Annotated in this window: 107 protein-coding genes, 1 tRNA gene and 1 pseudogene (2 of these 109 only partly in view); 63 read left to right on the top strand and 46 right to left on the bottom strand. The window is 69.2% G+C overall.

Annotation, left to right across the window (positions count from 1 at the left end; genetic code table 11):
* From yicI to ACIHCQ_RS25840, 5 genes are all read right to left on the bottom strand, one after another.
* A protein-coding gene (yicI, locus tag ACIHCQ_RS25860) for an alpha-xylosidase (protein WP_399666773.1) crosses the window boundary here: on the bottom strand, positions 1-2,055 show its 5' portion. 159 nt of this gene lie to the left of the window's left edge; only the first 2,055 of its 2,214 coding nucleotides appear in the window; it begins with the start codon at positions 2,053-2,055; the stop codon falls past the left edge of the window.
* 29 nt (positions 2,056-2,084) lie between these two features.
* Positions 2,085-2,906 (bottom strand): carbohydrate ABC transporter permease, encoded by an 822-nt coding sequence (locus tag ACIHCQ_RS25855; protein WP_399666907.1) that lies wholly within the window; start codon positions 2,904-2,906, stop codon positions 2,085-2,087.
* 110 nt (positions 2,907-3,016) lie between these two features.
* Positions 3,017-3,925, bottom strand: a complete 909-nt coding sequence (locus ACIHCQ_RS25850) for a carbohydrate ABC transporter permease (protein ID WP_399666771.1) — start codon at positions 3,923-3,925, stop codon at positions 3,017-3,019.
* Positions 3,922-5,217 (bottom strand): extracellular solute-binding protein, encoded by a 1,296-nt coding sequence (locus ACIHCQ_RS25845; protein ID WP_399666768.1) that lies wholly within the window; start codon positions 5,215-5,217, stop codon positions 3,922-3,924. The genes ACIHCQ_RS25850 and ACIHCQ_RS25845 overlap by 4 nt, the downstream gene beginning before the upstream one ends.
* Before the next feature lie 210 nt (positions 5,218-5,427).
* Positions 5,428-6,786, bottom strand: coding sequence for an MFS transporter (locus tag ACIHCQ_RS25840; protein WP_399666765.1), 1,359 nt, complete (start codon positions 6,784-6,786; stop codon positions 5,428-5,430).
* 83 nt (positions 6,787-6,869) lie between these two features.
* Between ACIHCQ_RS25840 and ACIHCQ_RS25835 the strand changes: the two genes are divergently transcribed.
* The 9 genes from ACIHCQ_RS25835 to ACIHCQ_RS25795 all read left to right on the top strand — a co-directional run bounded on the left by ACIHCQ_RS25835 (position 6,870) and on the right by ACIHCQ_RS25795 (position 18,344).
* On the top strand, positions 6,870-7,904 hold the full coding sequence (locus ACIHCQ_RS25835) for a LysR family transcriptional regulator (protein ID WP_399666762.1): 1,035 nt from the start codon (positions 6,870-6,872) through the stop codon (positions 7,902-7,904).
* Positions 7,905-8,169: 265 nt separating this feature from the next.
* Positions 8,170-9,513 (top strand): nitrate/nitrite transporter, encoded by a 1,344-nt coding sequence (locus ACIHCQ_RS25830; protein ID WP_399666759.1) that lies wholly within the window; start codon positions 8,170-8,172, stop codon positions 9,511-9,513.
* 84 nt (positions 9,514-9,597) lie between these two features.
* Positions 9,598-10,737: a uroporphyrinogen-III synthase gene (locus ACIHCQ_RS25825; RefSeq protein ID WP_399666756.1), complete on the top strand. Its 1,140-nt coding sequence runs from the start codon at positions 9,598-9,600 to the stop codon at positions 10,735-10,737.
* Positions 10,738-10,814: 77 nt separating this feature from the next.
* Positions 10,815-11,426, top strand: a complete 612-nt coding sequence (locus tag ACIHCQ_RS25820; RefSeq protein WP_399666753.1) for a CGNR zinc finger domain-containing protein — start codon at positions 10,815-10,817, stop codon at positions 11,424-11,426.
* 567 nt (positions 11,427-11,993) lie between these two features.
* Complete coding sequence (locus ACIHCQ_RS25815; protein ID WP_399666751.1) at positions 11,994-12,581, top strand: sigma-70 family RNA polymerase sigma factor; 588 nt, start codon at positions 11,994-11,996, stop codon at positions 12,579-12,581.
* Positions 12,578-13,453: an anti-sigma factor family protein gene (locus ACIHCQ_RS25810; RefSeq protein WP_399666748.1), complete on the top strand. Its 876-nt coding sequence runs from the start codon at positions 12,578-12,580 to the stop codon at positions 13,451-13,453. The genes ACIHCQ_RS25815 and ACIHCQ_RS25810 overlap by 4 nt, the downstream gene beginning before the upstream one ends.
* A 62-nt stretch (positions 13,454-13,515) precedes the next feature.
* On the top strand, positions 13,516-15,945 hold the full coding sequence (locus ACIHCQ_RS25805) for a HelD family protein (protein ID WP_399666745.1): 2,430 nt from the start codon (positions 13,516-13,518) through the stop codon (positions 15,943-15,945).
* Between the two features lie 387 nt (positions 15,946-16,332).
* Complete coding sequence (locus ACIHCQ_RS25800) at positions 16,333-17,787, top strand: NAD-dependent malic enzyme (protein ID WP_399666742.1); 1,455 nt, start codon at positions 16,333-16,335, stop codon at positions 17,785-17,787.
* Between the two features lie 275 nt (positions 17,788-18,062).
* Positions 18,063-18,344 (top strand): HU family DNA-binding protein, encoded by a 282-nt coding sequence (locus tag ACIHCQ_RS25795; protein ID WP_003954777.1) that lies wholly within the window; start codon positions 18,063-18,065, stop codon positions 18,342-18,344.
* Positions 18,345-18,687: 343 nt separating this feature from the next.
* Here the strand turns inward: ACIHCQ_RS25795 and murA are convergent, their stop codons facing one another.
* Positions 18,688-20,028, bottom strand: coding sequence for a UDP-N-acetylglucosamine 1-carboxyvinyltransferase (gene murA, locus ACIHCQ_RS25790; RefSeq protein ID WP_399666739.1), 1,341 nt, complete (start codon positions 20,026-20,028; stop codon positions 18,688-18,690).
* A gap of 255 nt (positions 20,029-20,283) precedes the next feature.
* Here murA and ACIHCQ_RS25785 point away from each other — a divergent pair, with 255 nt between their 5' ends.
* Complete coding sequence (locus tag ACIHCQ_RS25785) at positions 20,284-20,844, top strand: YqgE/AlgH family protein (RefSeq protein WP_399666736.1); 561 nt, start codon at positions 20,284-20,286, stop codon at positions 20,842-20,844.
* Here ACIHCQ_RS25785 and ACIHCQ_RS25780 read toward each other — a convergent pair.
* Complete coding sequence (locus tag ACIHCQ_RS25780) at positions 20,837-21,529, bottom strand: response regulator (protein ID WP_399666734.1); 693 nt, start codon at positions 21,527-21,529, stop codon at positions 20,837-20,839. The two genes, ACIHCQ_RS25785 and ACIHCQ_RS25780, sit on opposite strands and share 8 nt — an antisense overlap.
* On the bottom strand, positions 21,526-22,659 hold the full coding sequence (locus tag ACIHCQ_RS25775; protein ID WP_399666731.1) for a sensor histidine kinase: 1,134 nt from the start codon (positions 22,657-22,659) through the stop codon (positions 21,526-21,528). The genes ACIHCQ_RS25780 and ACIHCQ_RS25775 overlap by 4 nt, the downstream gene beginning before the upstream one ends.
* Before the next feature lie 113 nt (positions 22,660-22,772).
* On the opposite strand from ACIHCQ_RS25775, the gene ACIHCQ_RS25770 reads away from it, so the two are divergent.
* The 10 genes and pseudogenes from ACIHCQ_RS25770 to mycP all read left to right on the top strand — a co-directional run bounded on the left by ACIHCQ_RS25770 (position 22,773) and on the right by mycP (position 35,359).
* Complete coding sequence (locus ACIHCQ_RS25770; protein WP_399666728.1) at positions 22,773-23,498, top strand: ABC transporter ATP-binding protein; 726 nt, start codon at positions 22,773-22,775, stop codon at positions 23,496-23,498.
* Complete coding sequence (locus ACIHCQ_RS25765; protein WP_399666725.1) at positions 23,495-24,265, top strand: ABC transporter permease; 771 nt, start codon at positions 23,495-23,497, stop codon at positions 24,263-24,265. The genes ACIHCQ_RS25770 and ACIHCQ_RS25765 overlap by 4 nt, the downstream gene beginning before the upstream one ends.
* Before the next feature lie 18 nt (positions 24,266-24,283).
* Positions 24,284-24,583, top strand: coding sequence for a DUF3039 domain-containing protein (locus ACIHCQ_RS25760; RefSeq protein WP_399666722.1), 300 nt, complete (start codon positions 24,284-24,286; stop codon positions 24,581-24,583).
* A gap of 778 nt (positions 24,584-25,361) precedes the next feature.
* Positions 25,362-27,008: pseudogene (locus ACIHCQ_RS25755) on the top strand (beta-N-acetylhexosaminidase).
* 310 nt (positions 27,009-27,318) lie between these two features.
* A complete protein-coding gene (locus tag ACIHCQ_RS25750; protein WP_399666719.1) occupies positions 27,319-28,215 on the top strand; it encodes an FAD binding domain-containing protein in 897 nt (298 codons plus the stop codon).
* Positions 28,212-29,498 (top strand): (2Fe-2S)-binding protein, encoded by a 1,287-nt coding sequence (locus tag ACIHCQ_RS25745; protein WP_399666718.1) that lies wholly within the window; start codon positions 28,212-28,214, stop codon positions 29,496-29,498. Before ACIHCQ_RS25750 ends, ACIHCQ_RS25745 begins: the two co-directional genes overlap by 4 nt.
* On the top strand, positions 29,495-31,810 hold the full coding sequence (locus ACIHCQ_RS25740) for a xanthine dehydrogenase family protein molybdopterin-binding subunit (RefSeq protein WP_399666715.1): 2,316 nt from the start codon (positions 29,495-29,497) through the stop codon (positions 31,808-31,810). The genes ACIHCQ_RS25745 and ACIHCQ_RS25740 overlap by 4 nt, the downstream gene beginning before the upstream one ends.
* A 98-nt stretch (positions 31,811-31,908) precedes the next feature.
* On the top strand, positions 31,909-32,421 hold the full coding sequence (locus ACIHCQ_RS25735) for a hypothetical protein (protein WP_399666712.1): 513 nt from the start codon (positions 31,909-31,911) through the stop codon (positions 32,419-32,421).
* A 42-nt stretch (positions 32,422-32,463) separates the two neighbouring features.
* Positions 32,464-33,996, top strand: coding sequence for a WXG100 family type VII secretion target (locus ACIHCQ_RS25730; protein ID WP_399666709.1), 1,533 nt, complete (start codon positions 32,464-32,466; stop codon positions 33,994-33,996).
* A gap of 31 nt (positions 33,997-34,027) precedes the next feature.
* Positions 34,028-35,359 carry a type VII secretion-associated serine protease mycosin gene (gene mycP / locus ACIHCQ_RS25725; RefSeq protein WP_399666707.1) on the top strand — a complete coding sequence of 444 codons (1,332 nt, stop codon included), beginning with the start codon at positions 34,028-34,030 and terminating at the stop codon, positions 35,357-35,359.
* Between the two features lie 63 nt (positions 35,360-35,422).
* On the opposite strand, the gene ACIHCQ_RS25720 is transcribed toward mycP, so the two are convergent.
* The 3 genes from ACIHCQ_RS25720 to ACIHCQ_RS25710 are packed head-to-tail and all read right to left on the bottom strand — an operon-like array spanning position 35,423 to position 40,707.
* The gene (locus tag ACIHCQ_RS25720) at positions 35,423-37,528 is read right to left on the bottom strand and encodes a protein kinase (RefSeq protein WP_399666704.1); all 2,106 of its coding nucleotides are present in this window, start codon (positions 37,526-37,528) and stop codon (positions 35,423-35,425) included.
* 32 nt (positions 37,529-37,560) lie between these two features.
* Entirely contained in the window at positions 37,561-39,783 is a 2,223-nt protein-coding gene (locus tag ACIHCQ_RS25715; protein WP_399666701.1) for a protein kinase, read from the bottom strand.
* Positions 39,784-39,786: 3 nt separating this feature from the next.
* Complete coding sequence (locus ACIHCQ_RS25710) at positions 39,787-40,707, bottom strand: serine/threonine protein kinase (protein ID WP_399666698.1); 921 nt, start codon at positions 40,705-40,707, stop codon at positions 39,787-39,789.
* Between the two features lie 285 nt (positions 40,708-40,992).
* Between ACIHCQ_RS25710 and ACIHCQ_RS25705 the strand changes: the two genes are divergently transcribed.
* The 10 genes from ACIHCQ_RS25705 to ACIHCQ_RS25660 all read left to right on the top strand — a co-directional run bounded on the left by ACIHCQ_RS25705 (position 40,993) and on the right by ACIHCQ_RS25660 (position 51,959).
* Positions 40,993-41,568, top strand: coding sequence for an AAA family ATPase (locus ACIHCQ_RS25705; RefSeq protein ID WP_399666695.1), 576 nt, complete (start codon positions 40,993-40,995; stop codon positions 41,566-41,568).
* Positions 41,569-42,249: 681 nt separating this feature from the next.
* Positions 42,250-42,495 (top strand): hypothetical protein, encoded by a 246-nt coding sequence (locus ACIHCQ_RS25700; protein WP_399666693.1) that lies wholly within the window; start codon positions 42,250-42,252, stop codon positions 42,493-42,495.
* A 5-nt stretch (positions 42,496-42,500) separates the two neighbouring features.
* Entirely contained in the window at positions 42,501-44,354 is a 1,854-nt protein-coding gene (locus ACIHCQ_RS25695) for an alpha/beta hydrolase (RefSeq protein ID WP_399666904.1), read from the top strand.
* Between the two features lie 636 nt (positions 44,355-44,990).
* The gene (locus ACIHCQ_RS25690; protein ID WP_399666690.1) at positions 44,991-45,620 is read left to right on the top strand and encodes a hypothetical protein; all 630 of its coding nucleotides are present in this window, start codon (positions 44,991-44,993) and stop codon (positions 45,618-45,620) included.
* Between the two features lie 195 nt (positions 45,621-45,815).
* A complete protein-coding gene (locus ACIHCQ_RS25685; protein ID WP_399666687.1) occupies positions 45,816-47,279 on the top strand; it encodes an MFS transporter in 1,464 nt (487 codons plus the stop codon).
* A gap of 32 nt (positions 47,280-47,311) precedes the next feature.
* Positions 47,312-47,509 carry an Arc family DNA-binding protein gene (locus tag ACIHCQ_RS25680; RefSeq protein WP_399666685.1) on the top strand — a complete coding sequence of 66 codons (198 nt, stop codon included), beginning with the start codon at positions 47,312-47,314 and terminating at the stop codon, positions 47,507-47,509.
* Entirely contained in the window at positions 47,509-47,877 is a 369-nt protein-coding gene (locus ACIHCQ_RS25675; protein ID WP_399666682.1) for a type II toxin-antitoxin system death-on-curing family toxin, read from the top strand. The genes ACIHCQ_RS25680 and ACIHCQ_RS25675 overlap by 1 nt, the downstream gene beginning before the upstream one ends.
* Before the next feature lie 171 nt (positions 47,878-48,048).
* A complete protein-coding gene (locus ACIHCQ_RS25670; RefSeq protein WP_399666679.1) occupies positions 48,049-49,833 on the top strand; it encodes a DEAD/DEAH box helicase in 1,785 nt (594 codons plus the stop codon).
* A 353-nt stretch (positions 49,834-50,186) separates the two neighbouring features.
* Positions 50,187-50,837 (top strand): IclR family transcriptional regulator, encoded by a 651-nt coding sequence (locus ACIHCQ_RS25665; protein WP_399666676.1) that lies wholly within the window; start codon positions 50,187-50,189, stop codon positions 50,835-50,837.
* A gap of 333 nt (positions 50,838-51,170) precedes the next feature.
* A complete protein-coding gene (locus tag ACIHCQ_RS25660) occupies positions 51,171-51,959 on the top strand; it encodes a S16 family serine protease (protein ID WP_399666673.1) in 789 nt (262 codons plus the stop codon).
* Positions 51,960-52,010: 51 nt separating this feature from the next.
* Here ACIHCQ_RS25660 and ACIHCQ_RS25655 read toward each other — a convergent pair whose 3' ends face one another.
* From ACIHCQ_RS25655 to ACIHCQ_RS25645, 3 genes are all read right to left on the bottom strand, one after another.
* Positions 52,011-52,205, bottom strand: coding sequence for a hypothetical protein (locus tag ACIHCQ_RS25655; protein ID WP_399666670.1), 195 nt, complete (start codon positions 52,203-52,205; stop codon positions 52,011-52,013).
* 37 nt (positions 52,206-52,242) lie between these two features.
* Positions 52,243-52,857 carry an ArsR/SmtB family transcription factor gene (locus ACIHCQ_RS25650; protein WP_399666667.1) on the bottom strand — a complete coding sequence of 205 codons (615 nt, stop codon included), beginning with the start codon at positions 52,855-52,857 and terminating at the stop codon, positions 52,243-52,245.
* 70 nt (positions 52,858-52,927) lie between these two features.
* Positions 52,928-53,404 carry an Lrp/AsnC family transcriptional regulator gene (locus ACIHCQ_RS25645; RefSeq protein ID WP_399666664.1) on the bottom strand — a complete coding sequence of 159 codons (477 nt, stop codon included), beginning with the start codon at positions 53,402-53,404 and terminating at the stop codon, positions 52,928-52,930.
* 122 nt (positions 53,405-53,526) lie between these two features.
* Between ACIHCQ_RS25645 and hppD the strand changes: the two genes are divergently transcribed.
* The 5 genes from hppD (at position 53,527) to ACIHCQ_RS25620 (ending at position 58,791) form a co-directional block, all read left to right on the top strand.
* Positions 53,527-54,672, top strand: a complete 1,146-nt coding sequence (gene hppD, locus ACIHCQ_RS25640; protein WP_399666662.1) for a 4-hydroxyphenylpyruvate dioxygenase — start codon at positions 53,527-53,529, stop codon at positions 54,670-54,672.
* Positions 54,673-54,759: 87 nt separating this feature from the next.
* A complete protein-coding gene (locus ACIHCQ_RS25635) occupies positions 54,760-55,464 on the top strand; it encodes a response regulator transcription factor (protein WP_399666901.1) in 705 nt (234 codons plus the stop codon).
* A gap of 103 nt (positions 55,465-55,567) precedes the next feature.
* Positions 55,568-57,604: a sensor histidine kinase gene (locus ACIHCQ_RS25630; RefSeq protein ID WP_399666897.1), complete on the top strand. Its 2,037-nt coding sequence runs from the start codon at positions 55,568-55,570 to the stop codon at positions 57,602-57,604.
* 71 nt (positions 57,605-57,675) lie between these two features.
* On the top strand, positions 57,676-58,056 hold the full coding sequence (locus ACIHCQ_RS25625; RefSeq protein ID WP_399666659.1) for an LPXTG cell wall anchor domain-containing protein: 381 nt from the start codon (positions 57,676-57,678) through the stop codon (positions 58,054-58,056).
* Between the two features lie 84 nt (positions 58,057-58,140).
* Positions 58,141-58,791 (top strand): class F sortase, encoded by a 651-nt coding sequence (locus tag ACIHCQ_RS25620; RefSeq protein WP_399666656.1) that lies wholly within the window; start codon positions 58,141-58,143, stop codon positions 58,789-58,791.
* 44 nt (positions 58,792-58,835) lie between these two features.
* Here ACIHCQ_RS25620 and ACIHCQ_RS25615 read toward each other — a convergent pair whose 3' ends face one another.
* Complete coding sequence (locus tag ACIHCQ_RS25615; RefSeq protein ID WP_399666653.1) at positions 58,836-60,380, bottom strand: tetratricopeptide repeat protein; 1,545 nt, start codon at positions 60,378-60,380, stop codon at positions 58,836-58,838.
* A 109-nt stretch (positions 60,381-60,489) separates the two neighbouring features.
* Here ACIHCQ_RS25615 and ACIHCQ_RS25610 point away from each other — a divergent pair, with 109 nt between their 5' ends.
* The gene (locus ACIHCQ_RS25610) at positions 60,490-61,911 is read left to right on the top strand and encodes an FAD-binding oxidoreductase (RefSeq protein WP_399666650.1); all 1,422 of its coding nucleotides are present in this window, start codon (positions 60,490-60,492) and stop codon (positions 61,909-61,911) included.
* Between the two features lie 101 nt (positions 61,912-62,012).
* Here the strand turns inward: ACIHCQ_RS25610 and ACIHCQ_RS25605 are convergent, their stop codons facing one another.
* Positions 62,013-62,447 carry an SsgA family sporulation/cell division regulator gene (locus ACIHCQ_RS25605; protein ID WP_399666647.1) on the bottom strand — a complete coding sequence of 145 codons (435 nt, stop codon included), beginning with the start codon at positions 62,445-62,447 and terminating at the stop codon, positions 62,013-62,015.
* A gap of 261 nt (positions 62,448-62,708) precedes the next feature.
* Here ACIHCQ_RS25605 and ACIHCQ_RS25600 point away from each other — a divergent pair, with 261 nt between their 5' ends.
* Entirely contained in the window at positions 62,709-64,064 is a 1,356-nt protein-coding gene (locus ACIHCQ_RS25600) for an RDD family protein (RefSeq protein WP_399666645.1), read from the top strand.
* Positions 64,065-64,188: 124 nt separating this feature from the next.
* Positions 64,189-64,830: an RDD family protein gene (locus ACIHCQ_RS25595; protein WP_399666642.1), complete on the top strand. Its 642-nt coding sequence runs from the start codon at positions 64,189-64,191 to the stop codon at positions 64,828-64,830.
* Here the strand turns inward: ACIHCQ_RS25595 and ACIHCQ_RS25590 are convergent.
* Entirely contained in the window at positions 64,816-65,112 is a 297-nt protein-coding gene (locus ACIHCQ_RS25590) for a hypothetical protein (protein ID WP_399666639.1), read from the bottom strand. The two genes, ACIHCQ_RS25595 and ACIHCQ_RS25590, sit on opposite strands and share 15 nt — an antisense overlap.
* Positions 65,113-65,582: 470 nt before the next feature.
* Here ACIHCQ_RS25590 and ACIHCQ_RS25585 point away from each other — a divergent pair, with 470 nt between their 5' ends.
* The gene (locus tag ACIHCQ_RS25585) at positions 65,583-67,973 is read left to right on the top strand and encodes an immune inhibitor A domain-containing protein (protein WP_399666636.1); all 2,391 of its coding nucleotides are present in this window, start codon (positions 65,583-65,585) and stop codon (positions 67,971-67,973) included.
* A gap of 122 nt (positions 67,974-68,095) precedes the next feature.
* Positions 68,096-68,389 carry a hypothetical protein gene (locus ACIHCQ_RS25580; RefSeq protein ID WP_399666633.1) on the top strand — a complete coding sequence of 98 codons (294 nt, stop codon included), beginning with the start codon at positions 68,096-68,098 and terminating at the stop codon, positions 68,387-68,389.
* A gap of 37 nt (positions 68,390-68,426) precedes the next feature.
* Here ACIHCQ_RS25580 and ACIHCQ_RS25575 read toward each other — a convergent pair whose 3' ends face one another.
* Positions 68,427-69,011: an isochorismatase family protein gene (locus ACIHCQ_RS25575; RefSeq protein WP_399666630.1), complete on the bottom strand. Its 585-nt coding sequence runs from the start codon at positions 69,009-69,011 to the stop codon at positions 68,427-68,429.
* Positions 69,012-69,134: 123 nt separating this feature from the next.
* Positions 69,135-70,463, bottom strand: coding sequence for a nicotinate phosphoribosyltransferase (locus ACIHCQ_RS25570; protein WP_399666628.1), 1,329 nt, complete (start codon positions 70,461-70,463; stop codon positions 69,135-69,137).
* 83 nt (positions 70,464-70,546) lie between these two features.
* On the opposite strand from ACIHCQ_RS25570, the gene clpS reads away from it, so the two are divergent.
* From clpS to ACIHCQ_RS25535, 7 genes are all read left to right on the top strand, one after another.
* Positions 70,547-70,861: an ATP-dependent Clp protease adapter ClpS gene (gene clpS, locus ACIHCQ_RS25565; protein ID WP_399666626.1), complete on the top strand. Its 315-nt coding sequence runs from the start codon at positions 70,547-70,549 to the stop codon at positions 70,859-70,861.
* Positions 70,861-71,463 carry a DUF2017 domain-containing protein gene (locus tag ACIHCQ_RS25560; RefSeq protein ID WP_399666623.1) on the top strand — a complete coding sequence of 201 codons (603 nt, stop codon included), beginning with the start codon at positions 70,861-70,863 and terminating at the stop codon, positions 71,461-71,463. Before clpS ends, ACIHCQ_RS25560 begins: the two co-directional genes overlap by 1 nt.
* Before the next feature lie 92 nt (positions 71,464-71,555).
* A complete protein-coding gene (locus ACIHCQ_RS25555) occupies positions 71,556-71,978 on the top strand; it encodes a Mov34/MPN/PAD-1 family protein (protein ID WP_399666620.1) in 423 nt (140 codons plus the stop codon).
* Between the two features lie 100 nt (positions 71,979-72,078).
* Positions 72,079-72,195: a putative leader peptide gene (locus ACIHCQ_RS25550; RefSeq protein WP_399666617.1), complete on the top strand. Its 117-nt coding sequence runs from the start codon at positions 72,079-72,081 to the stop codon at positions 72,193-72,195.
* A gap of 117 nt (positions 72,196-72,312) precedes the next feature.
* On the top strand, positions 72,313-72,591 hold the full coding sequence (locus ACIHCQ_RS25545; protein WP_399666614.1) for a MoaD/ThiS family protein: 279 nt from the start codon (positions 72,313-72,315) through the stop codon (positions 72,589-72,591).
* The gene (locus ACIHCQ_RS25540; RefSeq protein ID WP_399666611.1) at positions 72,591-73,541 is read left to right on the top strand and encodes a PLP-dependent cysteine synthase family protein; all 951 of its coding nucleotides are present in this window, start codon (positions 72,591-72,593) and stop codon (positions 73,539-73,541) included. The genes ACIHCQ_RS25545 and ACIHCQ_RS25540 overlap by 1 nt, the downstream gene beginning before the upstream one ends.
* Positions 73,542-73,675: 134 nt before the next feature.
* Positions 73,676-73,759: transfer RNA gene (locus ACIHCQ_RS25535), tRNA-Leu, on the top strand.
* Between the two features lie 50 nt (positions 73,760-73,809).
* Here the strand turns inward: ACIHCQ_RS25535 and rdgB are convergent.
* The 4 genes from rdgB to ACIHCQ_RS25515 all read right to left on the bottom strand — a co-directional run bounded on the left by rdgB (position 73,810) and on the right by ACIHCQ_RS25515 (position 76,008).
* Entirely contained in the window at positions 73,810-74,412 is a 603-nt protein-coding gene (rdgB, locus tag ACIHCQ_RS25530; protein ID WP_399666607.1) for an RdgB/HAM1 family non-canonical purine NTP pyrophosphatase, read from the bottom strand.
* A gap of 19 nt (positions 74,413-74,431) precedes the next feature.
* Positions 74,432-74,818, bottom strand: coding sequence for a hypothetical protein (locus ACIHCQ_RS25525; RefSeq protein ID WP_399666604.1), 387 nt, complete (start codon positions 74,816-74,818; stop codon positions 74,432-74,434).
* Between the two features lie 92 nt (positions 74,819-74,910).
* Complete coding sequence (gene rph / locus ACIHCQ_RS25520; protein WP_399666601.1) at positions 74,911-75,648, bottom strand: ribonuclease PH; 738 nt, start codon at positions 75,646-75,648, stop codon at positions 74,911-74,913.
* Between the two features lie 66 nt (positions 75,649-75,714).
* Positions 75,715-76,008 (bottom strand): glucose PTS transporter subunit EIIB, encoded by a 294-nt coding sequence (locus ACIHCQ_RS25515; RefSeq protein WP_399666598.1) that lies wholly within the window; start codon positions 76,006-76,008, stop codon positions 75,715-75,717.
* 115 nt (positions 76,009-76,123) lie between these two features.
* Here ACIHCQ_RS25515 and ACIHCQ_RS25510 point away from each other — a divergent pair, with 115 nt between their 5' ends.
* Complete coding sequence (locus ACIHCQ_RS25510) at positions 76,124-77,422, top strand: PTS transporter subunit EIIC (RefSeq protein WP_399666595.1); 1,299 nt, start codon at positions 76,124-76,126, stop codon at positions 77,420-77,422.
* A gap of 193 nt (positions 77,423-77,615) precedes the next feature.
* Entirely contained in the window at positions 77,616-78,881 is a 1,266-nt protein-coding gene (locus ACIHCQ_RS25505; protein WP_399666592.1) for a PTS transporter subunit EIIC, read from the top strand.
* A gap of 64 nt (positions 78,882-78,945) precedes the next feature.
* Here the strand turns inward: ACIHCQ_RS25505 and ACIHCQ_RS25500 are convergent, their stop codons facing one another.
* On the bottom strand, positions 78,946-79,698 hold the full coding sequence (locus ACIHCQ_RS25500; RefSeq protein ID WP_399666589.1) for an MBL fold metallo-hydrolase: 753 nt from the start codon (positions 79,696-79,698) through the stop codon (positions 78,946-78,948).
* A gap of 180 nt (positions 79,699-79,878) precedes the next feature.
* Between ACIHCQ_RS25500 and ACIHCQ_RS25495 the strand changes: the two genes are divergently transcribed.
* Positions 79,879-80,349, top strand: coding sequence for a type II toxin-antitoxin system PemK/MazF family toxin (locus ACIHCQ_RS25495; protein ID WP_399666586.1), 471 nt, complete (start codon positions 79,879-79,881; stop codon positions 80,347-80,349).
* Between the two features lie 471 nt (positions 80,350-80,820).
* Here ACIHCQ_RS25495 and ACIHCQ_RS25490 read toward each other — a convergent pair whose 3' ends face one another.
* A complete protein-coding gene (locus ACIHCQ_RS25490; protein ID WP_399666583.1) occupies positions 80,821-82,320 on the bottom strand; it encodes an MFS transporter in 1,500 nt (499 codons plus the stop codon).
* 131 nt (positions 82,321-82,451) lie between these two features.
* Positions 82,452-82,922, bottom strand: a complete 471-nt coding sequence (bcp, locus tag ACIHCQ_RS25485) for a thioredoxin-dependent thiol peroxidase (protein ID WP_399666580.1) — start codon at positions 82,920-82,922, stop codon at positions 82,452-82,454.
* Positions 82,923-83,075: 153 nt separating this feature from the next.
* On the opposite strand from bcp, the gene ACIHCQ_RS25480 reads away from it, so the two are divergent.
* Both ACIHCQ_RS25480 and ACIHCQ_RS25475 read left to right on the top strand, forming a co-directional pair.
* Complete coding sequence (locus ACIHCQ_RS25480; protein ID WP_399666577.1) at positions 83,076-83,396, top strand: DUF3618 domain-containing protein; 321 nt, start codon at positions 83,076-83,078, stop codon at positions 83,394-83,396.
* Between the two features lie 135 nt (positions 83,397-83,531).
* Positions 83,532-83,834, top strand: a complete 303-nt coding sequence (locus ACIHCQ_RS25475) for a GroES family chaperonin (protein ID WP_399666894.1) — start codon at positions 83,532-83,534, stop codon at positions 83,832-83,834.
* A 30-nt stretch (positions 83,835-83,864) separates the two neighbouring features.
* Here the strand turns inward: ACIHCQ_RS25475 and ACIHCQ_RS25470 are convergent, their stop codons facing one another.
* Positions 83,865-86,171: a transglycosylase domain-containing protein gene (locus ACIHCQ_RS25470; RefSeq protein WP_399666574.1), complete on the bottom strand. Its 2,307-nt coding sequence runs from the start codon at positions 86,169-86,171 to the stop codon at positions 83,865-83,867.
* An 87-nt stretch (positions 86,172-86,258) separates the two neighbouring features.
* Between ACIHCQ_RS25470 and ACIHCQ_RS25465 the strand changes: the two genes are divergently transcribed.
* The 5 genes from ACIHCQ_RS25465 to ACIHCQ_RS25445 all read left to right on the top strand — a co-directional run bounded on the left by ACIHCQ_RS25465 (position 86,259) and on the right by ACIHCQ_RS25445 (position 91,105).
* Positions 86,259-87,059, top strand: a complete 801-nt coding sequence (locus ACIHCQ_RS25465) for an ABC transporter permease (protein ID WP_399666572.1) — start codon at positions 86,259-86,261, stop codon at positions 87,057-87,059.
* A 7-nt stretch (positions 87,060-87,066) separates the two neighbouring features.
* Complete coding sequence (locus ACIHCQ_RS25460) at positions 87,067-87,921, top strand: ABC transporter permease (RefSeq protein ID WP_399666569.1); 855 nt, start codon at positions 87,067-87,069, stop codon at positions 87,919-87,921.
* 15 nt (positions 87,922-87,936) lie between these two features.
* Positions 87,937-88,959, top strand: coding sequence for an ATP-binding cassette domain-containing protein (locus ACIHCQ_RS25455; protein ID WP_399666566.1), 1,023 nt, complete (start codon positions 87,937-87,939; stop codon positions 88,957-88,959).
* Between the two features lie 22 nt (positions 88,960-88,981).
* Positions 88,982-89,659: a DUF1707 domain-containing protein gene (locus tag ACIHCQ_RS25450; RefSeq protein WP_399666563.1), complete on the top strand. Its 678-nt coding sequence runs from the start codon at positions 88,982-88,984 to the stop codon at positions 89,657-89,659.
* A gap of 81 nt (positions 89,660-89,740) precedes the next feature.
* Positions 89,741-91,105, top strand: coding sequence for a DUF445 domain-containing protein (locus ACIHCQ_RS25445; protein ID WP_399666561.1), 1,365 nt, complete (start codon positions 89,741-89,743; stop codon positions 91,103-91,105).
* A gap of 88 nt (positions 91,106-91,193) precedes the next feature.
* Here the strand turns inward: ACIHCQ_RS25445 and ACIHCQ_RS25440 are convergent, their stop codons facing one another.
* The 3 genes from ACIHCQ_RS25440 to ACIHCQ_RS25430 all read right to left on the bottom strand — a co-directional run bounded on the left by ACIHCQ_RS25440 (position 91,194) and on the right by ACIHCQ_RS25430 (position 93,475).
* The gene (locus ACIHCQ_RS25440; RefSeq protein ID WP_399666559.1) at positions 91,194-92,045 is read right to left on the bottom strand and encodes an excalibur calcium-binding domain-containing protein; all 852 of its coding nucleotides are present in this window, start codon (positions 92,043-92,045) and stop codon (positions 91,194-91,196) included.
* A gap of 192 nt (positions 92,046-92,237) precedes the next feature.
* On the bottom strand, positions 92,238-92,948 hold the full coding sequence (locus tag ACIHCQ_RS25435; RefSeq protein WP_399666556.1) for a hypothetical protein: 711 nt from the start codon (positions 92,946-92,948) through the stop codon (positions 92,238-92,240).
* Between the two features lie 5 nt (positions 92,949-92,953).
* Positions 92,954-93,475, bottom strand: a complete 522-nt coding sequence (locus tag ACIHCQ_RS25430; RefSeq protein WP_399666553.1) for a SigE family RNA polymerase sigma factor — start codon at positions 93,473-93,475, stop codon at positions 92,954-92,956.
* Between the two features lie 157 nt (positions 93,476-93,632).
* Here ACIHCQ_RS25430 and ACIHCQ_RS25425 point away from each other — a divergent pair, with 157 nt between their 5' ends.
* Together ACIHCQ_RS25425 and ACIHCQ_RS25420 are read left to right on the top strand one after the other, a co-directional pair.
* Complete coding sequence (locus ACIHCQ_RS25425; protein WP_399666550.1) at positions 93,633-94,007, top strand: SAM-dependent methyltransferase; 375 nt, start codon at positions 93,633-93,635, stop codon at positions 94,005-94,007.
* Positions 94,004-94,378 (top strand): SAM-dependent methyltransferase, encoded by a 375-nt coding sequence (locus tag ACIHCQ_RS25420; protein WP_399666548.1) that lies wholly within the window; start codon positions 94,004-94,006, stop codon positions 94,376-94,378. The genes ACIHCQ_RS25425 and ACIHCQ_RS25420 overlap by 4 nt, the downstream gene beginning before the upstream one ends.
* A 79-nt stretch (positions 94,379-94,457) precedes the next feature.
* Here ACIHCQ_RS25420 and ACIHCQ_RS25415 read toward each other — a convergent pair whose 3' ends face one another.
* The gene (locus tag ACIHCQ_RS25415; protein WP_399666545.1) at positions 94,458-95,036 is read right to left on the bottom strand and encodes an alpha/beta fold hydrolase; all 579 of its coding nucleotides are present in this window, start codon (positions 95,034-95,036) and stop codon (positions 94,458-94,460) included.
* Positions 95,037-95,066: 30 nt separating this feature from the next.
* On the opposite strand from ACIHCQ_RS25415, the gene ACIHCQ_RS25410 reads away from it, so the two are divergent.
* Complete coding sequence (locus ACIHCQ_RS25410; protein ID WP_399666542.1) at positions 95,067-95,747, top strand: nucleoside monophosphate kinase; 681 nt, start codon at positions 95,067-95,069, stop codon at positions 95,745-95,747.
* On the opposite strand, the gene ACIHCQ_RS25405 is transcribed toward ACIHCQ_RS25410, so the two are convergent.
* Genes ACIHCQ_RS25405 through ACIHCQ_RS25390 form a run of 4 tightly spaced genes read right to left on the bottom strand, consistent with a single transcriptional unit; the run spans position 95,712 to position 98,814 of the window.
* A complete protein-coding gene (locus ACIHCQ_RS25405; RefSeq protein ID WP_399666540.1) occupies positions 95,712-96,587 on the bottom strand; it encodes a hypothetical protein in 876 nt (291 codons plus the stop codon). The two genes, ACIHCQ_RS25410 and ACIHCQ_RS25405, sit on opposite strands and share 36 nt — an antisense overlap.
* Positions 96,588-96,622: 35 nt before the next feature.
* Complete coding sequence (locus tag ACIHCQ_RS25400; RefSeq protein WP_399666537.1) at positions 96,623-97,207, bottom strand: hypothetical protein; 585 nt, start codon at positions 97,205-97,207, stop codon at positions 96,623-96,625.
* 34 nt (positions 97,208-97,241) lie between these two features.
* Positions 97,242-98,375, bottom strand: coding sequence for a hypothetical protein (locus ACIHCQ_RS25395; RefSeq protein WP_399666535.1), 1,134 nt, complete (start codon positions 98,373-98,375; stop codon positions 97,242-97,244).
* 1 nt (position 98,376) lies between these two features.
* Complete coding sequence (locus tag ACIHCQ_RS25390) at positions 98,377-98,814, bottom strand: hypothetical protein (protein WP_399666532.1); 438 nt, start codon at positions 98,812-98,814, stop codon at positions 98,377-98,379.
* 279 nt (positions 98,815-99,093) lie between these two features.
* On the opposite strand from ACIHCQ_RS25390, the gene ACIHCQ_RS25385 reads away from it, so the two are divergent.
* From ACIHCQ_RS25385 to ACIHCQ_RS25375, 3 genes are all read left to right on the top strand, one after another.
* Positions 99,094-99,618, top strand: coding sequence for an AAA family ATPase (locus ACIHCQ_RS25385; RefSeq protein ID WP_399666530.1), 525 nt, complete (start codon positions 99,094-99,096; stop codon positions 99,616-99,618).
* Positions 99,619-99,735: 117 nt separating this feature from the next.
* Positions 99,736-99,867, top strand: a complete 132-nt coding sequence (locus tag ACIHCQ_RS25380; protein WP_399666527.1) for a hypothetical protein — start codon at positions 99,736-99,738, stop codon at positions 99,865-99,867.
* A gap of 90 nt (positions 99,868-99,957) precedes the next feature.
* On the top strand, positions 99,958-100,941 hold the full coding sequence (locus ACIHCQ_RS25375; RefSeq protein WP_399666891.1) for a BtrH N-terminal domain-containing protein: 984 nt from the start codon (positions 99,958-99,960) through the stop codon (positions 100,939-100,941).
* Between the two features lie 338 nt (positions 100,942-101,279).
* Here the strand turns inward: ACIHCQ_RS25375 and ACIHCQ_RS25370 are convergent, their stop codons facing one another.
* From ACIHCQ_RS25370 to ACIHCQ_RS25320, 11 genes are all read right to left on the bottom strand, one after another.
* Positions 101,280-101,726 (bottom strand): hypothetical protein, encoded by a 447-nt coding sequence (locus tag ACIHCQ_RS25370; RefSeq protein WP_399666525.1) that lies wholly within the window; start codon positions 101,724-101,726, stop codon positions 101,280-101,282.
* A gap of 406 nt (positions 101,727-102,132) precedes the next feature.
* Complete coding sequence (locus tag ACIHCQ_RS25365; protein ID WP_399666523.1) at positions 102,133-102,849, bottom strand: hypothetical protein; 717 nt, start codon at positions 102,847-102,849, stop codon at positions 102,133-102,135.
* 45 nt (positions 102,850-102,894) lie between these two features.
* Positions 102,895-103,902, bottom strand: coding sequence for a hypothetical protein (locus ACIHCQ_RS25360; protein ID WP_399666520.1), 1,008 nt, complete (start codon positions 103,900-103,902; stop codon positions 102,895-102,897).
* Positions 103,896-104,825, bottom strand: coding sequence for a glycosyltransferase (locus ACIHCQ_RS25355; protein ID WP_399666518.1), 930 nt, complete (start codon positions 104,823-104,825; stop codon positions 103,896-103,898). The genes ACIHCQ_RS25360 and ACIHCQ_RS25355 overlap by 7 nt, the downstream gene beginning before the upstream one ends.
* Positions 104,825-106,117 (bottom strand): serine--tRNA ligase, encoded by a 1,293-nt coding sequence (serS, locus tag ACIHCQ_RS25350; protein WP_399666515.1) that lies wholly within the window; start codon positions 106,115-106,117, stop codon positions 104,825-104,827. The genes ACIHCQ_RS25355 and serS overlap by 1 nt, the downstream gene beginning before the upstream one ends.
* Positions 106,110-106,451 (bottom strand): hypothetical protein, encoded by a 342-nt coding sequence (locus ACIHCQ_RS25345; RefSeq protein ID WP_399666513.1) that lies wholly within the window; start codon positions 106,449-106,451, stop codon positions 106,110-106,112. The genes serS and ACIHCQ_RS25345 overlap by 8 nt, the downstream gene beginning before the upstream one ends.
* A 234-nt stretch (positions 106,452-106,685) precedes the next feature.
* On the bottom strand, positions 106,686-107,912 hold the full coding sequence (locus tag ACIHCQ_RS25340; protein WP_399666510.1) for a damage-control phosphatase ARMT1 family protein: 1,227 nt from the start codon (positions 107,910-107,912) through the stop codon (positions 106,686-106,688).
* 277 nt (positions 107,913-108,189) lie between these two features.
* Positions 108,190-109,593 carry a tyrosine--tRNA ligase gene (tyrS, locus tag ACIHCQ_RS25335; protein WP_399666507.1) on the bottom strand — a complete coding sequence of 468 codons (1,404 nt, stop codon included), beginning with the start codon at positions 109,591-109,593 and terminating at the stop codon, positions 108,190-108,192.
* Between the two features lie 97 nt (positions 109,594-109,690).
* Positions 109,691-110,602, bottom strand: a complete 912-nt coding sequence (locus ACIHCQ_RS25330; RefSeq protein WP_399666504.1) for a glycosyltransferase family 2 protein — start codon at positions 110,600-110,602, stop codon at positions 109,691-109,693.
* The gene (locus ACIHCQ_RS25325) at positions 110,599-111,690 is read right to left on the bottom strand and encodes a hypothetical protein (RefSeq protein WP_399666501.1); all 1,092 of its coding nucleotides are present in this window, start codon (positions 111,688-111,690) and stop codon (positions 110,599-110,601) included. Before ACIHCQ_RS25325 ends, ACIHCQ_RS25330 begins: the two co-directional genes overlap by 4 nt.
* Positions 111,687-112,005, bottom strand: the 3' end of a protein-coding gene (locus tag ACIHCQ_RS25320) for a methyltransferase domain-containing protein (protein WP_399666498.1). It continues 392 nt past the right edge of the window; the window shows 319 of its 711 coding nt (coding positions 393-711); its start codon lies beyond the right edge, outside the window — the gene reads right to left on this strand; the stop codon is at positions 111,687-111,689. The genes ACIHCQ_RS25325 and ACIHCQ_RS25320 overlap by 4 nt, the downstream gene beginning before the upstream one ends.

Raw genomic sequence — 112,005 nt, 5'->3', positions numbered from 1 at the left:
CGTCACCCCGTCCTCGTACGCGTAGTCGGGCCGGTCGTCGGCCGCGCCGACCGGGATCACGGCCCCGGGACGCACCAGCACCGGCGCGCTCAGGAAACCGTGCCGCTCGTGCACCCAGCGGGGCCCGGTGACCTTCTCCCCGGTCAGGAAGTGGGTCCAGGTGCCCTTGGGCACGTAGTACGAGACGTCCCCGTCGTCGGAGAAGACCGGCGCGACGAGCAGATCGGGACCCAGCATGTACTGGCGTTCCAGATGCGCGCAGGCCGGGTCGTCGGGGAATTCGAGGACCATGGCACGCATCATCGGGGTGCCGTCGGTGTGCGCGGTGCGCGCCGCCTCGTACAGATACGGCATCAGGCGCAGCTTGAGGCGGGTGAACAGCCGCAGCACGTCCACCGCCTCCTCGTCGAACAGCCACGGCACCCGGTACGAGGAGGAACCGTGCAGCCTGCTGTGCGAGGAGAGCAGTCCGAAGGCGGTCCAGCGCTTGAACAGCGCCGGTTCGGGCGTGCCCTCGAAGCCGCCGATGTCATGGCTCCAGTAGCCGAAGCCGGACAGGCCCAGCGAGAGCCCGCCGCGCAGCGACTCGGCCATGGACTCGTACGTGGCCTCGCAGTCGCCGCCCCAGTGGACCGGGAACTGCTGGCCGCCCGCGGTCGCCGAGCGGGCGAAGACGACCGCATCGCCCTCGCCGCGGTGCTTCTTCAGCACGTCGAAGACGGTCTTGTTGTAGAGGTAGGTGTAGTAGTTGTGCATCCGCTCGGGGTCCGAGCCGTCGAAGTACGTGACGTCGGTGGGGATGCGCTCGCCGAAGTCGGTCTTGAAGCAGTCGACCCCCATGGCGAGCAGGGCCTCCAGCTTGCCCGCGTACCAGGCGCAGGCGTCCGGGTTGGTGAAGTCCACCAGCGCCATGCCCGGCTGCCACAGGTCCCACTGCCAGACGCCGCCGTCCGGCTTCTTCAGCAGATAACCGTGTTCGCGGCCCTCCGCGAAGAGCGGGGAGCGCTGGGCGATGTACGGGTTGATCCAGACGGAGATCCGCAGATCCCGGTCACCGAGGCGGCTCAGCATGCCCTCGGGGTCGGGGAAGACCCGCGGGTCCCACTCGAAGTCGCACCAGTTGAACTCGCGCATCCAGAAGCAGTCGAAGTGGAAGACGGAGAGCGGGAGCTCGCGCTCGGCCATGCCCTCGATGAAGCTGGTCACCGTCTCCTCGTCGTACGACGTCGTGAAGGACGTCGACAGCCACAGGCCGAAGGACCAGGCGGGCGGCAGCGCCGGGCGGCCGGTGAGGGCGGTGTACTTGCGCAGGATCTCCTTCGGCGTCGGGCCGTGGATGACGTAGTACGTGAGGGACTGCCGCTCGACGCTGAACTGCACGCGCGAGACCGTCTCCGAGCCGACCTCGAAGGAGACCCGGCCGGGGTCGTCGACGAAGACGCCGTAGCCCGCGTCGGTGAGGTAGAACGGCACGTTCTTGTAGGCCTGTTCGGTGGCGGTGCCGCCGTCCGCGTTCCAGGAGTCCACGACCTGGCCGTTCTTGACGAGCGGGCCGAAGCGTTCGCCGAGCCCGTACACGCTCGTGCCGACGCGCAGATCCAGCTGGTCGCGCAGGAAGTGGCGGCCCTCGCCGTCCTGCATGATGCCCATGCCCTTGGCGCCGCTGGTGGTGAGGGTGCGGCCGCCGGCCTGGAAGTCGAGCCGCCAGGGGCCGGTGCGGGCGACGCGGAGGCTGAGGCCGCCGGAGGTGAGGGTGGCCTGCTCGTCGTCGCAGAACACCTCGGCCTCGAAATCCTGCTGTGCGAGGCCGAATCGGGGGCCGCGCTCCACATCGCCCTCGAAGTGGGTGAGGGTCACGCCGATGACATCGGGCATCGGGGAGTGGCAGGAGACGGTGACGACCGGGCCCTTGAGGAGGTCGCCGCGGTGGCGGATGGGTTTGGTGGGGGCATGGATCTGAAGGGCGCCGTCCGCGGTGGTGACATCGAGGACTTCGACCGGATGGGCGGCGCTGACTCCCTCGCGCAGGAGCCAGTATCCGTCGGTGAACTTCATCGGCACACCCTTACGTGAGCTGTGGGGGGCTACTTGACCGAGCCCACGGCGATGCCGCGGGTCAGCGTCCGCTGAAAGACAAGGAAGAAGACGAGAGCGGGCAGGACACCGAGCAGGGCAGCCGCGTTCGTCATGGTGGCGTCCATCAGCCGCTGGCCCTGCAGGACGCCGAGGGCGACCGACACCGTCTGGTTGTCGTTGGAGATCAGCATCACCAGCGGCAGCAGGAACTCGTTCCAGGTCCAGATGAAGAAGAAGACCATCAGCACACCGATGGTGGGGCGGCTGACCGGGACGACGATCCGCCAGAGCACCTGCCAGGAGTTCGCTCCGTCGATCCGCGCCGCCTCGATGATCTCGCGGGGGAAGGAGCTGAGGACGGAGGAGAGCAGATAGGTGCCGAACGCGGACTGCACGACGGTGAAGACGATGATCACGCTGAGCCGGGTGTCGTACAGGCCCGCCTCTTTGGAGAGGTAGTAGACGGGGTAGACCAGGGCCTCCTGCGGCAGCATGTTCGCCAGCACGAAGAAGGCGAGGATCCAGGGCCGCCCCTTGATCCGGCCGATGCCGATGGCGTACGCCGTCAGTACGGACAGGATGACCGCGAGGACGGCCACCGACCCCGAGATCAGTACCGAGTTGAAGAGCTTCTGGCCGAAGTCGACGCGCACCCAGAAGTCCTGGATGCCGTCGAGATAGAGACCCTCGGGCAGGGCGAGCGGGCCGTTGGCCGAATACTCGGCGGGGGACTTGACCGCGTTGATGGCGACGATCAGGAACGGCGCGATCATGAACAGCGCGCCGATGATCAGTGCGACCAGTACCGGGTACTTCTGCGCGGCGCGCATTTTCGGGGCGTCCCTCTTCCCGGAGGGCATTCTCCCGGCGCCCCTTTTCCCGGCGGTGGTCTGCGCGGTCGTCTGCGCGGTGGTCTTCGCGGAGGTTACTTTCGCGGCGGTCACTGGGCCTCGTCCTCTGCGCGGGTCTGCAGGCGCAGGGCAACGATCGCGAGCGCCATGATGATCAGGGTGAGGACGGTCGCGACCGCGGAGCCGTATCCCACCTGCGTCTTCTCGAAGAAGTTCTGGAAGGAGAAGTACGAGGGGACGTTCGTGGCTCCGCCCGGGCCGCCCTTGGTCAGTACGTACACCGCGCCGAAGACCTTGAGCGCGGCGATGGTGCACCAGAGCATGACGACATAGATCTCCGGGCGGATCTGGGGCAGGGTGACGTGCCAGAACCGTCGCCACCACGACGCCCCGTCGAGCTCGGCCGCCTCGTAGAGGGCCGGATCGACGCGCCCCAGACCCGCCATGAAGATGACGAGCGGGAACCCGAGCTGCACCCACACCATCACGGCCATCACGCTGTACATCGCGATGTCCGGGTCGCCCAGCCAGTCCTGCTGGAGCGACTCCAGGCCGACCGCGGCCAGCAGCTCGTTGACCGTGCCGCCCTCGGGGGCGAGGACCCAGGACCAGACGATGCCCGCGACCGCGATCGGCAGCACCTGCGGAAGGTAGAAGCAGGCGCGCAGCACGGCCGCCCAGCGGGAGCCGAAGTGCTTGCCGACGAAGTCGAAGAGCGCGGCGGCCAGGACCAGGCCGACGGTGGTGGGGATCACCGCCATCGCCACGACCATCGCCAGGCTGTGCCGGAAGGACTCCCAGAAGGCCGAATCCTCGGCGAGTCTGCGGTAGTTGTCCAGGCCGATCCAGTTGGCGTCGCCGACCCCTTGCCAGTCGGTGAAGCTGACGCCCGTGTTCATCAGGAACGGGACGACGATGACGGCGAGGAAGGCCAGCCCGCCCGGGAGCAGGTAGAGCGCGTATGAGGGCTGAGGTGCCGGTCGGGTTCGTGTCTTCACTGCTTCGGCACGCCCGCGTCGTACGCCTTCTGGAGCGCGTCGAGGTACTCGTCGGGCTTGGCGCTGCCGGTGATCAGTTTCTGGGTCTCGGAGACCAGTACGTCGTAGAAGCCGGGCACGGGCCAGTCCGGGTAGAAGGCCAGTCCGTCGTTCTGCGAGAGGGTGTTGAAGTTGGTGATCAGGCCCTTGGACTTGGGGTCGGTGATCGCGGCGGCGTCGGCGGCGACCGGGACGCCGCCCTTGTTGCCGAGCAGGTTCTGGTTCGCCTTCTTCATCGTGATGTCGATGAAGTCGTAGGCGAGCTGCTTGTTCTTGGCGCCCTTGGGGACCACCCAGAGGTTGCCGCCGGAGCCGAGGGTCAGCTTCGACTCGGGCCACAGGAAGGTGTCCCAGTTGAACTTGGCATCCGCCTGGAAGCGGCCGAACCACCAGCTGCCGGAGAAGAGGATCGGGTTCTTGCCCGAGATGAAGGCGGTACCGGCGTCCTCGGCCTTGGCGGAGCTCGATGTCTTGGCTATGTAGCCCTTCTTCACCCAGTCCGCGAAGGTCTCGGCGCCGTAGGTCCAGGCGGCGTCGTGGAAGTCGGTCTTGCCCTTGTACAGCTCATAGCGGTCGACCCAGTCGCGGTCGGCCTTGGAGAGCGCGAGCTGGTAGACGAGCTGGTGCGCCACGTACTCGGCGCCGGCGTTGGCGAGCGGGGTGATGCCCTTGGACTTGAAGGTCTCCAGCGCCGTGGTCAGCTCGGCGACGGTGGTGGGGACCTTGACGCCGTGCTGCTTGAAGAGATCCTTGTTGTAGAACGCCATCGTGTACTCGGCGTAGTTGGGCACTCCGTACCACTTGCCGGAGCCCATCACGCCCTGGGCGTCGTACTGGCTGGTCGTACGGACACTGGGGCTCAGCGCCTTGTCCCAGCCGCGCTTGGTGACCTCGGGGGAGAGGTCGGTCAGCAGGCCCTGCTTGGAGAGCAGGCCGGCCGTCGCGTTGCCCTTGTTGTACTCCAGCAGGTCCGGGGCCTCGCTGGAATTGAGGACCATCGGAGCGGTCTTCTGGATCTGCTCGAAGCCCTTCTCCTCGAACTTCACCTCGACGCCCGGGTGACTGGCCTTGAACTCCTTGATCGCCTCGTTCCAGGCGATGGCCATGGCGCTGTCGGGGCCCTCGTAGTGCCAGAGGCGGAGTGTCTTGCCGTCGCCCGTGGCGCTGTCGTCCGAGCCACCGCACCCGGTGAGAAGCAGTGATGCCGCCAGGGCGGCGGCCGGCAGGCCCGCCCATCTCCGTGCCTTCAACATGCGCTGTCTCCCGGGGGTTGGATCGGTGCGCGGTTGCGCGATTGTCGAAGCGATTCGATTCATCCGTCGAAGCGATTCGACGCAGAAGCTAGGCCGGGGTCAGCGATATGTCAATGGTGTTAACAAATTCGCTGTGAGGTGATATGTCTGGGGGTGCGAGTGCGTGCCGCTACGCCAGGCGGTACGTGAGGCCGTCTGTGAGGCGGTACGTCAGGCGGTACGTGAGGCGGCTCCGGCGGCGGAGATCGCCAGGGCGAGCGCCGCGGCGGACACCGGCACGGCGTATCCGGCTGTCGCCCCGGCGTGCTCGACCACCCAGCCGCCGCTCGCCGAACCGGCCGCGATGCCGCCGAGCAGGGCGGTCACGGTGAGCGTCATGCCCTCGTTCAGGCGGGCCTCGGGGGTGCGGCGCTGGATGAGCGTCATCCCGGTGACCATCGTCGGGGCGGTCGCCATCCCGGCCAGGAGCAGGGCCCCGGACAGGAGGAGCAGCGAGCCGGTGGTGGCGGCGAGCAGCGGCAGGGACATCAGCACGGTCATCGCGGCGACGCAGATCAGCAGGCGCCGGGGCAGGCCCGTGGCCGGGCGGAACCTGCCGTACGCGAGTCCCGCCGCGCCCGATCCGGCGGCCTGGAGCCCGAGCACCGCGCCCGCGGCGCTCGTGTGCCCTTGGTCGTCCGCGAAGGCGATCGTGACGACCTCCATCGAGCCGAAGACCGCGCCCAAGGCGAGGAAGGCGACGAGGAGGGCGGGTATGCCCGGTGTGCGTATGGGCGATGGGCTCTGTGCGCGGGGGGCGACCGGCGGCTCGGTGGCGCGCTGGGCGGCGAAGATCAGCACGCCGGTCAGCAGCAGGACCGCGCCGGTGAGGGTGCCCGCCTCCGGGAAGAGCGCGGCGCACAGGAACGCGGCGAGCACCGGGCCGAGCATGAAGCACAGCTCGTCGGCGGCCTGCTCGAAGGAGTTCGCGGTGTGCAGCATGGCCGCGTCGCCCCGGTGGAGATGGGCCCAGCGGGCGCGGGACATGCCGCCGGTGTTGGGGGTGGTGGCGGTCGCGGCGTACGCGGCGAAGAGCGTCCAGTCGGGCGCGCCGAGGCGTACGCAGAGCAGCAGCGTGAGGGACCCGAGCACGGCGAGGGCGGCGGCGGGCACGGCGACCCGGGCCTGCCCGTACCGGTCCACGAGCCGCGCGATCCAGGGCGCGACGAGCGCGGTGACGGCGAGACCGGTGGCGGTGACGGCGCCGGCGAGGGCGTAGGAGCCGCGGGTCCCGGCGATCATGATGACGGCGCTGACGCTGAACATGCCCATGGGGAGGCGGGCGAGGAGGTTCCCGGCGGTGAAGGCGGGGGCGCCGGGGGGCGCGAAGAGGCGGCGGTAGCCGGCGGGTGGCGGGGCCTTGTCGGGGCGCTGCGTCGGGCCCGAGCTGGGGCTCAGCCCCAGACCCCGCGCCTCAATCGCCGGCGGGGCTGGATTCTCCAGCCTGTCCGGCGATTGAGGACACAGCCCGAAGGGCGGTACGGGGTCTGGGGCGGAGCCCCAGATGGAGGCATCAGGTGATTGCGGCATCCCGCAACACTCGCCGCACCCGCACCCCCGGGTCCAACACCCTCCCCGCCCCCATTCACGCACTCCCGTTGTAAATTCCCGCCATGCCCCCGCACCTCGACCCCCGGCTCCTCCGCGCCTTCGCCGCCCTCGCCGACGAGCTCCACTTCACCCGTGCCGCCGCCCGCCTCTACACCGCCCAGCAGGCCCTCAGCCGTGACATCCGCCGCCTGGAGCGCGAGCTGCGCGTCGAGTTGTTCGTACGGACCACCCGGCAGGTGAGCCTCACCGCCGACGGCGAGCGGCTCCTCCCGTACGCCCGGCGCGTGCTGCAGGCGCAGGACGAGCTGCTGGCCGCCGCCCGCGGTGACGCGCGGCCACTGCTCGTCGATGTGAGCGCGCCCGTCAGCACCGCCCACCGCGTCCTCCAGGAAGCCCGGCGGGCCGTGCCCGAGCTGGAGCTCGTCGCCCGGTTCCACAGTGGGCTGACCGGCGCCGCCGCCGAGATCCTCGCGGGCAGGCTCGACGTCGCCTTCGGCCGGGTCGCGGGTCTCGACCCGGCCGTACGGGCCCGGCTCGACCACCACCCCGTCCGGTACGAGCCGATGGCCGTGCTGCTGCCCGATGCGCACCGCCTCGCCGGGCTCGGCGAGGTCCCGGTGGCCGCGCTGGCGGGGGAGACCCTCTACGCGGGAGCGGGCAACCCGGCCACCGCCGAGTGGACCTCGCTGGCCGCGGAGCTCTTCGCCGAACACGGGATCAGGATGGCCGCCCCGTTCCCCGAGATCGCCGGGGCGGAGGAGTTCGTCCGGGTGGTCCGCAAGCGCGGCTGGTCGGTGCTGGCGAGCACGGAGTTCATCGCCGTCCCCGGTATGGTCGTACGGCCGCTCGCCGACCCCGTACCGCTGTCGCCCATATCGCTGGTGTGGTCAAAGGGACTGCGTCACGCGGGGCTCGACGCCCTGCTCGCCGCCGCCCGCGAGCTCGCCGCCGCGCAGGGCTGGCTCCGTCGTCCGGTTGGGTCGTGGCTGCCGGAGCAGGACAGGGCGCTGATGAACCCGTTGTGGCGCAAAGGCGTACGTCTTCCCGGAGCTGACCCGCTTCGAACGGCGCCCGCCGAACCTTCCACGCGACAATAAGCGGCTCAGCAGGGCGGGCTCCGACGGGCCGGTGTTCGTCGATGAGACCGGGAGGCCGCGGCACACAGATCCGCCGCCTCGGCTGTGGCCGAACGGCCCCATTGTCCGCGTTATCCGGGTTGTCCGCGTCGTCCGGGGATAAGGCTCACACACGCCATGTCGGCCGGGTGAGAGCAAGGTTTCGCTCCGGTCACCTCACGCCACCCGGCTGAAACGCGCCTTTCGTAGCGTCGCTTCCAGTACCCGATACCCGTGGAGGCACGTGATGGCTGGTCGGTGGATCGAAAAGTGGGACCCAGAGGACCAGGCTTTCTGGGAGTCCGGGGGCGAGCGGATCGCCCGGCGTAATTTGATCTTCTCGATCCTGTCCGAGCACATTGGGTTCTCCGTCTGGACCCTGTGGTCGGTCATGGTCCTGTTCATGGGACCGCAGTACGGGATCGACCCGGCCGGGAAGTTCTTCCTGGTGGGCATGGCCACGCTGGTCGGGGCCTTCGTCCGGATCCCCTACACCTTCGCTGTGGCCCGCTTCGGCGGCCGTAACTGGACGATCATCGCCGCTTCGATGCTGCTCCTGCCCACCATCGCCGCCTTCGTGGTGATGGAGCCCGGGACTTCGTACACCACTTTCATGCTGGTCGCGATGCTCACGGGCGTGGGCGGCGGAAACTTCGCCTCCTCCATGACCAACATCAACTCCTTCTTCCCGCTGCGGAAGAAGGGCTGGGCGCTGGGGCTGAACGCGGGCGGCGGCAACATCGGGGTGCCCGTCATCCAGCTGATCGCGCTCGCGGTCATCGGCGCGGCAGGGGGGCCGCGGGTGCTCCTCGGGATCTACATCCCGCTCATCGCGGTCTCCGCGATCTGTGCCGCGCTCTTCATGGACAACCTCGCCCCGGTCAAGAACGACACCGGCGCGGCCAAGGAAGCCGTACGCGATCCGCACACCTGGATCATGTCCTTCCTCTACATCGGCACCTTCGGGTCCTTCATCGGCTACAGCTTCGCCTTCGGTCTGGTCCTCCAGACGCAGTTCGGGCGCACACCGCTGCAGGCCGCGTCGATCACGTTCATCGGACCGCTGCTCGGCTCGCTGATCCGGCCGGTCGGCGGCTGGCTCGCAGACCGCCTCGGCGGCGCCCGCATCACCCTGTGGAACTTCCTCGGGATGGGAGCGGCCACGTCGGTCGTCATCCTGGCCTCCGTCCAGGAGTCGCTGGCGCTGTTCACCACCGCGTTCATCGCCCTCTTCGTACTCAGCGGCCTCGGCAACGGCTCCACGTACAAGATGATCCCGGGCATCTTCCAGGCGAAGGCCGTCGCGATGGGCATGACCGGCGAGGCCGCGGCGACATACGGGCGGCGGCTGTCCGGCGCCTCCATGGGCCTCATCGGCGCGGTGGGCGCGCTCGGCGGGCTCGGCATCAACCTCGCCTTCCGCCAGTCCTTCCTGACCGCGGGCACCGGAACCTCCGCCTTCGTCGCCTTCCTCGGCTTCTACGCCGTCTGTTTCGCCCTCACATGGGCGGTATACCTTCGCCGCCCCGCCACCACCGCGGAACCGGTCGCGGAGGCCAAGAACCCGCAGCTCAGCTACGCAGAGGTGTAACACCGGGGAAATCTGGACGAACCGAGTCCGTCACGCCCCGTTGGCAGGCTCGGTTCGCACCATCCGCACGACTTGGGACGACGCATGCAGGACCACCAGCACGGACCACTCGCCGGATTTACGGTCGGCGTCACCGCCGCCCGGCGCGCCGACGAGCTCGGCGCGCTGCTCTGCCGCCGCGGCGCAGCCGTCCTCCACGCGCCCGCGCTGCGCATCGTGCCCCTCGCCGACGACGCGGAGCTACTGGCCGCCACCAAGGAACTCATCGACCACGCGCCCGACGTCGTGGTCGCCACCACCGCGATCGGTTTCCGCGGCTGGATCGAGGCCGCGGACGGCTGGGGATTCGGCGAGGAGCTGCTGGGCGCCCTGCGCGGCGTCGAGCTGCTGGCGCGCGGGCCCAAGGTGAAGGGCGCGATCCGCGCCCTTGGGCTCACCGAGGAGTGGTCCCCGGCCTCCGAGTCCATGGCCGAGGTGCTCGACCGGCTGCTCGCGGAGGGCGTCGAGGACCGCCGTATCGCGCTCCAGCTGCACGGCGAGCCGCTGCCCGGCTTCGTCGAGTCGCTACGGGCCGGGGGCGCGGATGTCGTCGTCGTACCCGTCTACCGGTGGATGCCCCCGGAGGACCTCGCCCCGCTCGACCGGCTGCTGGACGCTGCCCTGACGCGCGGCCTGGACGCCATCACCTTCACCAGCGCGCCGGCCGCCGCCTCGCTGCTCACCCGCGCCGAGACCCGTGGGCAGCTGGCCGAGTTCCTGCGCGCCCTCGACCACGATGTGCTGGCCGTTTGCGTGGGTCCGGTCACCGCGCTGCCGCTCCAGGCCCACGGCGTCTCCACGGTCCAGCCGGCGCGGTTCCGGCTCGGCCCGCTGGTCCAGGTGCTCGGCGTGGAACTGCCCGCCCGCGCCCGTACGCTGCCGATCGCGGGCTACCAGGTCCAGATCCGCGGCCACGCGGTCCTGGTCGACGCCGACCTGCGCCCCGTGCCGCCCGCGGGCATGGCCCTGCTGCGCGCCCTGGCGAAGCGGCCCGGCTGGGTCGTCTCGCGGGCGGACCTGCTGCGTGCCCTGCCGGGCGCGGGCCGCGACGAGCACGCCGTCGAGACCGCCATGACCCGGCTGCGTACGGCGCTCGGCGCGCCCAAGCTGATCCAGACGGTGGTCAAGCGCGGCTACCGGCTGGCGCTGGACCCGTCCGCCGACACCAAGTACGCCGACGCCTGAGGGGTTCCGAGTACGCCCCAGGAGGGGCACTCTGGGATGGGCATGGCACCCTCCCCTCCCGAGGCGGTGACAGGCGCATGACGGCAGGCGCGGCGGGCGCGGCCTCGTACGACTGGCGGTTCGACTCCGGGCGCGTCTGCCTGGATCTGGTGGCGACCTCGCCGCCCGCCCCCGGCAGAAGCGAGCCGCTCGCGGAACCCGGACGGCTGGGGCAATGGCTGCTGGGCGCGGGAGTGGTGCCCGCGGGGACGCCGCTCGGGGCCGTCGACGGCCAGTGGGCGACCCGCTTCGTCGAACTCCGCGACTGTGTCGGCCAACTGGTACGGGCCGAAATCGACGGCCGGTACGCCGAATCCGCGCTGGAACGCGTCAACGCCCTCGCCGCCACACCGCCGCCCGGCATCCACGCCGTACGCGCCGCCGACGGCTCACTCACCCGCACGCTGAGCGCGGCGCCCGACTGCCACGCGCTGCTCGCCGCCGTCGCGCGCGACGCCGTGGAGCTGCTGACCGACCCGGTGGCCCGGGCCGGGCTGCGGCAGTGCGAGGGCGACAACTGCCGCCGCGTATACCTGGATACGTCGCGGGGGAGGCGTCGGCGCTGGTGCTCCAGCGAGGTCTGCGGCAACCGCGAACGGGTCGCCAGACACCGACGCAGGGCGGCTGTGGCGCGAGCGCCCCTTTTCTGAGGGCTCGGTTCTCCCCCTACCTTCGGCGGGGGGACCCCCACCGGGGCGCCTAAGACCCTGTCGACGGTCGACCGTGCTCGACCCCCTCGTTCCTCGGGGGCCTCCGCGCGCTCTCCACTTTCGACAGCGCCGCGCCCCTTCGGCTCACTCGCCAGGAACCCAAGCCTCGCTGGGGGCACCCCCCCATGCCGAAGGCTATGGGGGAGTTTGAGGCGCGGGGGGCGGGCCAACTCCCGCGCCCGAGAAGGGCCGGGCCCACCGGCAACTTCAGCCCCGCCGGCGATTGAGGCGCTGGGGGTCCCCCACGCCCGCCAGGGCGTAGGGAGCGGGTTCGGGGCAGCGCCCCCGACCAGGGCCCGGGGGCCAAAGTCAGCCTGGCGGAGCCCCAGGGCGGCACGGGGCACGGGGCCAGAATCGGCCCAGCTCCCCAGCCGGTTGACAGGGTGTCAACGCCCCGTAAAAGATCTTGGAAGTATTTCCGCGCGCATTGAGTGATGCAACTGCGCCCCCCGTACTGATCGGGGAGAAGCAGTCAGCCGAAATCAGGGTCTCGACCGGGAGGTTCAGGTGCGCAAGGATGCGACCGTGGCCGATGACCGTCCGCAAAGGGCACGACATCGCAGCGAGAAGCCACGTATCGACTCCTCAGCACCTGACGAGGAACTCATGCGTGCCCTGTATCGCGAACATGCGGGTCCTTTGCTTGCCTATGTACTTCGCCTCGTCGCCGGTGATCGCCAGCGCGCCGAGGACGTCGTACAGGAGACGCTCATCCGTGCCTGGAAGAACGCCGGTCAGCTCAACCGAGCGACCGGCTCTGTCCGACCCTGGCTGGTGACGGTGGCACGCCGCATCGTCATCGACGGTCACCGCAGCCGGCAGGCCCGGCCGCAGGAGGTCGATCCGTCGCCGCTGGAGGTCATGCCCGCGGAGGACGAGATCGACAAGGCGTTGTGGCTGATGACGCTCTCTGATGCGCTCGAAGATTTGACGCCCGCTCACAGGGAAGTGTTGGTCGAGACGTATTTCAAGGGGCGCACGGTCAATGAGGCTGCCGAGACACTCGGCATACCCAGCGGGACCGTACGGTCCCGCGTGTTCTACGCGCTGCGTTCCATGAAGCTCGCTCTGGAGGAGAGGGGGGTCACGGCATGACCATGTATGAGCAGGAATCCGTACACGACGCTGTCGGTGCGTACGTTCTCGGCATCCTGGACGACGCGGACGCCTCCGCCTTCGAGGCCCATCTGGCGGCTTGCGACATCTGCGCCGGCCACCTCGAAGAGTTCTCCGGGATGGAGCCGATGCTGGCCATGCTGGCGGAGGCACCGGCCCCGCCCATGCCCATGCCCATGCCGCAGTCCAATGTGGCGAATCTGCCCGGGATGCGCGGTATGACGGATGTGCCGGGGCTGCGCGGGAAGCGCGGTACGCCCGCAGGGGGCTACGAGCCGCCCAGGCTCGTCCCCGTCGTGCCCAGCGCGCCCAGCCCGCGGCTGCTCGGCGGTCTTCTGGACGAGGTCGCCGCCAAGCGGGCGGCCAAGCGCCGGCGCGGGATGTATCTCGTCGCGGCAGCCGCGGCGCTGATCATCGGCGGTCCCACCGCCGCGATCACCCTCACGGGGGACGACGGCACAAAGGGAAGCGTGGCCACCCCGCTCACCATCACGGCCGAGGACTCTTTCAAGCAGATGAAGACGAAGTTCCAGGCGACGGACGCGGCGACCAAGGTCAGCGCGACCGTCGGCATGGACACGAAGCTCTGGGGCACCGACCTCGGTGTCGAAGTGAAGAACGTCAAGGGCCCGCTCAAGTGCCAGCTCGTCGCCGTCTCCAAGACCGGCGAGGAGGAGATCGGCCCCTCGTGGTCGGTGCCGCCGCAGGGTTACGGCATCGCGGACAGCACCGTCGAGGCGGCCAAGAAGCCGCTCTACGTCCACGGCGGCACGGCGATGGCGACGAACGACGTCGATTACTTCCTGATCCGCACGTCCGACGGCAAGGTACTGGTCAAGGTCGAAGCCTGACAGATACGCCCCCTTCGCGTACGGTTGACGGCTGCCCAGGTGCACGTCAGAAGGGGGCCTCGGTGGCCGCGCAGGATGCCGCTGTCGAAACCGCTGATACCGGTGTCGATTCCGTACGCAACCAAGAGATCGGAGTCGAGCAGGACCACCTGGACCAGGTGTACCGCCGCCTCGAGGAGAAGATCCACGAGGCGGAGTTCCTGATGAACGATGCCGCCAAACGCGGGCAGGTCGGCACGCCCGGCGCGCTCGCCGAGCGCGACGCGCAGGTCTTCCGGGCGGGTATCCACCTCAACCGCCTGAACAACGAGTTCGAGGACTTCCTCTTCGGACGGATCGACCTGCTGCACGGCAAGGACGGCCAGAAGGGCCCGGACGGGGCGTTCACCTCGGTCGAGCCCGCCGACGACGCCGTACGCGCGGACGGCCCCCGCCAGGTCGCCGACATCGGGGAGATCCTGCACATCGGCCGTATCGGAGTCCTGGACTCCGACTACGCGCCGCTGGTCATCGACTGGCGGGCCCCGGCCGCCGCGCCCTTCTACCGCTCGACGCCGGTCGACCCCGGCCGCGTGGTGCGCCGCAGGGTCATCCGCTCCAAGGGCCGCAAGGTCCTCGGCGTCGAGGACGACCTGATGCGCCCGGAGCTGACCGCGTATCTGAACGGCGAGCGGCTGCCGGTCATCGGTGACGGCGCGCTGATGGCGGCGCTGGGGCAGGCCCGCAGCCACACCATGCGGGACATCGTCGCCTCCATCCAGGCCGAACAGGACATGGTGATCCGCGCCCCCGCCGCGTCTGTGACGTACGTCGAGGGCGGCCCCGGCACCGGCAAGACGGCGGTGGCGCTGCACCGGGCGGCGTATCTGCTCTACCAGGACCGGCGGCGGTACGCGGGCGGCATCCTCATCGTCTCGCCGACCCCGCTGCTCGTCGCGTACACCGAGGGCGTGCTGCCGTCGCTGGGCGAGGAGGGGCAGGTCGCGATCCGCGCGGTCGGCAGTCTGGTCGACGGCGTGGAGGCCACGGCGTACGACGAACCGGCCGTGGCCCGCGTCAAGGGCTCGTCGCGGATGCTGAAGGTGCTCCAGAAGGCCGCGAGGGGTGCGCTGGAGCTCTCGGGGCCCGCGGGCGCCCGGGAGCCTCTCCGCGCCGTCCGCGGAGAGGGAGAGGCCGAGCAGCTGGCCTTCGGCGAGGAGGCCGACGACGACGCCGACGACGCCGGCGATGCCGGGCCGCCCGCGCGGCTGCGGGTCGTCGCCTTCGGGCGCCGCCTGGAGCTGGAGGCCGACGAGCTGAACCGCATCCGCCACAACGTCCTCGGCGCGACCACCCCGGTCAATCTGCTGCGCCCGCGCGCCCGCAGGCTGCTGCTGGACGCCCTGTGGTCGAAGTCCGGCTCGGCGGGCAGAGGCGCGTCCCACGCGGACCGCGAGCTCGCCGCGGAACTGCGCTCCTCCTTCGACGAGGACGTCAGCGGCGAGGACAGTTTCCTCATGTTCCTGGACGCGTGGTGGCCGGAACTGACTCCGCGCGGCGTTCTCAAGGCCATGGCCGACGAGCGGACGCTCGGGCGCTGGGCGCGCCGCGTCCTCAACCCGGGCGAAGTGCGCCGCGTCGCCCGCTCCCTGCGGCGTGACGTCCTGTCCGTACACGACGTGGCACTGCTGGACGAGCTCCAGACGCTGCTCGGCACCCCCGCCCGCCCCCGCAGGAAGCGCGAGCTCGACCCGCTGGACCAGCTCACCGGTCTGGAGGAGCTGATGCCGCAGCGCGAGGAGACACAGCGCGAGCGGGCCGAGCGGCTGGCGGCGGAGCGTACCGAGTACGCGCACGTCATCGTGGACGAGGCGCAGGACCTGACCCCGATGCAGTGGCGCATGGTCGGCCGCCGTGGCCGCCACGCCACCTGGACCGTCGTCGGCGACCCGGCGCAGTCGTCCTGGTCGTCCCCGGACGAGGCGGCGGAGGCGCGCGACGAGGCCCTGGGCAGCCGCCCGCGCCGCCGCTTCGAGCTCACCGTCAACTACCGCAACCCGGCCGAGATCGCCGAGCTGGCGGCCAAGGTGCTCGCGCTGGCCATGCCCGGCATGGTCTCCCCGTCCGCGGTCCGCTCCACGGGCGTGCGGCCCCGCTTCGCGGTCGTACGGGACGGGGGCCTGGCCCAGGCCGTACGGGCGGAGGCGCAGCGCCTGCTGGACCGGGTCGACGGCACGGTCGGCGTAGTCGTCGCGATGAACCGGCGCGAGCAGGCGGCGCGCTGGCTGGCCGGGCTCGGCGACCGCGTGGTGGCGCTCGGCTCGCTGGAGGCGAAGGGACTGGAGTACGACGCGACGGTCGTCGTCTCACCCGCGGAGATCGCGGACGAGTCCCCGGCGGGGCTGCGGGTGCTGTACGTGGCGCTGACGCGGGCGACACAGCAGCTCACCGTGGTCTCGGACCGGCGCGACGAGCCGGACGCGGAGGGGGTGCCGGACCTCCTGCGGGACTGATCGTGGACCGGTCGCGGGCCGGTCGCGGGGCTGATTGGCAACTGGGTCGCGGATCGACTCGCGGTAAGGGAAAAGACCGGTGTTAGCCTTGATGACGGCACCGGCTCGATCCAAGCCCCCGGGCCCAACCTTCGTCGCTTAGAGCGACCACTTGCCGCGAGGCGAGCATGGCGGGTCGGTGCCACCTCAGTCGTTCGGCAGTCTTGGCTGTCTTTGGGTCCGCGTCACCGCATGGTGGCGCGGACCCTTTCGTATGGCGGAAAGCTGCTCCGAACAGAATGACCACTATTACCTGCTACCCGCAGGTAGGTGCGACCATCAGAGCGCGTTGCCGGGCACCAGCCGGCCGCATGGCAGTGAAGCTAGGGAAAGCAGAGGAACCCGGTCATGGCAACGGCGCCAAGCGTCTCGTACTCGATGACGGTCCGACTGGAGGTGCCCGCGAGCGGAACCGCGGTCTCCCAGCTCACCACGGCCGTGGAATCCTCCGGCGGCTCTGTGACCGGCCTGGACGTGACCGCCTCCGGCCACGAGAAGCTGCGGATCGACGTCACGATCGCGGCCAGTTCGACCACGCACGCCGACGAGATCGTCGAGCAGCTGCGAGGCATCGAGGGCGTCGTCCTCGGAAAGGTCTCCGACCGTACGTTCCTGATGCACCTCGGCGGCAAGATCGAGATGCAGTCCAAGCATCCCATTCGCAACCGTGACGATCTCTCGATGATCTACACGCCGGGTGTGGCGCGGGTCTGCATGGCGATCGCGGAGAACCCCGAGGACGCCCGTCGCCTGACCATCAAGCGCAACTCCGTCGCAGTGGTGACGGACGGCTCCGCGGTGCTGGGCCTCGGCAACATCGGCCCCAAGGCCGCGCTGCCGGTCATGGAGGGCAAGGCGGCGCTCTTCAAGCGGTTCGCGGGCATCGACGCCTGGCCGCTGTGCCTGGACACCCAGGACACCGACGAGATCGTGGCGGTCGTCAAGGCGATCGCCCCCGGCTTCGCGGGCATCAACCTGGAGGACATCTCCGCGCCCCGCTGCTTCGAGATCGAGGCGCGGCTGCGCGAGGCGCTGGACATCCCGGTCTTCCACGACGACCAGCACGGCACCGCCATCGTCGTCCTGGCCTCGCTGACCAACGCGCTGCGCGTGGTGGCCAAGGGGATCGGTGACGTACGCGTGGTGATGTCCGGCGCCGGAGCGGCCGGTACGGCGATCCTGAAGCTGCTGATCGCGGCGGGCGTCAAGCACGCCGTCGTCGCCGACATCCACGGCGTCGTGCACGCGGGCCGCGAGGACCTGGTCTCCGCCGCCCCCGAGTCGCCGCTGCGGTGGATCGCCGACAACACCAACCCCGAGGGCGTCACCGGCACGCTCAAGGAAGCGGTCGTCGGCGCGGACGTCTTCATCGGCGTCTCCGCCCCGAACGTGCTGGGCGCGGAGGATGTCGCGGCGATGGCCGACGAGGCCATCGTGTTCGCACTCGCGAATCCCGACCCCGAGGTCGAACCGGCGATCGCGCGCCAGACGGCGGCGGTTGTCGCCACCGGCCGCTCCGATTTCCCGAACCAGATCAACAATGTGCTGGTCTTCCCGGGCGTCTTCCGTGGTCTGCTGGACGCGCAGTCCCGCACCGTCAACACGGAGATGATGCTCGCGGCGGCGGCGGCGCTGGCGGGCGTCGTCACCGAGGACGAGCTCAACGCGAACTACATCATCCCTTCGGTCTTCAACGACAAGGTCGCGGGAGCGGTCGCCGGTGCGGTTCGCAACGCCGCGAAGGCGGCGGGCGCGTCGGCGACGGGTGCGATGGCGGGTGTGACGGGGCCCACGTCGGGCTGAAATCCGGCGCGTCGCGGGTCGCGGGGCCGGGAATGCGGCTCTAGGGTGGCGGACCATGGGCCCCCGCGCCTGAGGCTCTGCGGTTCCGCTGCCTCTGTGACTCCGGGTGACTCCGGAGGGTGCCGGATTGGCTTTCCCGCCGCCGGTGGGGGCAGGATGCATATTTGGGCGCGAGGGTCTGACAGCAGACCCGGGTCCGGGGACTGTTCGACGGCCCTGGCAGCATCGGCTTCGATCTCACGCCTCACAGGCAAGAAGAACACGGGAGTAACAACATGAACCGCAGTGAGCTGGTGGCCGCGCTGGCCGACCGCGCCGAGGTGACTCGTAAGGACGCCGACGCCGTTCTGGCCGCTCTCGCCGAGACGGTCGGCGAGATCGTCGCCAAGGGCGACGAGAAGGTCACCATCCCCGGCTTCCTGACCTTCGAGCGCACCCACCGTGCCGCTCGTACCGCGCGCAACCCGCAGACCGGCGACCCGATCCAGATTCCGGCCGGCTACAGCGTGAAGGTCTCCGCGGGCTCGAAGCTCAAGGAAGCCGCGAAGGGCAAGTAGTCCTCTAGGCAGCATGGAGAAGGGCGGTCACCCCCTGGGAGGGGTGACCGCCCTTCTGCGTGTGCGGCTGGGCCCCCAGCCTCGCTGGGGGCACTCCCCCTACGCCTAGCGGCGTGGGAGGTGCCCCCACCCACGCCCGCGCTGGGGGTCCCCCCACGCCCGCAGGGCGTAGGGGGAGTAGGGCGAGATTGAGGCGCGGGGTTCGGGGCGGAGCCCCGACAAGGGCCCGAGGGCGAAAGTAAGCCCCGCCGGCGATTGAGGCGCTGGAGGTCCCCCCACGCCCGCAGGGCGTAGGAGGCGGGTTCGGGGGCAGCGCCCCCGACAGAGGCCCGCCCCGCCCCGGTCAGACCAGCGCGCCGCCCGGGAGCTCCACCTTCGCTCCCAGCTTCTCCAGCTTCTCCATGAAGTTCTCGTAGCCCCGGTTGATCAGGTCAATCCCATGCACCCGCGACGTCCCCTGCGCCGCCAGCGCCGCGATCAGGTACGAGAACCCGCCCCGCAGGTCCGGGATCACCAGATCCGCGCCCTGGAGCTTCGTCGGGCCCGACACCACCGCCGAGTGCAGGAAGTTCCGCTGGCCGAAGCGGCAGTCCGAGCCGCCCAGGCACTCCCGGTACAGCTGGATGTGCGCGCCCATCTGGTTGAGCGCGGAGGTGAACCCCAGCCGCGACTCGTACACCGTCTCGTGGACGATGGACAGGCCCGCCGCCTGCGTCAGCGCCACCACCAGCGGCTGCTGCCAGTCGGTCTGGAAACCGGGGTGTACGTCCGTCTCCAGGGCGATCGCGTTGAGCGAGCCGCCCGGGTGCCAGAAGCGGATCCCCTCGTCGTCGATCTCGAACGCGCCGCCGACCCTGCGGAACGTATTGAGGAACGTCATCATCGAACGCTGCTGAGCGCCGCGCACATAGATGTTGCCCTCGGTCGCCAGCGCCGCCGACGCCCAGGACGCCGCCTCCAGCCGGTCCGGGATCGCCCGGTGCGTGTAACCGCTGAGCTTGTCGACGCCGGTGATCCGGATCGTCCGGTCGGTGTCCATGGAGATGATCGAGCCCATCTTCTGCAGTACGCAGATGAGGTCCTCGATCTCCGGCTCCACCGCGGCGTTGGAGAGCTCGGTGACGCCCTCCGCCAGCACGGCCGTCAGCAGCACCTGCTCCGTCGAGCCCACCGAGGGGTACGGCAGCCTGATCTTGCAGCCGCGCAGCCGCTGCGGGGCCTCCAGATACTGGCCGTCCGCCCGCTTCTCGATCGTCGCGCCGAACTTGCGCAGCACCTCGAAGTGGAAGTCGATCGGCCGGCCGCCGATGTCGCAGCCGCCCAGACCCGGTATGAACGCATGGCCCAGCCGGTGCAGCAGCGGGCCGCAGAAGAGGATCGGGATGCGCGAGGAGCCCGCGTGCGCGTCGATGTCCGCGACGTTCGCGGATTCGACGTGCGAGGGGTCGAGCACCAGCTCACCCGGCTCGTCGCCGGGGCGGACCGTCACTCCGTGCAGCTGCAGCAGTCCGCGTACCACGCGCACATCGCGGATGTCTGGCACATTGCGCAGTCTGCTCGGCCCGCTGCCGAGGAGCGCGGCCACCATCGCCTTGGGCACGAGGTTCTTCGCGCCGCGGACGCGGATCTCACCCTCCAGGGGGGTGCCGCCGTGGACTAGCAGTACATCGTCGGTGCCGGTCATGTATCTCGCGTTCCGGAGAGAGGACGGACTAGGGACAGTGCAACAGCGTAAGGGGCGGCCACCCCTGCCCCGTAAGGCCAAGGACCCTCCCAGGTCGTAATGAATTGGGCACAACACGCTGAGTTCGCGCGAGCTTGCGGAGTGTTATCGTCCGGTCCTCCCGCGCCACGGCCCTGGCCCGCCCCCTGAGCTGCGCTCACGCGCACTGAGCCATGCGCACCCCGCGAAGGGCCAAGATGCGAGATCATGTGTGGCATGACCGAGGTGTCCTCGCTCACAGGGCGGCTTCTTGTCGCCACCCCCGCCCTCGCCGACCCCAACTTCGACCGGGCGGTCATTCTGCTGCTCGATCACGACGACGAGGGCTCGCTCGGCGTCGTCCTCAACCGGCCCACCCCCGTGGACGTCAGCGATGTGCTGGAGTCCTGGGCGGCCCTCGCGGGGGAACCCGGCGTGGTCTTCCAGGGTGGCCCCGTCTCCCTCGACTCCGCGCTCGGCGTCGCCGTGATCCCCGGCGACGAAGGCCCGCTCGGCTGGCGGCGGGTGCACGGCGCGATCGGGCTGGTCGATCTGGAGACGCCGCCGGAGCTGCTCGGCGCGGCGCTGGGTTCCCTGCGGATCTTCGCGGGGTACGCCGGGTGGGGTCCGGGCCAGCTGGACGAGGAGCTGAAGAGCGGCGCCTGGTACGTCGTGGAGTCCGAGCCCGGGGATGTGTCGTCGCCGCGGCCGGAGAGCCTGTGGCGGGCGGTGCTGCGCCGTCAGCGCAACGAACTGGCCATGTTCGCCACCTACCCGGACGACCCGTCGCTCAACTGACCCCCGGACCGGCCGGCCCCCGGACTGCCCCCGGGACGACCACGCCCGTCTCGTACGCGACGATCACCAGCTGCGCCCGGTCGCGCGCCCCGAATTTGGCGAGCAGATGGCTGACATGGGTCTTCACCGTGGAGAGCCCGACATACAGCCGCTGGGCGATCTCGGTGTTCGTCAGCCCGCGGGCGACCAGCTCCAGCACCTCGCGCTCGCGGCCGGTGACCCCATCGAGCCCGGCGGCGTCGAGCCGGGCGGGGCCGGGGCGGCGGGCGAACTCGGCGATCAGCCGGCGGGTGACGGCCGGGGCGATCAGGGCCTCGCCCGCAGCCACCACCCGGACCGCGGCGAGCAGTTCGGCGGGCGGCGCGTCCTTCAGCAGAAAGCCGCTGGCGCCCGCGCGCAGCGCCCCGTACACGTACTCGTCGAGGTCGAACATGGTCAGGATCAGTACCCGGGTGCCCGCGGTCTCGGGTGAGGCGCAGATCAGCCGGGTCGCCTCGATGCCGTCCATGCCCGGCATCCGTACGTCCATCAGGACCACGTCGGGGCGCGTCTCGCGGGCGAGGCGCACCGCTTCGGCGCCGTCCGCCGCCTCACCGGCCGCGACGAGACCGGGCTCGGCGTCCACCAGCAGGCGCAGGCTGCCGCGCAGCAGGGCCTGGTCGTCCGCGACCAGTACGCGGATCACCGCTGGTACGGAATCGTCGCGTGGACGGCGAAGCCGCCCAGGTCGCGCGGGCCCGCCGCGAGCGTGCCGCCGTAGAGCGCGACCCGCTCCCGCATGCCGACGATGCCGTGCCCCTCGGCCACCTCCACGACGGAACGGGGGACTCCGTCGTTGGTGACCTCGATCCGTACGGTGCCGTCCGCCGCCATGACCGAGACCCGGCTCGCCGCGCCCGGGTCCGCGTGCCGCACCACATTGGTCAGCGCCTCCTGCACGATCCGGTACACCGTGACGCCCACCCCTTCCGGCAGCCCCTCAAGACCGCGCGCCGTCAGCTCCGCCCCGGCGCGCCGGGCGAGCTCCGGGAGCCCGTCGGGCCCGGGTGCCGGGCCGAGCACGGCCGGGAGGCGTTCACCGGTGGTCCGGGAGCGCAGTACGCCGAGCATCTGGCGCAGTTCGGTCAGCGCGCCGCGGCCGGTGGCCTCGATGACGCGCAGCGCGTCGTGGGCCTCCTCGGGCCGGGTCCGTACGACGTGATTGGCGACCCCCGCCTTCACCACGATCAGGCCCATGGAGTGGGTGACCACGTCATGCAGCTCGCGCGCGATGCGCAGCCGCTCCTCGGTGACCGCGCGCTGGGCCAGCTGTTCGGCCGTACGGATGGCGAAGGCGCGGCGCTCGCGGGCGGCGCGGCCCAGCTCCCAGGCGCCGAGCAGCGCGGCGAAGCCCAGCAGGAGCAGGCCGGGGCCGCCCGACCACCAGTACCGGGTTTCCTGGCGGGCCGGGGCGACGAGCCCCGCACAGCCCAGCAGGAGGATCGCGAGTCCGGGCAGCCACCGCTCCCACCAGCGGCGGCCCTCGTTCGTCACCGCGACCGTGTAGAGCGCGAAGGCGGCAGGCAGGAACGGGTCCCATACCGAGTCGAGCAGAACGGCCGCCGCGGTCGCCGCGGTCACCGAGCAGAAGACGGGCACCGGCCACAGCCGCCGGACCGCCGGCGGCAGCGTGGTGGCCGCCACCAGCAGCAGGCTCAGCCAGCCCGGGGTGTGCTGCTGCGGGGTCCCGGCCGTCGTCCCGGTGGCGGTGAGCAGCACGGCGTACCCGAGTACGAGGAGCGCATCGCGCCCCACCAGCCGATTCCCCGAAGTCATCCCCCGACCGTATGTGCTCGGCGAAGGCCGTCGCCTCCGCCTGGGGAGGGAGGCGGGGCGCTCCGTCCCCGGCCTGATGCGCCGGGCCGGCGGGCCACGGGACCGTACCGGACATGATCGAAGTGTGTGATCTGACGAAACGCCATGGACGGACGACCGCCGTCGACGGGCTGAACTTCACGGTCGAACCGGGGCGCGTGACCGGTTTCCTCGGACCCAACGGCGCGGGCAAGTCCACCACCCTGCGGATGATGCTCGGCCTGGACCGGCCCACGCGCGGCACGGTGCTCTTCGACGGGCTGCCGTACGGGCGGCTGCGCGATCCGCTCCGTACGGTCGGTGCCCTGCTGGAGGCGCGATCCGTGCACCCGGGGCGCACCGGCCGGGGCCATCTGCGCTACCTCGCCCGTACGCACCGGATACCGGACCGGCGGGTCGGAGAGGTGATCGAGCGGACCGGGCTCGGCGAGGTCGCGGACCGGCGGGCGAAGACGTACTCGCTCGGCATGGGGCAGCGGCTCGGGATCGCGGCGGCGCTGCTCGGCGATCCCCGGGTGCTGCTGCTGGACGAGCCGGTCAACGGCCTGGACCCGGAGGGCATTGTGTGGATTCGTACGCTGATGCGGCAGTGGGCGAAGGACGGCCGTACCGTCTTCGTCTCCTCGCACCTGATGAGTGAGGCGGCGCTGACCGTGGACCACGTGGTGGTGATCGGGCGGGGGCGGCTGCTCGCGGAGGGCGGGGTCGACGAGATGGTCGACACCCACGCGGGTCCTGGCGGTTCGCTGGAGGAGGCCTTTATGCGGCTGACGTCGGGTGTGGGCGGTGGTGCGCGATGAACGCCTCCTCGCTCGGTGCCGCTCTGGGGGCGGAGTGGCTGAAGCTCCGTACGCTCCGCTCCACCTGGTGGACGCTGGCCGCCGCCTGTGTACTCACCGTCGGGATCGGTGTCCTGTACGGCTCGATCATCAAGGGCGACTACGAGACCTTCGGCGCCGACGAGGACTTCGACCCGGTCGGCATGGGCTTCGCCGGTTCCTCGATCGGGCAGCTGGCGATGGTCTGCTTCGGGGTGCTGGCGGTCAGCGGCGAGTACGCGACGGGCACGATCCGCGCGTCCCTGGCGGCCGTGCCGCACCGGGGCGTCTTCTGGGCGGCGAAGGCGGTCGCGGTGGCCGCGGCGGCCTTCGCGGTGGCGCTGCCCACCGCCTTCGCGACCTTCGCCGGCGCGCAGACGGCGATGGGCGCACGGCAGAACGCGGGCATCGGCGATCCGGGCGCGCTGCGGGCCACCATCGGGCTGGCGGTCTATCTGACGCTGCTCTGTCTGCTGTCGGCGGGGGTGGCGGCGATGCTGCGCGGAACGGCCCTGTCGCTGGGCATCCTCGTCCCGCTGTTCTTCATCGTCTCGGACGTCCTGGGCAACCTGCCGGGAGTGGAGAGCGTGGCGCAGTATCTGCCGAATCTGGCAGGCATGCAGATCACGCGCGCCGTCGCGGACGACCGGATCAGTGTGGGCGCGTGGGGAGGGCTCGCGGTGCTCGTGGCATGGACCGGCGCCGCTCTGGCGGGCGGACTGCTGGTGCTGCGGAGGCGCGACGCCTGAGCGGTACCCTTGGCTGCTATGAGCACTCTTGAGCCCGAGCGCGGGACAGGCACCGGGACCCTTGTAGAGCCGACGCCGGAGGTGTCGCACGGCGACGGCGACCACGAGCGCTTCGCCCATTACGTCCAGAAGGACAAGATCATGGCGAGTGCCCTCGAAGGCACTCCTGTGGTGGCACTGTGCGGGAAGGTCTGGGTACCGGGGCGCGATCCCAAGAAGTATCCGGTCTGCCCGATGTGCAAGGAGATCTACGAGTCCATGGGCCCTGGCGGCGACAAGGACAAGGGCAAGAGCGGCAGCGGCAAGGACAAGAAGTAGGTCCTTCGCCTCAGTCCCTCCCCTGCCGGGGACGGCCCCCGGGACGCGCGGTCAGCGCGTCCCGGGGGCCGTTTCGCGTTTCCGGGGCATTTCCAGGCGTATCCATCCCCGCGCTGGAGGGTACGGATGTGACGATGACGGATTCCCTGGATTCGCCCGCGAGACGTGCGAATGTCGAACTTTCCAGTGGTGCGGACCAGGACTCTGCCTGTGTAGGTCCCGGCGTATTTTCCTGAGGGGATGGCTTCTTGCGGGGGAAACCAAAGCGGTCAGCACGGTGTTTGGATACGCGGTGACGTTGTGCAGGACGCCGGCACACTGTGCGTCGAGGGTGTGGGTCCTGGGTAGTCCGCTGCGCGTGCGGTTCCACTTGGTGAGGAGATGCTCGCGAATCTCCGTGCCATGGAGCGTGCCGTATCGGTGCTCGACTGCTGACGCCGGTTCCAGGGTCCGGTGATCGCTGATCGTGATGACTCGGGCTGGTCGCACAAGGCCTGCACCCAACAGGAGGCAGGCCCAGGCCATCAGGCCCGGGAGCGTGCGACAAAGTGGTTGAGAGCTCGGCAGGTTACTTACATTCGACGCGTAAAATGCTGTGATAGCCGCACATACACACGAATGCGGATAGGTTCCAGATCTTTGCTCGGCCTATGAGGGGCCGTGGCAGGGAGGCTTGTTCCAGCTCCTCCAATTTTCTCGCGCGCCTCGTCCCCGCTTCCGCATGCTGGAGACTGTGGGAATCGGGGCGTCATATCCGCGTGGCGAAAGGTTGCAAGAGATGGATCTGATCCCTGCGCCCCGACTCGTATCGGGGTACGGCGACGCCTTCTACGAACTCGGCCCGGACATCACGCTGTACGCCGCCCCCGGCACCGGGACCACCGAGCGCTGGCTGCGCTCCACGGTCGGCGCCGCCCTCGGGCTGCCGCTCGCGCCGGGGGAGCAGGGCGCCCGGAACTCGATCACGCTGCTCACCGACGACACCCTGGAGCCCGAGGCGTACCGCCTCACTGTGGTTGAGGGCCGGGGTGCTGAAATCCGCGGTGGCAGCGCGGCCGGCGTCTTCTGGGGCGCGCAGACGCTCCGTCAGTTGCTTGGCCCCCACGCCTTCCGCCGCGCCCCGGTCCGCCCGGGAACCACGTACGCAATCGCGCAGCAGGTCATCGAGGACCGCCCGCGCTTCGCCTGGCGCGGCCTGATGCTCGACGTATCACGGCACTTCCTCCCCACGGACGACGTCCTGCGCTACCTCGATCTCCTCGCCGCCCACAAGCTCAACGTCTTCCACTTCCACCTCACCGACGACCAGGGCTGGCGCATCGAGATCAAGCGCTACCCCAAACTGACGGAGACCGGCGCCTGGCGGGAGCGCACCAAATACGGCCACCGTGCCTCACCCCTCTGGGACGAGAAGCCGCACGGCGGTTACTACACCCAGGACGACATCCGCGAGATCGTCGCGTACGCCGCCGAGCGGCATATCTCCGTCGTCCCCGAGATCGACATCCCGGGCCACTCGCAGGCGGCCATCGCCGCGTACCCGGAACTCGGCAACACCGACGTCATCGGCACCGCCTCCCTCTCCGTCTGGGACACCTGGGGCATCAATCCGAACGTACTCGCCCCCACTGACAACACCCTGCGCTTCTACGAGGGCGTCTTCGAGGAGGTCCTCGCCCTCTTCCCCGCCGCCACCTCGCCCTTCGTGCACGTCGGCGGCGACGAGTGCGTCAAGGACCAGTGGCGGGCGTCCCCGGCCGCCCAGGCCCGTATCAAGGACCTCGGCCTCGCCGGCGAGGACGAGCTCCAGTCCTGGTTCATCCGGCACTTCGACACCTGGCTCGCCGACCGCGGCTGACGCCTCATCGGCTGGGACGAGATACTCGAAGGAGGGCTGGCGCCCGGTGCCGCCGTCTCCTCCTGGCGCGGCTACGGGGGCGGCATCGCCGCCGCCGAGGCCGGTCACGATGTCGTCATGTGCCCCGAGCAGCAGGTGTATCTGGACCACCGTCAGCACGGCGGCGCCGACGAGCCGATGCCCATCGGATACGTACGCACCCTGGAGGACGTCTACCGCTTCGAACCTGTCCCGGCGGGCCTGTCGCCCGAGGCCGCCGCCCACATCATCGGCACCCAGGCCAACGTCTGGACCGAGGTGATGCAGGACCGTTCCCGCGTCGACTACCAGGTCTTCCCGCGCCTCGCGGCCTTCGCCGAGGTCGCCTGGTCCGCACTCCCCGCCCCCGCCGAGCGCGACTTCGCGGATTTCGAACGGCGGATGACCGCCCACTACGCGCGCCTTGACGCACTCGGCGTGGACTACCGACCGCCGGGCGGCCCCTTGCCCCGGCAGCGCCGGCCGGCCCCCGAAGGAATGACGGGCGGCCTCGGACGCCCGATCGAGGGTGCGCCCCCAAACGTGTGAGCCCTCAGGCAAGGCGCGTGCCCCGGGCCCGCGAGCCTGGAACCGTGGACCGCCGTAAGGAGTTAGCCCTGGAGGAATAAGTCGTACAAGGGTCGTTGAAGGGTGCAATCCGCTTGTGCTGGCATCTGGCGGTGACGATGTGTGAAACCGGACTATCGTCACGAGCGGTATATCGGGGGCGTATGTGCCCTTCGTGGACCCTCGCGTCGGCCGGCCCGGAAGATGTGCCAGAGTTGCCACGTCCGGGCTGTGAGCACGTACGGTACGGCAACACAGGCGGACAGCCGGGACACTGGGAAGGGGCAGCTGGGTGACCACGCACGCACCGCAGACGGCGCAGTCGGTGACGCTGCCGGGCTCGCTCGACGAGGCCGTGGCGGCGCTCACCGCCATGCCTGCCGCCGTGCCCGTCGCCGGCGGTACGGACCTCATGGCCGCCGTCAACAAGGGCCAACTGCGACCCGCCGGCCTCGTCGGTCTCGGCCGTATCAGCGAGATCCGCGGCTGGCGCTACCAGGACGGGCACGCGCTCCTCGGCGCCGGACTCACCCACGCCCGGATGGGACGGCCCGACTTCGCGGCCCTCATCCCCGCGCTGGCCGCGTCCGCGCGCGCCGCCGGACCACCCCAGATCCGTAACGCGGGCACTCTCGGCGGCAACATCGCCACCGCCGCCGCGACCGGGGACGCGCTGCCCGTGCTGGCCGCCCTGGAAGCGGACCTGGTGATCGCGGGACCGGGCGGCACACGCCGCGAGATCCCCGTGGCGCACCTGCTGGCGGGCCGGGAGCTGCTCGGCCCCGCCGAACTGATCGGTTACGTACGCGTACCCCTGCTGCACGCCCCGCAGGTCTTCCTGAAGGCCACCGGCCGCACCGGCCCCGGCCGCGCCACCGCGTCCGTCGCCGTCGTCCTCGACCCGGCGCGGCGCGGGGTGCGCTGCGCGGTGGGCGCGGTCGCGCCGATGCCGCTGCGGCCCCTGGAGGCGGAGCGCTGGATCGCCTCACTGATCGACTGGGACGGCGAGCGTGGCCTGGCTGCCGAGGCGCTGGCGGCCTTCGGCGAGTACGTCGCCGCGGCGTGCATCCCGGATCCGGCCCCGGCCGCGCCGGGTGAGGAGCAGGACGTGCTGCCACCCGGCGTACTGCATCTGCGGCGCACCGTCGCCGCGCTGGCCCGACGTGCACTGGGGAGGGCGCTGTCGTGAGTAATGAGGAAAACCCGCAGAACCCGCACGAACTCCCGCCGGAGCAGGGCGGCTGGCAGCCGATCCCGCACGGGGAGTACGACGCGGAGGCCACCGGATTCTTCCAGTTCCCGGCCGAGGGAGCGCTGGACACGGCCCCGCTCGAAGCGCCCGGCCACGGCTACGTACCGCCGGTGATCACACCGCTGGAGCCGGCCGAGGTGACAGACCCGGCGGCGACGGGGGTGTGGCAGACAGAGCAGCCCGGGACGCGGTGGCCGGAGCCGGCGCCGTACGCGGATCCCGTCGGCCAGTGGACGTACGCGGACGAGTACCCGGCTGAGCACGCGGCTGAGCCGGTTCAGGCGGCCGTGGAACTGACCGGCCAGTGGACGATCCCGGTGGCGGGCGGTGACCTGCCCGAGGAGTCCGGCGAGTTCACGGCATCCGCGCTGAAGTCCGAGTGGGAGGCGGCGGCCCCGCCTGCCCCGTGGGCGCCGTCGGCGGACGCCCCGGCGACGCTGCCGGGCGGCGCGGTGGCACCGTGGGCGACGGTTCGCGAGGAGCCGGCGGAGCGGACGGAGCCCGAAGAGCCGGCGGAACTCGAGGCCCCCGCAGAGCCGGAGTCGGAGCCGGAGCCCGCAGAACAAGAGATGGCGCCAGAGGCAGCCCCGGAGCCGGAGGCAGCACGGCTCACCTCCTCCTCCACGGGCAGCGACGAGCACCCGCCCAGCTCCTACGTCCTGCGCGTCAACGGCACCGACCGCCCCGTCACCGACGCCTGGATCGGCGAGTCCCTGCTCTATGTCCTGCGCGAGCGCCTCGGCCTCGCCGGCGCCAAGGACGGCTGCTCGCAGGGCGAGTGCGGCGCGTGCAACGTCCAGGTCGACGGCCGCCTCGTGGCCTCCTGCCTGGTCCCCGCCGCGATCGCCGCGGGCTCCGAGGTCCGTACGGTCGAGGGCCTCGCCACCGACGGCGAACCCTCCGACGTCCAGCGCGCCCTGGCGAGCTGCGGTGCCGTCCAGTGCGGCTTCTGCATCCCCGGCATGGCCATGACCGTCCACGACCTCCTTGAGGGCAACCACGCCCCCACCGAGCTCCAGACGCGCCAGGCCCTCTGCGGCAACCTCTGCCGCTGCTCCGGCTACCGGGGCGTGCTCGACGCCGTACGCGAAGTGGTCGCCGAGCGCGCGGCGAGTGCGTCGGCCGCGGCGGAGACGAGTGAGGAAGCCCGCATTCCGCACCAAGCGCTCCCCGGCGCAGGTAGTGTGCAGCCCCACCCGCACGACGGAGGCATGGCGTGAGCAACGACGCGGCCACCACCGCGACGCCCCAAGCGGTCGACGGCCCCCAGCCGCAGCGGCCCGCGCACGGCATCGGCTCCTCCCTACCGTCGGCCGACGCCGCCGCCAAGACGGAGGGCACCTTTCCGTACGCGGCGGACCTGTGGGCCGAGGGCCTGCTGTGGGCGGCGATCCTGCGCTCTCCGCATCCGCACGCCCGTATCACCTCGATCGACACGTCGGCGGCGCTGGACATGCCGGGCGTACGAGCGGTGGTCACGCACGAAGACATTCCCGGTGACACGTCGTACGGCAGGCAGGTCGTCGACCGTCCCGTTTTCGCCTCCGACCTCGTCCGCCACCACGGCGAGGCGATCGCGGCGGTGGCGGCGGACCACCCCGACACGGCCCGTCTCGCGGCGGCGGCCATCGGCGTCGAGTACGAGGTGCTGGAGCCGGTCACCGACCCGGAGAAGGCCTTCGCCGCCGAGCCGCTGCACCCCGACGGCAACCTGATCCGCCACATCCCGCTGCGCTACGGCGACCCGGACGTGGCGGGCGAGGTGATTGTCGAGGGCCTCTACCGCATCGGCCGCCAGGACCCCGCCCCCATCGGCGCCGAGGCCGGTCTCGCGGTCCCGCGCCCGGACGGCGGCGTGGAGCTGTACGTCGCATCGACCGACCCGCACACGGACCGCGACCTGGCGGCGGCCTGCTTCGGCCTGGAGCAGGACCGCGTGAAGGTCGTTGTCACGGGCGTCCCGGGCGCGACGGGCGACCGCGAGGACCCCGGCTTCCAGCTGCCCCTGGGCCTGCTGGCACTGAAGACGGGCTGCCCGGTCAAGCTGACGGCGACCCGCGAGGAGTCCTTCCTCGGCCATGCCCACCGCCACCCGACGCTGCTGCGCTACCGCCACCACGCGGACGCGGAGGGCCGCTTGGTGAAGGTCGAGGCGCAACTGCTGCTGGACTCGGGCGCGTACGCCGACGCGTCGTCGGAGTCGCTGGCGGCGGCGGTCGCTTTCGCCTGCGGCCCGTACGTGGTCCCGCACGCCTTCATCGAGGGCTGGGCGGTCCGTACGAACAACCCGCCGTCGGGCCATGTGCGCGGCGAGGGGGCGATGCAGGTCTGCGCCGCGTACGAGGCGCAGATGGACAAGCTGTCGGCGAAACTGGGCATCGACCCCACGGAGCTGCGGCTGCGCAACGTACTGGCGACGGGTGACATCCTCCCCACCGGCCAGACGGTCACCTGCCCGGCACCGGTAGCGGAACTGCTGCTCGCGGTGCGGGACTTCCCGCTGCCGTCCCTTCCCATGGACACGCCCGAGGACGACTGGCTGCTGCCGGGCGGCCCGGAGGGCGCGGGCGAACCGGGAGCGATCCGCCGCGGGGTCGGCTACGCGCTGGGCATGGTCCACATGCTGGGGGCGGAAGGCGCCGACGAAGTCTCGACGGCGACGGTCAAGGTCCACGACGGTGTCGCGACGGTGATCTGCGCGGCGGTGGAGACGGGCCAGGGCTTCGCCACGCTGGCCCGCCAGATCGTGCAGGAGACGCTGGGCCTGGAAGAGGTCCACGTGGCATCGGTCGACACGGACCAGCCCCCGGCGGGCCCGGCGGCGCACGGCCGGCACACGTGGGTCTCGGGCGGCGCGGTCGAGAGGGCCGCGAAGATGGTCCGTACGCAACTGCTCCAGCCGCTGGCCCATAAGTTCGGTATGTCGACGGAGCTGCTCCAGATCACGGACGGCAAGATCACGTCGTACGACGGCGTGCTGTCCACGACTGTGATGGAGGCGATGGACGGCAAGGAACTGTGGGCGACGGCCCAGTGCCGCCCGCACCCGACGGAGCCACTGGACGAGTCGGGCCAGGGGGACGCTTTCGTGGGTCTGGCGTTCTGCGCGGTCCGCGCGGTGGTGGACGTGGACATCGAACTGGGCGCGATCCGGGTGGTGGAAATGGCGGTGGCCCAGGATGTGGGCCGCGTCCTGAACCCGGCGCAGCTGGCGACGCGTATCGAGGCGGGCATCACCCAGGGCATCGGCACGGCCCTGACAGAAAACCTCCGCACGGCCCGCGGCTTGGTCCGCCACCCGGACCTGACGGGCTACGCGCTTCCGACGTCTCTGGACGCACCGGACATTCGCATCGTGAAACTGGTGGAGGAACGGGACGTCGTGGCGCCCTTCGGCGCGAAGGCGGCGAGCGCGATCCCGGTGGTGACTTCCCCGGCGGCGGTGGCCGCGGCGGTACGGGCGGCGACGGGCCGCCCGGTCAACCGCCTCCCGATAAGGCCTCAGGCGGCGGTGGCTGTTCCCAACTCGTGACGGTGTGACCCTCATTGCACGTGCAATCCCGGGGTGCGCTCTGTCGTTGTGGCTCGGTACAGTGATCCCTGTAGACGTATGTAAACGGGGAGGCGTTCGTGGCAGAGGACGACGGGACGGGGCGGCCGGTATACGGCCCACCGATGCCGACGACGGGTGGGGGAAGCGGTCGCAAGGATCTGGATGTCGACGCCCTGGCCCTGAAGGACTTCAAGGACCGAGTCGACAAGCTGTTGATCAAACTCGAGGGTTCACCGGCGGCGCCGGCCAAGATGGCCGAGGGCGAGGTTCCGGAGGGCGATCTCGGCCACGGCTTCAGCGAGGCCAAAGCGCTCTATGGGATCTATAAGAAGGTCCACCTCGAGCTGCAGAACCTTTCCTCGGGCCTGGCCGGTCAGATCGAAGGCCTGAGCATCGCCGTCCTTGCTTCGAAGAAGGGCTACGAGAACATCGACGACGACATCAAGCAACGGATGCGTCGTATCAGCGATGATGCTCATGAGTACAAAGACCAGCGTGAGCGGGAACGGCGCGAGGCGGAGCAGCCGGCCCAGGACGGGAAGTCGGGGCAAGACGGGGCATCGGGCGACACGACCGGCGGCACGGGCTGATGTCGGCGGTAACGAAAACACGGGGAAGGGTGGGGCAGCGTCATGGCTGAACCGAGTTCGGGTGGCGGAGGCTTTTTCCCGCTGGGCCTGTTCGGCGGCTTGTTCGGGACCACGGACTTCGAGTCGAAGACGCACGAAGAGATGCTCACGATGGTCGCTGCGGCGAACCCCGAGACCCTCAAAACCCTGGCGAGCCAGCTGACCGACGCTTCCAAGACGATCAACGAGATCGGTGAGGACCTCAAGGCCTACATAACGAGCGTCCCCTGGGAAGGCGAAGCCGGCAAGGCCATGGAGACCTGGGGGGAGGGTGCTTGGAAGGCGACGCTTCAGCTGGGAACTTACAGCGCCGTCGGCGGAACCTGGCTGGGCAATGCGGCCCAGACGCTCACAGAGGTCAAGCAGAACCTGCCGAAGAAGGACGTCACGGCTCAGGGGAACCTCGACGCCTCTCGGCAGTACCACAACGATCCGGACTCCCAGAAGATCGGCAGCGAGGCACGGGCCAAGCTGACCGAGGATCACGCGCAGGCCGTTCAGCAGATGAACAAGCTTGCGCAGTCGTACTCTTTCTCGACTTTTCTGATCAGCGCGGCAGAGCCGCCGACGTTTCCGCCGCCGCCGGGCGAGTTCGTACCGGGCAGGCAGCTGGATTCGGCGGGTGACTTGAGTCGATCGGCGGGCACTGAATCGAGTGTGCAGCGCGTCGCATCAGATGATTCGCGGTCTTCCTCTCCTCAAAGGGTGGTTGAGGGCCGCGAAACCTCGACGACGACTCCCCGGGAAGTAGCGGTGACCGAACGGCCAGTGGGGGAACAGCCAGTGGCGGAACGGCCGGTGACCGAACGGCCAGTGGCGGAACAGCCAGTGCAGCTGGAAACCGACAGCGTGGGCACTCTGCCGCCGCAGACCCAGATTCCCCCTGCCCCCACCACAGTTCCTCCACCCGGCGGGCCGGACGCTCCGAACACCGTGCTGCCGGGGACGATCCCGCCAACGTTCAGTGGCAAGAACGCCGTTGTGCCCACCGCGGGTGGGCCGGGTGGAAGGACACTTCCGGGTGCTCCGGGCACTGCGCCGCCCGGACAGGCAGGCTCAAGGATGCCCCGGGAATCCGGCATCGTTGGGGGCCGTCCTGTCACGCCGAACACAGGTCGTCCCGCGGGTGGCCTTCCGCGTGGCATGGTGATCGGCAGCGAAGCGGGTGCGGGTGCCCGTGGGACGATGGGCCGGGGCATGGCCGGCATGCCTGGCGGCGGCCCCATGGGCGGTGCGGGGCAGAGTGGTATCTCCGGTGGCCGTCGTCTGGCGTCCGAGGCGGGCGGCATGGTCGGCGGTCGGCCGCAGCAGTCCGGGCAGAGCGGTGCGCGGCCCTTTACACCGGGTGGCTCGGGACTCGTCCGAGGCGCGAACCCGGGTGCCGGCGCGGGCCGAGCCGGGGCGGGCTCCCCAGGACGGCGCGGCGTCAACTCTCGGCAGGACGAACAGAATGGCGAGCGCCCGGACTACCTGACGGAAGATGAAGAGACCTGGCAGCAGAGCCGTCGGCATATTGTGCCGCCGGTGATCGACTGATCTCGTACGGATTCGGCCCAGAAGGAAGCAGATGCACCCCAGCAGCAATCGAATTGCTCGATACAACAAGGTCGTATCGGGCGCAGCGGGATTGCTGCTGGTGGTCATCGCAGCAACTCCGGCGCATGCCGAAACCATACGATCGCTGCAATGGCACCTTGACGTCATGCGCGCTGAGGAGATGTGGAAGACCAGCACAGGCAAGGGCGTCACTGTGGCGGTCGTCGACACAGGCGTCGGGTCCGTGCCTGAGCTTGCCGGGCAGGTACTTCCGGGCAAGGACTTCACCGACGCGGCCGGCGACGAGCGCGACGACATCGGCAAACACGGCACGGGCATGGCATCCCTGATCGCCGGCACGGGAGCGGGACCGGGGGGCGACGGAGCCTTCGGGCTCGCTCCCGGAGCCAAGATCCTTCCACTGAGGACGCTGGGAGGAAGCGCAGCGGGTGGTAAAGCTATCAACGAGGCGATCCGCTACGCGGCGGACTCCGACGCCAAGGTCATCAGCATCTCCCTTGGTAGCCCAGCCAGGGATCAGGAAACTACGGAAGCCGTGAAGTACGCCCTCGGAAAGGGGAAACTGATCTTCGCCGCGGTCGGTAACAGCGGCCCAGGATCGCTCGTTGAATATCCGGCGGCAGCGCCCGGTGTGGTCGGTGTCGCAGCCGTCGACAAGAAGATCAACGGCACCGAGGAGTCGCAGCGCGGACCAGAGGTGGACCTGGCCGCCCCCGGAGAAGACATCGTCACCGGATGCACCGGAAAGACCGGGTACTGCAAGGGCCATGGCACGAGTGACTCGACCGCGCTGGTATCCGCTTCGGCCGCTCTGATCTGGTCACAGCATCCGGACTGGACCAACAATCAGGTCCTGCGCGTCATGCTCAACACCGCCGGCGGGCCTACGAGTGGCGCCAAGCGCAATGACGTCATCGGCTACGGCATGGTCCGCCCTCGTATCGCTCTGAAGACACCGGGCGACCCGGGCCCCGCGGACGAGTACCCTCTCCCCGACCTCGCGGCAGCTGCCCCCAAGTCGCCCTCCCCGGAGGTTTCCAAGCCCACGGGAAGCACCGAGAAGGACGAAAAGCCTGCGGCTGCGGCCCCCAAGTCCGACGATGACAGCAGCCCAGGCCTCTGGATCGCTCTGGGTGTGGGGGCGGCGGCTCTCCTCGGTGCCGCGGTCGCCATCCCGGTCGTCCGCTCCCGGCGTCGTAACGCGGCAGCCCCGTCGGCGCCGGTCTTCTCGCCCAATGCGTATCAGCAGCAGCCGCAATACCCGGCCTACGGCCCACCGCCGACCGGCCAGAGCCCGAACACGGCTTACCCCCCGGGCCCTCCCGGACCGGGTCAGCCTTGACAGCTGAGTTCAACCCGAACATGCACCACACCACACCGCCGACGGGCGAGGTGTATGGCGGCGTCAGAACACTGGCAGCGCCGTAAGCCAGCCCTTGGTCGTAACGAAGACGCGGTTTCCGTCGGCGGTGAAGCCCGTGACCTTGCCGCGCGGGGTGTACGAGATGAGGGGCCTGCCCTCCTCCGGCTCGATGGCCTTCACTTCGGGGTGGATGGTCAGAATCCAGAGGCAGCTGCCCTGGACCAGGACAGGACTGTCCGCCATTCCGAGGGACGACTGTTTCCACATCGTGGTGCCGTCCGTCAGCCGGGCGCGCTGTGCCCATCGTCCGCGCATGGCGAAGGCCGAGTCACCGGTCAGGGTCGGATCGGCCCAGCTCTCCCGGATGCCGTCATCGTTCTTGTGGGCCTTCGTCGTCCAGATCTCCTTGCCGTCGGAGATCCGGCGTGCGTGGAGGTCCCGGCCACCGAAGTAGCAGTTCTTGCCCAGCACTTGAGGAGGGTATGGGTACGTCTGCCCGGAGGAGACCTGCCACACCTTCCGTCCGTCTCGCGTGTCGAATGCCACGACGTGCCCGCCCGACACGGCCAGCAGCAGGCGGCTCTGGGCGGCCCTGGCGCGGGGGCGCGCCCCGGTCAGGAGGTTGACCGGACTTGGCACCGTCCAGCGGATGCGGGCGTCCGAGCGGCCGATGGAACGCAGTCGGCCGTCCCGGGTGACGACGTACACCGCCTTGTCGTCCGAGGCGAGTACGCAGCTGGCCTGGGCCGCGGCGGTCCACTTCCGTTCCCCGGTGGAGGCGACGAAGGTGAGCAGCTTGCCGCCAGGGCCGACGGCCGCGAGCAGCTGGTCGGACACGGAGATGTACCGGGCGGCGGTGTCCACGTCGGGGGCTGTCCAGCGCAGCTTGCCATCGATGACGCTGTGGGCGGCGATGCCGCCCTCCCTGGCGCCGAAGACAATGACATCCCGTACCGGTTTGGGCGGAGGCGAGTTGTCGGCGGTGATGTTCAAGGGTCCCCACAGGGGCTTGATGGGTGGCGCGTCGATACCGAAGGTGATCTCGCCCTTGTTCGGGTCGAGCAGGGGCGCCTCCGGTGTCGCCACGGCCGCCGGGAATTCGAAGGGGCCCGTCTTCTTCTTGACCTCCGCACCGGTCCGGGAACTTCCGGGGTCGCGGCGCAGCCACCAGGCCGCTGTTCCGCCACCTGCCGCGAGGACTGTGCCGCCCGCCGCGAGGATGTACGACAGGTGGCGGCGGGAGACCGTTCGGGGGCCGTCTACGGCCGTGACCAGGGCGGCGCCCGTTTCGCGCGACTTGATGTCGTCGGCCAGCGGGCCGGCGTGCCGCCAGACACGGTCGGCGCCCTTCGGCGGCGCGAAAGCCGTGGTGATCTGCGTGGCTACCGGTCGCAGCGCCGCGTCCTTCGCCAGGCAGGGCGCGATCAACTGCTGCAGGGCGAGCGGGACATGGGCCAAGTCGGGTTCACCGTGCACAACTTCGTACTGCACGGCCGCGACATGGCCCGCGTCGAAAGCGCGCCGACCGCTCGCCGCGTACCCGAGGACGGCTCCGAGGGAGAAGATATCGGCGGGCGGCCCGACACGCTGCCCGAGGACCTGCTCGGGTGCGCCGTAGCCGGGCGTGACCGGGATCTGGCCCGTGGTGGTGAGGGTCAAGCCGTGCTCGGGGCGGGCGATGCCGAAGTCGATGATGCGCGGGCCGGATGACGTCAGCACGATGTTGGCGGGCTTGAGGTCGCGATGGATCAGCCCGGCCGTGTGAATGTCGTGGAGCGTACGGGCGAGGGCGGAGGCGAGGGCGCGTACGGTCGGATCGTCCATCGCCCCGTAGGTACGAATCGCCTCGTCAAGGGTCGGACCCGCCAGGAACTCGGTGGCGATCCACGGGCGCCCGCCCTCCATCTGCGAGCCCAGGACCTGTGCGACTCCCTTGCTCGTGACGGCCTTCGCCATCTGTGCCTCGCGTAGGAAGCGCTGGGCGAGATGCTGGTCGTGGGCCAGTTCGGGGCGCAGTACCTTCACGGCGGCGGGGCGGCGGGAGCCATCCTGAGCGAAGTAGACCTTGCCCATCCCACCTTCGCCGAGCACGCCCAGGAGGCGGTACGGGCCGAGTCGGAGTGGGTCGCCGGTGCCGAGCGGGTTCATCGTGGGGAGACCTTCTACTGGAGCTACTGGAGCTACTGGAGGGGGAACGCGGCGAGGAAGCGATTGCCGTACGCGATCACGACATTGGCGCTCTCGTGGCCGAAGAATCGTGTGCCGACGGTCTGGTAGGTCTTCGCGGTCGTCCGCGAGGACATGTCGATCGCCCGAAGACCCGAAGGTCCCTTGCTGTACACGAACTTGGTACCGACGACGGGACGCTCGGTGAGATCCGCCCGGGCACCCTCGCCGCCCTTCTCCTCCCACCGGACCGTTCCGCTCATGGCGTTGACGGCGACAACGCCGAGGCCCTTCTGCACGGCGTATACCAGTCCGTTCTTGACCGCCGGTGGCCCGTACACAGTTCCGGCGCGGGGCTTGGCCAGACTCCAGGCCTCGCCGCCGTCGGTCAGACGCAGTGCGCGCAGCGGGCCTGTGCCCAGATAGACGTGCCGGTCGTCCGTCGTCAGCCGCTCCCGTACCTGCTCCGGTTGGGCACCGACCGGCTTGCTCCAAAGGGCTGCCCCGGTAAGGCGGTTGTGGGCGACCACCTGTACCCGGCCGTCATTGGTCTCCTGGAGGAGGATCAGCCGGTTGCCCACGACCTGCCCGGCGAGGAAGTGGAGCCGATCGGACTTGTCGGGCCGGCGCGGCAGGGCGTGATTCCAGAGCGTCTTGCCCGTACGGATATCGATGGCGGCAAGAGACCAGGGCTGGAAGCTGTCGAAGCCGGGCCACTCCTTGTCGCGGCCCTTACCGGCGGCGATGTAGATCACTCCGCCGCTCGTGCAGATCAGCTGGTTCTCGAAAATCACCCCATTGAATTCCTGGATGAGGGGCAGACGCTTACTCGCCTTGCCGGTGGTGAGGTCCAGAGACTCGATGAGCAGCGGCCAGACTTTGCCCGCCTGGCCGACGGATTCTTCCAACTCGCCGATTCGATAGACCTGTGCGCCGTCGGAGGTGACGGCCCAGTTGTCCTCAAGCTCGCCGCTGGTCCACTTCGCGGCGCCCGTGGCCGCTTCGATTCCGGCGAAGCCGTTGCCGATGGCCAAGACCACCTGATCACCGACCGGAAAGGGGACGGAAGCTGACGCCGGAAACAGATCGAGGTCGCTCGGCCGGCCGACTTGAATCTGCCATACATAGTCGGGCTTGGGGTCAGCGGACACGCTCGCGGACTGGTCCGCGGCATTGGCATCCGGCTTCGGGCCTTTGCCGCCGGGGCCGAGCCACGCCCAGGTGCCCACCCCCGCCGCGGCCACGCCGAGAATCGAGCTTCCCGCCACTTTCAGGAGCTTGCGGCGGGACGGGGCTGGGGTTTGGGGTGTGGTGTCGGCGGTGGTGACGTGCGCCGGGGCCGGGAGGCGGTACGGCTGGTGCTGCCAGGGCTCCGTTGCGCGGCGGGCGATTTCCGCGAGAAGGACTTCGGGGAGATGGTCGGCGAATTGGCCGTGGCCACCGTGGAGTTGTGCGGCAAGCTCGTTGGTGGTGGGGCGCTGGGTCGGGTCTTTGGACAGGCAGCGGGTCAGGATCGGGACCAGGGCATCGGGGACGCCCGTGAGGTCCGGGTCCGCGTAGCGGACGCGGTAGAGCAGGTCGGCGGGCCGGCCCGAGCCGAAGGGACCGTGGCCCGTGGCGGCGTAGGTGAGGACCCCCGCGAGGGCGAACACGTCGCCCGCCGGGGTGTGTTCCTGGCCTGTGGCCTGTTCGGGGGACATGAAGGCGGGGGTGCCCGCCGCTGCTCCCGTACGGGTGAGGCGGTCGTCCCCGGCGGCGCGGGCGATGCCGAAGTCGATGATTTTGGGGCCGTACGCCGTGACCATGACGTTCGAGGGTTTGAGGTCACGGTGGACGACCTCGGAGGCGTGGAGCTGGGAGAGCGCCCCGGCCAGGGCCGCGCCGAGCGCGCGTACCGAGGTCTCGGGGAGAGGACCGGCGAGCGAGACCGCATGGTCGAGGGGCGGGCCCAGGACGTACTCCGTAGCGAGCCAGGGGGTTTCGGCGAACGGGTCCGCGTCGACGACCGTCGCGCCGTGGTGGCCGCCGATGATGCGGGCCGCATCGGTTTCCAGGCGGAAGCGGGTGCGGGAGGCCGGATCCGATGCGATTCCGGAGTGCATGGTCTTGAGGGCCACCGTACGGCCGCCGGTCGAGCGCGCCAGGTACACCGTGCCCATGCCGCCGCTGCCCAGTCGGGCCGTCAGTCGGTACGCGGCGATCTGGATGGGGTCGTCATGGGTCAGGGGAGAGAGCACCGGTCAGGTCCTGGGAGAGAGCGGAATGTGGAGGTCCGCCGCGAGCACTTCCGCGGACTGGCGGGCCACCGCCGCCACCACCCGGCCCGGCAACCAGCCCGGCGTGAGGAGGGATGCGGTGGAGTCGAGCGCCGTGGCCGTGGGGGCGGGCGACGACGGGGTGAGGGCGTGCAGGGCCTCGAGTGCCGTGGGGCGGCCCACCGGGTCCCTGGTCAGGCACGCCGCGATCAACGAGCCTAGGGAGGCGGGGAGTTCCGAGCGTTCCGGGACCGTGTGGCCGGTGGCCGCGTACGCCAGGATCGCGCCCAGTCCGTAGATGTCGCCCGGCGGGCGGGGGCGGCCGCCCGTCGCCTGTTCCGGGGCCAGGCTGCCCGGCTCCAGGCCCGGAAGGCCGGTGCGCTGCTCGCCGTCCGGGGCCGCCGCGCGTACCGCGCCGAAGCATGTCAGGCGCGGGCCATCACCGGCGAGGAGGACCGCTGCGGGGGACAGGCCCGCGTGCGTGACGCCTGCGGCGTGTGCGCCCGCAAGGGATTCGGCCAGGGCAGCGCCCAGGGCGCGTACGGTGCGCTCGGGCAGCGGGGAGCCGTGGACGGCCAGGGCTACGGGGAGCGGGAGGGCGGGCAGGTAGGGGGACGCGTACCAGGGCGCCGTGGGGGATGACGAGACTTCGGCGACCGGGCAGAACCAGGGGCCCAGCGGACGGCGGGCAGCGTCGGCCTCGACGAGGAAGCGTCCGGGGTCGGTGGCTTCGAGTGGCGCACTGATCAACACCGTACGGTCGCCATCCGCGCTGCGTGCGATGAACCGGTGCTCGGGTACGGGAGGGAAGCCGGGTCTGGCCGGGTCGAGGCGGGTGATCAGGTAGTACGAGCCGATCTGGCGCGGAATGTTCACGCGCGGTCGTTCCGTCTGTGGTGGTGCCATCTGCGGATCCCCCGGCCCGGTCTGAAGTATGAGGAGCCTACTCAGGTAGCCGAGTGTGTCCGGAGGGTGGTCAGCTCTTGGTCGCGATCTTGAGGGCGAGGGTAATGGGCCAGGGGTAGGCGATCGCGCCGAGGAGGGCCAGGCGGACGGGGACCGACAGGCGGCGGCACGATCCCCACGACGGCTACGCCTTCCTGATCGAGTCGGAGGTCCGCGATGCCGGCGAGAGGAAGGGGCCTTCGTACGCGGTCGCCCCCGTAGCGGCCGCCCCGGTACGGTCCATTCATGATCGAAGCGCTGGACTCCGCCGTCGTTCTTATCACCGGTGTCATGGCTTCCGGGAAGTCCACCGTCGCACAGGCCCTTGCCGAGCGTCTGCCCCGGGCCGTGCATCTCCGGGGCGATGTCTTCCGGCGCATGATTGTGTCCGGGCGCGCTGAGATGGTGTCCGGCGCGGACGAGGACGCAGTCGCGCAGCTGCGGTTGCGCTACCGGCTGTCCGCGATGACCGCCGACGCGTACGCGGCCGAGGGCTGGACGTGCGTCCTGCAGGATGTCGTCATCGGCCCCGAGCTAGGATCGTACGTCCGTCTCGTACGGACCCGTCCGCTGTACGTCGTCGTCCTCGCCCCGAACCCACAGGTCGTCGCCGCCCGGGAGGCGGGGCGGGCCAAGAGCGGCTACGGGGCGGGGTGGAGCGTCGAGGCGCTGGACCGGGTGCTGCGGGAGGAGACACCGCGCATCGGGCTCTGGCTGGACTCCTCCATGCAGACCTCGCAGGAGACGGTGGAGACGATTCTCACCGGGCTGGACCGGGCGCGGGTGCGGTGTGACGGCCTGGGAACCACTGATTCTCGGTAGCTGACCTCTGAAACGTCAGCAGAACTTCCGAGAGCGGCGAGGCAAGGAATGACGCTGCACCCCAGACGGGCTTCGGCACCAGTTGTTGTGCTGATCTCCGGACCGACAAGTCTCAAGCCGGATCGTTGAAATTCGCGTGCGAGAACTCCGCCGATGACCTTCAAATGCGGAGACGAGGCGAAGGTCTGGCGGGACATCAGAGCCCACCAGATCACCGTCGCCAACGCCGTAGCGTGGGCTGACTCGCGCCTCCCGTGAGCCTGGTGACTCTTGCGGGTGTGGGCTGCACCGTGCTACCGCCGGCCGTGATGCATGGCCCGGGATTCCACATTGCACTTGCGCATGGTGGTGACCTCTCCGATAGCGTTTCCCCGCGCGCGACAGCACTGGTGCACAAACCGTAAGAACCGTACGAACGCCATGAAACCGGGGGGAGACGGTCGTGACGAGCGAGACGTAACCACAAAGTCTGCAGCAGCTGGTCGAGTTGGAAGGGCAGCAGTCGGCGGCGAGTCCGTCGGCGACTTCCGTTTCCGCAGGGGATTCCATGACCCTCGCCGGGGTGCCCCGGAAGCCGGCGGGGGTCATGGTGCCGGCGACAGAGACCTCCAGCACACTGAGCGCCCGTGGACGCATGGAGCAACGGTCGCCGGGGAGCTGAAGACGGACACCAGCACTGGTATGACCCACCTTGAGGAAGGGCATGCCGGTCTCTCCGCCGGTACCGAGGGTCTGGCGACCAGCGCGGCGCTCAGCGCCGTTCTCTACTCCTGGCAGCAACGGCTGAAGACGGTCCGGGACGAGTGCGGAAACCTGGAGGCGCCGTTGCGTCTGGTGGCCAAGGACCAGGGGGAGTTCGAGAAGTACGTGGCCGGGAAGTTCGTCCAGTCGGTGCCCATTGAAGCGCGGGACAAGGGCGGGCGGTGACGGCGATGGTGTCCTTGCAGGAGCTGAAGGATCTGAAGCTGACGGAGTTCGTCGAGGCCTCGAAGGGCTGGGCCGATGTCAGCAACCGTGCGTACACGTCTCGTAAAAGAGTCGACCACGAGGTTGTGGCCAAGCTGATCGACACTCAGGACGGTATGGCGGCCATGTCCGCTGTGTACCGCTTGGGGCGGCTCAGCCGTAACTTTCATTACATCCACACCGAATGCGGGTTGCTCCAGGCCTCGCTCAGCGGTCTGGCTCAGGAAATGGCTGCCCCCCAACGCCGTCTCCTCATAGCGCTGGCCCAAGCCGACCACTACAAATTCACAGTGCACGACGACGGTTCGGTGAGTTATCCGGCGGCGGGCGAGCCGATCGACGGCCAACAGCCCCAGGGCAACACGGCCACGGGTTCCGACAGTTTCTTCGGGTCCGCGATCAAGGGCTCGGTCGCGATGATCAACCCCAACCCCAACCCGAACGCCGCGAAGGCGCAGGACATCGCCGACGACATCGCGAGCGCTCTCACCGAGGCGGGTGAGATTGACGCCGAGTACGCCGCCGCCGTGCGCAGACTCAAGGCGGAACAGGGTCTGGAAGTCACCGAGAGCACCTGGGCCGATGTCAGTGGTGACGCGAAGGCCGTTCATGGAGCGGCGGACGACGTCCTCAAGGACGACATCCCGACGGGTGGGTCTCCGGCGGAGCGCAAGGCGTGGTGGGACGGGCTCACTGAAGAGGAGCGGATCGCGTATCTGGCGGTCTACCCGGACACCGTTGGCAACCTGGACGGCATCCCGGCTGTGGCGCGTGACGAAGCCAATCGAGGCTACCTACCGCAGCTCATGGGCAAGCTGAGTGAACAGGGCGATGAGGCGTCCCAAACCAAACTGGCCGGTCTGCGGGGCATCCAGCAGCAAATGATTTCGGGCCCCGCCGAACCCCCGATGTTCCTGTTGGGCATCGGCGACCAGGGCAATGGGCGTGCGATCGTCGCGTACGGAAATCCCGATACTTCCAGGAATGTCTCCGCGTACGTCCCCGGACTGGGTACGAAACTCAATGGTGAATTCGCGACGGGAACCATGAAACGCGCCTTTGACACCGCCTCCGGCGCCCGGGATATCGATCCGTCCAGCGCCTCGATCGTATGGCTGGGTTACGACGCTCCGCAGGACGTCGACGTCATGAGCGACAGTGACGCAAAGCGAGGTGCCCCGGCCTACAACAGCTTCATGAGCGGACTGCTGGCCACGAACGACAACGCCGACCCTCACATGACGGCGATCGGTCATTCGTACGGCTCCCTCACGGTCGGGCAGGCCACTCAGCAACCCGGGGGCATTCCCGGTGCCGACGACATCATCCTGGTGGGCAGCCCGGGCGTCGGCGTGGACCGTGCCGAAGACCTCGGCGTGGGCAAGCAGCATGTCTTCGTCGGTGCCGCGGACAATGACCGGGTCACCAAGCTTCCGTCCAAGCCGGAGGCCGGTGTGATCCTGGGCGGTGCGGGGGCAGGGGCAGTCGCCGGCGCACCTTTGGGACCAGTCGGGGTGGTCGGAGGTGCGGCGGTCGGCGGCCTACTGGGCTGGGGGGCATCGGGTGCGGCGGACCCGGGGGGCGACGACGTCTATTTCGGAAGAGATCCCGCAAGCGAGGCGTTCGGTGCCAATAGGTTCCGGACCGAGCCTGGCCCCGAGGTGGTTGACGTGGAGTTCCCCAATGTCTGGGATAGTACAGTGGGTGCCGAAGCGCATTCGAACTACTTCAACCCTGAGAAGGACCAGATTTCATCTGACAACATCGCCGCGATCGTCGCCGGCGAGCCTGGAAAAATGATTCCGGAGGCGCGGCGATGAAGGCGCGAATTGCTTCAATTGCGGGACTCGTGTTGATGCTGTCAGGCTGTGGTGCTCAGGGGGGTTCGCAGCAAGAACAAGGTGGCAAGGAGCGTACGCAGAAGATGAATATGCAAGAGGCTGCAGACCGTGCAGATGCAATTCTCGACGGTACGTTCGCGGCGATCAAGCCGCCTGTTGAGTGGACCCATCGGGATACCATGCCGGGCGATTGCACCGCCGACCGAAAGCGCTCCGTCATGACGATCGTCTCGGTTGAGCGCAGAGGAAGTTTCCTCGGTTTGCTCGACCGCTACTGGAAGAGTGAGGGTTTCACGTTCCGGGCGACGAGCCAGGACAAGCAGGCGGCGTATTACCTGACTCCAGACGATTTCCAGGTGAGCGTTAAGTTCGGCTGGAAGGGGCAGGCTCACTTGGAAGTGACCACGCCTTGCGTGGAGAAGTCTGAGGTGTCTGACCCTACTTCCAAGTCAAATGGTCCTGACTACAGTGGGCAGGAACTACCGGCGCCGAATGGTCCATCGGATTTCTGGATCCGCGGGCACGGCGGCCCCTGGAGTCTCACCGAGCAGCTGATGGGGCGTTGGCGTCCCGAGTCATCAAGGACTACCGAGAGTCACGAGGCAAGGGGTGACGGTGAACGCCACCGCCAGGCGGGCGTCGGCGGCAGCTCTTGTGCTGATCTCCTTCGGTTTCACGGCGGGATGTTCGGAAGACAGTCCCAAGGGTCTGGACTACTTCGACGTCTGCGACGGGTCGGTGTTGTCGGAGGACGTCAAGCCGTTGGAGCGGCTGTTCCCGTCCGGGGCCACTATCACGTCTGAGTGGACCGACACGTCTGAAGCTGGATCTTTGAAATTCACGTGCGAGAACTCCGCCGATGACGCGTCGGCAGTCATGTCCGCCGAAATCAAGGACGGCTCGGTCGAGGACTGGAGAGCCGCCCTCCGCGCGATGGAGGGCGTACCTGACGATTCGGATTCTGTGCCCTTCAAAGCCGGAGACGAGGCGAAGGTCTGGAAGAACGAAGCGGCCGTCTTCATGGCGTGCAAATCGGCGTCGGAAGGGTCCAGTCATACGAAGGGTATCGCGCGCCCCTATTTGTCCGTACTGGTTCGGACGACGGGCAAGGCGAGCGTCCAGGATCTGAGTCATCGGCAGGACTTGGCATATCTCGCGGAGAGAATGCTCTACAACGCACAGGTTGCGACGGGTTGCCGAGAGGGCTTTGCGCGGCCCTCGGGCTCGCCCAAGGTTGAGGGCTGAATACGCCCCCTGAGGCCTGTCGTGCTGTACGCGCCAGCAGTGGCCGCCCCGCGTTACGGGGTCGGCCGCTGTTGACGTGCTCGGAGGCTGGCGTGCGACTGCCGCGCGGCGTTCATGGTCGTACGACCAAGGGACCAGTGGCTCCCCTCCCGGAGACAGGGCTCAACCGGCCCCACGCCCCTTACCCTGGGAGCCATGACCCCCCTGGAACCGCGCGCCGCCGAGGTCGCGCCGCCGCCCCCCACCGGGTCCGCATCGGACGACGACCAAGGCGGGGTCCTCGGCAGGTCGCATCGGGCGCTCAGTGTCGGGATCGTCTCCGTCGTCCTGCTGATCGCCTTCGAAGCGACCGCCGTCGGCACCGCGATGCCTGTCGCGGCGCGGGAGCTGCACGGCATTCCGCTGTACGCCTTCGCCTTCTCCGCATACTTCACCACCAGCCTCTTCGCCATGGTCCTCTCCGGGCAGTGGGCCGACCGGGACGGGCCTCTCCGGCCGCTCGCCACCGGGATCTCCGCCTTCGGCGCCGGGCTGCTCCTGTCGGGGACCGCGGGCACGATGGCGATGTTCATCGTCGGGCGCGCGGTCCAGGGGCTCGGCGGCGGGTTGGTGATCGTCGCGCTGTACGTGGTCGTCAGCCGCGCCTACCCGGAGAGGCTGCGCCCGGCGATCATGGCCGCGTTCGCCGCGAGCTGGGTGATCCCGTCCGTCGTGGGGCCGCTCGTGTCCGGGACCGTCACCGAACATCTCGGCTGGCGCTGGGTGTTCATCGGCATCCCCGTCCTCGTCGTCTTCCCGCTGGCCCTCGCCCTCCCGGCGATACGGCGGACCGCCGCCGGACCCGCGGACCCCTCCGCGCCGCGGCCCTCCTTCAACGGGCCGCGGATCCGGCTGGCGCTGGGCATCTCCCTGGGCGCGGGGCTGCTGCAATACGCGGGCCAGGACCTGAGCTGGTACTCGCTGGTCCCGGCCGCGGCGGGTGTGGCGCTGCTCGTGCCCGCCGTGCTGGGGCTGCTGCCGCGGGGGACGTACCGGGCGGTGCGCGGGCTGCCGTCCGTCATCCTGCTGCGCGGCATCTCGGCCGGGTCCTTCATCGCCGCGGAGTCCTTTGTACCGCTGATGCTGGTCACCCAGCGGGGGCTGTCGCCGACGCTCGCCGGTCTGTCGCTGGCAGTGGGCGGGGCGACGTGGGCGCTCGGTTCGTACGTACAGTCCCGGCCGCGTTTCGAACCGCACCGGGAGCGGCTGATGGTGCTGGGCATGGTGATGGTGGCCGCGGCGATCGCGGCCGCGCCGAGCGTGCTCATCGCGTGGGTACCGGTGTGGATCGTGGGGGTGGCTTGGGGTGTGGGATGTTTCGGCATGGGCATGGTGATCGCTTCGACGAGCGTGCTGCTGCTGAAGCTGTCGGCGCCCGAGGAGGCGGGCGCGAACTCGGCCGCCCTTCAGATCTCGGACGGCCTGTCGAACGTACTGCTGCTGGCGGCGGGCGGCGCGGCGTTCGCGGCGCTCGGCGGGGGCGGGGTCGGTGTGGGGCACACGGCCGCGGGGGCGGCTGGGTCGCATCCGGGGGCGTTCGCGGCGGTGTTTCTGCCGATGGCGGGGGTGGCGCTGGTGGGGGCGTGGGTCGGGACGCGGCTGCGAGAAGCCAAGCGCTAGCACTAAGTGGTACCACTCGGTACCATCGAGTCATGGCTGGTCTGAATCTGAGGTTCACCGAGGAAGAGCTGGATGCCCTGCGCAAGCGTGCGGAGGCGGAAGGCCGCAGCATGCAGTCCTTTGCGCACGACGCCGTGATGACCGCCATAAACGAGCACTCCCGTCTCTTCAACGAGGCAGCCGACCACGTGCTGAGGCTGAGCGAGGAGCTCAACCGGAGGCTCGCCTGATGAACTACCTCACCCTCCCCGAGGTGCTCAAGCTCGCTGAGCGGCTCGGGGCCGACGAGGTGCGTGACTACGGGCTGCTCGACTCGGCTCTGGCGCGACCGCAGTCGAGTGTGTTCGGCCAGGACGCCTACCCGGACGTCTGGCAGAAGGCGGCGGCGCTCATGGAGTCGCTGGCTCGCAACCATGCGCTGGTGGACGGCAACAAGCGCATCGCCTGGTACGCGACGTGGGTCTTCCTGCACATGAACGGACACCCCTTGATCGCCGCGTTCGACGTGGACGAAGCCGAGCAGTTCGTACTGAACGTGTGCCAGGGGCAGCTGGACGTACCCAAGATTGCCGAACAGCTGCCGTGCTTCGCAGACTGACCGCAGTCCCGACCGACCACGAGATGTGAGGCTGATCCCACTCGGGCCGGAACCGGCGGCGTTCGCGCAGTATCGCAACCGGGCCACCGATAAGGTGGCCCGGTTGTCGTCTGCCCCCACGCCCCGCGCCCCCGTATCCCGTACATCCCCGAGAGCCTTGAACCGGAGACCGTGACTACTACCGCCTCCCACCACCTCTCACCCGCCTTCCCCGGGCGCGCCCCCTGGGGCACCGCCGGCAAGCTGCGTGCCTGGCAGCAGGGCGCCATGGAGCGGTATCTCCAGGAGCAGCCACGGGACTTCCTCGCCGTCGCCACCCCCGGCGCAGGCAAGACCACCTTCGCGCTCACCCTCGCCTCCTGGCTGCTGCACCACCACGTCGTACAGCAGATCACCGTCGTCGCGCCCACCGAGCACCTCAAGAACCAGTGGGCCGCCGCGGCCGCGCGTATCGGGATCAAGCTCGATCCCGAGTACAGCGCCGGGCCGGTGAGCAAGGAGTACCAGGGCATCGCCGTGACGTACGCGGGTGTCGGCGTACGGCCCATGCTGCACCGCAACCGCTGCGAGCAGCGCAAGACCCTCGTCATCCTCGACGAGATCCACCACGCCGGTGACTCCAAGTCCTGGGGCGAGGCCTGCCTGGAGGCCTTCGACCCCGCGACCCGGCGGCTGACGCTGACCGGTACGCCCTTCCGGTCCGACACCAACCCGATCCCCTTCGTCGCGTACGAAGAGGGGAACGACGGCATCCGGCGCTCGTCTGCCGACTATACGTACGGATACGGAAACGCCCTCGCGGACGGCGTCGTCCGGCCCGTGATCTTTCTGAGCTACAGCGGCAATATGCGCTGGCGCACCAAGGCGGGCGACGAGATCGCCGCCCGCCTCGGCGAGCCGATGACCAAGGACGCCACCTCCCAGGCCTGGCGCACCGCGCTCGACCCGCGTGGCGACTGGATGCCGAACGTGCTGCGCGCCGCCGACAAGCGGCTGACGGAGGTCAGGAAGGGCATACCGGACGCCGGTGGGCTCGTCATCGCCTCCGACCAGGAGTCGGCCCGCGCCTACGCCAAGCTGATCCGCGAGATCACCGGCACGAAGGCGACCGTCGTCCTCTCCGACGAGACCGCGTCCTCCCAGCGCATCGACGAGTTCAGCGAGAACAACGAACGGTGGATGGTCGCGGTCCGCATGGTGTCCGAGGGCGTCGACGTGCCGCGCCTCGCGGTGGGCGTGTACGCGACGACGATTTCGACGCCGCTGTTCTTCGCGCAGGCCGTGGGACGTTTCGTACGGTCCCGGCGGCGCGGCGAGACCGCGTCCGTCTTCCTGCCGACCATCCCGAACCTCCTCACCTTCGCGAACGAGATGGAGGTCGAGCGCGACCACGCCCTCGACAAGCCGAAGAAGGAGGGGGACGAGGACCCGTACGCCGAATCCGAGAAGGAGATGGCGGAGGCGGAGCGCGAGCAGGACGAGGACACGGGCGAGCAGGAGATGCTCTCCTTCGAGGCGCTGGAGTCCGACGCGGTCTTCGACCGGGTGCTGTACGACGGGGCCGAGTTCGGCATGCAGGCGCACCCGGGAAGCGCGGAGGAGCAGGACTACCTCGGCATTCCGGGGCTGCTCGAACCCGACCAGGTGCAGCTGCTGCTCCAGAAGCGGCAGGCACGGCAGATCGCGCACAGCCGCAAGAAGCCGGACGAGGAAGCGGATCTGCTGGAGCTGCCCGCGGAGCGGCGGCCCGTGATGTCGCACAAGGAGATGCTGGAGCTGCGCAAGCAGCTGAACACGATGGTCGGGGCGTACGTCCATCAGAGCGGCAAGCCGCACGGGGTGATCCACACGGAGCTGCGGCGGGTGTGTGGGGGGCCGCCGAGCGCGGAGGCGACGGCTGGGCAGATCCGGGAGCGGATCAAGAAAGTGCAGGAGTGGGCTACGCGAATGCGGTGAGCCACGGTGCGGTGTGGTGCGGTTCGGCGCGGGGGAGTGCTGTTGCCTTGGGCGCGGGCGGGCGGGCTTGCCTGCGCCTGGGCGTCCCGCGCGTCGCCCGTGTGGACTCGCCCTGAACGGGCGGAAATCGGCCGCTCGTTCCGGCGGCGCGCCCGGATTCTGGACGAGGGCTTCCGCTGAGCGGACCAGCTCGCTACTGTCCCCGCATTGAAACGCCCCGTGGCAACACCGCCGCGGAGCGCAGCCGGTGTGCCAGGGCTGCCGGCGGCCTCTGGGTGTGTCGCGCCGCTGGGACCGGTGTCGCAGCTCTCGTCGGAGGACCGCCGTCACCCACTCCGAAGGAGAGGGGCGTCGTGACCGCGGAGACTTCCCAGACGCTCGACAGGGGACTACGTGTCCTCAAACTGCTCGCCGACACCGACCACGGGCTGACCGTCACCGAGTTGTCCAACAAACTCGGCGTCAACCGCACGGTCGTCTACCGTCTGCTCGCCACGCTTGAGCAGCATGCCCTCGTCCGCCGTGACCTGGGCGGTCGCGCCCGGGTGGGCCTGGGCGTACTGCGCCTGGGCCGCCAGGTGCACCCGCTGGTGCGGGAGGCGGCGATGCCGGCGCTGCGCTCGCTGGCCGAGGACATAGGGGCCACGGCCCACCTCACTCTTGTCGACGGCGCGGAGGCGCTCGCGGTGGCGGTGGTGGAGCCGACGTGGACGGATTACCACGTCGCGTACCGGGCGGGGTTCCGCCATCCGCTGGACCGGGGCGCTGCGGGCAAGGCGATCCTGGCCGCGCGCCAAGGGGCGGGGGCGTCGGGCAGCGAGCCGGGTTACACGCTCACTCACGGCGAACTGGAGGCGGGGGCGAGTGGGGCGGCGGCGCCGCTGGTCGGGGTGACGGGGCTGGAGGGGAGCGTGGGTGTGGTGATGCTGGCGGACTCGGTGCCGGAGAGGGTGGGGCCGAGAGTGGTGGACGCGGCGCGCGAGGTAGCGGACGCGCTTCGCTAGCGCGGCGTGCGGGTTTCGGGTCTGGCCCACCGGCACTCGGCGTGCTGACGCGAGGTACGAGTAGAGGTACGAGTGCAGTAGAGGTACGAGTGCCAGTAGAGGTACGAGTGCCAGTACCAGTAGAGGTACGAGTACCAGCTCCGCGGCGAAGCCGCCGCAGCACGGGGGTGCGGGGGCGTCAAACCAGTCCACCCGCAGGGGTCCGGGGGCGCGGCCCCGGTTACGTACGGGAAAGGGCGGGGCGGGGGAAACACCCCCGGCCCGCAGCACGCGGAACCCCTCCCCCGAAGAACCCCCCGCTGGATGCCAATCCGCCCCATATACATTGACACCGTGCTCTCCAGCCTCACACGCCCCCGCGCCCTCGCACTCTGCGCCCTCCCCGTCGCCGCCCTGCTCCTCGTCGCCGGGTTCGCGCCGTTGCCGTACGCCGTGGCGCAGCCCGGGTCGACCGCGGACGTCCTCGGGGCCGATCAGGGCAAGCCCGTCATCACCATCGCCGGTGCGCCCAACCGCGCCACCGACGGCGAGCTTCTGATGACGACCATCATGGCGACCGGCCCGTCCGCCGACATCGACCTCGGGCAGGTGGTCGACGCATGGTTCAGGACGGACCGGGCCGTCCTGCCCCGCGACTCCGTCTACCCCGCCGGGAAGTCCGACAGGGAAGTCGAGCAGCACAATCTCCAGGACATGAGGGAGTCCCAGGACTCCGCCACCCAGGCCGCGCTCTCCTACCTCCGCAAAGACCCGGCGAAGGTGAAGGTCACCCTCCAGCTCGCCGATATCGGCGGGCCCAGCGCCGGGCTGCTCTTCTCGCTCGGGATCGTGGACAAGCTCGACGGCGACGGCGCGGGCGGCGACCTCACCGGTGGTCGCACCATCGCCGGTACGGGGACGATCACCACCGACGGCAAGGTCGGCGCGGTCGGCGGGGTGTCCCTGAAGACACAGGCCGCCGAACGCGACGGGGCGAGCATCTTCCTCGTCCCCGAGGACGAGTGCTCCGACGCGCAGGCCGAGCTCCCCAAGGGGCTGCGGCTGATCCCCGTCGCGACCCTGAAGGGCGCGGTGGACTCGCTTCGGGCCTTGGAGAAGGGCGGCAAGGTCCCGTCCTGCTGACCCCGTCAGGCCCCGGCAGGGGCAGAGGGCCGGCCATCGGACCCCGGAAGCTCACGCGGTAGGCGCTGCCCGCGGCGGCGGCTGCCGGATCAGATGCAGGCCCAACTCGACCAGCGTCCAGCCCAGCTGCGTACGCAGGTCCCCGCGCGGGGCACGCGCGGCGCGCAGACTGCGGATCTCGGCCGCCTCGCGCCTGAGTTCCGCCGCGCGCAGCTCATGCAGCTGGAGATGTATGTCGGCGTGCATGTCCTGTCGTCCCCTCACTGCTTCAGTCGGTACTGCTTCAGTCGGTGGAGCGCGGGAAGGCGTGCAAGTGCATCCGGACCTGAGCCGTTTTGGCCTCGGTCTCGGGGCCCCCGCCCTCGGCGGGCTTCACGTCCCGGTAGCTCTCGATGAGTTCATGGACCTTCTCGTTCAGCTCGGAGGCCTGCGCGGAAGTCAGCCGTAGCGTCCAGTCGCTGAGGTCCGAGCTCCTGCGCCACTCCTCGGGCCACTCCCGGGCCGTGCCGAGCCAGGTGCCGACCTCCTGGGTGTGGATGGTCGCGACCTCATGCATAAACAGGTCTGCGGCCCCGCGTACCGCCGGGTCGGGGTCGGTGAGCAGCGAGTCGTTGAAGCGCGTCCTGTCCACTGACGCCTTCCACCAGCGCTCGCGGCCCTTGCCCCGCCCGGGGTCGTCCTCCACGAAGCCGTGCGCGGCGAGCTGGCGCAGGTGGTAGCTGGTGGCGCCGCTGGACTCGCCCAGCCTTTCGGCCAGTTGGGACGCGGTGGCGGAGCCGTCGTGCCGCAGCGAGCTCAGCAGCCGCATACGGAGCGGATGGGCCAGGCCGCGCAGGGAACGCGGGTCGAGCGGAACGTAGTTGCGCGGGACGGAGTGGTCCGGCTCAGGTTCGGGCATGGTGCAAAGATAGCGTTGCAAAGGTTTCTTTGCAACGCTATCTTTGCAACCCGGACCCGAACCCGCACGCTCAGCCCCCCTTGTCCCCCGCCGCCTGCTCCACCAGCGGAATGATCCGCAAAGGCACCGGATTCTCCATGACGATCGCCGTGGACGCCCGCACGATCCCCTCGATGCCAACGACCAGGTCGATCACCCGCTGCAGATCCGCATTGGAGCGGGCGACCAGCCGCCCCAGCATGTCCCCGTGCCCGGTCGTGGTGTGCAGCTCCAGCACCTCCGGCACGTTCGCCAAATGCGCCCGCACGTTCGCCCCCTGCCCCTGCTTGATCTCCAGCGTCGCGAAAGCCGTGACGGGGTACCCGAGCGCCGCCGGATCCACATCCGGCCCGAAACCCCGGATGACCCCCGTGGCCTGCAGCCGGTCCAGCCGCGCCTGCACCGTGCCGCGCGCCACCCCCAGGCGGCGGGACGCCTCCAGTACACCGATGCGCGGCTCACGCGCCAGCAGCACAATGAGCCGGCCGTCCAGATGATCGATCGCCATGGCTCGTCTCCCGATGGTCATCCTGTACAGATAGCCCCTCCATCGTGGGCCCCGGCTGCACATATTGCCCAGGCCATACGCCAACGATTGCGCACCTTGTGGATCGGCGGGAGCCTGGCCCTATGACTGAGACCATCGATCAGACCCCGACCACCGCGCGTAAGGCCGATCCCTTCCCGGTGAAGGGAATGGACGCGGTCGTCTTCGCCGTGGGCAACGCCAAACAGGCCGCGCACTTCTACTCCACCGCCTTCGGCATGAAGCTCGTCGCCTACTCCGGACCGGAGACCGGCAGCCGCGAGACCGCGAGTTACGTCCTCACCAACGGCGCCGCCCGCTTCGTGCTGACTTCCGTGATCAAACCCGCCACCGACTGGGGCCGTTTCCTCGCGGCCCATGTCGCCGAGCACGGCGACGGTGTCGTGGACCTCGCCATCGAGGTGCCGGACGCCCGTAAGGCGTACGCGTACGCCATCGAGCACGGCGCCCGCACCCTCGCCGAGCCGTACGAGGTCAAGGACGAGCACGGCACGGTCGTGCTGGCCGCGATCGCCACGTACGGCGCCACCCGTCACACCCTTGTGGACCGCTCCGGTTACGACGGCCCGTACCTGCCCGGCTTCGTCGCCGCCGACCCGATTGTCGAGCCGCCCGCCAGGAGGACCTTCCAGGCGATCGACCACTGCGTGGGCAATGTCGAGCTCGGCCGGATGAACGAGTGGGTGGCCTTCTACAACAAGGTCATGGGCTTCACCAACATGAAGGAGTTCGTGGGCGACGACATCGCCACCGAGTACTCCGCCCTCATGTCCAAGGTCGTCGCCGACGGCACGCTCAAGGTGAAGTTCCCGATCAACGAGCCCGCCATCGCGAAGAAGAAGTCGCAGATCGACGAGTATCTGGAGTTCTACGGCGGGGCCGGTGTCCAGCACATCGCGCTCGCCACGAACGACATCGTCGCGACCGTACGCTCCATGCGCGCGGCGGGAGTTCAGTTCCTGGACACACCCGACTCGTACTACGACACGCTCGGCGAGTGGGCGGGCGAGACCCGGGTGCCCGTCGAGACGCTGCGCGAGCTGAAGATCCTCGTCGACCGCGACGAGGACGGCTACCTGCTGCAGATCTTCACCAAGCCGGTCCAGGACCGGCCGACGGTCTTCTTCGAGATGATCGAGCGGCACGGCTCGATGGGCTTCGGAAAGGGCAACTTCAAGGCGCTCTTCGAGGCGATCGAGCGCGAGCAGGAGAAGCGCGGAAACCTGTAGCGCTCGCCGCGAGTTGCCGCGGTCCCACGGATCCTGTCCCATAGGGCCGCGGACCCGCATACGATCAACGGCGTGTGCGCAAATGTCATGGTCGCGGAGGACGACGAGAAGCAGGCCGAGCTGGTCCGCCGTTATCTGGAACGGGAGGGCCACTCCGTCACTGTCGTGTACGACGGCCGCGCGGCCATCGAATCGGTCCGGCACCGCGCTCCCGACCTGCTCGTCCTCGATGTGATGATGCCGCGGGCCGACGGCATGGACGTCCTGCGCGTGCTGCGGGCCGAGGCCCGTGAGCTGCCGGTGCTGATGCTGACCGCCCGCTCCACCGAGGACGATCTGCTGCTCGGCCTCGACCTGGGCGCCGACGACTACATGACCAAGCCGTACAGCCCACGCGAGCTGATGGCGCGCGTCCGCACCCTGCTGCGCCGCCAGCGGCTCTCGGTGGCGGACGACGCGGTGGCGCCGTCCACCCTGTCGGTGGGCGCGCTCGTCGTGGACCCGGACCGGCACGAGGTGAGCGTCGACGGCGAGCCCGTCGAATGCACGCCCGGCGAGTTCCGCATCCTCGCCGCGATGGCCGCCGAGCCCGACCGGGTCTTCACGCGGCAGCGGCTGCTGGAGCAACTGCACGGCTTCGACCGGTACATCAGCAACCGCACCGTGGACGTACACATCATGAACCTGCGCAAGAAGATCGAGCCCGCCCCGCACCGGCCCGCCCGGCTGCTCACGGTCTTCGGCGTCGGCTACAAGCTGACCGACCCGAAGGCATCCCGTGCCGCGTCCTAGGCAGGGCAAGCAGGCGAGAGAGGACAAGCCTGCCAGGCAGGACAAGCCGACCAGGCAGGGCAAGCGGGCCAGGCACGGCAAGCAGCCCAAACAGGGCAAGCGGCTGCCGCTCCGCAAAAGCCTCCTCGGCCGGCTGCTCGCCGTCTCCGCGCTGGTCGCCGCCTGCTCGGTGGGCGCGACCGCGTGGCTCGCCGTACAGACCACCTCCGGCGCGATCAAGCAGGAGCAGGGCCAGAACCTCACCGACGACGCCCGGATCTACAACACCCTGCTCGGTTACGCGGCGGCCAACCCCCAGTGGAACGCAGTCGACGCGACCGTACGCCAGCTGGCGCGCGAAACCGGCAGACGCATCGCCCTGACCACCCAGCAGGGGGCGCCGATCGCCGACTCCGCCACCCAGGACTCGCCGCCCCCGCTGCCGCCCCAGGTCTCCGCGATCGTGGACCCGTTCTCCCCGGACACCGTCCTGGCTGCCGGGACCGTCGGCAGTCCCGAGTCCGCCGAGGACCGCATCGACCCGCGCGCCGTCGGCCCGTTCCGGCTGCCGAAGGCGGAAAAAGCCAGCTTGCGGGAGATCGCGGCCCGGGGGGTGGAGTGTCTGCGCGAGTACGGCATCGCCTCGGACATCGTGGACAGCCCGAGTGGGCGTCCGAGCATCCAGCTCGTGGGCAACGACCCCGAAGGCATCGCGTCCACCACCAAGTGCGTGACGGGCGAGCTGGACGAACCCACCGCGACCGAGGACAAGGCGCTGACCGCGCTCAACAAGCTCGCGAACGAGTGCCTGGACCGCCAGGACGTGGAGAGCGTAAAGCTGAGCCTGGGCCTTTCCTGGCGGCTGGGTGCCAGGGCCCCGGGGCTGCGGGACGATCCCGGGCCCGCCGAGAAGGCCAGACAGGACAAAGAAGAAGAGGCCGACGCGGCGGCCGATGAGTCCGCGCGGCTCAGGCCGACGCTCCCGCCGACCGTCGCCCCACAGCCCGTGCCGAGCGACACCCCGTCGCCTGCCGAGCTCGGCGACGAAGTGGACGACCGTGCGGTGGCGTCCTGCGTCTCCACCGCACGCCGCGAACAGCTCAGCTCCTATGTCGCCGCGCCCGCGCTGCTGTTCATCGGCGACCCCGACTCCGCCACCGTCCCCGGCTTCGACCTGTCGCCCGCGAACACGGCCCGTATCGCGGGCGCCGCGGCGCTCATCCTGGCGCTCACCGTCGGGGCGTCCATGCTGGCCGCCACCCGGGTCGTACGCCCGCTGCTCGCGCTCACCGGCGCGGCGCAGCGTATGAAGGACGGCGGATACTCCGACGCCGCCTCCGTCCCGGTACCGGTCAGGGCGGACAGCGAGGTCGGGCGGCTGGCCGCGGCCTTCAACGACATGTCGGCGCACCGTGCGCGCATGGAGGTCCAGCGCAAGGCGCTGGTCAGCGATGTCGCCCACGAACTGCGCACCCCGCTGAGCAATATCCGGGGCTGGCTGGAGGGCGCGCAGGACGGCATCGCCGACCTGGACACCGCCTTCGTCTCCTCCCTGCTGGAGGAGGCGGTCCAGTTGCAGCACATCATCGACGACCTCCAGGACCTGGCGGAGGCGGACGCGGGAGCGCTGCGCCTGCATCCCGAACCGGTCCGGATCGAGGACCTGCTGGCACAGGTCGCGGCGGCGCACCAGGGCCTGGCCGAGCGGACGGGGGTCACGCTGACGGCGGCCCCGGCTTCCGCGTTCGAGCTGCCCGAGCTGAGCGCTGACCCGGTCAGGCTGCGGCAGGCGGTCGGCAATCTGGTTTCCAACGCCGTACGCCACACCCCGTCCGGCGGCAGCGTCACCCTGCGCGCGTACGAGGAAGTGGGGATGGTGGTGGTCGACGTGGAGGACACGGGCGAGGGCATCGCGGCCGAGAACCTTCCGCACGTCTTCGACCGCTTCTGGCGCGCGGAGAAGTCGCGCAGCCGCCGGATGGGCGGCAGCGGCCTGGGACTCGCGATCGTACGGAAACTCGCCGAGGCCCACGGCGGCACAGTGCATGCGGTGAGCACAAAGGGGGAAGGCTCGGTGTTCACCCTGCGGATCCCGATCGGTGCGCGTACGGACGAGGACGGCGCGGCTTCGGGGGCTGATGCGAAGACCACAGCGTTCTGACAGGTTCTTCATAACTTCACGCCAGCATGACGAGTGCCATCAAGGCCCTAGCTGGAATGGAGCCACCCCACATGTCTCACCGCCTTTCCCTGCGTGCCCTCGCCCTCGCCACCGTCGCGGTCGGCGCGCTGATCGTGCCGTCCACGGCCGCCTTCGCCGCCACTCCCACTCCCGCCCCCGGAACGGCCAGCGAGGCGCCCACCACGGCACCCACCGCGGTGCCCGCCGACGCGACGCCCGAGCCGCTCTCCAAGGAACAGGCCGCGAAGATGGAGGCCGACAAGCGACAGTCCGCCGAGAAAGCGCCGCGTGGCGGTGTCGACGCCGGTGAGGAGTCGACCGAGAGCGGGTCCGGTAACGGGAACACCGTCACCCTCGTCGGAACGGCCGCCGGTCTCGCCCTGGTCGCGGGCGCGGCCACGCTCGTGGTGCGCCGCCGCAACAACGGCTGACACCCCCTCGCACCGAACCACAACGGCGCCGCCTCCGGGCGGCGCCGTCCCCTTGCCCAAGACTCCTGCAAATCTGGAGAGTTCATGTCGCGTACGCACCAACGGGCACGGTGGGCCCGCACCGCCCGCACCCTGGCCGCGGTTGTCAGCATCGGTTGCCTCGGCCTGACGGGTTGCTCGGCCGACGCGGCCGGGGAGACGTCGGCCGACTCGGCCGACTCGGCCACCTCCGGAGCCGCGTCGCGCACCCCGTCCTCGTCCTCGTCCCCGTCCCTCCCGGCGTCGACGAATGCCACCGAACCCGCCGATGTGTCCATCCCGTCGATCGGCGTGAAGAGCTCCCTGATGCGGCTCGGCCTCAACGCGGACCAGACGGTCGAGGTCCCGCCCGCCGAGAAGGGCATGACCGCCGGCTGGTACACCGGCGGAGCCGTCCCGGGCGAGCCCGGAGCCGCCGTGATCATCGGTCACAACGAAACCCGCTTCGGCAAGGCCGTCTTCCAGGACCTCGGCAAGCTCACCAAGGGCGCGGACGTCGTCGTACGCGACGCGGCGGGCAAGAGCGCCCACTTCACCGTCACCGCCACGGAAATCGTCAAGAAGAACGCGTTCCCCACCGACAGGGTCTACGGCGCGACCAACGACCGCGACCTGCGTCTGATCACCTGCTCCGGAGCCTTCGACAGCGAGGGCCACCCGGTGGACAACCTCATCGTCTACGCCACGCTGGCCTGACCGGCACGTCGGCGGTCCGCGCCGGGCGCCCCACGCCCGGCGTATCAGTCGCCACCCGCCTCCCCCGGTGAACTCGACGGCGAAGACGACGGCGAAGACGAAGGCAAGGACGAAGGCAAGGACGAAGGCGAGGGCGAGGGCAAGGGCGAGGGCAAGGGCGGCGGATCAGCCACCCCCACCGGCATCACCTCCTCGTCGGCCACCTCCTCGTCGGCCACCTTCTTCGGCCCGCCCCCCGGCGGTTCCCCGATCGCTTCCAGCGCGTCCTCCGCCACCGGGGCCAGCAGCGGTGAGAAGTACGGGTTGATGCGCAGCGCCTCCGCCAAGTGCCGCCGCGCCGGGCCGAGCTGCTTCAGTGATCGCTCGATCTCGCCCCGGTGGTACGCGAACAGCGCGCTCCGCAGCCCCTGGTCCATCGCCCGCTTCGCGTACGGCAGCGCTTCCCGCGCTCTGCCCGCCCGGTACAGCGCCCACCCCAGCGCGTCCGCGACGTACACGCTCCGGTGCTTGCGCGCCCACTCGGCCTCCAGCAGCCGCACCGCCTCGCCCGGATCCCCGTGGTCCGCCTCCAGGAGCCCCAGCACGAGCGCGTCATTCACACCGGTGGTCCCGGCCTTGGCGCGCAGCTGCTCGTACCGCGTCGCCGCGTCCCCGTCCAGCCCCAGCGACTCGTACAATTCGCCCGCCTCCAGCACGTATTCGGGCAGCGCCGCCCGCCCCAGCGCCGCCTGATAGTCGCGGAACGCCTCCTCCGTACGTCCCAGCGCCGCCAGCGCCCGCGCCCGCCCCGCCAGCGACGGATGGTGATCGCGTACGAGCCGCAGCGCTTCGTCGTAGTGCCCCATCGCTTCCGCCGGCTCGCCGCGCTCCCAGGACAGCTCACCCATCCGGTGCAGCGCCGCTGCCTTCTCCGTGGGGGTCTCGGCGACCGCCGCGGCGTTGTACGCCGCCGCCGCCGCGTCCTCGCGCCAGCCCTGGTACCGGTTGCTCTGCGCCGTACGCCCCATCGTCTGCGCGCCCGGGCGCAGCTTCTGGAGCGTTTCCAGCGCCTTGACCGCGGCCGGGTAGTCGCCCAGCCCGTGGTACGCGTCGATCAGCGCCGGGTACACCGTCCACCGCTTCGGTTTCCGCTTCCGGGCGCTCTCGCCCCAGGACCGGGCCGCGGTGAAGTCCTGCCGGGCGTTGGCCAGCGCCGCGAGCCCCACCAGCGCGTCGACGTTCCCCGCGCTCGCCGGGAGCACCGCCAGCGAGCGCCGCAGCGCGGCCTCCGCCCGCGGGTAGTACGCCGCGTCCGCGAGCCACCTGCCCCGCTCCGTATACGCGGAGCCCAGCACCGCCCACGACTCCTCGTCCCGGGGGTGCGCCCGCAGCCACCGCTCGCGGTCCGCGATGAGCGCGGTCAGCTCGGCGGGTGAGGCGGGGGCTCCCGCGCCCACCGCGGCCATGCCGCGCGCGGCCGGGCCGGGCGCGGGCTCGGTGACGTCCTCGCCGCCGCGGGGCGCGAGCGTGATCACCCCGGCGACCAGCGTCGCGCCGACCAGTGCGCTGATGGCCGCGTTCTTCACGGTTTCGCTCTTCATGCCCTTCATGGCGCTCACTGTGCGTCAATGATCAGCCAATACGAAGAACGCACTCGGCCTGGTGCGGCGGAATGCAGACGGGTTCACACCGATGGCCGCCGGGTGCGACGCTGGAACCATGGACGACGATCTTCACCTGCCCGACCAGCCGCTGCCCGACCAGCTACTCGTCGACCGGCTGCTTGTCGACCGGCTGCGCGCGGGTCTGCCGCCCGAGGCCCTGATCACCGATCCGGACATCACCGCCTCGTACGGACGCGACATGGCGAGCTTCTGCGCCGCGGGCATCCCCGCCGTCGTAGTCCTGCCGCGCACCACCGAGCAGGTCCAGCACATCATGCGCACCGCGACCGAGCTGCGCGTCCCCGTCGTCCCGCAGGGCGCCCGCACCGGCCTGTCCGGGGCCGCCAACGCCTCCGACGGCTGCATCGTGCTGTCCCTGATCAAGATGGACCGGATCCTGGAGATCAGCCCGGTCGACCGGATCGCGGTCGTGGAGCCGGGCGTCATCAACGCCGTCCTGTCCCGCGCGGTGAACGAACACGGTCTGTACTACCCGCCGGACCCCTCCAGCTGGGAGATGTGCACCATAGGCGGCAACATCGGCACCGCGTCCGGCGGCCTGTGCTGCGTCAAGTACGGAGTGACCGCCGAGTACGTACTGGGCCTGGACGTCGTACTCGCCGACGGACGCCTGCTCACCACCGGCCGCCGCACCGCCAAGGGCGTCGCGGGCTACGACCTCACCCGGCTCTTCGTCGGCTCCGAGGGCAGCCTCGGCATCATCGTCAAAGCGGTGCTCGCGCTCAGGCCCCAGCCGCCGGCGCAGCTCGTGCTGGCCGCCGAGTTCGACTCATCGGCCGCCGCCTGCGAGGCGGTCTGCGCGATCATGGAGCGCGGTCACACTCCCTCGCTCCTCGAACTCATGGACCGTACGACCGTCCGGGCCGTCAACGCCATGGGCAACATGGGGCTCCCGGACACCACCGAGGCGCTGCTCCTCGCCGCCTTCGACACGCCCGACCCCGCAGCCGATCTGGCCGCCGTCGGGGCCCTGTGCGAGGCGGCGGGCGCCACCCAGGTCGTTCCCGCCGACACCGTGGCCGAGTCCGAACTCCTCCTGCAGGCGCGGCGGATGTCGCTCCCCGCGCTGGAGGCCGTCAAAACGGCGACGATGATCGACGATGTCTGCGTACCGCGCTCGAAGCTCGGCGCGATGATCGAGGGCACGGCCGCCGTCGCGGAGAAGTACGACCTGACCATCGGCGTCTGCGCGCACGCGGGCGACGGCAACACCCACCCCGTCGTCTGCTTCGACCACAACGATCCCGATGAATCCCGGCGCGCCCGCGAGTCGTTCGAGGAAATCATGGCCCTCGGCCTGGAACTCGGCGGCACGATCACCGGCGAACACGGCGTCGGTGTACTGAAGAAAGAATGGCTGGCGCGCGAACTGGGCCCGGTGAGCATGGAGATGCAGCGCGGAATCAAGCAGACGTTCGACCCGCTGTCCATCCTGAACCCCGGGAAACTCTTCTGAGTCACTACGGAGGCCGCGGGGTCTGTACAGACGACCCCGGCGGACACTCCATCGAATTCATCACTCATACGTATGTCACCGACCGACCGCCCGCCCCGCATTCACCCCGACTGGCTCTCGCCCTCCGACGACGCGAACAGCTCGGCGAGGCCGTTGTCCATCCCGAGCCGCTCGGACTCGGCGCCCGGCGGAACCAGCCGCAGCGTCCGCTCCAGCCACCCGGACACCACTGCCGCGGACGCCTCCAGCAGCGCTTCACCCTGCGGAGAGCTGAGCGCCAGCAGGAGCGCGCCGCGGTCATCGGGCGTGGCGGGCCAGATCCGGACATCGCCGGTCCCGGACGGGCGGAACAACCCTTCCGCCAGCAGTTCGCGGGCGAAGGTCCAGTGGACGGGGTGGTCGGAGGCGGTGTGGAAGGTGATGTGCACGGCGTAGGGGTCGTCCGTGCGGTAGATCAGCCGAGCCGGGACAGGGACCCTGCGGTCGCTCGACAGTACGAATGTGAGCTCCAGCTCGCGCTCCACCATGGTGTTCATGACAGGCTCTTCCTTTCCTGAATGTCCCGTACATCTGTACGAGCTCCTCGGTGCGAGGACCGGCGCAGCGGTCGTCGCACAGGGAGAGAGCGCCTTCCCCGGCGGCTATGACGCGACTTTGGGCAGCAAATTTCCGCGACGCGGCCCCGACCGGTAGGTGGTCGTTACAGAAGGAGCGGCGCAGGGGTGGGCGAGGGTCTGATAGATGTGGAGCCTTGAATTTCTTGAACTAAGGCCTCAAGGAGATACGGGACCACGGTGATGAGCGCCCCCACCCCGGCGACCGGCGACGGCAGCCCCACGCCAGGTTTTTATCCGGATCCCTCTATTCCGGGGTATGTCCGGTACTGGAACGGCGGGGCCTGGGTGCCCGGTACGAGCCGTCCTGGACCGGAGATGGGCCAGCCGCTGCCCAGGAATCCCGGCTCGGCGGCCATGGAGGAGACCGGTCCGGTCTTCTTCGACGAGGAAGTGAGCGACGAGCCGTCCCGCCCGGAACCCGCCACGGCGTGGCAGGCCGACGTCTCGCGCCAGGAAGGCTGGGCAAGCGGAGGCGGAAGCGGCGTCGGCAGCGGCCAGGATCCGCGTACGCCCAACCGTCCCGACCAGAGCGGCGGACCCGGTACGCCGCCCGCCGACCCGCGCGCGGCGGACCCGACGGGCGGTGCCCTGCCCGGCGTCCGCTCGCAGGGTCCGGCCGCGCAGACGGGCGAGCCTCCCGTTGACGGTACGGTCACGATCCGCGCGGTGCGCCCCGGCGCGGGTCCCGGTGCCGGTCCTGGCGCGAGCGAGCTCCCGGCGCAGGCGCGACCGCGACCGCTGCCGCGGCCTCAGCCCCCCGCCGAAGGCACCGTCTCCATCCGCGCCCTGCGCCACGGCGGCGGCGCACCGACTCCCGTCACCCCGCCCGCGCAGCCGCAGACCCAGCAGCCGCAGCCGCACGTGCCCGCGCAAGCCCAGCCGCAGGCTCAGCCCCAAGCCCCGGCCCCCGTCACCAACGGCTCCGGCGGCGGCTCCGCCTCCTGGGCCCAGCAGGCCCACTCGCTCGGGGGCTCCGCCGAGTCCGCACGCGCGGTCCTGCCCTGGAAGCCGCCGGTCACCGACCCCTTCATGGCCGCCGCCCAGGTCCAGGCCGCGGCCCGTCCCGCATCGCTGGGCAAGCGGCTGGCCGCGCGGCTGATCGACACGCTGCTGCTCGGCGCGCTCGTCGGCGCCGCCGCCGTACCGGTCGTCACCCGGGCGCGCGCCCATATCGACGACAAGATCGAGGCGGCCAAGCTGTCGGGTGAAACGGTCACGGTCTGGCTGGTCGATTCCACCACCGCGGTCCACCTCGCGATCATCGTCGGCGCCCTGCTGCTCATCGGAACGCTGTACGAGGCGCTGCCGACCGCCAGGTGGGGGCGCACCCTCGGCAAGAAGCTCTGCGGTCTGACGGTCTGGGGTATCGAGTCCCACGAGCCCCCGTCCTTCGGGGCGGCGCTGCGCCGCTGGCTCGTCTACGGCGTGCTGGGCATTCTGGCCGTGGGCGTGCTCAATGTGCTGTGGTGCCTGTTCGACCGCCCGTGGCGGCAGTGCTGGCACGACAAGGCGGCACGCACCTTCGTAACCGGCTGAGCAACCGGCTGAGCAGTCGGCTCAGCAACCGGCTCAGCAACCGGCTGATCGACCGGATGATCAGGTTCCCCCGAACGGCGTGCGAGCCGTTGCGGGGGCCTGCGGGGCGGGGTGCACTGCCCCCATGACGAATGATCAGCCGCCGCCCGGTGAGCCGCCCGAGGAAGACCCGTTCCGAAAGAAACCGCCGCCGCAGGAGCCCACCCCGCCGTCCGGCGGCGACAAGCTTCCGCCGTACGATCCGAGCGCCTACGGCGCGGCGCCCGGCGGCACCGACCCGCTCGCCGGGATGCCGCCGCTCGCGGACTTCGGCAGGCGGTTCCTCGCCCGCGTCATCGACGGGCTCATCGTCTTCGTACCGCTGGCGGTGCTGTCCCTGATCTTCGGCGGTCTGGACGTCACGATGGACGACGGCGACGGCTGGGACGAGATCACCGAACAGGTGAACACCGGCAGGCAGTGGCTCTGGTCGCTGATCTCCCTGCTCGCGTATGTCGGCTACGACACGTTCCTGACGGCCAGGCAGCACGGTCAGACGGTCGGCAAGCAGCTGATGAAGATCCGGGTCGCCATGCTCAATGACGGGAGCGTGCCGGACGTCAGCTCCTCGCTGCTTCGGGCCGTGGTGCTCTGGGTGCCCGCGCTGCTCTGCTGTTTCTGCGTCTGGTGGCTCGTCATCATGGTGACGATTCTTACCGACAGGCCGTACAAGCAGGGCTGGCACGACAAGGCGGGCAAGACAGTGGTGGTGTCAGCGGCGCAGTGAGTGCTCGCCGATCCTGGAGTCGGCTCCGGTGGTCGCCCGGGGTGTGGGTGCCGGCATGGATCCCCGGCCGGTGAAATTGCTTATGGAGCCGGCGGAAGCGGTCCGCTTCTTGGCGCCCATGGGCAGGGCGACGGCGACCACCAGACCGAGCGCCATCCCGGAGACGGCGATCGCGGCTACCGCGACGCCATTTGTCGTACCGGTGAGCAGTAGTAAGGCAAGGGTGGAGAAAACGACGGTGGCCGAACCAAAGGCGAGCTGTGCGGCAGTCGGACGCGGCATGACGGGATCCGTCCTCGGGACATTGTCGGGGGTTGTCTCTCAACGGTCGGACTGTCAAGTGACTCTACGACGGTGAATGCCCGGGAGGAACCGGAGGTAAGCGTGACCTTACCCAGCGGAGCCGCAACTCCGGTGCACGGGGGGCGCACTGGGTCATTAGTTCGGTCAACTGTTTCATTTCATGCGCCCGCAGCCGGCAGCCGGACGGACCCTGAGGCACCTGAACGGTGTCCGGATGCCGGAACTGAGCCTCCGCTTAGTGCAGTTGGCTTGTCCGAGTCAAGGGCTGTCTTTTCTGCGGTAACTCCGGTCGAATGGCGTCACTTGTGACGCGACTCCGCGCGCGGATGATCCCACATCCGGTCCGTTGGGGGCGGAGCGCGGGGGAGGGACAGCACCAAGTGACCACAACTCGACGAAAGATCAGAACAATCAGAACGCCCAGGACCGTCAGAGCGTCCGCGGTCCTCGTGGCTCTGGCCACGACAGCCGCGACCGCTTCGGCGTTCACCAGCGCCCAGGCGGCCGACAGTCCGCCTTCGCGGTCGTCGGATCCCGCGGCCATCGAGCGCCACGACCCGGCACCGCGCAAGGGCCAGGTCGAGCACGACCTTGAGGGCCCCTTCAGTAAGCAGCGGGCCGAGCAGCGCCAGTCGGCGCTGGAGCGGGTCATCTCCGGTGACGCGACCGTGCAGCGGCGCGACGGTTCGAACGTGGTGAAGCTCGGCGACAAGAAGTACGTCGAGCTCGGCCGGGAGAAGACGGACAAGATCTTCACGATCCTGGTGGAGTTCGGCGACAAGGTCGACGACACCACGATGTTCGACCCGGACGGCGCGGGGCCCAAGCCGCCCATCAAGAAGTACGGCGGCACTCCAGGACCGCTGCACAACGCGATCGCCCAGCCCGACCGCACGCTGGACAACTCCACGGCCTGGCAGGCGGACTACAACCAGCAGCACTTCCAGGACCTCTACTTCGGCAGCGGCAAGGCCAAGGACGGCAAGCAGAAGGAGTCGCTGAAGACTTACTACGAGAGGGCTTCCTCGGGCCGTTACTCGGTCGAGGGCGCGGTCTCCGACTGGGTCAAGGTCGACTACAACGAGGCCCGTTACGGGTCCAACTACTGCGGCGACGCCAACTGCGCCAACGTCTGGGACACGGTCAAGGACGGCGTCACCGCCTGGGCCGCGGACCAGAAGGCCAAGGGCCGTACGGACGCGCAGATCAAGGCGGACCTGTCCCTGTACGACCAGTGGGACCGCGACGACTTCGACCACGACGGCGACTTCAACGAGCCGGACGGGTACATCGACCACTTCCAGATCGTCCACGCGGGCGAGGACGAGTCGGCGGGCGGCGGCACCGAGGGCACCGACGCCCTGTGGGCGCACCGCTGGTACGCGTACGGCACGGACAGGGGCAAGACCGGCCCGGCGAACAACAAGTCCGGCGGTGCCCAGGTCGGGTCCACCGGCATCTGGGTCGGCGACTACACCATGCAGCCCGAGAACGGCGGCCTCGGTGTCTTCGCGCACGAGTACGGCCACGACCTCGGCCTGCCCGACCACTACGACACCTCCGGCGGCGGCGAGAACTCCACCGCCTTCTGGTCCCTGATGTCGTCCGGCTCCTGGCTGGGTACCGGCAAGGAAGCCATCGGCGACCTGCCGGGCGATATGACCGCCTGGGACAAGTTGCAGCTGGGCTGGCTCGACTACGCCACGGCGAAGGCGGCGACGCCTTCCCTCCACACGCTGGGTGTGTCGGAGTACAACACCAAGAAGCCGCAGGCGCTCGTTGTCGAGCTGCCGAAGAAGCCGGTCACCACGACGGTCGTGGCCCCTGCCGAAGGCTCCAAGCAGTGGTGGAGCGACATGGGTGACGACCTCAAGAACACCCTGTCCCGGCCCGTCGACCTGACCGGCAGGTCCACCGCGTCCCTGGAGCTCTCGGGCTGGTGGGACATCGAGACCAACTTCGACTACCTGTACGCCGAGGTGTCGACGGACGGTGGCGCGGACTGGACGCCGGTGGACGGCACGGCCGACGGCGCGCCGATCACCCGCGACGGGGGCGGCAAGCCGGCGCTGACGGGCGTCTCGGGCGCGTACAAGAAGCTGGCGTACTCACTGGACGCGTACGCGGGCCAGAAGATCGACGTCCGCTTCCGCTACCAGACGGACGGGTCCACGGGCGGCAAGGGGTTCGCGGCGGACGGCCTGAGCGTGCGGGCGGACGGCGCGGCGCTGTTCACCGACAACGCGGAGGGGTCGGAGGGCGACAGCGCGGGCTGGACCTCGAAGGGGTTCTCGCGGGTCGGCGCGTCCTTCACCAAGGAGTACGAGCAGTACTACATCGCCGAGAACCGCCAGTACGTGAGTTACGACAAGACGCTCAAGGTCGGCCCGTACAACTTCGGCTTCCCGGCGCCGAAGAACGCCTGGGTCGAGCACTTCCCGTATCAGAACGGCCTGATGATCTGGCTCTGGGACACCTCCCAGAAGGACAACAACGTCAGTGCCCACCCGGGCCGGGGCCTGCTCCTGCCGGTGGACGCGCACGCCAAGCCGCTGAAGTGGGCGGACGGAACGCTGATGCGGAACCGGATCCAGACCTTCGACTCGCCGTTCAGTCTGTGGCCGACGGACGGGTTCACGCTGCACAAGGCGGGCGTGGCGCGGCGGATCGCCCCGCAGTGGGGCAACCCGGTCTTCGATGACCGTAAGGGCGTGTACTGGTACCCGGAGAATCCGAACGCCAGTGTGCAGGTAACTGACACCAACACCAAGATCTCGATCGTGAGCGAGCCGCTGAGCGGCCAGACGATCACCGTCAAGGTCGGTCCCTCGACGAGGTAACCCGTATAACCGCAGGTCAGAGCATGATCGGCCGTAGCCCTCTAGCGGGCGGCGGCCGATCGTGTTTAGGTGCGTCTTGCGAGATTCTTATTGACACCGCACTTACGGGGGAGTGGTTCCGCATGGCCGGCGGAGGTTTCAGCAAGTTGCCGAACGGCAGCGTGGTGGTGGCGCTCAGCGTCCCGAGCCCGCTCGGCGACGGCGGCACGGTGCGGTTCCTGGTCCACGCGGTGAACCGGGCGAGAGCGCTGACGCGACTACGGAACGTGGGCCTGCGGGCGGTGTATCTGCGGGGCAACGCGGAGCCGCCGACGCCGGACGAGATCACGGCGGTGCTGCACCACCCGGACGGCTTGCTGTGGCGCAGCCGCCCGGAGGAGCTGTGGCACCCGATAGCGCTGCTGCGGGGCGTCTAGGTTCTGTGTCTTGAACTTCCCAGGCTTTCTGGACTTCCTAGACGACCGGTTTGCCCGTGAGCTCCACGCCCGCGCCCCGCAACTCCTCCAGCGCTCTGCCCGTCGTCTCCTGCGAGACCCCCGCCGTCAGGTCCAGCAGCACCGACGTCGCGAAGCCCTCGCGCACCGCGTCCAGCGCTGTCGCCCGTACGCAGTGGTCCGTCGCGATGCCGACCACGTCCACTTCGGTGACGTCCCGCGCCCGCAGCCAATCCGCCAGCGTCGCCCCGTTCTCGTCCGCGCCCTCGAAGCCGCTGTACGCCGCCGCGTACGCGCCCTTGTCGAAGACCGCGTCGATCGCGCCCGACGCCACCACCGGCGCGAAGTTCGGGTGGAAGCCCACCCCCTCCGTCCCCGCGACGCAGTGCGGCGGCCATGAGCCGACGTAGTCCGGGTGGTCCGAGAAGTGGTCGCCCGGCTCGATGTGGTGGTCGCGGGTGGCGACGACATGGCGGTAGCCCGCCTGGGACTGGCCGATCAGGTCCGTGATGGCGGCTGCGACATCGGAGCCCCCCGTCACCGCGAGACTGCCGCCTTCGCAGAAGTCGTTCTGAACGTCCACGACGATCAAGGCGCGGTGCATGGCGGGTGTCCTTCGGTGGGGAGTGGCGGTGGGGAGTGGCGGTGTGCCCGAGCGGCAGATATACCGGATTAACACGAGCCTAGAGACTCCGGCTCTCTTGCGGGAGGGGGCTTCAGACCGCGTTCACACGTACTCCGTCGGAATGACAGGTTCCCCTCTGGACAGCTGCACCGCCGACATCGGCAGCCCCGCCCGCGCCGCGATGTGCCGCCCGCGCGCCACGTCCAGCGGCTCCCGCGCGACCGTCTCGCCGCCCTTGACCAGCTCCACCAGCAGCTGCCGGTCCGCGAGGCCCGACGGCACCGCGCCGACGCCGAGCACTTCCGCCTCCGCGACCCCGTCCGCGTCGACCCGCCGCGCCGCCCACTTGCGGCCGCCGACCGACAGCTTGCCGCCCAGCGACTTCTTCGCCACCGGCTCCAGCGGCGCCTGCGCGTCCGCGGACCGCGCGCGGGCCACCAGCTTGTAGACCATCGAGCAGGTGGGGTGGCCGCTGCCGGTGACCAGCTGCGTGCCCACGCCGTACGCGTCCACCGGCGCCGCCGCGAGGGAGGCGATGGCGTACTCGTCCAGGTCCGAGGTCACCACGATCTTCGTGTCCCTCGCGCCCAGCTCGTCCAGCTGCTGCCGCACCCGGTGGGCGACCAGCAGCAGGTCCCCGGAGTCGATGCGTACCGCTCCGAGCTCCGGACCCGCCAGCTCCACGGCCGTACGGACCGCCTCGGCCACGTCGTAGGTGTCGACCAGCAGCGTCGTACTCCGTCCGAGTGAGTCGACCTGCGCCCGGAACGCGTCGCGCTCGCTGTCGTGCAGCAGCGTGAACGCGTGCGCGCTGGTGCCCACCGTCGGGATGGCGTAGCGGAATCCGGCCGCGAGATCCGACGTGGAGTTGAAGCCGCCGACGTACGCGGCGCGCGCCGCCGCCACCGCGGCCAGCTCGTGCGTACGCCGCGCGCCCATCTCGATCAGCCGCCGCCCGCCCGCCGCCGCCGCCATCCGCGAGGCGGCCGCCGCGATCGCCGAGTCGTGGTTGAGGATCGAGAGGATCACCGTCTCCAGCAGCACGCACTCGGCGAAGGAGCCTTCGACCCGCAGGATCGGCGAGCCCGGGAAGTACACCTCGCCCTCCGGGTAGCCCCAGATGTCGCCGCTGAAGCGGTACGAGGAGAGCCAGTGCAGCGTCGGCTCGTCGACGATGTTGTGTTCGCGCAGAAAGCCCAGGACGTCCGGGTCGAAGCGGAAGTTCTCGACGGCGTCCAGGACCCGGCCGGTGCCGGCCACGACGCCGTAACGCCGTCCCTCGGGCAGCCGGCGGGTGAAGACCTCGAAGACGGAACGGCGGTCGGCCGTGCCCGCCTTCAGCGCCGCCTGAAGCATCGTGAACTCGTACTGGTCGGTGAAGAGCGCTGTCGACGGCACTTGCACCGGCAGCCCAAGATCCACAGTGTTCATGCCGAAAATGCTACCGCACATCTCGTCACTCTGACGAGATGTGCGGCCCCCCGTTTGTGCGATGAGGCCCTCCGGGTGGCAGCATGGATGAGGTGAGTGTTGCTCCTACAGAGATCGAACGCCCCGAGTCAGCGGAGGAGAGCTCCGTCGTACCAGAGCCGGATGTGCCCTGGGTGACGCTCGTCCACAATGACCCCGTCAACCTGATGAGCTACGTCACCTATGTCTTCCAGGCCTATTTCGGCTATTCCAAGGACAAGGCGCACAAACTGATGCTGGATGTCCATCACAAGGGGCGCGCCGTCGTCTCCAGCGGCAGTCGCGAGGAGATGGAGCGCGACGTACAGGCGATGCACGGTTACGGGCTGTGGGCGACGCTCACCCAGGACCGCAACTGATGGCCGGGCACTTCGAGCCGGTCCCCGGCGGCGGCGCGGCCGTCGCGCTCGATGAGGTCGAGATCTCGATCCTGCGCTCGCTCGCCGTACAGCTGCTGGAGCTGATCGGACCCGGCGACGAGCCGGTCGAGGGTGAGGACCCGCTGGCCGCGCTGTTCGCCGAGGGGCCGAGCGAGCCGCCCGCGGACCCCGCGCTGGCCCGGCTCTTCCCGGAGGCGTACGCGGGTCCTGACGCCGACGCGAAGGACGAGGAACTGCGCGCCGCCTCCGCGGAGTTCAGGCGCTTCACCGAGAGGGACCTGCGCTCGCGCAAACGCGCGGACGCGCTCACCGTCGTCCGCACGCTGGATTCGCTGACCTCGCTGACCTCGTCGGGCGAGGGCGGAGCCGTACTCAAGCTCACCGCCGACGACTGCCTGCACTGGCTCGGCGCGCTCAACGACCTGCGGCTGACCATCGGCACCCGGCTCGACGTCAGCGACGAGGACGAGAGCGACGAGCTCTACCGGCTGCCGGACTCCGACCCGCGCAAGCCGATGGTGATGGCGTATCTGTGGCTCGGCGCGCTCCAGGAATCGCTCGTCGAGACGCTGATGCCCTGACGCGCTCGCCGTCCGCCGTCCGCAGTCCAGCATGCGGGCCTGTCCGTACCACTCCTCGGTACGGACGTGCCCTTCTGCTTATCCTGATCGGCATGCTGACCCTCACCCAGGCCCTCTACGACCAGATCGTCGCGCATGCCCGCGCCGACCACCCCGACGAAGCCTGCGGCGTGGTCGCGGGCCCGGAGGGCAGCGGCCGTCCCGAGCGCTTCATCCCGATGCTGAACGCCGCGCGCTCACCGACGTTCTACGAGTTCGACTCGGCGGATCTGCTGAAGCTCTACCGGGAGCTGGATGACCGCGACGAAGAGCCGGTGATCATCTACCACTCGCACACGGCGACGGAGGCGTACCCGTCCCGTACGGACATCTCGTACGCGAACGAGCCCGGCGCGCACTACGTACTGGTGTCGACGGCGGACACGGACGGCGCGGGACTGTTCCAGTTCCGCTCGTTCCGGATAGTGGAGGGGAAGATCACGGAGGAGGAAATCAAGGTCGTTGAGGCGTACTGAGGACGGTGTGCCAACCGCTGTGCCCGCATTCTGAGCAGGTTCCGTCCGGGATGCGAGATGCCCTTCCGGGACCCGGACAGGGAATCGATACGATGACCGCATGGTTCCCCAAGACGTGAGCGAGAAGACGCCGAGCACTGTGCTGCTCGTAGCGCGGCTGCACGTCGACCTGTGCCGCCTCGCCAGCGCGATGTGTACGGTCCGCGCCGCGTTCTGACCATGGTCTGACGGCCCGACGGCCCGAGCGCACTCACCAGTACGACCCCCCGCGCGGGGGCCAGAGCCGCGCGCCCCCTGTGTCACTTCCGCAAGCCTTCCGACAGGAGCCCATGCCATGGCCATCGAGGTCCGCATCCCGACCATCCTCCGTACCTACACCGGCGGCGCCAAGGCCGTCGAGGGCAGCGGAGACACCCTCGCCGAGCTCCTCGACGACCTCGAGTCCCGCCACAACGGCATCCAGGAGCGCATTGTCGACGGCGGCCAGCTGCGCCGCTTCGTGAACGTCTACCTGAACGACGAGGACGTCCGTTTCCTGGAGGGCATCTCCACCAAGCTCGCCGACGGCGACAGCATCACGATCCTCCCTGCCGTCGCGGGTGGCATGCGCTGATGCGTTACGACTCCCCGCTGGCGGCGGTGGGCAATACTCCGCTGGTCCGCCTGCCGCGACTGTCGCCCTCGGACACCGTCCGGATCTGGGCCAAGCTGGAGGACCGCAACCCGACCGGCTCGATCAAGGACCGCCCGGCCCTGCACATGATCGAGCAGGCGGAGAAGGACGGCCGCCTGACGCCGGGCTGCACGATCCTGGAGCCGACGAGCGGCAACACCGGCATCTCGCTGGCGATGGCGGCGAAGCTCAAGGGCTACCGCATCGTGTGCGTGATGCCGGAGAACACCAGCCAGGAGCGTCGTCAGCTCCTCGCGATGTGGGGCGCGGAGATCATCGACAGCCCGGCGGCGGGCGGCTCGAACACGGCGGTACGGGTGGCCAAGGGGCTGGCCGCCGAGCACCCCGAGTGGGTGATGCTCTACCAGTACGGCAACCCGGACAACGCGGGCGCGCACTACGCCACGACGGGCCCGGAGATCCTCGCCGACCTCCCGTCCATCACCCACTTCGTGGCGGGCCTGGGCACGACGGGCACGCTGATGGGCGTCGGCCGCTACCTGCGGGAACACGTCCCGGGCATCCGCATTGTGGCGGCGGAACCTCGCTATGACGACCTGGTCTACGGCCTGCGCAACCTTGACGAGGGCTTCGTCCCGGAGCTGTACGACGCGTCGGTGCTGACGACCCGCTTCTCGGTGGGCTCGGCGGACGCGGTGACGCGGACGCGGGAACTGCTCCAGCAGGAGGGAATTTTCGCGGGCGTCTCGACGGGGGCGGCGCTGCACGCGGCGATCGGCGTCGGCAGGAAGGCGGTGGCGGCGGGCGAGCCGGCGGACATCGTCTTCGTGGTGGCGGACGGCGGCTGGAAGTACTTGTCGACGGGGGTCTACACGGCCCCGACGACGGAGGCGGCAATCGAGACGCTTCAGGGCCAGCTCTGGGCGTAACGTTCCTGTCCGGCTGCGCCGGTTGCTCGTACTGGTGAGGTGTGGGGCCTTGTGAGGTGTGGGGCAGACGCCCCACACCCTCCGCCATAGCGACCCCACCACATCCGCCGGCCCGGTAACATGACTGGCGGCTTGCGGCCGTGTCGTAACTGGCAGCCGAGCTGCGTTTAGGTCGCAGTGGGAGAAATCCCGTGTGGGTTCGAATCCCACCGGCCGCACTGCTGAGGGGCCGTCCACCACCTGTGGACGGCCCCTCGGCGTGTGCGGCTCAGCCCAGGAGCTCCCGCAGGACCGGGACCAGTGCGCGGAATGCCTTGCCTCGGTGGCTGATCGCGTTCTTCTCCGCCGCCGTCAGCTCCGCGCACGTACGCGTCTCGCCCTCCGGCTGGAGGATCGGGTCGTAGCCGAAGCCGCCCGTGCCCGACGGGGTGTGGCGCAGGGTGCCCAGGAGTCGGCCCTCGACCACCCGCTCGGTGCCGTCGGGGAGGGCCAGGGCCGCCGCGCAGGCGAAGTGGGCGCCCCTGTGCTCGTCGGAGATGTCCGCGAGCTGGGCCAGGAGCAGGTCCAGGTTGGCCCGGTCGTCGCCGTGGCGGCCCGACCACCTGGCGGAGAAGATGCCGGGTGCGCCGCCGAGGACGTCGACGCAGAGGCCGGAGTCGTCGGCGATGGCCGGGAGGCCGGTGGCGCGGGCCAGGGTGTGGGCCTTGAGCAGCGCGTTCTCGGCGAAGGTGACGCCTGTTTCCTTGACGTCGGGGATGTCGGGGTAGGCGTCCGCGCCGACGAGGTCGTGCGGGAGGGCCGCGTCGGCGAGGATGGCCTTGAGTTCGGTGATTTTCCCGGCGTTGCGGGTGGCGAGGATCAGACGGGTCATGCCCTCGATTATCCGGTGGCTATCCCGGGGTGCAGACCTTGCCGATCTCTCCGGCGGCGTCGGTGACGGGCGTGATGTCCGGCGTGGCGTCGCCGTTCTCGATCGACTTGCGGACGTTGTCGACGCCGGCGTTGAGGGAGTCGACCGCCTTGCTCAGGTCGGCGTCGTCGGTCTTGTCGCCGAGGCCCGTCAGTTCCTTGTCGATCTCGTCGAGGGCTTCCCGGGCCTGTGTCGGGTCGTCGGCGGCGCTGGAGATCGCCTGCTGGAGCTTGTCGACGCTGGTGGCGATCGAGTCGGCGGTCTCGACGCAGTCGAGTGCCTTGTCGAGGGCGCTGCAGCCGACCGCGGCGGGAACGAGCAGAGCTGCGGTGGCGAGCGTGAGTGCGATGCGGCGGCGCGCGAGCATGAAGCTGTCCTCCCCGGAAACGGACGGGCGCACGGTTTGGCCCGTACGCCCGTAAAAGTAACGACGCCCCTGTGGCGCTCTTGGTTGCTTCTTTACTTGAGCAGCTCGCCCTGGAGGGCTTCGCGCTGGAGCGCGGCGAGGTCGGCGCAGCCGCCGGTGGCGAGGTCGAGGAGCGCGTTGAGCTCCTTGCGGTCGAAGGGCTCGGCCTCGGCGGTGCCCTGGACCTCGACGAAGCGGCCGTCGCCGGTGCAGACGACGTTCATGTCGGTCTCGGCGCGTACGTCCTCCTCGTAGCAGAGGTCGAGGAGGGGCATGCCGTCCACGATGCCGACGCTGACCGCGGCGACGGTGCCGGTCAGGGGCTTACGGCCGGCCTTGACGAGCTTCTTGGCCTGGGCCCAGGCCACGGCGTCGGCGAGCGCGACGTACGCCCCGGTGATCGCGGCGGTACGGGTGCCGCCGTCCGCCTGGAGTACGTCACAGTCCAGGACGATGGTGTTCTCGCCGAGCGCCTTGTAGTCGATGACCGCGCGCAGAGACCGGCCGATGAGGCGGCTGATCTCGTGGGTGCGTCCGCCGATCTTGCCGCGTACGGATTCGCGATCGCCACGGGTGTTGGTGGAGCGGGGCAGCATCGAGTACTCGGAGGTCACCCAGCCCTCGCCGCTGCCCTTGCGCCAGCGCGGGACGCCTTCGGAGAAGGAGGCGGTGCAGAACACCTTGGTGTCACCGAAGGAGATGAGGACGGAGCCCTCGGCGTGCTTACTCCATCCGCGTTCGATGGTGACCGGACGGAGCTGTTCGGGGGTGCGGCCGTCGATACGAGACATGCTTGGAGCCTAGCGGCTACGCGTGAGGCCCCGTTCCCGGCGGAACGGGACCCTGCGGCCGGCGGCTTACATCATGTCTTCGATGTCCGCGGCGATGGGGTCGGCGTCGGTGCCGATGACGACCTGGATCGCGTTGCCCATCTTGACGACGCCGTGGGCACCCGCGGCCTTGAGGGCGACTTCGTCAACCTTGCCCGGGTCGACCACTTCGGTACGGAGGCGGGTGATGCAGCCTTCGATCTCCTCGATGTTGTCGATTCCACCGAGCCCGGCGACGATCTTCTCAGCCTTGCTGGCCATGTCTCTCTCCCTGCTTTTCCAAGAGCGCGCTGAACGCTGAGCGCTGCACGGTTGGCCCAACTTCGCGGGCGACCAACCGTCTCATACCGAATGATGACGGCAACGGACCGTATCGCAACTGGTCTACACCAGTCTGCGACAGCTGCCAAGCCAGGCGAGTTCCGGGAGGACGCCGATGAGCTCCGAGAGCGCTGCCCAACCGCGCCGCAAGTGGTGGTCCGGCACGTTCCAGGGGTTTCAGCGGATGGGCCGGAGCCTGCAGCTGCCGATCGCCGTCCTCCCGGCGGCAGGCATCCTCAACCGGCTCGGCCAGAAAGATGTCTTCGGCAGCGACGGCCTGGGCTGGGACAGCGTCGCCAAGGTGATGGCGGGCGCGGGCGGCGCGCTGCTGGACCCCAATATCGGGCTGCCGCTGCTGTTCTGCGTCGGTGTGGCGATCGGCATGGCGAAGAAGGCCGACGGTTCCACGGCGCTCGCCGCCGTCGCGGGGTTCCTTGTCTACTACAACGTGCTGCGCCAGTTCCCCAAGGACTGCGAGGGCGGGGGTGAGTCCATCGTCGCCGTGGGCTGCCGGGCGCCCGACGGGACGGTCACGGCGTTCACGTATCAGAATCCGGGGGTCTTCGGCGGCATCGTCATGGGCCTGCTGGCGGCCTACTTCTGGCGGCGGTACCACCGTACGAGACTGGTGGACTGGCTCGGCTTCTTCAACGGCCGCAGGCTCGTCCCGATCATCATGTCCTTCGTCGCGATCGCCTTCGCGGCGCTGTGCCTGTGGATCTGGCCGCCGATCGGCGACGCGCTGGAGAGCTTCAGTGACTGGCTGGTGGGCCTGGGCGCGTGGGGCGCCGGGATCTTCGGCGTCGCGAACCGGGCGCTGCTGGTCATCGGCCTGCACCAGTTCCTCAATGTGCCGGTGTGGTTCCAGTTCGGCAGCTACACCGAGCCGGACGGCGCGGTGGTCCACGGCGACATCTCGCGCTTCCTGGCGGGCGACCCGGACGCGGGCCAGTTCACCACCGGGTTCTTCCCGATCATGATGTTCGCGCTGCCCGCGGCGGCGCTGGCGATCACGCACTGCGCCAAGCCGCACCGCCGCAAGGAGGTCGGCGGGCTGATGCTGTCGGTCGCCCTGACGTCTTTTGTCACCGGGATCACCGAGCCGATCGAGTACTCGTTCCTCTTCGTCGCCCCCCTGCTGTACGCGATCCACGCGGTGCTGACCGGTGTGTCGATGGCGGTGAGCTGGGCGCTGGGCGTCAAGGACGGCTTCAGCTTCTCGGCGGGCCTGATCGACTACGTCATCAACTGGAGCCTGGCGACGAGACCTTGGCTGATCATTCCGATCGGTCTCGCGTTCGCGGCGGTGTACTACGTGATCTTCCGGTTCGCGATCACGAAGTTCGATATCCCGACGCCGGGGCGGGAGCCGGAGGAGATCGAGGCGGAGCTGCGGCGGGACAACATCAAGTAGTCCCGCGACCGCCTTTGCTCCAGTGGTCCAGGCCTCAGAAATCCAGGGTTCCTTATCTCACCCTCACCGTGCTACAACTGGTCTACACCACTGAGTGGTGTAGACCACGCGGCCGTCGCCGCGTCCCCCTGAGACGCCGCCCTCCCTCAGTTTGCCCTGTCCCTGGCGGTGCCTTGCCCAATGGAGGTAGTTGATGTCCACGGCTAGCGCCGCCCCCGCGGCGGCGAAGAAGAAGGGCGCGGGCGCGATGGCTGTCATGCAGCGCATCGGCCGCAGCCTCATGCTGCCGGTCGCGGTGCTGCCCGCCGCCGCGCTGCTGGTCCGTTTCGGTCAGCCCGACATGCTCGGCAGGGAGTCGTTCCCGGAGTTCGTCACCAAGCTCGCGAGCTTCATGGCCGCGGGCGGCGACGCGATTCTCGCGAACATGCCGCTGCTGTTCGCCGTAGGCATCGCGATCGGCTTCGCGAAGAAGTCGGACGGCTCGACCGCGCTCGCGGCGGTTGCCGGTTACCTGGTCTTCAAGGGCGTACTGGCCACCTTCACCGACCCGAACCTGGACAAGGTCGCCAAGGTCATCGACGGCAAGATCGTCATGACCGAGGCGCCGGTGGACGCGAAGGTCCTCGGCGGTGTGGTGATGGGCATAGTCGTCGCCCTGCTGTACCAGAAGTTCTACCGGACCAAGCTGCCCGACTGGGCGGGCTTCTTCGGTGGCCGCCGTCTGGTCCCGATCCTCTCCTCCTTCGCGGGTCTGCTGGTCGGCATCCTCTTCGGTCTGATCTGGCCGGTGCTCGGCGCGGGTCTGCACAACTTCGGTGAGTGGCTGGTCGGCTCCGGCGCGGTCGGCGCGGGCATCTTCGGTGTCTTCAACCGCGCGCTGATCCCGATCGGCATGCACCACCTGCTGAACTCCTTCCCGTGGTTCCAGGCCGGTACGTTCGAGGGCAAGAGCGGCGACATCAACCGCTTCCTGGCGGGTGACCCGAGCGCCGGGCAGTTCATGACCGGCTTCTTCCCGATCATGATGTTCGCCCTTCCGGCGGCGTGCCTCGCGATCGTGCACTGTGCCCGCCCGGAGCGCCGCAAGGTCGTCGGCGGCATGATGTTCTCGCTCGCGCTCACCTCGTTCGTCACGGGCGTGACCGAGCCGATCGAGTTCACGTTCATGTTCATCGCGCCGGCGCTGTACGCGGTCCACGCGCTGCTGACCGGTGTCTCGATGGCGCTGACGTGGGCGCTGGGGATGAAGGACGGCTTCGGCTTCTCGGCGGGCGCGGTGGACTTCTTCCTGAACCTGGGGATCGCGTCGAACCCGTGGGGGCTGGCGCTGGTGGGCCTCTGCTTCGCCGCGGTCTACTACGTGATCTTCCGGTTCGCGATCACGAAGTTCAATCTGCCGACTCCGGGGCGTGAGTCGGACGAGGAGCTCGCGGAGCTCCAGAAGGCGGAGGCGAAGTAGGCCTTCTGCTCAACGACTGAAGCCTCTGCCCTCTCCGTAGCCACGGAGAGGGCAGAGGCTTCTTCTAGATGTCGTAGACCGCGCCGGGGGCGGCGAGCTCGGTCGGGCCGTCGTAGACCGCGCGGGCGTCGGCGAGGTTCTGCTGGGCGTCCGTCCACGGCGGGATGTGCGTCAGCACGAGCTTGCGGGCGTTCGCGCGCCGCGCGTGGGCGCCTGCCTCACGGCCGTTCAGATGGAGGTCCGGGACGTCCTCCTTGCCGTGCGTGAAGGACGCCTCGCACAGGAAGAGGTCGGCGCCGTCGGCGAGTTCGTGCAGGCTCTCGCAGACGCCGGTGTCGCCGGAGTACGTGAGCACCTTGCCGCCGTGCTCCAGGCGGATGCCGTACGCCTCGACCGGGTGGCTCACCTTCTCCGTACGGACGGAGAACGGGCCTATGTGGAAACTGCCGGACTTGAGGGTGTGGAAGTCGAACACCTCGCGCATGGCGGAGGGTGAAGGGGTGTCCGCGTAGGCGGTGGTCAGGCGCTGCTCGGTGCCTTCGGGGCCGTAGACGGGCAGGGGGGCACAGCGGCCTCCGTCGTGGCGGTAGTAGCGGGCGACGAAGTACCCGCACATGTCGATGCAGTGGTCAGCGTGGAGATGGCTGAGGAAGATGGCGTCGAGGTCGTAGAGACCGACGTGGCGCTGCAGCTCGCCAAGGGCCCCGTTGCCCATGTCGAGGAGCAGCCGGAAGCCGTCGGCCTCTACGAGGTAGCTCGAACAAGCCGATTCCGCGGACGGAAACGACCCCGAGCAGCCGACGACGGTGAGCTTCATGGAGCTGGAACCTCCGTTGACGAGGAGGGCTGGGGAGGGGCGTGCGGTCTGTCGAGCGTAAGGCGCAAAAGGGCTGGTCGCCCCTAGGTGGCAGGCCGTTGTGGGGGAACTCACCTGCGCTGTCACCGGTTCGGAGGGAGTGCGCGCGTGGAGCGGCGGCGCGCCGGTACGGTCTGGGGTATGGATACGACGTGGTGGCTGGCGGTACCGGCGGTGGTGGTGCTCGCACTGATCGCCACGGTGGCGGACGGGTGGGGCCGGAGCCCCCGCCGCCCGGGCGGCCGGGTACGTCCCCCGGGCCGGGCGGCGGGCCCGGTCGGTCCTGGTCGCGGGAAGAAGGGGCGACCGCGGCCGGGTGAAATCTGGTGGGCGGTTGTGCCGTACGAGGACGGGCCGGGGTCGAAGGACAGGCCGTGCCTGGTGCTGTCGGTACGGGGAGGTACGGCGCTGGTCGCCAAGATCACCAGCAGGCACCACGAGGAGCGCCCGGGGGTACTCGCCCTGCCCCCGGGGACGGTGGGCGACGCGCGGGGACGGCGGAGCTTCCTGGAGACGGATGAGCTGCGGGATGTGGGGGTGGGGGAGTTCAGACGCCGGGTGGGTGTGGTGGACGGGACGGTGTGGGACCGGGTCCGGCACTTGGCGGCGTAGGGGGTACGCGTGTCGCCCCCGGGCGAGGTGGGGTGTGGGGCTGACGCCCCACACCCTGAGGCGCCCGCTTCGAAGCGCGAGCAACGAGCCCGCCCGACCCGGCAAGGGCCCGCGTGAGCGCGGAGCGCCGGGCCCGAGGCCGGGCCCCGTCATGGCGAAGGGGGCGCCGGCATCGCGGCGTGGAACGCGGAGGGCGCCGCGGGCGGGCGGAAGGCGCAGGAACCCAGAACGACCGACCCGTGGCGTGGGCTTCGCGGTGCGAAGGGCGGGCCATGAGAACGGCCGACCGGGCGAGTGCGGAGCGCCGGAGCGGACCAGGGCCCGAGGCCGCAGGCGTCTCAGGTGAAGAGAGGGCGCAACGCGCGAAGCGCGAGCGGCGGGCCTGCGCGCCGCCTTGGCGCACCAGCCCCCGGGGGCGGGAGCGCGCGTGAGTGCGGAGCCCGGGCCCGAGGCGGACCCTTTCCCGTGGCCTCAGAACTTTGGTTCCGGCGCCTGCGCCAGGACCAGTTCCGCCGCCTCCTCCTTCGTACCCACCGACGGGGGCGAGCCCGCCAGCGGCTGCTGGGCCGTCTCCTTCATGCACGCCACCGCCACCATGCCGATCAGCGCCGCCGCCATCGTGTAGAACGCCGGCATCATGTCCGTCCCGGTGACGCTGATCAGGCCCGTGATCACCAGCGGTGTCGTGCCGCCGAACAGCGACGCCGACAGGTTGTAGCCCACCGACAGCGACCCGTACCGCACCTGCGTGGGGAACAGCGCCGGGAGCGCCGCCGACATCGTGCCCAACAGGCACACCAGGCAGAGGCCGAGCAGCAGCATGCCCGTGCTCACCGCGACCAGGCTGCCCTGCTTGACCAGCAGGAACGCCGGGGCCGACAGGACGAAGAAGCCGGCCATGCCCGTCATCAGCAGCGGTTTGCGGCCGTAGCGGTCGTTGAGGCGGCCCACCTGGTTGATGACCAGCATCAGGACCGCCATCGTGCCCAGCAGGAGCAGCAGGCCGTGGGTGTCGTCGTAGCCCATCTCGTCCGTGAGGTACGTCGGCATGTACGACAGCAGCATGTAGTTCGCGACGTTGTACGCGCCGACCAGAGCGATGCACAGGATCAGCGTCGGCCAGTAGACACGGAAGATGTCGATGAGCTCTTCCTTGGTGGTGGTCTCCACCGTGTCCGCCACCTCCGAGACGCGGGCGGCGTTCTCCGCCTCCAGTTTCTGGAAGGCCGGGGTCTCGTCGAGCTTGAGCCGCAGATAGAGGCCGATCAGGCCCAGTGGGGCGGCGACCAGGAACGGGACGCGCCAGCCCCAGGCCTCCATGGTGTCCGAGCCGAGCAACGCCGTGAGCCCGGTGACCAGGCCGGACGCGCCGATGTACCCGGCCAGGGTGCCCAGTTCCAGGAAGCTGCCGAAGAAGCCGCGCCGCTTGTCGGGCGCGTACTCGGCGATGAACGTGGAGGCGCCGCCGTACTCGCCGCCCGTGGAGAAGCCCTGCACCAGGCGGAAGACGATCAGCAGCACCGGGGCCCAGAAGCCGATCGACGCGTACGAGGGGATCAGGCCGATCGCGCCGGTGCCGATCGCCATCATGATCATCGTGAGCGCGAGGACCTGCTTACGGCCGATCTTGTCGCCCAGCGGTCCGAAGAACAGGCCGCCGAGCGGCCGTACGAGAAAGGCCACGGCGAAGGTCGCGAAGGAGGAGAGCAGCTGAACGGTGCTGTTCCCGGACGGGAAGAAGACATGCCCGAGGGTGACGGCCAGATAGCTGTAGATGCCGAAGTCGAACCACTCCATGGCGTTGCCGAGCGAGGCCGCCTTCACGGCCCGCTTGACCGCCGCTTCGTCGGTCACGGTGATGTCGCTGCGCCGCAGTCGGGGGTTCTTCCGCTGCTTGATGGTGCGGAAGAGCCGGGGATGACGCCTGACTGCTGCCGGATCGACCGGCCCTTCGGGCTCGGTGGCCGCCATGACCGATTTTCCTTTCCCTGGACACGGACAACTCGTCTCCAAAGGGAACATCTACACCGTCAAAGCGGTCATAAACCGAAGCCCCGCTCAAGGCGGGGCTCCCGTCACCGAAGGTCAAGGTCGTAGCTTCATCAGATGATGCCCAGATCCTTGATGATCTTGGCGACATGGCCGGTCGCCTTCACGTTGTAGAGCGCGCGCTCCACCTTGCCGTCCTCGTCGACCACGACCGTGGAGCGGATGACGCCCGTCACCGTCTTGCCGTACAGCTTCTTCTCGCCGAACGCGCCGTACGCCTCCAGCGTCTCTTTCGACGGGTCGCCGACCAGCGTGACCTTCAGGCTCTCCTTGTCGCGGAACTTCGCCAGTTTCTCCGGCTTGTCCGGGGATACCCCGATCACCTCGTATCCCGCGCCCGCCAGCAGCTCCAGATTGTCGGTGAAGTCGCACGCCTGCTTGGTGCAGCCGGGCGTCAGGGCCGCCGGGTAGAAGTAGACGATGACCTTGCGGCCCTTGTGCTGCGCGAGCGAGACCTCGTTTCCGTCCGCGTCGGGCAGGGTGAAGGCGGGGGCGGTGTCGCCGGGCTGGAGTCGCTCGCTCATGGTTCTCCTCGGAAGGACGCGGTACGGATGCGTGACGCGGATGGGTGACGGGGTACGCCGTCGAGCGTAATAGGGGTGCCGCGGGGTGGCGGCCCAGGCCGAGTGACAGACTGTCCACCAAGGATTACCGGACACGACCACGGAGGCAGCGCGGTGTCGGATGCCAGGACCCCTGCGCAGATCGAGGCGGACATCGTCCGCAGGCGCGGACAGCTTGCCGAGACGCTCGACGAGATCGGGGCGCGCGTGCACCCGAAGACGATCGTCGGCGACGCGAAGGCGAAGCTCGCCTCAACCGTGGACCAGACCGCGGGCCGCGCGTATGTGACGGTGAACCGTACGATCACGCAGGTCAGGGCGCAGTTCGTGGCGGAGGACGGGGCACCCCGGCTGGAGCGGCTGGTTCCGGTGGCGCTGGTGACCGTGGGTCTGGTGGGTCTGCTCGCGATGTCCGCGAGGCGACGCCGGGCGTGATGCCGCGGCTGGGCTTCGACCGGCACAGACCGGTACCGCCCCGCACCGCCCGGCCATCCGCCTTACGGAACGCTCCACGGCAGGTAGGTTCGACGTGTGAGCGAGAAGAACCATCATGACAAGTTGCCCATCCGGATGCTCCACGACCGCGTACTGGTACGGACCGACATCCCCGAGGGCGAGCGGCGTTCCAGCGGCGGCATCGTCATCCCCGCGACCGCGGCGGTGGGCCGCCGGCTCGCCTGGGCCGAGGTCGTCGCGGTCGGGCAGAGCGTGCGGACCGTGGCGGCGGGGGACCGGGTGCTGTACGACCCCGAGGACCGCGCCGAGGTCGAGGTGCGCGGGGTGGCGTATCTGCTGATGCGGGAGCGCGATCTGCACGCGGTCGCCGCGGACCGGTTCGAGGGGTCCGAGGACACGACCGGCCTGTATCTGTAGGAAGTGCGAACACAGGGCTGGTGGCGGGTGTTACCAGCCCTTTCGCATGACCCCCTCGAACGGTGACGCCGTGAGCGTCGGCGTGGGCAGGGGCGTGTACGAGGGTGAGGGCGTCGGTGTGGGCGGGAGCGAGGGCGTGGGTGACGGGTTGGGGCTGAAAGTGGGACCGGGACCGGGAGTGCCGCTCGGGCCCCCGTCGCCCGTACCCCCGCCGGCCGGGTCCCGGGTGTCCGTGGCGCTCGGCTCCTCCGGCTGATCCGTCCCCTCCTCCGGCGGAGGCTCCACGTCCGCCGCCCCCTCCTGCAGCTCCAGCTCGAAGTCCCGGACCTCGGAGCCCTCCAGCGCCGCTGCCGTGAACTGGCCCCAGATCTCCGCCGGCACCCCGCCCCCGTTGATCCGGTCCAGCCCCAACGCCCCGTACAGCGGTTTCTGCGTCCCGGTGACCGGGTCCTGGCCCATCACCGCGACCACCGTCGCCAGGTCCGGGGTGTAGCCCGCGAACCAGGCGGCCTTGTCCTCCTCCGCCGTGCCCGTCTTGCCCGCCGCCGGGCGGCCCGCCGACTGCGCCGCGGTGCCGGTGCCGCCGTCGACCACGCTCCGCAGGATGGAGGTGGTCGTGTCGGCGGCCTCCCTGCTGACCGCCTGCCTGGCCGCCGCCTTCGGCAGCGGCAGGTTCTCGCCGTCCTTTCTGACCTGCTCGACCAGCGTGTACGTACCGTGCCTGCCGTGGTTCGCGAGCGTCGCGTACGCCTCCGTCAGGTCGAGGACACCGGCGGTCGCCGGGCCCAGCGCGATGGAGGGTGACGCGGTCAGGTCCGGCGTGTCCTCCGGGATGCCGAGATCGATCGCGGTCCGCTCGACCTTGGCGGGGGAGACGTCCACCGCCATCTGCGCGTAGACCGCGTTGACGGACTCGTCGGTGGCGGTACGGACAGTGATGGGCCCGTACGAGACGTCGTCCTCGTTCGCGGGGGCGTAGTGCCCTCCGCTCCAGCCCTCGACCGGACGCTTGTTGGAGCCGTCGTAAACGGTGTTGGGGGTGATGATCCGGCCGTCCTGGGTGGTGGACCGGTTCTCGACGGCGGCGGTGAAGACGAACGGCTTGAAGGTGGAGCCGACTTGGTAGTCGCGGCGGGTGGCGTTGTTGACGTACTGCTTGGTGTAGTCGACGCCGCCGTACATGGCGACGACCTTGCCGGTGGCCGGGTCGATGGACGCCCCGCCGACGCGGACGTTGCGGTCTGCCGCGCGGTCCTGGTCGAGCCGGTTCAGCACCTGGTCCTGGACCGCCTCGGCGAAGGCGTCCTGCTTCGCGCGCTCCAGGGTGGTGGTGATCCGGTAGCCGCCGGCGGCCAGCGTGTTCTCGTCGATGATCCGGTTGTTGGTGAGGTAGTCCTCGACGGCCTGGACGACATAGCCGCCCTGGCCGGACAGGCCGCTCGCGGGCCGTGCCGTATGCGGCGTGGGGAACTTCATGGCGGCGCGGTCCGCGGCGCTGAGCCACTTCTCCTTGACCATGCCGTCGAGTACGTAGTTCCAGCGGTCGAGCGCGCGCTCCCTGTTCTCGGGGTGAGTGGTGACGTCGTACGTGCTCGGGGCGTTGAGGAGGGCCGCGAGGTAGGCGCCCTGCGCGGTGCCGAGCTCGCCGATGTCCGTCCCGTAGTACGCGTGGGCGGCGGCCTGGATGCCGTACGCGTTGCGCCCGAAGTAACTGGTGTTGAGGTAGCCCTCCAGGATTTCGTTCTTGCTCTCCTCGCGGTCCAGTTTCACCGCGATGAAGAACTCCTTCACTTTCCGGGTGACGGTCTGTTCCTGGCCCAGGTAGTAATTCTTGACGTACTGCTGGGTGATCGTGGAGCCGGACTGCCTGCCCTTGCCGGTCAGGGTGTTCCACGCGGCGCGGACCATCGCCTGGGGGTCGACGGCACGCTCGGAGTGGAAGTCCCGGTCCTCCGCGGCCAGTACGGCCTGCTGCACCGTCAGAGGGATCTGCTCCAGCTTGACGTTCTCGCGGTTGACCTCGCCGTCGCGCGCGATCTGGGTGCCGTCCTTGTAGAGGTAGACATTGGACTGGGCGGTGGCCGCGGCATTGGCGGGCGGGATGTCCACGAGCAGATAGCCGAGCAGGAAGCCGCCGGTCAGCAGCGCCACGACGAGGAGAAGCGCGGAGAGCGTCATCCGCCAGGTGGGGAGCGCGCGACGCCAGCCCGTGCGCCGGCGGGGCTTTCCGCTCTGCTCCCCGGGAAGGGGCGCAGGTCCGCCGACGGCCGCGTCAATGGTGACGTCCTGGCTCGCGTCCCTGGGCGCCCAGCGCCGTCCCTCTGGCTCGTCGCTCATATCTCCCATAGTGCCCTTTTGGGTGCGACCAACCCCGGATTGGGCTAGGGTCGGGCGCTTTGGTGCCTGGAGGCGGAGGGGGTCGAAGTGCGGCTTTACGCGGTCGTCGCGGCGGGTGGGTTCCGGCGCTATGCGACGTACCGGATGGCGACGGCGGCGGGCATGTTCACCAACACCGTCTTCGGTTTCATCATGGCGTACACCTATATAGCGCTGTGGGACGAGCGTCCGCAGCTGGGTGGGTACGACCTGTCCCAGGCGCTCACCTATGTGTGGCTGGGCCAGGCGCTGCTGATGACCTGCGCCATGATGGGCGGCGGTTTCGAGGACGAGCTGATGGAGCGGATCCGTACCGGCGACATCGTGATCGACCTGTACCGGCCCGTTGACCTGCAACTGTGGTGGATGGCGGGCGACTTGGGGCGGGCGGCCTTCCATCTTCTGGGGCGGGGCGTCGTGCCGATGGTGCTGGGCGCGCTGGCCTTCGATCTGGCGCTGCCGCTGTCGCCGCTGACCTGGATCGCCTTCCTGGTGTCCGTGGCGCTGGGGGTCACGGTGAGCTTCGCGGTCCGGTTCCTGGTCGCGCTGTCCGCGTTCTGGACGATGGACGGGGCCGGGGTGGCGCAGATCAGCTGGCTGGCGGGGATGTTCTTCTCGGGGATGCTGCTGCCGCTGACGCTCTTTCCGGGGGCGCTGGGCGAGGTGGCGCGGGCGCTGCCCTGGTCCTCGATGCTGCAGGTCCCGGCCGATGTGCTGCTGGGCAAGCGCACGGGGTGGGGGCTGGTGGAGGCGTACGCCTTCCAGGGCGGCTGGGCGCTGGCGCTACTGGCGGCGGGTCGGGCGTTGCAGCGGGCGGCGACGCGCAGGGTGGTGGTGCAGGGTGGCTGAGCAGCAGATGACTGAGCAGCAGACGACTGAGCGGCAGACGACTGAGCGGGTGACGGCGCTGTCGAACGGCCTGCGGGCGTACGTCCTGATCGCGGCGATGTGGATCCGCTCCACGATGGCGTACCGCGCGTCCTTCGTCATGACGGCGTTCGGGAACTTCGCGGCGACCGGCTTCGACTTCGTCGCGATCCTGCTGATGTTCTCGCACGTGGACGCGCTCGGCGGCTACTCGCTCGGCGAGATCGCCTTCCTCTACGGGGCGGCGGGCACGGCTTTCGGCCTCGCCGATCTCGTCATGGGGTCGATGGACCGGCTGGGGCGGCGCGTACGGGACGGCACGCTGGACACGCTGCTGGTGCGGCCGGTGCCGGTGCTCGCGCAGGTGGCGGCGGACCGGTTCGCGCTGCGCCGCCTGGGCCGGGTCACACAGGGCCTGCTGGTCCTGGCGTACGCGCTGACGGTCGTGGACATCGACTGGACGCCGCTGCGGGTGCTGATGCTGCCGATGATGGTGGTCAGCGGGGCGGTGATCTTCTCGGCGATGTTCGTGGCCGGGGCGGCGTTCCAGTTCGTGGCGCAGGACGCGTCGGAGGTGCAGAACTCCTTCACGTACGGCGGGAACACGCTGCTCCAGTACCCGCCGACGATCTTCGCGAAGGACCTGGTGCGCGGGGTGACGTTCGTGGTGCCGCTGGCCTTCGTCAACTGGCTGCCCGCGCTGTACGTGCTGGGGCGGCCGTATCCGCTGGAGCTGCCGCAGTGGCTGGCCTTCCTGCCGCCGGTGGTGGCGGGGGTGTGCTGCGCTCTGGCCGGTCTTGCCTGGCGGGCGGGCCTTCGTTCGTACCGGTCCACAGGGAGCTGAGGGGTTTTGGACGGCATGGATTTCATCGAGCTGGACGGCGTCGAGAAGGTCTTCGACGTACGCCGTAAAGTCGGCCGCCTGCGGCGCGAGAAGCAGCAGGTGAGGGCGGTCGACGGGATCAGCTTCCGCGTGCCGCGCGGCGAGATGGTCGGCTATATCGGCCCGAACGGCGCGGGGAAGTCCACGACCATCAAGATGCTGACGGGGATCCTGACCCCGAGCGGCGGGCGGCTGCGGGTCGCGGGCATCGATCCGTCCCGGGAGCGTACGAGGCTGGCGCAGCGGATCGGGGTGGTCTTCGGGCAGCGTACGACGCTGTGGTGGGACCTGCCGCTGAAGGACTCGTACCGGCTGGTGCACCGGATGTACCGGATCCCGGACAAGCGGTTCCGGGAGAACCTGGACCGGTGTGTCGAACTCCTCGACCTGGCGGAACTGTTGGATGTGCCGGTGCGGCAGCTCTCGCTCGGGCAGCGGATGCGCGGGGACATCGCGGCGGCGCTGCTGCACGATCCCGAGGTGCTGTATCTCGACGAGCCGACGATCGGGCTGGATGTGATCTCGAAGGCGAAGGTCCGCGACTTCCTGCGGGAACTGAACGCCGAGCGGGGGACGACGGTGCTGCTGACGACGCACGATCTGACCGACATCGAGCAGCTGTGCAAGCGGGTGATGGTCATCGACCACGGGCGGCTGATGTACGACGGGCCGCTGGCCGGTCTGCACGAGGTGGGGGAGAGCGAGCGGACGCTGGTGGTGGACTTCGAGCGGGAGCTGCCGCCGGTGGTGCTGGATCCGGTTCATACGGTCCGTACGGTGAAGGTGGAGGGGCCCCGGCAGTGGCTGGCGTTCCCGGCGTCGGAGTCGGCGGCGCCACTGGTGGCGGCGCTGGCGGCGGAGTATCCGCTGGTGGATCTGTCGGTGCGGGAGCCGGATATCGAGGCGGTGATCGCGAAGATGTACGCAGAGAGGTCCGAGCGGCCGGACGAGCCGGACGAGCCGGACGGGCCGGACCGACCGGAAGAGGCCGTGCTGTGACTGCTTTGACTAGTCTGACGGTATGACGAGCGAACTCCCTGAGATGCGTGCTTCCGACTCCGAGCGCGAACGGGTGGCCGAGCGACTGCGTGACGCGGTGGCGGAGGGGCGGCTCGACATGGACGAGTTCGAACAGCGCCTGGACGCGGCCTACACGGCACGTACGCACGGTGACTTGGAGCCGCTGGTCAGGGACCTGCCGGTGACGGGAAGCACAGCGGCCACGACCCGGTCCGGCGGCTGGGCGCAGCGCGTCGGCGGCCCCGCCACGTCGCGGGGAGGGTTCGCCTTCTGGGGAGGCTTCGGGCGGAAGGGCACCTGGACGGTGGGCCGCAGGTTCACGGCGTTCACGCTGATGGGCGGCGGCGAGGTCGACCTGCGCGAGGCGCGCTTCGAGGACCGGGTGACCGAGATACGCTGCTTCGTGCTCATGGGCGGCATCCATGTCGTCGTGCCGCCCGAGCTGAACGTCGAGGTGAGAGGCATCGGCCTGATGGGCGGCTTCGGCGAGCAGAGCGACGGCGAGAGCGACCCGGATCCGTCGGCGCCGCGGGTGATCATCTCCGGCTTCGCGCTCATGGGCGGCGTGGGCGTGGAGCGCAAGCGCAGCAAGGCGGAGAAGCTGCGGCTCAAGGCGGAGCGCGCGAAGCTGGAGAAGGACGGGCGGGACGGGCGGGACGAGCGCAAGGAGCTGGGCTGAGCCGCGTCGGGAACTGGATGTGCGTCCCGGGAGTACGTGAGGTAGGGACAGTGCGTACAGCACGCGCGGACGGGTGGAGCGATGGAACGTACAGAACCGGAACGTACAGAACCGGAACGGACGGACGGCACCCGGCCCGCTGGGGCCAAGGGGGCGCCGTCCCCGCCACGCTCGCCGCTCCCCTCCATCACGTACACCGAGGCCGACGCCGCGAAGATGCGCGGCGTGCGCATGATGAAGCGGACGGCGACCGGCGCGCTCCTGTTCGTCGCGCTCGTCTTCGTACTCGCCACCTGGGCGGAGCACTCCGGCGCGGGCGCCTGGACCGGCTATGTCGCCGCCGCGGCTGAGGCGGGCATGGTCGGCGCGCTGGCCGACTGGTTCGCGGTCACGGCGCTGTTCCGCTACCCGCTCGGGCTGCCCATCCCGCACACCGCGATCATCCCGAACAAGAAGGACCAGCTCGGCACCACGCTCGGCTCGTTCGTCGGGGAGAACTTCCTCTCCGGCGAGGTCGTACGCACCCGGCTGCACGCCCTGTCCATCGGCGGCCGACTCGGCGCGTGGCTCGCGGAACCCGCCCACGCCGACCGTGTGACCGCCGAGCTGTCCACCGCGCTGCGCGGCGCGCTGACGGTGCTGCGCGACTCCGACGTACAGGCGGTCGTCGGCGAGGCCATAACGCGCCGGGCGAACAGCGCGGAGATCGCCCCCGGCATCGGCAAGACCCTGGAGAAGGTCGTCGGCGACGGCGCCCACCACCGGGCGGTCGACCTGATCTGCGCCAGCGCCCACGACTGGCTGGTCCTGCACTCGGACTCGGTGATGGACGCGGTCGAAGGCGGCGCGCCGGGCTGGACGCCGCGCTTCGTGGACCGGAAGGTCGGCGAGCGCGTCTACCGGGAGCTGCTGCGCTTCGTCACGGAGATGCGGGACATGCCCGGCCACCCGGCGCGCGGCGCGATCGACCGTTTCCTGACGGACTTCGCGTCCGACCTCCAGTCGGACACGGACACCCGGGACCGGGTGGAGCGCATGAAGTCGGAGCTGCTCGCGCGTTCGGAGGTACAGGACGTGATCGCCTCGGCCTGGGGCTCCGTACGCACCATGATCATTTCGGCGGCGGAGGACGACCGCAGCGAACTGCGGCTGCGGGCGCGCGCCTCGCTGCTGTCGCTGGGCAGCCGACTGGCGACGGACAGCAGGCTGCAGACGAAGGTGGAGGGCTGGCTGGAGGGCGCGGCGGTGTACGTCGTCACGACGTACCGCGCCGAGATCACCTCGCTGATCTCGGACACGGTCGCGAGCTGGGACGCGGAGCACACCTCGCGGAAGATCGAGGCGCACATCGGCAGGGACCTGCAGTTCATCCGGATCAACGGCACGGTGGTGGGCGCGCTGGCGGGGCTGTTGATCTACACGGTGGCGCATGGGCTGGGCGCGTGACCGGTTGTGCCGTACGGTCGCGCGCCCAGCCCTGAGGGGGTGCCGTGAAGTACGTACGGGAGGCGGGACCCGTTCAGTTCAGCGCCTGCTACTCGCAGCCGACGCCATCGCCGTCGCGGTCGAGGTGGCGTCCGTAGCCGGGTTCCCCGGAGCGGATGGGATCGGCGCCGGCGGCTCGTACGGCGGTGCAGTTCTTGTAGTAGGTGGACCCGCCCCCGCCGCCTGAAGTGCTGCTGCCGCCACTGCCGCCACTGCCACCGCTGGAGGACTCGCAGCCGATGCCGTCCCCGTCGCGGTCGAGGTGGGGCCCGTAGCCGGGCTGCCCGGAGCGAATCGGGGCGGCGCCGGCGGCTCGTACGGCGGTGCAGTTCCCGTACGAGACCTTGGGCTTGGCGGGGGTGGGCTTCGGCTTCGGCGCGGGCGGGGGCGGGGGCGCGGCCACGGTGATCCGTACGACAGCGGTCCCGGTCAGCTGCTGCCCGGCCACGTCCACGCGGTAGGTGAACTGGTCCTCGCCCCCGTACCCCGGGCTGGACGTATAGACGAGGGTGGACCCGTCGAGCTTCGCGGTGCCGTGTTCCGGCGCGGTGTCCACGGCGAGCGTGAACCGACCGGCGGCCAGAGCGGCTTCCACCTTCTGTGACGCGCCGTCGGCGAGCGTGACGGTGTCGTTGTCGAGCACCTTCACCACAAGCTTTTTGCCCGCGTCGGCGCTCTCCTCGTCGTCGACGAGCGCGAGAGCCGGTTCGGCGGACGGGGTGGGCGTGGGTGTCGGCGTGGGCGGTGCGGGAGTGGACGCAGCGGCGAGGGGTGTCGCATCCTCGCCGCTGCCCCCGTCCTCGCTACTGCTCCCGCACCCCGCGAGCCCGAGAGTTAATACCGCGGCGCAGGCTGCCGCCGCCAGCGTGGTGCTCCCGTGCGTACGGTGCGTACCCCGCATACCGCGCGTACTGCCTCTTTCTGGCATGTGCCCCCCAAGGCGGTTGGATCCGATGGATCCGGACTGAGGGGGCGAGCATGCTCCGGAGTGAAGATCGCGCGCCACCAAATGGCGGAACGTCCTCCGATTGTGATGAACATGTGCGTAGATCGTGTACGTCAACGCCCGTACGGCTAAGGCGGACGGACGGCCCTACTGGGAGATGGGCAGGCAAGTGGGGGTCTCCGCCCCGGGGTTGAGGTGAAGGCCGGTGACCTTCACAAACCCCCCGCCGCCCCAGTCTCCGTGGGTGGGGGCGGTGGACATGGCCGCGACGACGAGGGTGTAACCGTCCTCCATTCGCTCGGGCCACAGTCGGAAGGCGACGGTTTTCCGCCTCTCCCTGGGGGGGAGCCCCACCGCAGAGCCGTCTGGGGCATACACGACACTGCCGGTCGCCCACTCCATGCGGGGACCCGCACCCTCCACCGCACGCTCGGCTGCGGCACGGTCGAGCTTCCCGTCGACGGCCGGGCAGCCCTCCGTGAGCGGCAGGGCCGTGATGCCAAGGCCGCGGAGCTTGGCGATCAGCCCCGGGGAATCGAAGAACTCCTCGAACTCGACCTCGACCGAGCCGTCGGACCCGCGCTCGATGGCGTAGCCGACGGTGTCCAGGTTCCCCAGGGTGGGGGAGTCCGTGCCGCCCCCGGCGACCGACGACCGGTCCGCGCCGGGCTCTCCCGCAGTGGAGATCCCGATCGCGGTGGTGGCTGCCACAACGGCCGCCGTCGATGCCACCATCCAGGCGCGACGCCTCCGTGTCCGCCGTACGCGGGAATGGACCTGCTCCGCTTCCACCGGCTGCTCCAAGAACGCCGAACGGTCCTCGAACATCCGCTTGACCTCATCCTCAATCGTTGCCATCTTCGTCAACTCCCTGTCGCTCCACTGGGGCTCATCCGGGCCGCCGGCGACACCGAGGCGTCGAGGCGGAGCCGGGCGAGGGCCTTGCTGTTCTGGCTCTTCACGCTGCCGACCGAGCAGCCCAGGACACGGGCGGTCTCGGCCTCGGTGAGATCCTCGAAATAGCGCAGGACGAGGACGGCACGCTGACCACGCGTCAGCCGCCGCAACGCCCGCCACAGGACCTCCCGCTCGTCCACCGCGGCCATGGCATCCACCTGCCGGACGCTGCCGTCCGGCAACTCGTCGGCGGGCACCTCGTCCCGCCAGCGACGCCGCCACCATCTGCGCTGCGTGTTGACCAGCACCGTGCGCACATAGGCATCGGGATCGTCACCGATGCGGGACCACACCGGCCATGCCTTGGCCAGTGCCGTCTGCACCAGATCCTCTGCCCCCGCCACCTCACCCGTGAGGAGATACGCGGTCCGCAGCAACCACGGTGATCTTCGAACGACGTACTCATCGAAACCCGATCGATCCGACAACCCTGCTCCTCCGTGCTCCCGGACGCTGTCAACTGTCAACTGTTCTCAGTCGTTGGCAGGCCCAAATGGTTGGCAGCCGGGGCGGACGGTGCCGCGTCCGCGCTGTGGACCGGAACCGCGGCGGACTGCCATCCTGCGGAGAAACGGGGGAGGCGCTATGACGGACGGGATTCCGGCCGAGATAACCGAGATAACCGAGATAGACGAGACCAGGCCGAGCATCGCCAGGGTGTACGACGCGGTGGTGGGCGGCGATGTCGGCCGCTACAACCGGGCCGTCCTCGGCCGCGGCGTACGGCACATGGCGCAGGCGGGCATCCGGCAGTTCCTGGATCTGGGCTCCGGCCTGCCGACCGTCCAGAACACCCACCAGGTGGCCCAGGCCGCCGCGCCGGACTCCCACGTGGTGTACGTCGACATCGACCCCATCGTGCTGGCGCACGGACGCGAACTGCTCGCCGGGGACGACCGCGCCACTGTGATCACGCGGATTTACGCGACCCCGGGACCGTACTGGAACACCCCGAGGTGAACCGGCTCATCGACTTCGACCGGCCGGTCGGCCTCATGCTCCTGGGCGTCATCCACCACCTCAATGACGAGGAGGACCCGGTGGGCATCGTGAAGAGGTATCTCGATGCGATCCCGCACGGCAGCTATTTCTTCCTCACACACTTCTGCGCCACCAGTCCCGAAGCCGCCCTACTGGAGAAGGCCCTGCTGACCGACCTGGGGACCGGCCGGTTCCGGACTCTGGAGGAGATCGCGGCGTACTTCGACGGACTGGAGCTGGTCGAGCCGGGCGTCACGTATCTGCCGCAGTGGCGCCCCGATGAGCCGGTCGAGCCGCCCCTCACCGTGGGCCAGTGCCTGATGGCGGGCGGGCTCGCCCGCAAGGTGTAGGCACCACCGCCACCGCACACAGCCCTCACCGCGCTCCACCTACGCCTGCGTGACCGAGCAGCAGCTTGAACTGCCGCCGCTATGTGGAGCGGACGGAGGCAGCGCCGAGGTGGCGGGCCACCTGGGAGGGATGAGTCAGCTGGGGGTAGTGCCCGGCCCCGGCGATCTCGGCCACCGGGTGGTCGACGGCCGTGACCAGCGGGTCGTCCGAGCCCACGACGATCTGGACCGGGACGCTCACCCGCTCCAGCAGCGCCCGCGACTGCCGGAGCTCGGCGAAGTCCGTGCGTACAGCCGTGGCCACCCGGCGCGCCACCCCGCGACGGCGCAGGTCCGCCGCGGCGCTCTCCACCTCCGCCCCCTCGGGGACGCCGAGCGCCCGAGCCAGCCGAGCGGCGGACATGCGGCGCATCATCGGCACGGCCAGGCCCGAGCGGGCGAGCCGCGGGGCGGGTGCCTGCAGGAACGCCGGGGATACGAGGACGAGCCTGCTGATGCGGTCCGGGTGATCGACAGCGAAGCGCAGCGCGGGTCCGCAGGCCAGGGAGTGTGCGACCAGCGCGGGGCGGGTCCGCACCGGGCTCAGCAGGTCGGCCAGCCACGCATCCACCGGCGGTTCATTCTCCGCCGCATGATCCGGGCCGGGAGTGGTAGTCACTTGATGACCCTGCGGAACCATGGGAGATGGATGCGTGCAGTGGCTGGTCAGCGGAAGACCGTTGTCTTTCTTATCGGGGCACCCGGCGTCGGAAAATCAACCACCTCGCGCCGCTTGGCCGCCGACTTCGGCCTTCACGCGTTCCAGAGCGGCCAGGTCCTGCGGGACGCGGCGAAGAACGCGAAAGACCCTCGACTACGGCAGCTCATCGATTTCCGGATGAAGCGCAGTATGCCGATGCCGGTGGAGGTGTACTGCCGACTGGTGCGAGACCACATTCCCCGGGGGGCGAGCAACGGCCTCGTCTTCGACGGCTATCCACGCAATGTCGAACAAACGACGAATATCCCTGCCGTTCTCGAGACGGTGAGCATGACCGATGACCAGGTGATCGGATTCGTTCTCGAAGCACCGCAGGATGTGCTGATCGCACGTTCCGCCACGCGTTTCGTGTGCGGAACGTGCGGTCAGGAGACACAGGGAGAAGGCGGTTGCTGCCAGGCTCCACGGGTGCACCGGCGAGCCGACGACTCGATGGGGCATCTCCTGGCGAGAAGCGAGCGTTTCCATGAACTGCTGCCGTCGGTGAGGCAGGCGTTCGCCTCGCGGTGGCCGTGCTTCGACATCAATGCCGGCCGATCGCACGACGAGGTTCTGGCCTCGATCAGGAACCACTTACAGCTCTTCTCCGAGAGCCTGGGCGATCTCTGAGTACGCGGCCGCCTCATGCCGCAACAGCGACAGCTCTTGCGGTTGTTCCGCGACCTTGAAGCAGGGGAGCCCTTGCAGCTCCCACACCTCGGCTTCGATCCAGCACAGCTGGCGGTACTTCTGGGGTGCCATGGCCTGGGATCCGAAATCCCAGCCGACCGCGGAAACGGGGTTCCCGACGAACTGCTCGGCTGCGCGACGACGGTACTCGTCCCGAGTGATCGTTGCCGGATGCAGAAAAGACAGGTCGAAACCGTTGTCGGCAAGCCCGAAGGCCGCCAGGCCGAACAGGAATGTCGCCTCGATCCCCTGCCCGCGACAGTATTCGGAGATTCTCCTGGCACCGACCAGCGCTCCGGCGTACGAAAGAACGAACACCCGGTCGACCGGGTGATGCTTTCGATACTCCCCGATTGCTGCGATGACCGTCGCCCCCGACGCCACCGTGTCTCCCAGGATGAGTGTCCGGCTCGGGGCTTCGAACTTCGCGTAGGGAATTTCGATGTCCACGCGATCGCCGGAAACGGAGACCCGGGAAGTGGCGATCAGGTTCGTCGGCAGGTTCTTTCCTGTCTCCGCGGCGACCGCCTCCGCGAGTTGGTACACGATCCCTTTGCTGAGAATCATCAGCTCCGCGGACTGCTCGGGGTCGAACTCGTCCAGTAGATGTCCGATGAACAGGCGAGAAGCCTCCAGGCATGCTCGCCGGAATTCAACTCCTGTCAAGTTCCGGTCGAACATGATCCGCTCAAGCGGTTCGTTGTGAACCAACGAAAGGCGCAACGATGGTTCGGTGGATACGGCTTGCTCAAGGATGCTGCCGGATGTGCTGGCGATCACGGGCGTCCTCTCCTGTGCTCCTCAGGCTATTCCGCCTATTCCGCTAAACCGAGCCGCTCCTGGGCAGCCAGCATGGGGGCGTCGTGGCGCAGCACGTTGCTGCGGTATTCCGTGATGGCTGGTTCCAGCCACTGCGGTCGGGAGCCGGGGGCCTTCTTCTCGCCCAACGTTTTCACCAGAGCCTGGCCGGCGTCGTAAAAACTTTCGACCACGTACGACGCCAAGGACGCCACGTGCGGATGGACGTAATCAGTGACGGTGGCACCCCGGTAGTGCAGTTCATCCAAGCGGTACTTGGAGTTGCGAGGAGCTACGACGATGACCGGTGTTCCCATGGCCGCCGCCGCTGCCATCTCGACGCCGATGCCGAGCCCTCTGCGTTCTCGCGCGTCGACGATCACGGCATCAGCCACCATGACCTGATACATGTCCCGGCCGAACTGCCCCAGCACGTTTCCGGGGTCGGTGATGGGGTCGTCGGGATTCAGGAATACCACGTCGTAGGGGTGGGCTGTTTGCCGCACCTGATCCTTTTCGATTTTTGTCCAGCAGGTTTTCTTCTCGTCCCCGGCTCCCTTTGTGATGGATCCCGAGCAATATGCTGACAGCAGCATTTTCATGAAGCCCCTTCCTGGTCTGTATTGGTGCGTCACGCTAGCACAACTGAGATACCACGGTGCCCACATTCCGCTGCGCCTGTATGAGGTTCATGGCATCCTCCAGTTCGGTTATCCTTCTGATCCGTATGACGGCCGATCTGAGTGAAACGGGCGAATTTTGCGCGTAAAGGGCGAGTGTCAGTTCACCGAATTCTGGCATCGACCGCAGGGAGACAAGGTGTTGCCAGCTCGCCGCGCCATGGACGTATGTATGAATTCCGATCCATTGCAGCGCCAAATCGAATCTCCGTGCGGAGAGCAGTGAGAAAGTGGAATCTCCTCGTGTCTCGGAGATTCCGCAGGACAGGTCCGAGTGAAGGAAATCCACCAGCATGTTCGCCCGGAGGTCCCGAAGGTAACTCAGCAGGTACGCCCTCGACAGCAGCATGTTGATGCGGGTCGTTTCGCGCGCTGTCAGACCGACGGGAATCACCTTCTGCACGAACCTGCCCACCGCCGCTTGTCCTTCGAGCCGCTGCGGGACGGAATGAAGCGTCTCTTCAATCTCTCCCCGGCGGCCCGCCCATCGCGCCGAAACCGACTCAACGAGCCCTGTGAACTCGCCGTTCTCCTCGAAGGCGGAATGCCACAGGGTGGCGATGTCCGCTGTCGAACTTCCCAGACGGGGCTGCCACGTGACATCCCGCTCCGCGGCCATGTCCATCTTCAGCACGTACGGATTGACTCGATCGTGTCGATATTCTTCCGCCTTGATGTCCCGATAGGCCTCAAGATCCATCACGGGCGCGACGCAGGAGACACTCCCCGACACGACGAGAGGCGAAATTTCATGCAGGAAGACGGAGAAGCACGGCACCTCGAAGATGTACGAGGCGGGAAACACAAGGTTCGCATCGGTCAGCAGGACGGCGAGTCTCGTGATCCGCAGAGAGTCCTTCAGTACGCGCTCCGACTGCACGCCTCTGCAGTTCAGGCCGTAGCAGGCCAGTACCTCGGGATTCAGATACTGGATGAACAACGGCCGGCTGCGGTCGTACGTATGTGACGGCGATGACCGCGGTACTGACCCACCGTTCGCCGCGCCGACATTGACGTACAGATCCCGGCCCGCTCCGTAGACGTCGCGCTGGGACTCCATGCGCTGGTCGTGCCCCCGGTCGATCGCCACGTCAGGTGCGACCGTCCCCGGTGTGCGGGCCGAACTGGACGGTCTGATCACGGCCGGCCACATAGGCGTCCCGAGCCGCGGAAATGTGCTGTGTGTGCCCACCCCTGCCAGGCCGTTCGCCGAGGGTCTCCTCGACAAGGCTCAGCAACGCTCTGAGGAGCGCGGCACGGTCCGGGTGCTCCTCAAGTACTGTCTCGAAGCGGGCCGACCATCGAGCGCCCTCCGCGGCATGGACGGTCTCCTCCGTCCCCGGGGCCGCTTGCGCAACGGCCTCCTGCGAAGCGTCCAGGCGCACCAGCGCGTCCGACTCCCGCCCGGCGTCGCCACGGCCCAGCAGCCTGGCGGCACTGTCGCGTACAGCAGCCCAAGCGTCGGTCGTCATGGCCTGCACCAGCGCCGTGCCACCCGCGCCGGCCAGAATCAGAAGTGTGGGATCCATGTGCCCCCCGGCCTTCGACGCCCGCAGTTCGGCAGTCTGTCCAAGTGTGATGAGCCTGGTTTACCGTCACCAGACCCTCGCCGGACAGAGATTCACGAAATGGCCCGAAGAGCGCGAAGGGAACTGCTACCGCCAACGGCTTCTAGGAGAGGGCGACTTGGGCCGCCCATCGAGCGGCACACGACTCACTGACCTCATTGACCCTCCGGCCCCCAGGCAGTGAAGAACCGCGCCCGAGCCGGTTCAGGCTGAGGTGTCGGGCTCGCTAGGGTCTGCCGGATGAGTGACCTCAAGCCCGTCGTATGGCTTCTCACCGGGATGCCCGGTTCAGGCAAGACCACCTTCGCGAAGGCGCTGGAGCGGGGCGGCGTCATCCGCCTCTCGGTGGACGACGAGATGACCGCCCGACATGGGCGGATGGGCAAGGACCATGCCGAACGCGACCACCTCACGCTTCAGAAGCCGGTGATCGAGGATGTCCGGCGGCAGCTCGCCGAGCACCTGCGGGACGGCCGTTCGGTCGTGCTGGACCACGGGCTCGGGACTCGCGCGGTCAGGGACGACTACAAGCAGCTGGTCACTGAGCACGGTGCCAGGTGGCGACTTGTGTACTTCCAGGTCGAGCACGACGATCTGTTGCGACGACTGGCGAAGCGCAACAACGACCCAGCACACGGGGTGATTTCACCCACGACGCTCGCCTGGATCGCCGAGCACTCCGAGGCTCCCGTGGGTGAGGGCGAAGAGCCCCCGATGCTCCCGACTTCAGCCTCCAGAGCCGGATTCCCCAGGGGAACGAGCTGATCACCGCCACCGGCTCGCAGAGTGGCGGACCGTGCCCGAGCTGCACCCGGTCTTGGGCACTGACAACGGGCGCGGAACCGGCAGTGCGCGCGCTCGCCTCGCCGAGCGCGTGGGTTCATGACAGGCAGACTTAGGCGCCACCACTACCTGAGCCGGGAACTGGCCATCGGCTGGAGCTGCGGCATCCGAGGCCGCCCGTCCCAGCCGGTGGCAGACCTGGCACGCAGGCTCGGCGTCGTCGGCGGTTAGGACCTGTCCGGCGGATCATGCCTCGGACGCGGTGGTCTGGCACCCCCGTCTGCGGCGTTGTCGTCTGGTGAGGGAGGAAGAATGAGCGGCATGACCATGGTGAAAGACATCGATGTCCCCGGTATGCAGCACTGTGAGACGACGGCGCTGGGCGTGCTGCTGCGGCATGAGGGACTCGACTTGTCCGAGCCCATGCTGTTCGGGCTTGGCTCCGGGCTGTCCTTCATCTACTGGGACAGCAAAGGCATGGGCTTCCCCTTCCTGGGAGGCCGGGTCAAGCCGTTCGAGCTCACCAGGAGCCTGGCCGCCGTACTCGGGCTTGAGCTGCTGGTCGCGGAGACCACCTCTCCGCGCAAGGCGTGGCAGAACGTGGCGGCACCCATCGACGCCGGTCGGCCGGTCGGCCTTCAGCTCGACAGCTACCACCTGGACTACTTCAGCACCAAGGTGCACTTCGGCGGGCACGTCGTGGCCATGTATGGCTACGACGAGCAGGACGCCTACCTGGTGGACACCGACCCGCAGGGCGGAGCCGTGTCGACCAGCCTCGCCGGCCTGGCCAGGGCCAGGGCTGAGCGCGGCCCCATGACCGCCAAGCACCGCTCCTTCACCATCACGGCGGCCAGCAGCCTGACGTCACCGCAGGACCGGATCATCCCCGCGATCAAGACCTGCGCCGACGCCTTCCTGAACCCGCCCATCGCGAACCTGGGCCACCGGGGCATCGAGAAGACCGCCAAGCAAGTGCCGAAGTGGCTGAAGCGCAGCGACAATCCGCAGGAGGACCTGCCACGGGCCGCCGCCCTCATGGAGAGGGCCGGCACCGGCGGCGCCCTGTTCCGCAATCTCTACCGGGACTTCCTCGCCGAGTGTGCCCAGCTGATCGACAGCAGCCATCTGCGCACTGGCCACAGCCTGTATACCGAGGCCGCCACCCTTTGGACACAGGTGGCCGCACTCGTCGCGACAGCAGGCGAATCCGGCGACGCGAAGGACCTCATGCAGGCCGGCTCCATCCTCCACGAGCTCTCGCGAATCGAACGCGATGCGATGCAGGCACTCAGCATGCTCTAGAGGCGGCGCAGGGTGATGAGGGAGTGGACCGGTTCACCCCCGCGTAGACGGGGAGGACGGTACTGGCGCCGGACTACCAGTGGATCGTGACTTTGCTGAGCGACCGCGCGATAACGGATGGCGAAGCGATGAACTGCCGCCGAATTGCCGACGCACTGGGGGCAGACGAGCCCGGCAAGGGTGGAGGGAGTGCGTTCGAAGGCGGCTCATGAGCCCGGCCTGACCGTCGCACCCGACTGACTCGTCACGACATCACGAATTCACACTCAGTAAGAACCAATCGCAAAACGCCGACGGCGCCCGGCCGTTGGGTGGCCCGGGCGCCGCGTCTCGAGGGATCAGAGGTCCGAGTTCCAGAGGGTGTCGGAGGCGATATGCTGCCATCTTCCGGTCGTGCTTGTGATGTTTTGGTTGAGATACACGTCCACATGGTCGGTACCACCGGCGGGCATGTCGACAGTGAAGTGGAAGTCGGTGCTCGTGCCGGTCCCCCGGCCACACGCCGTGCGCGTTTCTGTCTTCGTCACACCCGTACTCGTGCCCAGGCTGATATCGAACTGAGCCTGAACGCACCCTGTCGTGTGCGACTTCACCGAACCCTGGATGACGACATCCTGGTTATGGAAGGTCACGCCACCGATGGTGTAACCGTAGTCAGGGCCGTAGAGATCGGCATTGAGATTGAACTGGTGGGTGTTGACGGCCGCGGCCGTCCCCGTTCCTATGACGCCGAACAGTCCCGTGCACAGAGCGATGGTGGCGGCGCCACCCAGGAACCTCTTCACGAATTTCCCCTCCCGTTTAGCAAGCAAACATATGTGCGATTGATGATCATCGAGAAGCTATCCACTGCCGCAGGGTGTGTCAACGGACGTGGCCTGGATGCGTGGCTCGGAGGGGCTCTCTTCCCTCCTCACCGAACAGCGGCTCTCCCCAAAGCCCGCACGCCGGAGTCCTACCCGCGCTGGCAGGCTCGCTTCCTACGAGGCGGCCGGCTGCCTCAGCGACAGCGAGCCCCGCCGAGTCCGAGCCGAGCGTGGCGGGGCTCGCCCGGTTGTTTCCCGCACCCGCCGGGTGGTGTGAGGCGGGCGTGAACAATGAACCCGGCTGCGGGGCCCGATGATGGGCGGCACCGCCGCGGCCGAAACGGCGCTGAGTCAGCGTCGGATGTGGGGAATCAGCGCACGGTCGTCAGGCAGCGACGCCGAGTTCGTTGCGGGTTCGCTGGACGAACTCGCGCACGGCCGGCTCTCGCCGCCAGGGGGCCAGGGCAGCGTTGAACTCGCGGACGTAGTCCTTGGCCCGGGTGGACTGGACGTGGGCGAGGATGTCGACCGAGCGGTGGCCCAGCTCCAGGCCGTGGTCGAGGTCGCGGGCCTGGAGGTGGGCGGTTCCCACGATCGCCAGGCGCATTCCGACCGAGCGGGTGAACACTCCCGGCGGCATGGCGGCGGCCCGCTGGTTCCAGGCCAGGGCCGCCTTGGGGTTCTTCAGGTCCCGGAAGATCTCGGCGGCGTCCGCTGACAGGCGGGCATGGTGATAGAAGTCGATCCAGGCGGGCTCCAAGCCGCTGTCGGAGGCGTCCGACCGGCTCAGGAGGTCCTCGGAGGCCGCAAGGGCCCGTGAAGCGGCCCTGGGGTCGGTGTCGCGGGCATAGGCCCGGGCCTCGATCAGCTTGGTGAACGCCAGGACCCTCGGGACGGCCTGGCCCTTGGCCCGTTCGAAGGCGCCCGGGCCATATCGATCGCCTCGCTCGCGAAGCCCCGAAGCCCCGAAGCAGCGAAACAGCATCGCCATCGTGGTCAGCACATAGCAGCCCAGTTGCACGTCACCGCCCGCGCGGGCGAGGCGGAGAGCCTGGATGAAGCCGCTGGGCGGCCTGGTGCTGGCCGACGTCGAAGGATGCACAACCTTGCCCGGGCAAGCGGGCTCGACCTCACCAGAGGTCTTCCTTCAGATGCCCAGCTCCTCCTCGATCGCCATGGCCACGGCTGGCCATGGAACATTCGGCTCACCGAACAGTCGCCAATAGCGATACGAGGCGCGAACCAGGGAGCTGACACCCAGCCTCGCCGAGTCACGGTCGATCGTTCCGATCACCCGGCGTGTGATTCCGCCTGCCCCCCGCACGGCGGGACGGATGCCATGCGCGAGGAGGAGAGTGGCGGTGCGGACGGCGTCCAGGGTCGCCGGGGCCGCCAGGGACGCGAACCTGCCGAAGACGAGGTCTCTCCACCCTCGCCGCGTACGTGCCCACGCCAACCGTTCCAGTCCGGTGCCGAGGTCTACCGCCATGCGCGCAGGGTTGTCGGCGTTCCAAAGGAGGACGATGTCGCCGAGAGACAGGTCGAGGTGGTTGAAGCGAAGGGTGACACCTTCGACTTGGCGGCGCCGCCATGCTGCCAGCTTGCCGTGGACGCTGATGTGGCGCGCATGGAAACCCAATCGCGACAGCACGCTGAGCCAGCCATCCAAGATCACACCGTATTCGTCCGTGCACTGAATTGGCTGGACACGGGAAACGTTGACGAACGAGGTCAGAAATCCTTCCCGGAGGTCGCCCGATGCGTCACGCTGCCCGGTGAAACGAACAACAGGCTGGGGCAGGAAGCCGCTGCGGTAGGTCAGCGGACGCCCGTCTTTGAGGAGGGGGTCAAGGGCTTGGACGGCCGAGATCGTCAGCTCGGTCTCGCGGCCCCATCGAAGTGGCAGGCAGGCGTCCTGCAGGACGCCCTGGGCCGCGAAGCTTGCCTTCAGTTCCGCCAGCAGCTCCTCCCACGACGGGGCCTGGCGGGGCGGACGGTACGGCGAGCCTCTGTGGGCATGCTCGATTGTGATCCGCCCGTCGGTGATGGTGAACTCCCAGTTCGCTCCCAGAGCTTGGCGCAGGACCGCAGGTAAGCGGCCCTCTGTATCGGTCGGCGAACCGGGCGCGGGCTCTCTGAGACCGCTCGTCAGCATGGCCGAGTCGACATCGCCGTAAAGTGGCGGGCCGGATCGAAGCGATGCATCCCGATCTCCTGGACCTCCGTGTGGTTGAGGTCTTCGGCCTGCTCGATCGCGAGGGCGAGAAGCTCCGCTGCGTTTTCGTCGTCCTCGTCGGGGTCGGCCACCGTAATCACGCCTGTCCGCTCGCACAGGGCCGCCTCGGCACAGGTTCCCTCGCGCCACGTGAGCGCGGCCATGGGGGTGCCGCCACGGAGGGACTCTCCGAAGACGGCGGCGCCGGCCTCCACGTACGTACGGGCGTAGGCGTAGACGAAGACGGAGGCGTCGCGGATGGCGGCGGTCTTGGCCTGGCCACCGAGTTCGCCGGCCCACTTCACGTGGTCCGCGCTGAAGAGGCGTTCATGGTGGCGCACATACGCCTCGTCGAAGACGGGGCCGACGACCTGGATCCGGCGGCCCAGGATCTGGGCCGCTCGGACGGCGATGTGCGGCGCCTTCTCCTCATCTATTCGGCCGAGCCACACGAGGTCGCTACCGGCGACGGCCGGTGGTTCCTCCTCGTCCAGGCCGAGATGAACGGCGAGTTCGGGGATTGGCTGGTGCCCTGCGTACCGCTCGATCATCTCGGGCGAGTAGCAGTAGAGCCGTGACCGTTTGCCGTCGAAGGCCGCGTCGGCGTGCTGGAAGACAGGGGAGTGCTGGAACGTGGCGACGTCGCAGTCCAGCTCGTTCCAGGTACGAGTCCAGGCTGGCAGCGATGGGTATTCGTGCCCGCCGACCAGGAGGTCGTATCCGGTGCTGCGGAGATCGCGGGAGGCGAGGGATCCGGTGGTGATGTCCTCCAGGCGGACCGGCCGACGGACCCAGTCGTTCTCCAGGTCCGTGAGCCAGCCCGGCCCGAGGAGGTGTACGTCGGCGCAGACGCCGACGAGCACTATGCCTCCGGTGTTCCGTCCGCCGAGATACGGCGGAAGCCGAGGTACGGGACGAGCGATTCGGGCAGGACGATGGAGCCGTCCTGCTGCTGGCACTGCTCAAGGAGAGCGGCCAGGGTACGGCCGACGGGGAGGCCGGAGCCGTTGAGGGTGGCGACGAGCTTGGGCTTGCCGTCCTCGCCGCGGGTTCGGATGTTGGCCCGGCGGGCCTGGAAGGTGCCGAAGTTGGAGACCGAGGAGATCTCGCGGTACGTGTTCTGGCTCGGGATCCAGACCTCGATGTCGTAGGTGAGCTGGGCGGAGAAGCCCGTGTCACCGGCGGCCAGCTTGACGACGCGGTAGGCGAGGCCGAGTTCCTTCAGGCACGCCTCGGCGTGGCCGACCATTGTCTCCAGCGTGGCGTCCGCGTCCGCCGGGTCGACCATCTGGACGATCTCGACCTTGGCGAACTGGTGCTGGCGGATCAGGCCCCGGGTGTCACGACCGTACGAGCCTGCTTCGGACCGGAAGCACAGCGTGTGCGCGGTGAGCGCCAGCGGCAGCTCGGCCGGAGGGATGATCTCGTCGGCGTAGAGGTTGGTCAGTGGCACCTCGGCCGTCGGGATCAGGAACAGCTCGCGGTCGGCGACGCCGGTCTTGAACAGGTCTTCCTCGAACTTCGGCAGCTGCCCCGTGCCGGTCATCGTCTTACGGGTGACCAGGTACGGGACCGCGTGCTCGATGTATCCGTGCCGACGGGTGTGGAGGTCGAGGAAGAGCGTGGCAAGGGCACGCTCCAGCGCTGCCCCGGCGCCGCGCGAGACCGCGAAGCGTGGACCGGACAGCTTCGTCGCCCGCGCGAAGTCGAGGATGCCGGCGGCCTCACCGAGGTCGACGTGGTCCTTCGGCTGGAACGGGAACGTGGGCGGAGTGCCGACGCGCCTGACCTCGACCGCGAACGCCTCGGTGTCACCGTCCGGAGCCGCATCGTCCGGCAGGTTCGGGATGCTGAGAAGGAGCTCGCGGAGCTGCTCCTGGACCTGTTCCTGCCCGGCCTCGATGTCCCGGATCTGGTCCTTCAGCTCGCGGGCGCGCTCCTTCAGCTTGGCGATGTCGCCGCCCTGCTTGGCCGTCTGCTGGACCTCGCTCGCCACCCGCTTGGACTCAGCCCGCAGCTCGTCGGCCGAGCGGATGTTCTGGTTGCGCCGAGACTGGAGGGACTCCAGCTCGGACAGGTCCAGAGAGTAGCCGCGACGAGCGAGCCGACGAACCGCTTCGGCACCCATTTCAATCAGGGCGCGGGCATCATGCATGAGGGAGATCCTTCTGATCCGGCGAGTGGGATACGGAACCGACGGTAGCAACCGCCCAGCCCTCGCCGATCCGGAATATGTCCGCGCCACCGCGGTCGGCGCGACCTGGTGGAACGTCGCTGTCGAGATCGCTCAGCAGCGCCGTGATCCAGTCAGACAGCTCGTCGTCGGGTACGGCGATCGGCTCGACGTACGGTGCCTCCGGGAAGAAGAGCGGCATGTCCTCCTTCGGAGATCGGCTCTGATGCCAGAGGAGCACGGAGGCCCAAAGGCCGTGGCCTACGAGGACGCGGGGCCCGGGGCGCTCCAGGGCGGCCAGTACTCCTGTGAGCATCCTCCGGATGCCGTCGCGCTGTGACACGGCGCAATCCGCCGGCCGCTCGTCTGGGGTGACTCGGGCTTTGACTCCGCCAGTACGACGGAACACCGGGTCAGTGCCGCTGCGGCGGTCAACCCGGCCCGCGTTGACCGCTGGCCAACTCCAGGGGATTTCGGATGCCTTCACCACCCGATGACGCGACCGTACGCGACTGAGATGCCGTTTGGACGAGAGCCGTCGCCTTCATATCTAGCGTCGGGCTTGAACAAGAGCGTGGGTGCCGCTCGTACGCCACGCATGCCCCGACTGTTCGAGTGCGCTCAGTGTCTTCCGGTCCATTCCCACGATGACGTCGGACTTCAGCGTGCGGAGCGACACGGCAGCGCCTGGGAAGTATGCCGTGAGGTCCGCGAACGGCGTCGTCGCGTCCCACATCCGGTCACCCACAAGACGGCGGTAGTTGAGGTCACCCTTCAGGATGGTCAGCGTGACAGCGGCGAACTCCTGTCGCAGGTCCTCGGGCATCTCCTCGTACGGCAGCGGCGCGCAGAAGAAGGGGTGGGTGCGCACCTCCAAGTGGCCAGACGCCATGGCCTTCCAGAGGCGCCCGCCGATCCCGCCGGCTTCGCCGGGCGCCTGGGCGAGGCGGCGTAGGCAGTCGACGACGTCCGTCGTCGTAGCGTCGGAGACGTAGTACGGGTAGGGCTTGACGTGAAGTACGACCTGTTCAGCACGCCGATCTTCGAGGAGGTGGTCGATAAGGACCAAGTCGGGGATCAGTTCTCGTCCAGCGTTGTCCGCCACGACGGCGACGGTGGACGGCGCTCCGGTAGGTAGGAGCTGCCACAGCACGGCGCTGTCGTCGGCGACCAGGCCGGGGTCAGCGTCGCCGAGGGCCGGCTCCCCCGCCGTAACGCGGAAGCCGAGGTCCGCGCGGTTGCCCCAGAGCGAGGCGTGGAGCAGAGCCGTGGCCCGCTCGTCGGCCGGCGCGTCGGCGAGTGCGTCCAGGGCGCGCAGTTCCTCGTCCACCGCCGCGCCGCGCAATTCGGCCTGCTTGAAGGGGGCGAAGGGATCGACTCCCTGCCACGGGCCCGTACCGAAGTACCCGATGGCCCCGAGGAGCCTGCGGTAGAAGTAGCTCTCCGCCCACAGGAACGGGGTGTCGAACCACGGTCGCCCGAAGTGTTCCCGTCCCCAGTCCGACCAGGGCCCGTGGTCGTGGTCCGTGGGTGCGAGCGGTTCGACGACACCGTTGGTGATTTCGTCCAGCAGGGCGTTGAGGGCCTCGTGCTGTCGGTGGCTGTACGGGGAGGCGTCTCGCACCTGTTGGATCAGGGCCGGATGGCGTTTGGCCAGGACGCCCCAGGCGAACGAGCCGGGCTCGTTGCTCAGGATGACCGGCGCGCCGGGTTCGGCAACTGGGCCGGAGCCGCAGTCCGCCTCATCGCCAGAGGCGCGGGAAGTCCTCTCTGTCATGGTGTCCAAGCCCTTCGCTTGTCGCTTATGTGTCCTTGACCTCCAGGGCCACGACCCCCGCCGCGCTGCCTACCAGCACCTCGCCCGTCTCGGGTTCGAAGGCAGCGCAGGCGATGTGCGGATTGGTATGGGCGAAGAAAGTCCCGGAGAAAACGAGGACATCGATCTGCCTTAAGGAACCGAGCAGGAGGGATACCCAGATGTCCCGGGGGGACGCTGGCCCGGTTCGGGTGGACCTCGATGATTTCCGATCACAGCGCTTCGAGGTGAACCGGTCTCAGACGTCGATACGGGCGACCTTACGGCCCACCTTGAGGTATAGCTCAGCACCTTCGAGTGCTCCGACCTCGGTCACAACTGCGCCGAGCGTCTGCTGCACAGAAGCCTCCGTGAGCGGTGTGGGTTGCTGGTCTCCGTTCAATTCGCGGATCAGGCGGAGGCCGTTCTGCTGAGCCACCCGACGCACGGCGGAGAGGCTGGGGGCGAAGTCCAACGTGCGGCTGATCAGCGCCCCGAGTGTGTCCTCGGCGTGGTCCGTCAGGGAGACGACGGGGAGGTTCTGGGTGTCGCCGAAGGAGCGCTTGGAGAAGCGCGCCGTGAACTCCGCGCGGGCGGCGGCAGCAGCCTTCAGGCCGTGGAGAGCGGCCACCACCTCACCGGCGAGGATGCGCTTGATCGCCATCGGGTGCGCCGTGCCCGCCTCCAGGCGCTTGGTGACCACGCCGATCTCGTCGTCCGTCCATTCGGTGAGCAGCTGGAGGTACGGCTCGGTCAGGTGGTCGGGGACGGACATCAGCCGGCCGTAGACGTCATCAGGCGACGCCGTCAGGCCCACGTAGTTGCCCTTGCTCTTGCTCATCTTGGTGCCTGTGCCGTCGGTGCCCTCGATGAGCGGGGTGGTGATGACGACCTCAGGGGCCTGCTCCGAGATCTCCATGACCTTGCGGCACATCTGGAGGTTCAACAGCTGGTCCACACCGCCGAGTTCGACATCGGCGTCGATGGCCACAGAGTCCCACGCCATGACCACGGAGTAGACGAACTCGGCGACGGACAGCCCATGGCCATCAGCGAGCCGGGTGCGGAAGTCCTCGCGCTGGAGCGACATGGAGACCGGCACCCGGGCGAGGACCCCGACGAGCTCCGGCAGGGTGACCTTGTTCAGCCACTCGCCGTTGAAGCGCAGGTCGGCACGCTCGAAGTCGATGAACGGCGTGACCTGCTGTTGGTAGCCGCTCAGGTTGCGGGCGATGTCCTCGTCGGTGAGGGGCGGTCGGTCCGAGGAGCGTCCAGACGGGTCACCAATCTTGGCTGTGACATCACCGATGATGAAGACGACATGGTGGCCCATCCGCTGAAACCGGCTGGCGATGATGATCGGCACCGCGTGGCCGAGGTGGACATCGGGCGAGGTCGGGTCGATGCCGTACTTGACGACGAACGGGCGCCCCGCGTCCCGCGCGGCTTCGATCTTCTGGGCGAGCACCGCGGCCGAGGGGATCAGGTGATTCGCGCGCCCCTCGACCAGGGCCGCCTGTTCCTGGGGGGAGAGGTCGGAGAGGTCCAGCGAACGCCTGGCTGTTGTCTCGTCGAGCAGCTGCGCGACCGTATAGTCCGCGCCCAGGTCCGCCCCATCGAGGATGTGCATGACACGGGTGACAGACTCGCTCAAACGGCTCATGGCGCTTATACGCTCCTGGGTCGGACAACTGGCCTGACCAGTATGGGATTGGAAGCGGCGATTTTATCATCGCCGCCCTCGATACATCGCCGGGTGATCACGAATGGGCCTGCTGTCCCGGTTTCGTTGTCAGCCGCACCAGCGGCCGTCCCGCGATCGTGCTGGAGAGGGACCGGAGCCACGGTGTTATTGGGGCACGCGCCCGGAGCGTGCCAATGAGCATTCCCGGAATCAGGCGCATCGCGGACAGACGCTCCTTTCGCTGCATGGCGGATTCCACTCTGTGGCCGAAAGCGAGTGTGCGGAAATGCCAGGAAATCCTTGTGAGTCGGCGAGTGGTCGCCCACGACGGAGGGTTCTCGTGCATCGCGCGAAGGCGATCCGAGAGCGCGATGCACACGTCAGCCCGATAGTCCTGTGACACGCCGGGCGTACTGCGGTCGGTCATGCTGCGGGGGTGCACGCGGTAGAAGGTCAACGGGTCGCGGAGGGCGATGCCTCGGCCGGCCTCACGCAACGCGTGGAAGAAGATCTCGTTGTTCACGGGCAGGAGGCTGAGGGCGGCATCGCGGTGGACCAGGAGTGTGCTGGTGTTTCCGCCCGGGTGTGGTTCCCGCAGCATCGGGTTTCCGTGGGAGTCCACCACGTTTTCCCAGTGCTCGATGAACAGCGTTTCGCCCCTCATCGCCTCAGCGCATGTACGCAGCTTTGACGGGTGGAACCAGTCATCGGCGTCGAGTGGAGCCACCCAGTCGCCGGTACTGAGGAGAAAGGCGTCGGTCAAGGTTTGGCCGAATCCTTGCTGGCTCCTCCGAATGACCTTGATGTTTCCTTCGTGGCGACGGCATACCTCCTTGGTTTCGTCGCTGGAGCCGTCGTCGATGACGATGATTTCTTGAAGGACGAAGTTTCCTGGCTCCTGTTTCAGACAGCTTGTTATGGCCTGGTCGAGATACTGGCCGTAGTTGTGGCACAGGATCACGCACGAAATACGCGGAGGGGCGCTCACCGGTCACCCCCGTATACGCGGGCGTAGGCATCCAGGATCGCCGTGTGTTCCTGGGCCCTGTAGGCGAGGAACTCGCGGTCGACGCGGCGAGGTCTGGAGCCGAGCCGTGTTGCCGCGTTCTCCAGCGCGGTCAGGAATTTCTCTCCAAAGAGGTTGGGGTGCCCCTGCGACCAGTCGAACCATTCGGGTTCCTCGACGAGCTCCTTGTGCTGCTCGTACTGCTCGTGCAGGTGCCCTGTGAGGGAGCAGACCGGAAGCAGGTTCAGGTCGAAGGCTAGCTCCAGCTGCCCAGAGTGACTGCCCCAGAGGTACGGGAGCAGCAGGGCGTCGGAAGCCAGACCGGCTCTGACCACTTCTTCGTCCGTGGGATACGGGCGCATGGTCAGGCGGATGCGGGGATCGCGCCGGGCCATCTCCAGGACCAGCGGAGCGCGGCCCCCGTCGGCGAAGTCGGCAGGACTGAACGCGCGCAGAAGGACGTGGAGCGTGCTGTGGGAATCCGTGATCCCCAGGCTCCAGTTGGCCATCGTGGACAGCTGGTCCCGGCTGGCCCGTGAGGCGCCGAAGATGAGGTACCGGGCCGCTGACCTGCTCGTTTCGCGTTCCAGACCGGCCAGCAACTCCGGGGATGCGACGTACCCGTGAGGAATGACCGTTGTCCGGGGGCGCTCGCCGAGAACTTCGGCGAGCGTTGTGACAGAGCCTTCGGTGAGACAGACCCAGCTGACCTCGGCGGAGTGGAGCATCCGCAGCCGCGCGGTGAAGTCCTCGGCGTTGCCGACCATGGGGCGCGTGTCGTGAGCCGTGAAGACCACGTTGACTCCGTCGTTCAGGCACTCATCGAGCAGGCGTTCCAGGGTGGAGAGGTCCTCGAAGTCGATGTGGTGCAGGTGGAGGACGTCGAGCCATGTGAGAGGGCCGTGTTCGAGGAGCCAGGCGGCGTTCACCGCCGCCGGCACCGTGTCGCCGCTGGGGATCTCGGTCCCGTTCAGGATGTGGAAGTCACGGCTTCGCAGCTTCCACGCGTACGGGGTTCGAGCCGGGAGGTGGACGACACGCATGCCCTCGGACCGGGGAACCGCTGTCACCGCTGTTCTCCCTCCGCCTCTCCTACCCCGACGAGGAGCAGTTGGGTGGACAGGCCGTTGGAGGCGTCGTCGCTTCGGGTGAGCCCGGCGTAGCGGATCGCGAACCCGGACGCCCGCAGCAGTGCCTGGAACTCGTCGCTCGCCCACTCCCGGACATGGCTGGGGTTGCGCGGCGGACCAAGAGTGTCGTAGCCGCTGCGGCACTCGCGCGCCGGCGTGGACAGTACGGCGGCGGCGCTGCCCTCCATGAGGAGGGCACGGATCAGAGACAGGGCCGGCATCGGATTCACCAGGTGCTCGATCACGTCGGAGCAG

The organism is Streptomyces sp. NPDC052236 (genome assembly GCF_044548015.1).
Lineage (GTDB): Bacteria > Actinomycetota > Actinomycetes > Streptomycetales > Streptomycetaceae > Streptomyces.
Note: the sequence above shows the minus strand (reverse complement) of the source record. Positions and strands in the feature narration are given on the sequence as shown.

Excerpts from the sequence above, each read along its gene's own strand:
- ACIHCQ_RS25855 (WP_399666907.1), bottom strand. The coding sequence starts at position 2,906 with ATGCGCGCCGCGCAGAAGTACCCGGTACTGGTCGCACTGATCATCGGC.
- ACIHCQ_RS25845 (WP_399666768.1), bottom strand. The coding sequence starts at position 5,217 with ATGTTGAAGGCACGGAGATGGGCGGGCCTGCCGGCCGCCGCCCTGGCG.
- ACIHCQ_RS25840 (WP_399666765.1), bottom strand. The coding sequence starts at position 6,786 with ATGCCGCAATCACCTGATGCCTCCATCTGGGGCTCCGCCCCAGACCCC.
- ACIHCQ_RS25835 (WP_399666762.1), top strand. The coding sequence starts at position 6,870 with ATGCCCCCGCACCTCGACCCCCGGCTCCTCCGCGCCTTCGCCGCCCTC.
- ACIHCQ_RS25830 (WP_399666759.1), top strand. The coding sequence starts at position 8,170 with ATGGCTGGTCGGTGGATCGAAAAGTGGGACCCAGAGGACCAGGCTTTC.
- ACIHCQ_RS25825 (WP_399666756.1), top strand. The coding sequence starts at position 9,598 with ATGCAGGACCACCAGCACGGACCACTCGCCGGATTTACGGTCGGCGTC.
- ACIHCQ_RS25820 (WP_399666753.1), top strand. The coding sequence starts at position 10,815 with ATGACGGCAGGCGCGGCGGGCGCGGCCTCGTACGACTGGCGGTTCGAC.
- ACIHCQ_RS25810 (WP_399666748.1), top strand. The coding sequence starts at position 12,578 with ATGACCATGTATGAGCAGGAATCCGTACACGACGCTGTCGGTGCGTAC.
- ACIHCQ_RS25800 (WP_399666742.1), top strand. The coding sequence starts at position 16,333 with ATGGCAACGGCGCCAAGCGTCTCGTACTCGATGACGGTCCGACTGGAG.
- ACIHCQ_RS25795 (WP_003954777.1), top strand. The coding sequence starts at position 18,063 with ATGAACCGCAGTGAGCTGGTGGCCGCGCTGGCCGACCGCGCCGAGGTG.
- murA (WP_399666739.1), bottom strand. The coding sequence starts at position 20,028 with ATGACCGGCACCGACGATGTACTGCTAGTCCACGGCGGCACCCCCCTG.
- ACIHCQ_RS25785 (WP_399666736.1), top strand. The coding sequence starts at position 20,284 with ATGACCGAGGTGTCCTCGCTCACAGGGCGGCTTCTTGTCGCCACCCCC.
- ACIHCQ_RS25775 (WP_399666731.1), bottom strand. The coding sequence starts at position 22,659 with ATGACTTCGGGGAATCGGCTGGTGGGGCGCGATGCGCTCCTCGTACTC.
- ACIHCQ_RS25770 (WP_399666728.1), top strand. The coding sequence starts at position 22,773 with ATGATCGAAGTGTGTGATCTGACGAAACGCCATGGACGGACGACCGCC.
- ACIHCQ_RS25765 (WP_399666725.1), top strand. The coding sequence starts at position 23,495 with ATGAACGCCTCCTCGCTCGGTGCCGCTCTGGGGGCGGAGTGGCTGAAG.
- ACIHCQ_RS25760 (WP_399666722.1), top strand. The coding sequence starts at position 24,284 with ATGAGCACTCTTGAGCCCGAGCGCGGGACAGGCACCGGGACCCTTGTA.
- ACIHCQ_RS25730 (WP_399666709.1), top strand. The coding sequence starts at position 32,464 with ATGGCTGAACCGAGTTCGGGTGGCGGAGGCTTTTTCCCGCTGGGCCTG.
- mycP (WP_399666707.1), top strand. The coding sequence starts at position 34,028 with ATGCACCCCAGCAGCAATCGAATTGCTCGATACAACAAGGTCGTATCG.
- ACIHCQ_RS25720 (WP_399666704.1), bottom strand. The coding sequence starts at position 37,528 with ATGAACCCGCTCGGCACCGGCGACCCACTCCGACTCGGCCCGTACCGC.
- ACIHCQ_RS25710 (WP_399666698.1), bottom strand. The coding sequence starts at position 40,707 with ATGGCACCACCACAGACGGAACGACCGCGCGTGAACATTCCGCGCCAG.
- ACIHCQ_RS25705 (WP_399666695.1), top strand. The coding sequence starts at position 40,993 with ATGATCGAAGCGCTGGACTCCGCCGTCGTTCTTATCACCGGTGTCATG.
- ACIHCQ_RS25700 (WP_399666693.1), top strand. The coding sequence starts at position 42,250 with ATGACCCACCTTGAGGAAGGGCATGCCGGTCTCTCCGCCGGTACCGAG.
- ACIHCQ_RS25695 (WP_399666904.1), top strand. The coding sequence starts at position 42,501 with ATGGTGTCCTTGCAGGAGCTGAAGGATCTGAAGCTGACGGAGTTCGTC.
- ACIHCQ_RS25685 (WP_399666687.1), top strand. The coding sequence starts at position 45,816 with ATGACCCCCCTGGAACCGCGCGCCGCCGAGGTCGCGCCGCCGCCCCCC.
- ACIHCQ_RS25680 (WP_399666685.1), top strand. The coding sequence starts at position 47,312 with ATGGCTGGTCTGAATCTGAGGTTCACCGAGGAAGAGCTGGATGCCCTG.
- ACIHCQ_RS25675 (WP_399666682.1), top strand. The coding sequence starts at position 47,509 with ATGAACTACCTCACCCTCCCCGAGGTGCTCAAGCTCGCTGAGCGGCTC.
- ACIHCQ_RS25655 (WP_399666670.1), bottom strand. The coding sequence starts at position 52,205 with ATGCACGCCGACATACATCTCCAGCTGCATGAGCTGCGCGCGGCGGAA.
- ACIHCQ_RS25650 (WP_399666667.1), bottom strand. The coding sequence starts at position 52,857 with ATGCCCGAACCTGAGCCGGACCACTCCGTCCCGCGCAACTACGTTCCG.
- ACIHCQ_RS25645 (WP_399666664.1), bottom strand. The coding sequence starts at position 53,404 with ATGGCGATCGATCATCTGGACGGCCGGCTCATTGTGCTGCTGGCGCGT.
- hppD (WP_399666662.1), top strand. The coding sequence starts at position 53,527 with ATGACTGAGACCATCGATCAGACCCCGACCACCGCGCGTAAGGCCGAT.
- ACIHCQ_RS25635 (WP_399666901.1), top strand. The coding sequence starts at position 54,760 with ATGGTCGCGGAGGACGACGAGAAGCAGGCCGAGCTGGTCCGCCGTTAT.
- ACIHCQ_RS25625 (WP_399666659.1), top strand. The coding sequence starts at position 57,676 with ATGTCTCACCGCCTTTCCCTGCGTGCCCTCGCCCTCGCCACCGTCGCG.
- ACIHCQ_RS25620 (WP_399666656.1), top strand. The coding sequence starts at position 58,141 with ATGTCGCGTACGCACCAACGGGCACGGTGGGCCCGCACCGCCCGCACC.
- ACIHCQ_RS25615 (WP_399666653.1), bottom strand. The coding sequence starts at position 60,380 with ATGAAGGGCATGAAGAGCGAAACCGTGAAGAACGCGGCCATCAGCGCA.
- ACIHCQ_RS25610 (WP_399666650.1), top strand. The coding sequence starts at position 60,490 with ATGGACGACGATCTTCACCTGCCCGACCAGCCGCTGCCCGACCAGCTA.
- ACIHCQ_RS25605 (WP_399666647.1), bottom strand. The coding sequence starts at position 62,447 with ATGAACACCATGGTGGAGCGCGAGCTGGAGCTCACATTCGTACTGTCG.
- ACIHCQ_RS25600 (WP_399666645.1), top strand. The coding sequence starts at position 62,709 with ATGAGCGCCCCCACCCCGGCGACCGGCGACGGCAGCCCCACGCCAGGT.
- ACIHCQ_RS25595 (WP_399666642.1), top strand. The coding sequence starts at position 64,189 with ATGACGAATGATCAGCCGCCGCCCGGTGAGCCGCCCGAGGAAGACCCG.
- ACIHCQ_RS25590 (WP_399666639.1), bottom strand. The coding sequence starts at position 65,112 with ATGCCGCGTCCGACTGCCGCACAGCTCGCCTTTGGTTCGGCCACCGTC.
- ACIHCQ_RS25580 (WP_399666633.1), top strand. The coding sequence starts at position 68,096 with ATGGCCGGCGGAGGTTTCAGCAAGTTGCCGAACGGCAGCGTGGTGGTG.
- ACIHCQ_RS25575 (WP_399666630.1), bottom strand. The coding sequence starts at position 69,011 with ATGCACCGCGCCTTGATCGTCGTGGACGTTCAGAACGACTTCTGCGAA.
- ACIHCQ_RS25570 (WP_399666628.1), bottom strand. The coding sequence starts at position 70,463 with ATGAACACTGTGGATCTTGGGCTGCCGGTGCAAGTGCCGTCGACAGCG.
- clpS (WP_399666626.1), top strand. The coding sequence starts at position 70,547 with ATGGATGAGGTGAGTGTTGCTCCTACAGAGATCGAACGCCCCGAGTCA.
- ACIHCQ_RS25560 (WP_399666623.1), top strand. The coding sequence starts at position 70,861 with ATGGCCGGGCACTTCGAGCCGGTCCCCGGCGGCGGCGCGGCCGTCGCG.
- ACIHCQ_RS25555 (WP_399666620.1), top strand. The coding sequence starts at position 71,556 with ATGCTGACCCTCACCCAGGCCCTCTACGACCAGATCGTCGCGCATGCC.
- ACIHCQ_RS25550 (WP_399666617.1), top strand. The coding sequence starts at position 72,079 with ATGGTTCCCCAAGACGTGAGCGAGAAGACGCCGAGCACTGTGCTGCTC.
- ACIHCQ_RS25545 (WP_399666614.1), top strand. The coding sequence starts at position 72,313 with ATGGCCATCGAGGTCCGCATCCCGACCATCCTCCGTACCTACACCGGC.
- ACIHCQ_RS25540 (WP_399666611.1), top strand. The coding sequence starts at position 72,591 with ATGCGTTACGACTCCCCGCTGGCGGCGGTGGGCAATACTCCGCTGGTC.
- rdgB (WP_399666607.1), bottom strand. The coding sequence starts at position 74,412 with ATGACCCGTCTGATCCTCGCCACCCGCAACGCCGGGAAAATCACCGAA.
- ACIHCQ_RS25525 (WP_399666604.1), bottom strand. The coding sequence starts at position 74,818 with ATGCTCGCGCGCCGCCGCATCGCACTCACGCTCGCCACCGCAGCTCTG.
- rph (WP_399666601.1), bottom strand. The coding sequence starts at position 75,648 with ATGTCTCGTATCGACGGCCGCACCCCCGAACAGCTCCGTCCGGTCACC.
- ACIHCQ_RS25510 (WP_399666595.1), top strand. The coding sequence starts at position 76,124 with ATGAGCTCCGAGAGCGCTGCCCAACCGCGCCGCAAGTGGTGGTCCGGC.
- ACIHCQ_RS25505 (WP_399666592.1), top strand. The coding sequence starts at position 77,616 with ATGTCCACGGCTAGCGCCGCCCCCGCGGCGGCGAAGAAGAAGGGCGCG.
- ACIHCQ_RS25500 (WP_399666589.1), bottom strand. The coding sequence starts at position 79,698 with ATGAAGCTCACCGTCGTCGGCTGCTCGGGGTCGTTTCCGTCCGCGGAA.
- ACIHCQ_RS25495 (WP_399666586.1), top strand. The coding sequence starts at position 79,879 with ATGGATACGACGTGGTGGCTGGCGGTACCGGCGGTGGTGGTGCTCGCA.
- ACIHCQ_RS25490 (WP_399666583.1), bottom strand. The coding sequence starts at position 82,320 with ATGGCGGCCACCGAGCCCGAAGGGCCGGTCGATCCGGCAGCAGTCAGG.
- bcp (WP_399666580.1), bottom strand. The coding sequence starts at position 82,922 with ATGAGCGAGCGACTCCAGCCCGGCGACACCGCCCCCGCCTTCACCCTG.
- ACIHCQ_RS25475 (WP_399666894.1), top strand. The coding sequence starts at position 83,532 with ATGCTCCACGACCGCGTACTGGTACGGACCGACATCCCCGAGGGCGAG.
- ACIHCQ_RS25470 (WP_399666574.1), bottom strand. The coding sequence starts at position 86,171 with ATGAGCGACGAGCCAGAGGGACGGCGCTGGGCGCCCAGGGACGCGAGC.
- ACIHCQ_RS25460 (WP_399666569.1), top strand. The coding sequence starts at position 87,067 with ATGACTGAGCAGCAGACGACTGAGCGGCAGACGACTGAGCGGGTGACG.
- ACIHCQ_RS25455 (WP_399666566.1), top strand. The coding sequence starts at position 87,937 with ATGGATTTCATCGAGCTGGACGGCGTCGAGAAGGTCTTCGACGTACGC.
- ACIHCQ_RS25450 (WP_399666563.1), top strand. The coding sequence starts at position 88,982 with ATGACGAGCGAACTCCCTGAGATGCGTGCTTCCGACTCCGAGCGCGAA.
- ACIHCQ_RS25445 (WP_399666561.1), top strand. The coding sequence starts at position 89,741 with ATGGAACGTACAGAACCGGAACGTACAGAACCGGAACGGACGGACGGC.
- ACIHCQ_RS25440 (WP_399666559.1), bottom strand. The coding sequence starts at position 92,045 with ATGCGGGGTACGCACCGTACGCACGGGAGCACCACGCTGGCGGCGGCA.
- ACIHCQ_RS25435 (WP_399666556.1), bottom strand. The coding sequence starts at position 92,948 with ATGGCAACGATTGAGGATGAGGTCAAGCGGATGTTCGAGGACCGTTCG.
- ACIHCQ_RS25425 (WP_399666550.1), top strand. The coding sequence starts at position 93,633 with ATGACGGACGGGATTCCGGCCGAGATAACCGAGATAACCGAGATAGAC.
- ACIHCQ_RS25410 (WP_399666542.1), top strand. The coding sequence starts at position 95,067 with ATGCGTGCAGTGGCTGGTCAGCGGAAGACCGTTGTCTTTCTTATCGGG.
- ACIHCQ_RS25400 (WP_399666537.1), bottom strand. The coding sequence starts at position 97,207 with ATGAAAATGCTGCTGTCAGCATATTGCTCGGGATCCATCACAAAGGGA.
- ACIHCQ_RS25390 (WP_399666532.1), bottom strand. The coding sequence starts at position 98,814 with ATGGATCCCACACTTCTGATTCTGGCCGGCGCGGGTGGCACGGCGCTG.
- ACIHCQ_RS25385 (WP_399666530.1), top strand. The coding sequence starts at position 99,094 with ATGAGTGACCTCAAGCCCGTCGTATGGCTTCTCACCGGGATGCCCGGT.
- ACIHCQ_RS25380 (WP_399666527.1), top strand. The coding sequence starts at position 99,736 with ATGACAGGCAGACTTAGGCGCCACCACTACCTGAGCCGGGAACTGGCC.
- ACIHCQ_RS25375 (WP_399666891.1), top strand. The coding sequence starts at position 99,958 with ATGACCATGGTGAAAGACATCGATGTCCCCGGTATGCAGCACTGTGAG.
- ACIHCQ_RS25360 (WP_399666520.1), bottom strand. The coding sequence starts at position 103,902 with ATGCTGACGAGCGGTCTCAGAGAGCCCGCGCCCGGTTCGCCGACCGAT.
- serS (WP_399666515.1), bottom strand. The coding sequence starts at position 106,117 with ATGCATGATGCCCGCGCCCTGATTGAAATGGGTGCCGAAGCGGTTCGT.
- ACIHCQ_RS25345 (WP_399666513.1), bottom strand. The coding sequence starts at position 106,451 with ATGCTCACAGGAGTACTGGCCGCCCTGGAGCGCCCCGGGCCCCGCGTC.
- ACIHCQ_RS25340 (WP_399666510.1), bottom strand. The coding sequence starts at position 107,912 with ATGACAGAGAGGACTTCCCGCGCCTCTGGCGATGAGGCGGACTGCGGC.
- tyrS (WP_399666507.1), bottom strand. The coding sequence starts at position 109,593 with ATGAGCCGTTTGAGCGAGTCTGTCACCCGTGTCATGCACATCCTCGAT.